Source organism: Alphaproteobacteria bacterium, assembly GCA_005883305.1.
Classification (GTDB): Bacteria; Pseudomonadota; Alphaproteobacteria; order Sphingomonadales; family Sphingomonadaceae; genus Allosphingosinicella.
The window spans coordinates 891,507-1,004,457 of record VBAC01000001.1 but is presented as its reverse complement, the minus strand read 5'-3'; the positions used below and the strand labels follow the sequence as shown (position 1 = coordinate 1,004,457).

105 protein-coding genes, 1 tRNA gene, 1 pseudogene and 1 riboswitch (2 of these 108 only partly in view) are annotated in these 112,951 nt (G+C 68.0%); of the genes and pseudogenes, 46 read left to right on the top strand and 61 right to left on the bottom strand.

Annotated features, from left to right (window positions below):
- A protein-coding gene (gene hflX, locus E6G92_04970; protein TMJ19162.1) for a GTPase HflX crosses the window boundary here: on the top strand, positions 1-775 show its 3' portion. 530 nt of this gene lie to the left of the window's left edge; only the last 775 of its 1,305 coding nucleotides appear in the window; the start codon falls outside the window, past its left edge; it ends in the stop codon at positions 773-775.
- On the opposite strand, the gene mazG is transcribed toward hflX, so the two are convergent.
- The 10 genes from mazG to E6G92_04920 all read right to left on the bottom strand — a co-directional run bounded on the left by mazG (position 772) and on the right by E6G92_04920 (position 9,552).
- Positions 772-1,542, bottom strand: a complete 771-nt coding sequence (gene mazG, locus E6G92_04965; protein ID TMJ19161.1) for a nucleoside triphosphate pyrophosphohydrolase — start codon at positions 1,540-1,542, stop codon at positions 772-774. The two genes, hflX and mazG, sit on opposite strands and share 4 nt — an antisense overlap.
- A gap of 97 nt (positions 1,543-1,639) precedes the next feature.
- Positions 1,640-2,191: a TIGR02281 family clan AA aspartic protease gene (locus E6G92_04960; protein ID TMJ19160.1), complete on the bottom strand. Its 552-nt coding sequence runs from the start codon at positions 2,189-2,191 to the stop codon at positions 1,640-1,642.
- Positions 2,192-2,238: 47 nt separating this feature from the next.
- Complete coding sequence (locus E6G92_04955; GenBank protein TMJ19159.1) at positions 2,239-3,003, bottom strand: MBL fold metallo-hydrolase; 765 nt, start codon at positions 3,001-3,003, stop codon at positions 2,239-2,241.
- Positions 3,000-3,776, bottom strand: coding sequence for a TatD family deoxyribonuclease (locus E6G92_04950; protein ID TMJ19158.1), 777 nt, complete (start codon positions 3,774-3,776; stop codon positions 3,000-3,002). The genes E6G92_04955 and E6G92_04950 overlap by 4 nt, the downstream gene beginning before the upstream one ends.
- Positions 3,777-3,808: 32 nt before the next feature.
- The gene (locus E6G92_04945) at positions 3,809-4,117 is read right to left on the bottom strand and encodes a hypothetical protein (protein ID TMJ19157.1); all 309 of its coding nucleotides are present in this window, start codon (positions 4,115-4,117) and stop codon (positions 3,809-3,811) included.
- The gene (locus tag E6G92_04940) at positions 4,114-5,652 is read right to left on the bottom strand and encodes a methionine--tRNA ligase (protein TMJ19156.1); all 1,539 of its coding nucleotides are present in this window, start codon (positions 5,650-5,652) and stop codon (positions 4,114-4,116) included. Before E6G92_04940 ends, E6G92_04945 begins: the two co-directional genes overlap by 4 nt.
- 40 nt (positions 5,653-5,692) lie before the next feature.
- Positions 5,693-6,682, bottom strand: coding sequence for an AAA family ATPase (locus E6G92_04935; GenBank protein ID TMJ19155.1), 990 nt, complete (start codon positions 6,680-6,682; stop codon positions 5,693-5,695).
- Entirely contained in the window at positions 6,679-7,329 is a 651-nt protein-coding gene (tmk, locus tag E6G92_04930) for a dTMP kinase (GenBank protein ID TMJ19154.1), read from the bottom strand. The genes E6G92_04935 and tmk overlap by 4 nt, the downstream gene beginning before the upstream one ends.
- Positions 7,293-8,468 (bottom strand): D-alanyl-D-alanine carboxypeptidase, encoded by a 1,176-nt coding sequence (locus E6G92_04925; GenBank protein ID TMJ19153.1) that lies wholly within the window; start codon positions 8,466-8,468, stop codon positions 7,293-7,295. The genes tmk and E6G92_04925 overlap by 37 nt, the downstream gene beginning before the upstream one ends.
- 16 nt (positions 8,469-8,484) lie before the next feature.
- Positions 8,485-9,552, bottom strand: coding sequence for a lytic murein transglycosylase (locus E6G92_04920; protein TMJ20713.1), 1,068 nt, complete (start codon positions 9,550-9,552; stop codon positions 8,485-8,487).
- Positions 9,553-9,698: 146 nt separating this feature from the next.
- On the opposite strand from E6G92_04920, the gene E6G92_04915 reads away from it, so the two are divergent.
- The 10 genes from E6G92_04915 (at position 9,699) to E6G92_04870 (ending at position 19,833) form a co-directional block, all read left to right on the top strand.
- Positions 9,699-10,520, top strand: coding sequence for a hypothetical protein (locus E6G92_04915; GenBank protein ID TMJ19152.1), 822 nt, complete (start codon positions 9,699-9,701; stop codon positions 10,518-10,520).
- A 33-nt stretch (positions 10,521-10,553) separates the two neighbouring features.
- Positions 10,554-10,643: transfer RNA gene (locus tag E6G92_04910), tRNA-Ser, on the top strand.
- Positions 10,644-11,838: 1,195 nt separating this feature from the next.
- Positions 11,839-12,567 carry a ferritin-like domain-containing protein gene (locus E6G92_04905; protein TMJ19151.1) on the top strand — a complete coding sequence of 243 codons (729 nt, stop codon included), beginning with the start codon at positions 11,839-11,841 and terminating at the stop codon, positions 12,565-12,567.
- The gene (locus tag E6G92_04900; protein ID TMJ19150.1) at positions 12,567-14,333 is read left to right on the top strand and encodes a carbamoyl transferase; all 1,767 of its coding nucleotides are present in this window, start codon (positions 12,567-12,569) and stop codon (positions 14,331-14,333) included. Before E6G92_04905 ends, E6G92_04900 begins: the two co-directional genes overlap by 1 nt.
- On the top strand, positions 14,330-14,542 hold the full coding sequence (locus E6G92_04895) for a hypothetical protein (protein TMJ19149.1): 213 nt from the start codon (positions 14,330-14,332) through the stop codon (positions 14,540-14,542). Before E6G92_04900 ends, E6G92_04895 begins: the two co-directional genes overlap by 4 nt.
- A 63-nt stretch (positions 14,543-14,605) precedes the next feature.
- The gene (locus E6G92_04890; GenBank protein ID TMJ19148.1) at positions 14,606-15,559 is read left to right on the top strand and encodes a methyltransferase domain-containing protein; all 954 of its coding nucleotides are present in this window, start codon (positions 14,606-14,608) and stop codon (positions 15,557-15,559) included.
- A 69-nt stretch (positions 15,560-15,628) separates the two neighbouring features.
- The gene (locus E6G92_04885) at positions 15,629-17,158 is read left to right on the top strand and encodes a tetratricopeptide repeat protein (GenBank protein ID TMJ19147.1); all 1,530 of its coding nucleotides are present in this window, start codon (positions 15,629-15,631) and stop codon (positions 17,156-17,158) included.
- A gap of 55 nt (positions 17,159-17,213) precedes the next feature.
- Positions 17,214-18,404: an acyl-CoA dehydrogenase gene (locus E6G92_04880; GenBank protein ID TMJ19146.1), complete on the top strand. Its 1,191-nt coding sequence runs from the start codon at positions 17,214-17,216 to the stop codon at positions 18,402-18,404.
- The gene (locus tag E6G92_04875) at positions 18,401-19,492 is read left to right on the top strand and encodes a CoA transferase (protein ID TMJ19145.1); all 1,092 of its coding nucleotides are present in this window, start codon (positions 18,401-18,403) and stop codon (positions 19,490-19,492) included. The genes E6G92_04880 and E6G92_04875 overlap by 4 nt, the downstream gene beginning before the upstream one ends.
- Positions 19,493-19,581: 89 nt before the next feature.
- Positions 19,582-19,833 carry a hypothetical protein gene (locus E6G92_04870; protein ID TMJ19144.1) on the top strand — a complete coding sequence of 84 codons (252 nt, stop codon included), beginning with the start codon at positions 19,582-19,584 and terminating at the stop codon, positions 19,831-19,833.
- Positions 19,834-19,999: 166 nt separating this feature from the next.
- On the opposite strand, the gene E6G92_04865 is transcribed toward E6G92_04870, so the two are convergent.
- Positions 20,000-20,524, bottom strand: coding sequence for a GNAT family N-acetyltransferase (locus E6G92_04865; GenBank protein ID TMJ19143.1), 525 nt, complete (start codon positions 20,522-20,524; stop codon positions 20,000-20,002).
- Between the two features lie 7 nt (positions 20,525-20,531).
- Positions 20,532-20,762: a 50S ribosomal protein L31 gene (locus tag E6G92_04860; GenBank protein ID TMJ19142.1), complete on the bottom strand. Its 231-nt coding sequence runs from the start codon at positions 20,760-20,762 to the stop codon at positions 20,532-20,534.
- A 148-nt stretch (positions 20,763-20,910) separates the two neighbouring features.
- Positions 20,911-21,073, top strand: a riboswitch (cobalamin riboswitch).
- 83 nt (positions 21,074-21,156) lie between these two features.
- Between E6G92_04860 and E6G92_04855 the strand changes: the two genes are divergently transcribed.
- The 4 genes from E6G92_04855 to E6G92_04840 are packed head-to-tail and all read left to right on the top strand — an operon-like array spanning position 21,157 to position 25,418.
- Positions 21,157-23,016 carry a TonB-dependent receptor gene (locus tag E6G92_04855; GenBank protein ID TMJ19141.1) on the top strand — a complete coding sequence of 620 codons (1,860 nt, stop codon included), beginning with the start codon at positions 21,157-21,159 and terminating at the stop codon, positions 23,014-23,016.
- A complete protein-coding gene (locus E6G92_04850; GenBank protein ID TMJ19140.1) occupies positions 22,910-23,776 on the top strand; it encodes an ABC transporter substrate-binding protein in 867 nt (288 codons plus the stop codon). The genes E6G92_04855 and E6G92_04850 overlap by 107 nt, the downstream gene beginning before the upstream one ends.
- Complete coding sequence (locus tag E6G92_04845) at positions 23,773-24,732, top strand: iron ABC transporter permease (protein TMJ19139.1); 960 nt, start codon at positions 23,773-23,775, stop codon at positions 24,730-24,732. The genes E6G92_04850 and E6G92_04845 overlap by 4 nt, the downstream gene beginning before the upstream one ends.
- Positions 24,729-25,418 (top strand): ABC transporter ATP-binding protein, encoded by a 690-nt coding sequence (locus tag E6G92_04840; protein ID TMJ19138.1) that lies wholly within the window; start codon positions 24,729-24,731, stop codon positions 25,416-25,418. The genes E6G92_04845 and E6G92_04840 overlap by 4 nt, the downstream gene beginning before the upstream one ends.
- Here the strand turns inward: E6G92_04840 and fabZ are convergent.
- The 14 genes from fabZ to E6G92_04770 all read right to left on the bottom strand — a co-directional run bounded on the left by fabZ (position 25,384) and on the right by E6G92_04770 (position 38,719).
- On the bottom strand, positions 25,384-25,869 hold the full coding sequence (fabZ, locus tag E6G92_04835; protein ID TMJ19137.1) for a 3-hydroxyacyl-ACP dehydratase FabZ: 486 nt from the start codon (positions 25,867-25,869) through the stop codon (positions 25,384-25,386). The genes E6G92_04840 and fabZ overlap by 35 nt on opposite strands.
- A complete protein-coding gene (locus E6G92_04830) occupies positions 25,869-26,498 on the bottom strand; it encodes an OmpH family outer membrane protein (GenBank protein ID TMJ19136.1) in 630 nt (209 codons plus the stop codon). The genes fabZ and E6G92_04830 overlap by 1 nt, the downstream gene beginning before the upstream one ends.
- Entirely contained in the window at positions 26,498-29,296 is a 2,799-nt protein-coding gene (gene bamA / locus E6G92_04825; protein ID TMJ19135.1) for an outer membrane protein assembly factor BamA, read from the bottom strand. Before bamA ends, E6G92_04830 begins: the two co-directional genes overlap by 1 nt.
- 2 nt (positions 29,297-29,298) lie before the next feature.
- Positions 29,299-30,432, bottom strand: coding sequence for an RIP metalloprotease RseP (gene rseP / locus E6G92_04820; GenBank protein TMJ19134.1), 1,134 nt, complete (start codon positions 30,430-30,432; stop codon positions 29,299-29,301).
- The gene (locus E6G92_04815) at positions 30,429-31,592 is read right to left on the bottom strand and encodes a 1-deoxy-D-xylulose-5-phosphate reductoisomerase (GenBank protein TMJ19133.1); all 1,164 of its coding nucleotides are present in this window, start codon (positions 31,590-31,592) and stop codon (positions 30,429-30,431) included. The genes rseP and E6G92_04815 overlap by 4 nt, the downstream gene beginning before the upstream one ends.
- Positions 31,589-32,407 (bottom strand): phosphatidate cytidylyltransferase, encoded by an 819-nt coding sequence (locus E6G92_04810; GenBank protein TMJ19132.1) that lies wholly within the window; start codon positions 32,405-32,407, stop codon positions 31,589-31,591. Before E6G92_04810 ends, E6G92_04815 begins: the two co-directional genes overlap by 4 nt.
- On the bottom strand, positions 32,404-33,048 hold the full coding sequence (uppS, locus tag E6G92_04805) for a di-trans,poly-cis-decaprenylcistransferase (protein ID TMJ20712.1): 645 nt from the start codon (positions 33,046-33,048) through the stop codon (positions 32,404-32,406). Before uppS ends, E6G92_04810 begins: the two co-directional genes overlap by 4 nt.
- A gap of 62 nt (positions 33,049-33,110) precedes the next feature.
- Complete coding sequence (locus tag E6G92_04800; protein ID TMJ19131.1) at positions 33,111-33,668, bottom strand: ribosome recycling factor; 558 nt, start codon at positions 33,666-33,668, stop codon at positions 33,111-33,113.
- Between the two features lie 10 nt (positions 33,669-33,678).
- Positions 33,679-34,395 (bottom strand): UMP kinase, encoded by a 717-nt coding sequence (locus E6G92_04795; protein ID TMJ19130.1) that lies wholly within the window; start codon positions 34,393-34,395, stop codon positions 33,679-33,681.
- A gap of 81 nt (positions 34,396-34,476) precedes the next feature.
- Positions 34,477-35,442 carry an elongation factor Ts gene (locus E6G92_04790; GenBank protein TMJ19129.1) on the bottom strand — a complete coding sequence of 322 codons (966 nt, stop codon included), beginning with the start codon at positions 35,440-35,442 and terminating at the stop codon, positions 34,477-34,479.
- Positions 35,443-35,669: 227 nt separating this feature from the next.
- Positions 35,670-36,428: a 30S ribosomal protein S2 gene (gene rpsB / locus E6G92_04785; GenBank protein ID TMJ19128.1), complete on the bottom strand. Its 759-nt coding sequence runs from the start codon at positions 36,426-36,428 to the stop codon at positions 35,670-35,672.
- A 149-nt stretch (positions 36,429-36,577) separates the two neighbouring features.
- Entirely contained in the window at positions 36,578-36,862 is a 285-nt protein-coding gene (locus tag E6G92_04780; protein TMJ19127.1) for a hypothetical protein, read from the bottom strand.
- A 239-nt stretch (positions 36,863-37,101) separates the two neighbouring features.
- A complete protein-coding gene (locus tag E6G92_04775; GenBank protein ID TMJ19126.1) occupies positions 37,102-37,971 on the bottom strand; it encodes a phosphatidylcholine/phosphatidylserine synthase in 870 nt (289 codons plus the stop codon).
- 10 nt (positions 37,972-37,981) lie between these two features.
- Complete coding sequence (locus E6G92_04770) at positions 37,982-38,719, bottom strand: phosphatidylserine decarboxylase (protein ID TMJ19125.1); 738 nt, start codon at positions 38,717-38,719, stop codon at positions 37,982-37,984.
- A 145-nt stretch (positions 38,720-38,864) separates the two neighbouring features.
- Between E6G92_04770 and E6G92_04765 the strand changes: the two genes are divergently transcribed.
- Positions 38,865-40,094, top strand: a complete 1,230-nt coding sequence (locus E6G92_04765) for an NADP-dependent isocitrate dehydrogenase (GenBank protein ID TMJ19124.1) — start codon at positions 38,865-38,867, stop codon at positions 40,092-40,094.
- Positions 40,095-40,197: 103 nt separating this feature from the next.
- Here the strand turns inward: E6G92_04765 and E6G92_04760 are convergent, their stop codons facing one another.
- Positions 40,198-41,406 carry an FAD-dependent oxidoreductase gene (locus E6G92_04760; protein ID TMJ19123.1) on the bottom strand — a complete coding sequence of 403 codons (1,209 nt, stop codon included), beginning with the start codon at positions 41,404-41,406 and terminating at the stop codon, positions 40,198-40,200.
- Positions 41,407-41,444: 38 nt separating this feature from the next.
- On the opposite strand from E6G92_04760, the gene E6G92_04755 reads away from it, so the two are divergent.
- Positions 41,445-43,226: a sodium:proton exchanger gene (locus E6G92_04755; GenBank protein ID TMJ19122.1), complete on the top strand. Its 1,782-nt coding sequence runs from the start codon at positions 41,445-41,447 to the stop codon at positions 43,224-43,226.
- A 132-nt stretch (positions 43,227-43,358) separates the two neighbouring features.
- Here E6G92_04755 and alaS read toward each other — a convergent pair whose 3' ends face one another.
- The gene (gene alaS / locus E6G92_04750) at positions 43,359-46,040 is read right to left on the bottom strand and encodes an alanine--tRNA ligase (protein TMJ19121.1); all 2,682 of its coding nucleotides are present in this window, start codon (positions 46,038-46,040) and stop codon (positions 43,359-43,361) included.
- A gap of 568 nt (positions 46,041-46,608) precedes the next feature.
- Here alaS and E6G92_04745 point away from each other — a divergent pair.
- Together E6G92_04745 and E6G92_04740 are read left to right on the top strand one after the other, a co-directional pair.
- Positions 46,609-48,633 (top strand): elongation factor G, encoded by a 2,025-nt coding sequence (locus tag E6G92_04745; GenBank protein TMJ19120.1) that lies wholly within the window; start codon positions 46,609-46,611, stop codon positions 48,631-48,633.
- A gap of 204 nt (positions 48,634-48,837) precedes the next feature.
- A complete protein-coding gene (locus E6G92_04740) occupies positions 48,838-50,148 on the top strand; it encodes a dicarboxylate/amino acid:cation symporter (GenBank protein TMJ19119.1) in 1,311 nt (436 codons plus the stop codon).
- Positions 50,149-50,308: 160 nt separating this feature from the next.
- Here E6G92_04740 and E6G92_04735 read toward each other — a convergent pair whose 3' ends face one another.
- The gene (locus tag E6G92_04735) at positions 50,309-50,932 is read right to left on the bottom strand and encodes a glutathione S-transferase (protein TMJ19118.1); all 624 of its coding nucleotides are present in this window, start codon (positions 50,930-50,932) and stop codon (positions 50,309-50,311) included.
- Positions 50,933-51,215: 283 nt separating this feature from the next.
- Here E6G92_04735 and E6G92_04730 point away from each other — a divergent pair, with 283 nt between their 5' ends.
- Positions 51,216-52,472 (top strand): multidrug effflux MFS transporter, encoded by a 1,257-nt coding sequence (locus tag E6G92_04730; GenBank protein ID TMJ19117.1) that lies wholly within the window; start codon positions 51,216-51,218, stop codon positions 52,470-52,472.
- A 65-nt stretch (positions 52,473-52,537) separates the two neighbouring features.
- Here the strand turns inward: E6G92_04730 and E6G92_04725 are convergent.
- Positions 52,538-52,883 (bottom strand): annotated as a pseudogene (locus E6G92_04725) (DUF559 domain-containing protein).
- Positions 52,884-52,950: 67 nt separating this feature from the next.
- Positions 52,951-54,021 carry a recombinase RecA gene (gene recA / locus E6G92_04720; GenBank protein TMJ19116.1) on the bottom strand — a complete coding sequence of 357 codons (1,071 nt, stop codon included), beginning with the start codon at positions 54,019-54,021 and terminating at the stop codon, positions 52,951-52,953.
- Between recA and E6G92_04715 the strand changes: the two genes are divergently transcribed.
- A complete protein-coding gene (locus tag E6G92_04715) occupies positions 54,012-55,232 on the top strand; it encodes an AIM24 family protein (protein TMJ19115.1) in 1,221 nt (406 codons plus the stop codon). The genes recA and E6G92_04715 overlap by 10 nt on opposite strands.
- A 178-nt stretch (positions 55,233-55,410) precedes the next feature.
- On the opposite strand, the gene E6G92_04710 is transcribed toward E6G92_04715, so the two are convergent.
- From E6G92_04710 to E6G92_04685, 6 genes are all read right to left on the bottom strand, one after another.
- Positions 55,411-55,770, bottom strand: coding sequence for a response regulator (locus E6G92_04710; protein ID TMJ19114.1), 360 nt, complete (start codon positions 55,768-55,770; stop codon positions 55,411-55,413).
- A 38-nt stretch (positions 55,771-55,808) separates the two neighbouring features.
- Positions 55,809-58,184 carry a response regulator gene (locus E6G92_04705; GenBank protein TMJ19113.1) on the bottom strand — a complete coding sequence of 792 codons (2,376 nt, stop codon included), beginning with the start codon at positions 58,182-58,184 and terminating at the stop codon, positions 55,809-55,811.
- Between the two features lie 2 nt (positions 58,185-58,186).
- Positions 58,187-60,238: a M13 family metallopeptidase gene (locus E6G92_04700; protein TMJ19112.1), complete on the bottom strand. Its 2,052-nt coding sequence runs from the start codon at positions 60,236-60,238 to the stop codon at positions 58,187-58,189.
- Positions 60,239-60,294: 56 nt separating this feature from the next.
- On the bottom strand, positions 60,295-60,867 hold the full coding sequence (locus E6G92_04695) for a DUF2062 domain-containing protein (GenBank protein TMJ19111.1): 573 nt from the start codon (positions 60,865-60,867) through the stop codon (positions 60,295-60,297).
- Positions 60,860-61,342 (bottom strand): SsrA-binding protein SmpB, encoded by a 483-nt coding sequence (gene smpB / locus E6G92_04690; GenBank protein ID TMJ19110.1) that lies wholly within the window; start codon positions 61,340-61,342, stop codon positions 60,860-60,862. Before smpB ends, E6G92_04695 begins: the two co-directional genes overlap by 8 nt.
- Positions 61,343-61,456: 114 nt before the next feature.
- Positions 61,457-62,332: a 4-hydroxy-tetrahydrodipicolinate synthase gene (locus E6G92_04685; protein TMJ19109.1), complete on the bottom strand. Its 876-nt coding sequence runs from the start codon at positions 62,330-62,332 to the stop codon at positions 61,457-61,459.
- 95 nt (positions 62,333-62,427) lie between these two features.
- Here E6G92_04685 and E6G92_04680 point away from each other — a divergent pair, with 95 nt between their 5' ends.
- Positions 62,428-64,431, top strand: coding sequence for a lytic transglycosylase domain-containing protein (locus E6G92_04680; protein TMJ19108.1), 2,004 nt, complete (start codon positions 62,428-62,430; stop codon positions 64,429-64,431).
- Complete coding sequence (gene greB / locus E6G92_04675) at positions 64,431-64,913, top strand: transcription elongation factor GreB (GenBank protein ID TMJ19107.1); 483 nt, start codon at positions 64,431-64,433, stop codon at positions 64,911-64,913. Before E6G92_04680 ends, greB begins: the two co-directional genes overlap by 1 nt.
- On the opposite strand, the gene E6G92_04670 is transcribed toward greB, so the two are convergent.
- From E6G92_04670 to aspS, 3 genes are read right to left on the bottom strand one after another with little or no spacing between them, the layout of a single operon-like run.
- Positions 64,897-65,403 carry a hypothetical protein gene (locus E6G92_04670; protein ID TMJ19106.1) on the bottom strand — a complete coding sequence of 169 codons (507 nt, stop codon included), beginning with the start codon at positions 65,401-65,403 and terminating at the stop codon, positions 64,897-64,899. The two genes, greB and E6G92_04670, sit on opposite strands and share 17 nt — an antisense overlap.
- A 58-nt stretch (positions 65,404-65,461) precedes the next feature.
- Positions 65,462-66,241: a polyphosphate kinase gene (locus E6G92_04665; protein TMJ19105.1), complete on the bottom strand. Its 780-nt coding sequence runs from the start codon at positions 66,239-66,241 to the stop codon at positions 65,462-65,464.
- A gap of 21 nt (positions 66,242-66,262) precedes the next feature.
- A complete protein-coding gene (gene aspS / locus E6G92_04660) occupies positions 66,263-68,083 on the bottom strand; it encodes an aspartate--tRNA ligase (GenBank protein TMJ19104.1) in 1,821 nt (606 codons plus the stop codon).
- A gap of 192 nt (positions 68,084-68,275) precedes the next feature.
- On the opposite strand from aspS, the gene rnd reads away from it, so the two are divergent.
- Entirely contained in the window at positions 68,276-69,457 is a 1,182-nt protein-coding gene (rnd, locus tag E6G92_04655; GenBank protein TMJ20711.1) for a ribonuclease D, read from the top strand.
- On the opposite strand, the gene eda is transcribed toward rnd, so the two are convergent.
- From eda to E6G92_04630, 5 genes are all read right to left on the bottom strand, one after another.
- The gene (gene eda / locus E6G92_04650) at positions 69,454-70,077 is read right to left on the bottom strand and encodes a bifunctional 4-hydroxy-2-oxoglutarate aldolase/2-dehydro-3-deoxy-phosphogluconate aldolase (protein TMJ19103.1); all 624 of its coding nucleotides are present in this window, start codon (positions 70,075-70,077) and stop codon (positions 69,454-69,456) included. The two genes, rnd and eda, sit on opposite strands and share 4 nt — an antisense overlap.
- A 163-nt stretch (positions 70,078-70,240) precedes the next feature.
- Complete coding sequence (locus tag E6G92_04645; GenBank protein TMJ19102.1) at positions 70,241-71,695, bottom strand: Ppx/GppA family phosphatase; 1,455 nt, start codon at positions 71,693-71,695, stop codon at positions 70,241-70,243.
- Positions 71,696-71,704: 9 nt separating this feature from the next.
- Positions 71,705-73,879: an RNA degradosome polyphosphate kinase gene (locus E6G92_04640; GenBank protein TMJ19101.1), complete on the bottom strand. Its 2,175-nt coding sequence runs from the start codon at positions 73,877-73,879 to the stop codon at positions 71,705-71,707.
- On the bottom strand, positions 73,879-74,499 hold the full coding sequence (locus E6G92_04635) for a chromosomal replication initiator DnaA (GenBank protein TMJ19100.1): 621 nt from the start codon (positions 74,497-74,499) through the stop codon (positions 73,879-73,881). Before E6G92_04635 ends, E6G92_04640 begins: the two co-directional genes overlap by 1 nt.
- Positions 74,500-74,516: 17 nt before the next feature.
- A complete protein-coding gene (locus E6G92_04630; GenBank protein TMJ19099.1) occupies positions 74,517-75,728 on the bottom strand; it encodes a heavy-metal-associated domain-containing protein in 1,212 nt (403 codons plus the stop codon).
- A 201-nt stretch (positions 75,729-75,929) separates the two neighbouring features.
- Here E6G92_04630 and E6G92_04625 point away from each other — a divergent pair, with 201 nt between their 5' ends.
- Genes E6G92_04625 through E6G92_04615 form a run of 3 tightly spaced genes read left to right on the top strand, consistent with a single transcriptional unit; the run spans position 75,930 to position 78,230 of the window.
- A complete protein-coding gene (locus E6G92_04625; GenBank protein ID TMJ19098.1) occupies positions 75,930-77,024 on the top strand; it encodes a phosphoribosylformylglycinamidine cyclo-ligase in 1,095 nt (364 codons plus the stop codon).
- Positions 77,017-77,619, top strand: a complete 603-nt coding sequence (locus tag E6G92_04620) for a phosphoribosylglycinamide formyltransferase (GenBank protein ID TMJ19097.1) — start codon at positions 77,017-77,019, stop codon at positions 77,617-77,619. Before E6G92_04625 ends, E6G92_04620 begins: the two co-directional genes overlap by 8 nt.
- A complete protein-coding gene (locus tag E6G92_04615) occupies positions 77,616-78,230 on the top strand; it encodes a hypothetical protein (protein TMJ19096.1) in 615 nt (204 codons plus the stop codon). The genes E6G92_04620 and E6G92_04615 overlap by 4 nt, the downstream gene beginning before the upstream one ends.
- Here E6G92_04615 and E6G92_04610 read toward each other — a convergent pair.
- Together E6G92_04610 and E6G92_04605 are read right to left on the bottom strand one after the other, a co-directional pair.
- Positions 78,227-78,649 (bottom strand): nucleoside-diphosphate kinase, encoded by a 423-nt coding sequence (locus tag E6G92_04610; protein ID TMJ19095.1) that lies wholly within the window; start codon positions 78,647-78,649, stop codon positions 78,227-78,229. The two genes, E6G92_04615 and E6G92_04610, sit on opposite strands and share 4 nt — an antisense overlap.
- 77 nt (positions 78,650-78,726) lie before the next feature.
- Positions 78,727-80,202: a leucyl aminopeptidase gene (locus tag E6G92_04605; protein ID TMJ20710.1), complete on the bottom strand. Its 1,476-nt coding sequence runs from the start codon at positions 80,200-80,202 to the stop codon at positions 78,727-78,729.
- A 328-nt stretch (positions 80,203-80,530) separates the two neighbouring features.
- Between E6G92_04605 and E6G92_04600 the strand changes: the two genes are divergently transcribed.
- From E6G92_04600 to rsmA, 4 genes are all read left to right on the top strand, one after another.
- The gene (locus E6G92_04600) at positions 80,531-82,564 is read left to right on the top strand and encodes an LPS-assembly protein LptD (GenBank protein TMJ20709.1); all 2,034 of its coding nucleotides are present in this window, start codon (positions 80,531-80,533) and stop codon (positions 82,562-82,564) included.
- 84 nt (positions 82,565-82,648) lie between these two features.
- Positions 82,649-83,977, top strand: coding sequence for a peptidylprolyl isomerase (locus tag E6G92_04595; GenBank protein ID TMJ19094.1), 1,329 nt, complete (start codon positions 82,649-82,651; stop codon positions 83,975-83,977).
- Entirely contained in the window at positions 83,874-84,971 is a 1,098-nt protein-coding gene (pdxA, locus tag E6G92_04590) for a 4-hydroxythreonine-4-phosphate dehydrogenase PdxA (GenBank protein TMJ19093.1), read from the top strand. Before E6G92_04595 ends, pdxA begins: the two co-directional genes overlap by 104 nt.
- Positions 84,944-85,771 (top strand): 16S rRNA (adenine(1518)-N(6)/adenine(1519)-N(6))-dimethyltransferase RsmA, encoded by an 828-nt coding sequence (rsmA, locus tag E6G92_04585; protein ID TMJ19092.1) that lies wholly within the window; start codon positions 84,944-84,946, stop codon positions 85,769-85,771. Before pdxA ends, rsmA begins: the two co-directional genes overlap by 28 nt.
- Here rsmA and E6G92_04580 read toward each other — a convergent pair.
- From E6G92_04580 to E6G92_04560, 5 genes are all read right to left on the bottom strand, one after another.
- Positions 85,764-86,291, bottom strand: coding sequence for a hypothetical protein (locus tag E6G92_04580; GenBank protein ID TMJ19091.1), 528 nt, complete (start codon positions 86,289-86,291; stop codon positions 85,764-85,766). The two genes, rsmA and E6G92_04580, sit on opposite strands and share 8 nt — an antisense overlap.
- 30 nt (positions 86,292-86,321) lie before the next feature.
- The gene (locus tag E6G92_04575; GenBank protein TMJ19090.1) at positions 86,322-87,503 is read right to left on the bottom strand and encodes an RsmB/NOP family class I SAM-dependent RNA methyltransferase; all 1,182 of its coding nucleotides are present in this window, start codon (positions 87,501-87,503) and stop codon (positions 86,322-86,324) included.
- Between the two features lie 95 nt (positions 87,504-87,598).
- Positions 87,599-89,056 carry an IMP dehydrogenase gene (gene guaB / locus E6G92_04570; GenBank protein ID TMJ20708.1) on the bottom strand — a complete coding sequence of 486 codons (1,458 nt, stop codon included), beginning with the start codon at positions 89,054-89,056 and terminating at the stop codon, positions 87,599-87,601.
- A gap of 2 nt (positions 89,057-89,058) precedes the next feature.
- Positions 89,059-90,570 carry a M28 family peptidase gene (locus tag E6G92_04565; protein TMJ19089.1) on the bottom strand — a complete coding sequence of 504 codons (1,512 nt, stop codon included), beginning with the start codon at positions 90,568-90,570 and terminating at the stop codon, positions 89,059-89,061.
- Entirely contained in the window at positions 90,518-91,336 is an 819-nt protein-coding gene (locus tag E6G92_04560) for a CoA ester lyase (GenBank protein TMJ19088.1), read from the bottom strand. Before E6G92_04560 ends, E6G92_04565 begins: the two co-directional genes overlap by 53 nt.
- 74 nt (positions 91,337-91,410) lie before the next feature.
- On the opposite strand from E6G92_04560, the gene E6G92_04555 reads away from it, so the two are divergent.
- From E6G92_04555 to E6G92_04545, 3 genes are read left to right on the top strand one after another with little or no spacing between them, the layout of a single operon-like run.
- On the top strand, positions 91,411-92,367 hold the full coding sequence (locus E6G92_04555) for an SPFH/Band 7/PHB domain protein (GenBank protein TMJ19087.1): 957 nt from the start codon (positions 91,411-91,413) through the stop codon (positions 92,365-92,367).
- Positions 92,364-92,864 carry an NfeD family protein gene (locus E6G92_04550; protein TMJ19086.1) on the top strand — a complete coding sequence of 167 codons (501 nt, stop codon included), beginning with the start codon at positions 92,364-92,366 and terminating at the stop codon, positions 92,862-92,864. Before E6G92_04555 ends, E6G92_04550 begins: the two co-directional genes overlap by 4 nt.
- A 7-nt stretch (positions 92,865-92,871) precedes the next feature.
- Positions 92,872-94,686: a DUF885 family protein gene (locus E6G92_04545; GenBank protein TMJ19085.1), complete on the top strand. Its 1,815-nt coding sequence runs from the start codon at positions 92,872-92,874 to the stop codon at positions 94,684-94,686.
- A gap of 98 nt (positions 94,687-94,784) precedes the next feature.
- Here E6G92_04545 and E6G92_04540 read toward each other — a convergent pair whose 3' ends face one another.
- Entirely contained in the window at positions 94,785-96,044 is a 1,260-nt protein-coding gene (locus tag E6G92_04540) for an MHS family MFS transporter (GenBank protein ID TMJ19084.1), read from the bottom strand.
- Positions 96,041-96,640, bottom strand: coding sequence for a helix-turn-helix transcriptional regulator (locus E6G92_04535; protein ID TMJ19083.1), 600 nt, complete (start codon positions 96,638-96,640; stop codon positions 96,041-96,043). Before E6G92_04535 ends, E6G92_04540 begins: the two co-directional genes overlap by 4 nt.
- A gap of 56 nt (positions 96,641-96,696) precedes the next feature.
- On the opposite strand from E6G92_04535, the gene E6G92_04530 reads away from it, so the two are divergent.
- On the top strand, positions 96,697-97,443 hold the full coding sequence (locus E6G92_04530) for an MBL fold metallo-hydrolase (protein TMJ19082.1): 747 nt from the start codon (positions 96,697-96,699) through the stop codon (positions 97,441-97,443).
- On the opposite strand, the gene E6G92_04525 is transcribed toward E6G92_04530, so the two are convergent.
- The gene (locus tag E6G92_04525; protein ID TMJ19081.1) at positions 97,440-98,498 is read right to left on the bottom strand and encodes a transcriptional regulator; all 1,059 of its coding nucleotides are present in this window, start codon (positions 98,496-98,498) and stop codon (positions 97,440-97,442) included. The genes E6G92_04530 and E6G92_04525 overlap by 4 nt on opposite strands.
- A 74-nt stretch (positions 98,499-98,572) precedes the next feature.
- Between E6G92_04525 and E6G92_04520 the strand changes: the two genes are divergently transcribed.
- Positions 98,573-99,133 (top strand): hypothetical protein, encoded by a 561-nt coding sequence (locus tag E6G92_04520; GenBank protein ID TMJ19080.1) that lies wholly within the window; start codon positions 98,573-98,575, stop codon positions 99,131-99,133.
- Between the two features lie 1,377 nt (positions 99,134-100,510).
- Here the strand turns inward: E6G92_04520 and E6G92_04515 are convergent.
- From E6G92_04515 to E6G92_04505, 3 genes are all read right to left on the bottom strand, one after another.
- Positions 100,511-101,332 carry a hypothetical protein gene (locus E6G92_04515; GenBank protein ID TMJ19079.1) on the bottom strand — a complete coding sequence of 274 codons (822 nt, stop codon included), beginning with the start codon at positions 101,330-101,332 and terminating at the stop codon, positions 100,511-100,513.
- A 78-nt stretch (positions 101,333-101,410) separates the two neighbouring features.
- Entirely contained in the window at positions 101,411-101,815 is a 405-nt protein-coding gene (locus E6G92_04510) for a hypothetical protein (protein ID TMJ20707.1), read from the bottom strand.
- A gap of 121 nt (positions 101,816-101,936) precedes the next feature.
- Positions 101,937-103,577 carry a phosphoenolpyruvate carboxykinase gene (locus E6G92_04505; protein TMJ19078.1) on the bottom strand — a complete coding sequence of 547 codons (1,641 nt, stop codon included), beginning with the start codon at positions 103,575-103,577 and terminating at the stop codon, positions 101,937-101,939.
- Positions 103,578-103,721: 144 nt separating this feature from the next.
- Between E6G92_04505 and E6G92_04500 the strand changes: the two genes are divergently transcribed.
- Genes E6G92_04500 through E6G92_04465 form a run of 8 tightly spaced genes read left to right on the top strand, consistent with a single transcriptional unit; the run spans position 103,722 to position 109,520 of the window.
- Positions 103,722-104,429, top strand: a complete 708-nt coding sequence (locus tag E6G92_04500) for a response regulator transcription factor (GenBank protein TMJ19077.1) — start codon at positions 103,722-103,724, stop codon at positions 104,427-104,429.
- A complete protein-coding gene (locus tag E6G92_04495) occupies positions 104,398-105,969 on the top strand; it encodes a HAMP domain-containing protein (GenBank protein TMJ19076.1) in 1,572 nt (523 codons plus the stop codon). The genes E6G92_04500 and E6G92_04495 overlap by 32 nt, the downstream gene beginning before the upstream one ends.
- A complete protein-coding gene (locus tag E6G92_04490) occupies positions 105,966-106,412 on the top strand; it encodes an aldolase (GenBank protein TMJ19075.1) in 447 nt (148 codons plus the stop codon). The genes E6G92_04495 and E6G92_04490 overlap by 4 nt, the downstream gene beginning before the upstream one ends.
- Positions 106,412-107,365, top strand: a complete 954-nt coding sequence (rapZ, locus tag E6G92_04485; GenBank protein TMJ19074.1) for an RNase adapter RapZ — start codon at positions 106,412-106,414, stop codon at positions 107,363-107,365. The genes E6G92_04490 and rapZ overlap by 1 nt, the downstream gene beginning before the upstream one ends.
- On the top strand, positions 107,366-107,773 hold the full coding sequence (locus E6G92_04480) for a PTS sugar transporter subunit IIA (protein TMJ19073.1): 408 nt from the start codon (positions 107,366-107,368) through the stop codon (positions 107,771-107,773).
- Complete coding sequence (locus E6G92_04475; protein ID TMJ19072.1) at positions 107,773-108,042, top strand: HPr family phosphocarrier protein; 270 nt, start codon at positions 107,773-107,775, stop codon at positions 108,040-108,042. The genes E6G92_04480 and E6G92_04475 overlap by 1 nt, the downstream gene beginning before the upstream one ends.
- Before the next feature lie 3 nt (positions 108,043-108,045).
- Positions 108,046-108,840: an RNA methyltransferase gene (locus tag E6G92_04470; protein ID TMJ19071.1), complete on the top strand. Its 795-nt coding sequence runs from the start codon at positions 108,046-108,048 to the stop codon at positions 108,838-108,840.
- Positions 108,828-109,520: an META domain-containing protein gene (locus E6G92_04465; GenBank protein ID TMJ19070.1), complete on the top strand. Its 693-nt coding sequence runs from the start codon at positions 108,828-108,830 to the stop codon at positions 109,518-109,520. The genes E6G92_04470 and E6G92_04465 overlap by 13 nt, the downstream gene beginning before the upstream one ends.
- A gap of 7 nt (positions 109,521-109,527) precedes the next feature.
- Here the strand turns inward: E6G92_04465 and rmuC are convergent, their stop codons facing one another.
- On the bottom strand, positions 109,528-110,853 hold the full coding sequence (gene rmuC / locus E6G92_04460; protein ID TMJ19069.1) for a DNA recombination protein RmuC: 1,326 nt from the start codon (positions 110,851-110,853) through the stop codon (positions 109,528-109,530).
- On the opposite strand from rmuC, the gene E6G92_04455 reads away from it, so the two are divergent.
- Positions 110,852-111,394, top strand: a complete 543-nt coding sequence (locus tag E6G92_04455) for a two pore domain potassium channel family protein (protein ID TMJ19068.1) — start codon at positions 110,852-110,854, stop codon at positions 111,392-111,394. The genes rmuC and E6G92_04455 overlap by 2 nt on opposite strands.
- Here the strand turns inward: E6G92_04455 and E6G92_04450 are convergent, their stop codons facing one another.
- Positions 111,395-111,922 (bottom strand): peptide deformylase, encoded by a 528-nt coding sequence (locus E6G92_04450; protein ID TMJ19067.1) that lies wholly within the window; start codon positions 111,920-111,922, stop codon positions 111,395-111,397. It lies immediately after the preceding gene.
- Between the two features lie 157 nt (positions 111,923-112,079).
- Positions 112,080-112,676: a recombination protein RecR gene (gene recR / locus E6G92_04445; GenBank protein TMJ19066.1), complete on the bottom strand. Its 597-nt coding sequence runs from the start codon at positions 112,674-112,676 to the stop codon at positions 112,080-112,082.
- 90 nt (positions 112,677-112,766) lie between these two features.
- Between recR and E6G92_04440 the strand changes: the two genes are divergently transcribed.
- A protein-coding gene (locus E6G92_04440) for a methionyl-tRNA formyltransferase (protein TMJ19065.1) crosses the window boundary here: on the top strand, positions 112,767-112,951 show its beginning. Its footprint extends 721 nt past the window's final position; 185 of the gene's 906 nt are visible here — the first part of the coding sequence; its start codon is at positions 112,767-112,769; the stop codon falls past the right edge of the window.

The following is a 112,951-nucleotide window of genomic DNA, read 5'->3' as shown; positions in this document are numbered from 1 at the left end:
GATCCGGGACCGAATGGCGAAGCTCAAGCGGGAGCTCGACCAGGTCGCGCGGACCCGCAGCTTGCACCGCGCCCGGCGCCAGCGCGCGCCCTGGCCGGTGATCGCTCTGGTCGGCTACACCAATGCCGGCAAATCGACCCTCTTCAACCGCCTGACCCGCGCCGACGTGCTGGCCGAAGACCTGCTGTTCGCGACTCTCGACCCGACGATGCGGGAAATCTCGCTGCCGGGCCTCGACAAGGCTATCCTCTCCGACACGGTCGGCTTCATCTCCGACCTTCCGACGCAACTCGTCGCCGCCTTCCGCGCCACATTGGAGGAAGTGCTTTCGGCCGACCTCATCGTCCACGTCCGCGACATCTCCCATCCGGACAGCGAGGCGCAGGCCGAGGATGTCGAGCAGGTGCTGAAGGAGATCGGAGTCGTCGGCGCCGCCGCGATCGAGGCGTGGAACAAGATCGATGCACTGGACGCCGACGCGGCGGCCCGCGTGTCGGCCGAGGCGGAGCGGCGCGACGACGTGGTCGTCCTGTCGGCGCTGAAGGGGGAGGGGGTGGACGACCTGCTTACCTGCATCTCGGCCAAGCTTCGCAAGGAAACGAAGGTCCGCACGGTCAGGCTCTCCGCCTCCGATGGCGAGCTGATCGCCTGGCTCCACGCCAATGGCGAGGTGCTCAGCCACGATTACGAAGGGCTGGAGACGAGCTATGCCGTGCGCCTGTCCGATGCCGATTGGGCGCGATTCCAGTCGTGGCGGCGGGAACGGGGCGGCTAAACCAGCTTCTTGGCCCGCTGCCAGAGCGCTTCGAGCTCGTCTATATTCATCTGATTCAAAGGCCTGGCGGCAATCTCTTCTACCTTGCGGAAGCGCGATTCGAAGCGCGCGGTGGCCTCGCGCAGCGCCGTTTCCGGATTGATATCGAGGTGGCGGGCATAGTTGACGACGGCGAACAGCAGGTCGCCGAGCTCGGCTGCGCGCTCTTCGTCATTTTCGGCGCGCTCGATCTCGCCCATCTCCTCGTCGATCTTCGCCTTCGGGCCTCCAATGTCCGGCCAGTCGAAGCCGATCCGGGCGGCGCGGCGCTGGATCTTTTCGGCCCGCTTGAGGGCCGGGAGGGCGAGGGCGACTCCGGCGAGGGCGCTCTCGTCCTGATCTCCCTCGCGCTCCGCGGCCTTCAAGGCCTCCCAGCCGGGGCTCTCCGGCGCATCGCCGAAGATATGCGGATGGCGGCGGATCATCTTGGCGCAGATCGACGCCATGACGTCATCGAGCGTGAAGGCGCCGATCTCCTCGGCCATGCGCGCATGATAGACGACCTGGAGCTGCAAATCGCCGAGCTCGTCCTTCAGCGACTCCATGTCGCCGCGGCGGATCGCGTCGGCGACCTCATAGGCTTCCTCGATCGTATAGGGCGCGATCGTCTCGAACGTCTGGGCGATGTCCCATTTGCAACCGGCGTGCCGGTCGCGCAGCCGCGCCATGATTTCCGCGAGCCGGGGGAGGCCGGAAGCGTGGCTGAGATCGGGTTCGGAAACGTCCATCGCTAAGTCCGATAATATACATTATGTAAAATATGAGTAAGGCGATCCGGGCTGAGCCGCGGCTTTATCGTCCCCCGCCAATGATTTGCCCGCCAGATCACGACCTCAGCATCAGCGTATTTCCCTCGACGCCCCAGGCGCTGAGGCTGGACAGGAAGTTCATCCCGATCACGTTCACGCTGTCGCCTCCGTCGCGTGAAATATGCACCGCCAGGTCGCGTCGCTCGATCGGCCCGACCTGGACCCGTTCCGCCTGGCCACGGTCCTGGACGGTCGAGCCGTTGGCAGTGTCGACCAGGACGCCGAAGCCGCCGTCGGCGTCGACTCCGACTGCCGCGGCAGTGGCCTGGTTCAACGTCGTTACCGTGGCGCCGCTATCGACCAGAAAAGTCACCGCATGCCCGTTGATTTCGCCGTTTAGCCAGAAATGGCCGTCCTCCGAACGCCGTATGCGGATCTCCTGGCCACGCGTCTCGACGACATTGTCGCCGCGCGCCTCGGCCATGGCCCGCGTTCCCAGGGCCATGAAATCGTCCTTGAGGACGAAGACCATGAAGACGGCACCGAAGATCAGCAGCCAGGCGAGTATTATCCTGGCCGCACGGCCGAGCGGCAGCCTTTGCGTCAGGAGAGCGCTGCCGACCAGCAAAAGGCAGCCGATAAAATAAACGAAACTAAGCGCTTGGTTGCCGTTATTCACAATTCGATCTCAAGCCCGTCATAACCCGGCTCGACCCCCTGTGGCACCTCGGCGCACAGCGTACGATAGTCCATGCTGTTGTCCATATGAGTCAGGACCGCTCGCTTCGGCGCCAGCCGGCGGATCCATTCGAGCGTGTAGGCAAGGTGCGGGTGGCTCTTATGCGGCCGGCGGCGCAGCGCGTCGACCACCCACAGATCGAGGCCCTCGAACAGCATCGCCATGTCGTCGCTCACGCTGTCGAAGTCGGTCGAATAGCCGATCGCCACCCCGCCGGCGTCGAAGCGCAGCCCGGCACTGGTGATCTCGCCGTGCGGCTGATCGACGGCGCGCACAGAAAGGCCGCCCAAGTTGATGTGGTTCGGCAGCAAATGGCCGGTGACCACGGCCGGATAGCCCCCCTTCCCCTCGAACGCATAGCCGAAGCGCCGCTTCAGCAGCGCCAGCGAGTCCTTGCGCGCATAGCCGGCCACCGGCCGCCTCCGGGAATGGTAGAGCTGCCTCAGGTCGTCGATGCCGTGGCAATGATCGGCATGGTCGTGGGTCCAGATCACCGCTTCGATGTCGCTGACCTCGGCGTCGAGCAATTGCTCGCGCAGATCGGGGCTGGTGTCGACGAGGACCCGGGATTCGCCATAGCTGACCAGGATCGAGGCGCGCCTGCGGCGATTGCGAGGCTCGTCGCGGTCGCACTCGCCCCAGTCGCCGCCGACCCGGGGCACGCCCGACGAGGTGCCGCTGCCTAGGATCCTGACCTTCACCCCGCTGCCTTGCTGAACAGGCGATAGAAATTGGTGCTGGTCCTGGCTGCGAGGTCCTCGACGGGTTCGCCGCGGAGCGCCGCGAGGAATCGCGCGGTGTCGGCGACGAAGGCCGGCTCGCACGGCCTTCCGCGGTGCGGCACCGGGGCCAGGAAAGGGGAATCGGTTTCGATCAGCAGCCGATCGGCGGGAATCGTGCGCGCCACGTCCTGAAGGGCATGGGCATTCTTGAATGTGACGATGCCCGAGATCGAAATGAAGAGGCCGAGCGCCAGAACCTTGTCGGCGAAATCCTGGCTGGCCGTGAAGCAATGGATCAGCGCCGGAAAGGCCCCCTTCTCCATTTCCTCGGCGATGATCGCGTAAGTGTCGTCCTCCGCGTCGCGCGTGTGGACGATGAGCGGCAGCCCAGTCTCGCGCGCCGCAGCGATATGGGCGCGGAAGCTGTCGCGCTGCCTCGCGCGGTCGCTATGGTCGTAATAATAATCGAGCCCGCTCTCGCCGATGCCGATCACGCTTGGGTGCCCGGCCCGTTCGACCAGCGTGGCGGTCTCGACATCGGGATGGACGTCGGCCTCGTGCGGATGGATGCCGACCGACGCCATGACGTCATCCTCACGCTCGGCGAGGCCGATCACCTCGTCCCATTCGGAGGCGCGGGTAGAGATGTTGAGCATGGCCGAGACACCGGCGGCGCGCGCGCGCTCGAGCACGGCCTGCTGCTCCTCCACCAGACCCTTATAGTTGAGGTGGCAGTGACTATCGACGAACATCGCGGCGCATGTAGTCGCTTGGGCCTCCGCCGTCACCCCGCATGGGCGTCATGCGCCGCGGCGCAGCCGATCCGGTAGGCCTCGGGCCAGCGATCCGGCTCGTAACGCCCCGTGCGGCAATCCTCGAAACCCTTTTCATAGGCGCGGCGCTGGAAGGGCGTCAGACCCTCGATCGCGCCAGGATCGGGCGCGGCGGGCACGGGCTCGACGGTCCGCCCGCCGGCTTTAGCCGGAGCCGGCTGCGGGACAACGATCGTGTTGACGGGCGCGGCTTCGTTCGGGGCGTCGGGCGGCTGGCAGGCCGCAAGCAGCAACGCCAGGACAAGGCTTCCGCGGCTCATCGCGGCGCAGAGCCCTCCAGCCGCGGGAAGACGCCCTGCGGGGCCGGAAGGGCGAGTCCCGGCTCAAGCCATGTTCCCAGGCTGGCGAAATTACGCGCGCCCTCGCCTTGCCCCAGCTGATCGAGCAAAGCGTCCGCCCCGGCGGGGATGATCCAGCGAACGAGGATGGCGAGGCGCCTCACCGCCTCCGCGGTGACGTAGAGCACGGAATTGGCACGTGCCGGATCGGTCTTGCGCAGGGCCCAGGGTGCCTGCCCGGCGAAATAGACGTTGGCCGCGCTCACGCCGCGCCAGATGCCTTCGATCGCCCGGTGAATGGCCAGGCCGGCCATCGCTTCGTCCATTGCGGCCCGTGCGGCATCCACCTCGGCCAGCACGGCCTCGTCCTCCGCGGTCGCGCTTCCCTTCCCCGGCACCCTGCCCTCGCACGCCTTGGCGACGATCGACAGGCAGCGCTGGGCGAGATTGCCGAGCCCGTTGGCGAGATCCGCGTTGCAGCGGTTGACGATCGCCTCCTCGTTGTAGCTTCCATCCTGCCCGAACGGCACCTCGCGCAGCAGGAAGTAGCGCAGCGGGTCGATTCCGAAGGCCTCGGCCAAAGCGAGCGGATCGACCACGTTGCCGAGCGATTTGGACATCTTCTCGCCGCGGTGGAGCAGGAAGCCGTGGCCGAACACCTGGCGTGGCAGGGGAAGGCCCGCGGACATCAGGAAAGCCGGCCAGTAGACGGCATGGAAGCGCACCACGTCCTTGCCGATGATGTGGATATTCGCTGGCCAGAACTTTGCATAATTCTCTGTATTATCAGGATAACCCACGCCGGTCAGGTAGTTGGTCAGAGCGTCCAGCCAAACGTACATGACGTGCGTGCCGCTGCCCGGGACCTTGACGCCCCAATCGAAGCTGGTGCGCGAGATGGAGAGGTCGGTGAGGCCGCCCTCGACGAAGCGCATGACCTCGTTGCGGCGGCCCTCGGGACGAATGAAGTCCGGCTCGGCCTCGTAATGGGCGAGCAATTTGTCCTGATAGGCGGAGAGGCGGAAGAACCAGCTCTCCTCGACGGTCCATTGAACCTCGGTGCCCTGCGGCGAGAGCTTCTCGCCGCTCTCGGCGACGACCAGTTCCTCCTCGCCATAATAGGCTTCGTCGCGGACCGAATACCAGCCTTCGTAGCGGCCGAGATAGATGTCGCCTTTGTCGGCCATCGCCTGCCAGATCGCCTGGCTGGCGCGGACATGGTCGGGCTCGGTGGTGCGGATGAAGCGATCGTAGGAGATGTTGAGGACGTCATCCATCGCCTTGAACGTGCTCGACATTCTCTCCGCAAATGCTGCCGGGGCAATGCCTTCCTCGCGCGCCGCCTGAGCCATTTTGAGGCCGTGCTCGTCGGTGCCGGTAAGGAAGAAGACCTCGCGCCCCTTAAGGCGCTGGAAGCGCGCGATCGCGTCGGTTGCGACCGCCTCGTAGGCGTGGCCGATATGCGGCCGGCCGTTGGGGTAGCTGATCGCGGTGGTGATATAGAAGGGCTCAGCCATCGAAGGTGCGACTAGCCGGGTTGAGCCGGGCGATAAAGGGCTAAGCCGCGGCCTGATCCCGGCATGGCGCCAGCTCGGCGAGCATTCCTGCCAGCTCGAACACCGTCGTCTGGGCATCGAGAGAGAGGCGCTGCGCGCTTCCCGCAAGCGCGTTCGCCCGCTCCCACAGCTTCAGCGCTTCGGCCAGCGCCGGCCCCTGCCGCGTCTTCGCCTCCCCGGCGATGCGCGAAGGGGCGCGGGCGAGGAACGCCTCGTAGCGCGGCTGGGCGGATTTGAGCGCGAGGCTCTGGGCGAGCGTCGAGCGGCGGGCGTTGAACGGATCCCCCTCGCGGACGAGCGCGTCCATCTCCCGGTCGAGTCCCTCGACGTCGAGCCCTCGCCAGGCGATTGCACGCCCCGGCGCCCCCTTCCCCACGGCGGTCAGCGCGGCGAGCTCTTCGGCATCGGCGTCGGGCAAAGCCGCCTCGAGCGCCGACGCCATGACGTCATCGCCCAGAGGCGCGAAGCGCAGGATTCGGCAGCGCGAGCGGATGGTCGGCAACAGGCGCTCGGGCGCGTGGCTGACGAGCAGGAAGACGGTGTCGGGAGGCGGCTCCTCCAGATTCTTGAGCAGCGCGTTGGCGCCGGCCGTCTCGAGATCGTCGATCGAGTCGATCACCACCGCGCGCCACGGCGACATCGAGGGCGTGGTGGCGAACAGGCGCTGGAGCGAGCGCACCTGGTCGACGGTGATCGACCGGGCAAGCTCGGTGCCGCTTTCCTTCACCAGACGCTCCAGCCGCATCAGATCCGGATGGCTGCCGGCGGCGACCAGCCTTGCCGCCGGATGATCTTCGGCCACGTCGAGTCCCGGAAGGTCCGCTCGAGGCTCAGCAGCATACGCCAGGACGCGAAGCGCCGCCTTGTCGGCGAACAGGGCCTTGCCCACGCCCCGCGGCCCGGCGAGCAGCCAGGCATGATGGAGCCGTCCGGATTCGAGCCCGGCACGGAAGGCGGCGACTGGTTCCTCGTGGCCGTGGAGCCGCGTCACAGCAAATCCTCGATCGCGGAAAGTATTCGTGCGGTTACTGTGTGGGGAGCGCCAGAGGCTTCGATAACCCGCCAGCGTTGCGGTTCATCCGCGGCGAGGCGGGCAAAAGCCTGAGCCACGCCGCGGTGATAGTCTGGGCCGCGCCCGCCGATCAGATCCGCCCCGCCCGTGTCGCGTCGCCCGGCTCGCTCGGCGGCCTCCTTATCGGGAAGCTGCAAAAGCAGGGTGCGGTCGGGCAGGAAACCGCGGCTTCCCGCCTCGTGAAGGCCGCGCACCCTCTCGAAGCCCAGTCCGCCCGCGCCGCCCTGATAGGCGATCGAGCTGTCGACGAAGCGGTCGCAGAGCACCCACGCGCCACGCGCCAAGGCGGGGCGAATGGTCTGCGCGACATGATCGGCGCGGGCGGCGGCGAACAGCAGGGCCTCCGCTTCGGCGCCCCAGTGATGGTCGTGGAGTAGCAGTGCGCGGATCGCCTCGGCCCCCGGGCTCCCGCCCGGCTCGCGGGTCTCGACCACTTCGAGGCCCCGCTCTCTGAGCGCGCTCGCCAGCGCCTTCAGCTGGGTGGATTTGCCGACGCCCTCGCCTCCCTCGAGCGAGATGAACCTGGCGGTCACGCCAGCCCTAGGATGCTCTTGAGGCCCGTCCATATGCGCCTGAAGAAGCCGGCCTCGCCGACATCGCTTTCGGCGACGAGCGGCATGGTCTGGGGGGGCATGTCGGCGGTGGTGACGACGAGGTCGGCGACGTGCTGGCCGCGCGCGATCGGCGCCTTGACCGGTCCGCGGTAGACGATGCGCGCCCGCAAGCCCTGTCCGAGCCCGGCGGGATAGGTGACGGCGATGTTCCGCGGCGCGACGAGGCCGACCGTGGAGGAATTGCCGAGCTGCACCTGCGCCTCGCCGATCCGCTGCCCCTGCTGAAGCAGCGGGCGCGACTGCCAGGCGTTGAAGCCCCATTGCATGAAGCGCACCGATTCCTCGATCCGCTGGTTGAAGCTGCCGAGGCCCGCGACGACCATCACGATCCGCCGTCCGCCCTGCTCCGCGGAGCCGGTGAAGCCGTAGCCGGCCTCGTCCGTATGGCCGGTCTTGAGCCCGTCGGCGCCGGGCACCCGGCCGAGCAGCGGGTTTCGGTTGCCCTGGGTGATCGCCTGGTTGGAGCCCATCGTCCGGCCCCACGTGAACTCGCGCGTGTTATAATATTCTCGGTAGAGCTGCGGATAGTCGCGGATCGTGCCGGCGGCGAGCGTCGCGAGGTCGCGCGCCGTGGTGTAGGTAACCCCCGCGTCCGGCCAGCCCACCGGGTTGCCCCAGTTGGAATTGGCGAGGCCCATCGCGCGCGACTGGCGGTTCATCAGCGCGACGAAGGCCGGCTCCGTCCCGGAAATGCACTCGGCAAGAACGACCGTGGCATCGTTGCCGGACAGAGTGACGATGCCGTGGAGCAGGTTGCGAACGCTGACCTGCTCGCCGGGCGAGAGGAACATGGTCGATCCGGCCTCGGGCCCGTGCCAGCGCTGCCACGTTTCAGGGCGAACGGTGCACATCTTGTCGGGACTGAGCTCGCCGCGCTTGATCAGGTCGAAGGCGACGTGGGTGGCCATCATCTTGGCCATCGAAGCCGGAGGGATGCGCCGGTCGGAATCCTTGGCGTAGAGCACCGCCCCGGACGAGAGATCGATCATGTAGGCGACGCTGGCGGGCGTCTCGAACGGCGGCGCGGCGGCCATTGCGGGCATGGCGATCGCTGCGACGGAGGCAAGAAGATACAACGGCTTGCGGATCATGATCTGAGACGGTTCCTCAATTGGTGCGGGCCACCGAATCGGCGAGCAACGCGACGGTCAGCGCGTAGAAGTTCGAGCAATTATAGTCGAGTATCACCCGGTAATTGTTGGTCGTGAGATAGGCGGTGGCGCCCGGACCGTCGGGCTCGATCAAGGAGGCGAGCGCGCCGTCCGGAAGGCTGTTGGCGATTCCCCGGCGGCGCCATTCGGCCCCGCTCAGCCAGCGGCTGTGGCGGGCGAAGACCGGGGCGCAGCGCGGCGCGCGCAGGCGATTGGCGACCGACGAGCGATCGAAACCCGCGGGCACGCTCACCGCGGTCCCCCAGGTGAGTCCCGGCCGCCAGCCGGCGCTGCGCAGATAATTGGCGATCGAGGCCAGCGCGTCGAGATGGCTGCGCCAGATGTCCGGCCGCCCGTCCCCGTCGCCATCGACCGCCAGGCGCAGGTAGACCGAAGGCAGGAATTGCGGGTGGCCGGCGGCGCCCGCCCAGCTCCCCTTGAGTTCCTCGCGCGGAAAGCCGCGTTCGACGAGGCGCAAGGTGGCGATGAACTCGTCGGTGAAGAGCTGCCGCCGCCTGCCTTCATAGGCGAGGCTCGCAAGGCTGTTGAGCAGATCGAAATTGCCCATGATCGTGCCGTAGCCGGTCTCCTTGCCCCAGATGGCGACCAGATATTGTGCGGGAACGCCGTAGCGGCGGCTGATCTCGCGCAGGCGCGGCAGGTTTTCGGCGTAGCGGGCGCGGCCGCGATCGATCAGGGCCTGGGTCAGCTGGCGGGCGCGATAGGGGGCGAAGGGCGGATTGGTCGGGGTTCCCGCGGTGCCGCCGGGCTGGGCGCGGTCGAGTTCGACGGTGCGGGCCGAGAATTCGAGCGTCGGGAAGATTCGCTCGATCGTCGCTTCGCGGATGCCGGCGCGGGCGGCCTCGGCGCGAAGCCGGGGCAGATAGTCGCGAAAGCCTTCCGCGGAGAGCGCCCGCTGGGCCAGCGCCGGGCTTTCGCCGAGCTCGACCGTGCCGTGGCCGAGCCGTGGCTCTGGCGCCCCTGCCAGAAGGACCGCCGCCGCCAAGCAGTGCACCAAACGCATCTTCACCCTCGCTTACGCCTTGCCGCCTCTATGACATGGCGGCGCGGTCCATGAAACGCCCGAATGCCGCTCCGGCCCCATTTTGTTGGCGGCTGACGGCGTTCGCGGGCATGCTCGGGAATACGATTCGGCATTCAGGAGCTCTCATGGCGTCCGTGGTCGATGTCTTTCCGCGCCGTCCGCTCAAGCTGGCGCGCGATCCGAAGCGGCGCAATTGGCGAATCGTCCTTCTCGCCGTCGCCCTGCTGAGCGCCCTTCCCGCTCTCTATTGGGGCTCGCAGGCCTGGACGAGCCAGCAGTTGCGTGCCGACCTGCGCGCGCGCGGCGTCCATGCGGCGGACACGATGGATGCGGACGGCGAATGCATGTCGCGCCGCAGCCGGATCACCAACAGCGCGCGGCCGATCGATTGCTGGTTCACCGTCTCCTACCGCCTGCGGCCCGAGGAAGGCGGCACCGAGCGCAAAACGCAGATGCACCTGGAGGGCGCCTCGCCGGTCTTCACGCCGCCGGTAATCTACGATCCGCAGGATCCCGACCGCGCCATGCTCCAGCCGGAGGCGGAGCGCGCGATGACCTGGTCCGAGCTGGCGGGACCTGTCGCGCTGTTGCTCATCCCCGCGGCGATCCTTGCCGCCTTCTTCTTCACTTCGCGCCGGGGCCTGGCCGCCGCTGCCGCGCGCCCGCAGCCGCTGCTCGTCCCGATCGAGAAGGCCATCCGCAGCCCCGGGCGCATCTACCTCCACACGCGGGCGGCGGGCGCCGAGAAGCCGACCGTCGATACCTTCCCGGCGCCGGCGATGCCCTTGCTGGTAGCGCCGCCGCCGGGCGCTTCAGGGGAACAGCAATGGACCCTGGCGCTGAGATCGCCCAGAGGCCGGCACCATGTCCTCGACAGCGCGCTCGCCTGGCTCGATCTTACCCCCGAGGAGCGCAGCCGCGTGCTGAGCGCGGCCCGCGGCACTTGAGGTGCGCGCCGCCGCCGCTTAAGCGCGGGGCAAGGATGGGTGGCCGAGTGGTTTAAGGCAGCGGTCTTGAAAACCGCCGTGGGTTCACGCCCACCGTGGGTTCGAATCCCACCCCATCCGCCAGCGCCCGGGCGATCGCCGCCGCGAGCGCCTGTGCCCCGCGCTTATTGGGGTGTCGGTCGGCCCGCAAGCGCCAGGCGGGATCGAGGCGGACCAGCAAATAGGGGATATGCGCGTCGTCGAGCACTCGGCGGCGGATTGCGCGCTCGGCGGACTCCTCGGGCGCATATTCGGGCACAAGGATGAGTGCGCGGGCGCCGCGCGCCTCGACGAGTCGGATCGACGTTTGAAGGACGGCCCGGGTCATCGCCACGCCCTCTTCGATGCCTTGCGCGCTTCGGTAGCGGAGCAGGCGCCGCGCCAGCTCGACGAGGCGAAGCGAGGGCGGCTCTGCGGGATGCCAGGCGAGGCGCGAGTCGAGATGCGGGCGATCCCGGTCCAAATTGCGGTCGAACAGCATCGGCACGAACGGGATGATCACGGCAACCGGCCGGCGGAAGCGCGGCAGCTCGGCGCGCAGCCTGAGGAACATCTGGTCCGAAGCGTAGGCGTTGACCGAGAGATTGGCGACCTGGAGCCCGGTGGCCGCTTCGAGCCGGGCATGGATCGTCTCGGGCCATTGGAGACCGTAGCCGAGCAGGAAGGATTCGCCGGCGAGCAGGATGGTCGGCCGAGCGGGATCCGGCGCAGCGGCGGGATCGCGCGCGCGGTAGCCGAAACGGTCGATCGCATAGTCGACAGGGCGGCCGTCGATCTCGGCCGGTCCGCGATGGTTCGGGACGAACGTCCAGCCGAGCCGCGAGTCCGGCCGGCGCAACGGCTCCTTCGTTCCCCAATGCTCCTGAGTCGAGCGCCACGTCCGCGTGTGCAGCACCGCCTCGGTGACCCCGAAGGCCGCAGCCACGGCCAGTGTCACCGAGAGGGCCGAGACGGCCATTTCCCTCCCCCGCCCTTCGGCGATCGGACGCAGGATTCGGGGCCTGACGAAAAGCAGGACGGCGAGTCCGATCAGCGCCACCAGCGCACGCAGCGCCTGGACGAGGCCGATCTGAAAGCCGCGCGACCAAGCGAAGGTGGGCATGAAGTGGCGCTCGGCCCAGGCAGGCCCCGCAGCGGCTGCGAGCGCGATCAGCAAGAGGCCGGCGAGCGCCAGGAACAGGTTCGCGGCGCGGGCGGCGGAGGCGCTTCGGCTCGTGACTCCGCCCGGCATTGGCAGGCTTCCCAACGCTATGATAAGCAATTCCAAGGAGTATCGTCGATGCGCGCGTTGCTCAAGCCGGTGCAGCGATGGGTCTGGGGGGATGAAGCGCGCCGCGGCCTGAGGCTGATGCGCTTCTCCGAGGTCGAGGCTGATGGCGGACGCGATCTCGTCCGCGCTGCCGAGCTGACCCCCGATCCGCGCCTCAGGAAGCTGTACCTGCGTCACGCGGGCGACGAGCGGCGCCATGCGGAGATGTTCTTCAACCGGGCGATCGAGCTGCTGCGCGTCCATCCGGGGACCGCCGGCGACACGATCCAGCGCGACTGGCTCGCGCCCGGCGAGCGGGGGCTCGACGACGTCGAGATCGGCCCCGGCGGCGACGCGCCGCTGCTGGCCTTCCTCCATCTGTCCGAAGCCAATGCGGCGCGCGATTTCGCCGTCTACCGAGACGCGGTCGGCGCCGACGAGGCGACCCGCGCCGTGTTCGACCGGATCCTGCGCGATGAGGTGTTCCACATGAACTACACGAAACGCGAGCTCGAGCGCGTCTCTCCCACCAAGGCGAAGGGCCTGATCTGGAAGGCGCGGCTCAAGCGGGTGTGGCAGGCCTATCTGCGCTTCGCCGTGGCGCTCGCCGGGCTGATCGGCGGAGTGATCCTGACGCTTCAATATTTCATCCTGCTGCCCCCCTTCGCCTGGATCTCCAAGCGCGCGGCCAGGCGCGAGCCGCAAGGCTGGGTCGAGCTTCCCGGCGATGCAGGCCACGATCTGCGCGGGCAGTTTTGATGAAGATCCTCGGTCTCTCCTGCCACTATCACGACGCGGCCGCCGCCTTGCTGGTCGACGGCTTGCCGGTCGCCGCGGTTCAGGAGGAGCGGCTGTCGCGGCGCAAGAACGACGCCGCCTTCCCGCTCGCGGCGATCGAATATTGCCTCGACGAGACGGGACTGGAGCCCGGCGATCTCGACGCGGTGGTCTTCTACGAGCGGCCGATGCTGAAGTTCGACCGCGTGCTCACCACTTTGCTGCGGGGCTTCCCCCGCTCCTACCGCGCCTTCCCCCATGCGATGAAGAACATGCTCGGCGAGAAAGCGTGGGTGCGCGGAATCATCTCCTCGAGGCTCGGCGTGCCCGGCTCGAAGATCCTGTTCACCGAGCACCACCAGGCGCACGCCGCGGCCGCCTTCCTCACCGCCCCGACCGGCGAGGCGGCGATCCTCACCGCCGACGGCGTCGGCGAATGGGCGACCCTGACGGCGGGGCGCGGATCGCGTGGGCCCGGGGGCACGGCGATCAGGCTCGAGAGGGAGATCCGCTTCCCCCACTCGCTCGGAATGCTCTACTCGACCTTCACGGCCTGGCTCGGCTTCGCGGTCAACGAGGGCGAGTATAAGGTGATGGGCCTCGCCGCCTACGGCCGCCCGAATATGGCCGACGAGGTCCGCAAGCTCGTGCCGCGCACCGCCGACGGCGCGTTCCGCCTCGACCTCGACTATTTCGATTTTCAGGGCAGCGTCGAAAGCTCCTTCTCCCGCCGCTTCGTCGAGATGTTCGGCCCCGCGCGGCGCGCCTGCGACCCGATCGATCTCTCCAGCGCGGCCGGGCGCCATTATGCGGACTGCGCGGCGAGCGTTCAGCTGGTGCTCGAGGATATCCTGGTGGACATCGCCCGCGATCTGCGCCGGCGGACCGGCCTCGCCGATCTCTGCTTCGGCGGCGGAGTGGCGCTGAACGGAGTCGCCAATGCCCGGATCCTGCGCGAATCGGGCTTCGAACGCCTGTTCGTGCCGACCTCCCCCGGCGACTCGGGCTGCGCGCTCGGTGCGGCGCTTTATGCCGACCGGATCCACTTCGGAAATCCCGACCGGACGCTGCCCGATCATGGCTTCCTGGGCCCTGCCGTCGATGGGGCGGCGCTGGCGCGGATCGCCGAGGAAGACGGGCTCGCGGTCGAGGCGCTGGACGACGACCAGTTGATCGCACGCTGCGCCGACGCGCTCGCGGCGGGCAGGATCGTCGGCTGGATGGACGGCCGCTGCGAGTTCGGGCCGCGAGCGCTCGGGCACCGAAGCCTGCTCGCCGCGCCGAACGACGCCGCGATGCGCGACCGGCTCAACCGCGACATCAAATATCGCGAGGAGTTCCGCCCCTTCGCCCCCGTCGTGCCGGAGGAGATCGCCGACCTTTACTTCGAGCTGCCGCCCGGTGGGGCGCGGCTGGCGCGCTTCATGTCCGGAGTCTTCCCCGTGCGCCCGGAATGGCGGGAGAGGCTCGCGGCCGTCACCCATGTCGACGGCACCGCGCGGGTGCAGACGTTGAGCCGCGACTTCGCGCCGCGGCTCTACACCTTGCTCGAGGCCTATGGCGAGCGGAGCGGCGTTCCGGTCCTGCTCAACACCTCGCTCAACATCGCCGGCGATCCGATCGCCTGTTCGGCGGCCGAGGGCTATTCGACCTTCCACCGAAGCGGAATGGACCTGCTCGTCGCCGGCCGGACTCTGATCAGGAAACGCGTGCGCGCCGAAGCGCGGCGCGAGGAGGAATTTGCATGATCCCCCAGCGCGGACGCTTCCGGCGCCAGCTTGCCGTTCTCGCCAGCGCCTTCGGCTCGACCGCCCACCTCGCGCGGGGCCTGTGGCGCGGCGGATCGGAGAAGAGGATGATCATGCCGCTGGCGATCTTCCTGTGCGTCACCGGCTTCCTCCTGATCCTCGCGGCGGGCATCGAGGCGTTGGCGCCGTTCATCTATTCGATCTTCTAGGAGCATCGTGCGGAAAAGTGGGAACCGGTTTTCCGCGCTGACGATGCGGCAACGGGGTCCAGCATCGTGACGCTTCTCGCCTGCCCGCTCTGCCAGGCCTCGCTCGACGCCGCGCTGTGCTGCGAAGGCTGCGGCAGGCAATGGCCGGCGCCGGACGGCATTTCCTGCCTTCGCCTCGACGCCGACGCCCGCACCGAGACGGTTCGCAATTTCTACAATGCGGCGCCCTTCCCCGGCTACCCGCCCGGCGACAGCCTCACCTGGCTGCGCGCCAGGGCGGGGCGCAGCGCCTTCGCGCAATTGCTCGACCGATCCCTCCCCGGCGATGCGCGGATCGCCGAGATCGGCTGCGGCACCGGTCAGACGAGCCTGTTTCTCGCCCGCGCCGACCGCGTGATCGTCGCCCTCGATCTGTCGCGCGAGGCGTTGAAGCTCGGCGCCGATGCGGCGCGACGCTACGGAATCGACCAGGTGACCTTCGTCGAGGCGAACCTCAACGCCCTGCCGCTCAAGGCTGGAGCGTTCGACCTCGTCTACTCCTCCGGAGTGCTCCATCACACGCCCGACCCCCGCGCGGCCTTCTCCCGCATCGTCCGCGCTGCGCGCCCCGGCGGAATGATCGTACTCGGCCTCTACAACCGCATTGCGCGGATTCCCCTCAGGCTGCGGCGCGGCGTCGCCCGCCTTACCGGCCTTCGCTGGATTCCCTTCGACCCCGTCCTGCGCGACCGCAAGGCCGAGCCGGCCCGCCGCGAGGCGTGGCTTCGCGACCAGTATCGCCATCCCGAGGAGCATCGCCACAGCGTCGGCGAGGTCCGCCGCTGGTTCGCCGAAGACGGGGTCGAGTGGCTGCGCACCTATCCCAGCACGATCGCCGGCGACGAGCCCGACAACCTGTTCGAGCCCTCCGCCGATTGCTGGCCGCTCGAGGCCTGGGCCGCGCAGGTGGGCTGGATGCGCAGCCTTGGCGGCGAAGGGGGCCTGTTCGTCACCGTCGGGCGCCGCCGATCCACGTAATCCTACGGGGTTGCCGCGGGGGGCCGAACGTCTAGGCTGGTCGCCGCCAGGACACGGGGGGGACAGTGGATGTGGCGGGGGATCGCGTTCGTAATCATAGGCTGGCTGCTCGCCCTGGCTCCCGCTCGGGCTGAATGGCGGCGCGCCGAGAGCCCGAGCTTCGTCCTCTACGGCAACATGTCCGAATCCCAGCTTCGCGAACGAAGCCTGCTGCTCGAGGATTTCGACCGGCTGCTTCGCAGGCTGGCTTCGAGCGACCGGCCGGCGCCCAAGCTCCACGTCTATTTCGTCGACGGGATCGCGGATCTGCGCATGGTGCGGGAAGTCCCCATGAGCACGGCCGGCTATTACATGGCTTCGGACGACGGCATCGCCGCGATCGTCGACGCCCGCGCGGAGAGCCGCGGGACGGAGATCCTGTTCCACGAATATACCCATCATTTCATGTGGCAGCACATGCCCAACACCTACCCGACGTGGTACGTGGAGGGCTTCGCCGAATATTTCTCGACGGTGCGCTTCAGCGGCGATCACATCGACATCGGCAATTATTCGCGCGGCCGGGCCTCGTCGATCCTCGACGGCGCCTGGCTGCCGATGGAGCGGGTGCTCAACGGCGGAACCGACGGCCTCAACGCCGAGGCCGGGGCGGCCTATTACGCGCAGAGCTGGCTGCTCGTTCACTATTTCTACAGCACGCCGGAGCGGCAGCGGGCGCTGTCCCAGTTCCTCCGGGCCTTCCGGAGGAGCCCCAGCGGCACGGACGCGCTGCTCGCCGCGACGGGCATGACTCCCGACGCTCTGACACGCGAACTCAGGCGCTACATCCAGGGCGGCCAGATCGCCTACCGCCAGGCGCAGCGGGCGAGCGCCGCCGCCCCCCCGCCGATCGTCGTGACGACAATGCCCACCTCGACCGGCGATATGATTCTCTACGAGGCTGCGCTGCGGGTGGGAATCGCCGAGGACAGACGCCAGCCCTATCTCCAGCGCATCCGCGCCGCCGCGAGGCGCTATCCCGAGGATCCGCTGGCGATGCGCGTGCTCGCCCATGCGGAATTGCTCTACGGCGACGGCGCGAGCGCGGACCGGCTGCTCGACCGGCTGCTGGCGAGCGCGCCGAACGATGCCGACCTCATGTATCTGAAGGGCATGCGCTATTTGGCCCTGGCCAAGGCGGACGGCGCGCCGGAAAGCGCCTCGGCTTCGGCGACCTTATGGTTCGGACGCGCCCGCGCGGCGGACCCGACCCACTTTCAGGCGCTGATTCGCTACGTCGAAAGCCTCCACGGAGATCTTGCCTCCGCTTCCGAGGAGACTCGCGACCTGCTGGTCAGGGCAGGCCAGTTGGCGCCCCAGGTCGCTTCCATATCCCTCAACGCGGCGCGGGTGCTGATCGAGAGGGGCGATTATGACGAAGCCCTGCGCCTGCTCGCGCCGCTCGTCGCCAATCCGCACGACCGAAGCCTTGCCGCGGCGGCGAACGAGCTGATGCAGCAGGCGGCCGGAGGACGGCCTCGCGGAATGATCGAGGGCAAGCCGGATGGGGAGGCGCCGCCCGGCCCCACGCCCGCCCCGGCGCCGCACGGCACGGAATAAGCTGTTTCCCGCCGCGGCGCGAACCGCTACCGGGCGGGCGCAAGCGAGGGAAAAGATGGCCGATCCGAGACCCCTGCCCTTCGACTGGGCGGACCCGTTCGCGCTCGACGCGCAGCTTTCCGACGAGGAGCGGATGGTCCGCGACACGGCCGAGGGCTATGCGCAGGAGAAGCTTCAGCCGCGGGTCACCAGCGCTTATCTGGAGGAGCGCTTCGACCGGGAGATCATGAACGAGCTCGGCGAGCTCGGAATGCTCGGCGCCACGATCGACCACGAATATGGCGGCGCCGGACTCAATTACGTCAGCTACGGCCTGATCGCCCGGGCGGTCGAGCGGGTCGACAGCGGGTTCCGCTCGGCCATGTCGGTCCAGTCGAGCCTCGTCATGCACCCGATCAATGCTTATGGGAGCGAAGAGCAACGGCGGAAATACCTGCCGAAGCTGGCGTCGGGCGAATGGATCGGCTGCTTCGGCCTGACCGAGCCCGATGCGGGCTCCGACCCCGGCAGCATGCGTACCCGGGCAAAGAAGGTGGACGGCGGCTACGTCCTCTCAGGGGCCAAGATGTGGATCACCAATTCCCCGATCGCCGACGTCTTCGTGGTCTGGGCCAAGTCGGACGAGCATGAGGGTCGGATCAAGGGCTTCGTGCTCGAGAAGGGCATGAAGGGCCTCTCAGCGCCCAAGATCAGGGAGAAGCTCTCGCTTCGCGCCTCGATCACCGGCGAAATCGTGATGGACGAGGTCGAGGTTCCGCAAGAGAATCTGCTGCCGAATGTCTCCGGCCTGGCCGGCCCGTTCGGCTGCCTCAATCGCGCCCGCTACGGCATCGCCTGGGGCTCGATGGGCGCCGCCGAGGCCTGCTTCCACGCCGCGCGCGGCTACACTCTGGAGCGCAAGCAGTTCGGCCGTCCGCTGGCCGCCACCCAGCTCGTCCAGCTGAAGCTCGCGAACATGGTCACCGAGATCGGCCTCGGCCTGCAAGCGGCGCTGCGCGTCGGCCGGCGGCTCGACGCGGGGGAGCTGATCCCCGAGACGATCAGCATGATCAAGCGCAACAATTGCGGCAAGGCGCTGGAGATCGCCCGAATCGCGCGTGACATGCACGGCGGCAACGGAATCAGCGCCGAATTCCAGGTCATGCGCCATGCGGCGAACCTCGAAACGGTCAATACCTATGAGGGCACGCACGACGTCCACGCGCTGATCCTGGGCCGCGCGATTACGGGAATCGCCGCCTTTTGACGGACCAGCCGCTTCAGGGCCTGAAGGTCTTAGAGCTGGCACGAATCCTCGCCGGGCCGTGGGCCGGGCAGCTGCTGGCCGATCTCGGCGCCGAGGTGGTCAAGGTCGAGCGGCCCGGCTGCGGCGACGATACCCGCCATTGGGGCCCGCCCTTCGCCGCCGACGGCAGCGCCGCCTATTTCCACGCCTGCAACCGCGGCAAATCGTCGGTCGCCGTGGATCTGGAGACGCAGGCGGGGCAAGAGCAGGTCCGCGCGCTGGCCCGCGAGGCGGACGTTTTGATCGAGAATTTCAAGGTCGGTGGGCTGGCGCGCTTCGGGCTCGATTTCGAGAGCCTGAAGGCGGTCAATCCGTGCCTCGTCTATTGCTCGATCACCGGCTTCGGCCAGGACGGGCCCTATGCCGCCCGTGCGGGATACGATTTCGTCGTCCAGGCGATGGGCGGGATCATGGATCTGACCGGCGAGCCGGACGGTAAGCCGCAGAAGACCGGGGTCGCCTATGCCGACCTCTTCGCCGGCATGTACGCGACGACCGCTATCCTGGCCGCGCTTCGCGGGCGCGATGCGACCGGCTCGGGCTGCCATATCGACATCGCGCTGCTGGACACGCAGGTGGCGGTGCTCGCCAATCAGGCGATGAACTATTTCGTCACCGGCGAGCCGCCGCGACGTCACGGCAACGCCCATCCCAATATCGCGCCCTACCAGACCTTCACGGCCGCGGATGGCGAGCTGGTCGTCGCGGTCGGCAATGACGGCCAGTTCCGGCGTCTCTGCGCCCTCCTCGGCGTCGCGGAAGATGCCCGCTTCGCCACCAATGCCGACCGCGTCCGGAACCGGGCGGCCCTCGACGCCGTGCTCACCAACGCCATCTCGTCTCGCCGGCGCGACGAATTGCTCACGGCCCTCGCCGCCGCCGGCATCCCGGCGGGGCCGATCAACGATCTCGCCCAGGTTTTTGCCGATCCGCAGGTCATCGCCCGAGGGATGCGGATCGGTGGCGACGGGCCTCCGGGGCTCGCCTCACCGATCGTCATCGACGGCAAAAGACAGGTTTCCTCCCGTCCGAGCCCGCCCCGCGCCTGATACAAAATTGTTTGCGATCAGCGCCTTGCAAGACAGACACGGTTCCTTTATGCGCGCCATTCGATCTGAATGCGGGCGGAGGATTTCTTATGAGCTTGGTGCTGGTCAGCGTTGCTTTTCTTTCTTTTTCTGCTTTCCAGGCCGACCAGGGGCAGGCCGGGAGCGGCGCGGGGCTTTCCTCCGAGAATCGCGAGGCGCCGCAGAATGCCGACACCGGCGAGGGCACCGATGCCAACGGCGAGCGCCGGATCTGCCGCCGGATCACCACCAGCAGCACGCACCAGTACCGGCGCGTCTGCCTGACCGCCCGCCAGTGGCGCGATTACGACAATGAAGGCTGAGCGCTGAGGCCGGATCGACATCTAGCCAGCCGCTTGTTTGGCTTAGGATGTTTCCATTGCCGTCACCCCCGCGAAAGCGGGGGTCCAGCTCGTTTCTCTTCGTAAGCGGTTGAAGAAGCTGGATTCCCGCTTTCGCGGGAATGACGATGAAAATTGAATGTCGACCCTAAGGCCGCCGCCGGAACAGGAGGATGGGCTCGTCGCGATAGGTGGCGGGGCCTCTTTCGTCGAAGCCGAGCTTCTCGGCGACCCGGATCGACGGCGCATTGCCCTCGTCGATGATCGCTACCACTTCGGGCCGGTCGTGCGCGGCCTCGATCCAGTCGAGCGCGGCCAGGCCCGCCTCGGTGGCATAGCCCCGTCCGCTGGCCTCGGCGGCGAACAGCCAACCCATTTCCGGCACGTTCTCGACATTGGGAGTGATGTCGCGCTTGAAGTCGGCGAAGCCGAGCTGGCCGATCATGACCCCGTCGCTGCGCCGCGCGATCGCCCAATAGCCCCAGCCGAAGACGCTCCAGCAACCGGCACCGCACAGCAATTTGCGCCACGCCTCCTCGCGCGACAGCCCCTTGCCGCCGATATGGCGCATGACGGCCGGATCGCTCATCATCGTCGCTTGCGCGTCGACGTCGCCCGCGCCGAACGGGCGCAGGACGAGGCGTTCGGTTTCGAGGACCGGCGCGGCCCCCATCAACTGGCTATTTCTTGCCGAGGGAGAGACCGCCGAAGCGCTTGTTGAAGCGCGCCACCTGACCGCCGGTGTCGAGCATCTTGCCGCTGCCGCCGGTCCAGGCCGGATGGACCGTCGGATCGATGTCGAGCTGCAGCGTGTCGCCTTCCTTGCCCCAGGTGGAGCGGGTTTCGTACACGGTGCCGTCGGTCATCTGCACCTTGATCATGTGGTAATCGGGGTGGGTGTCGGTCTTCATGTCTTTGATCTTCCGTGGGTTTTGGCTGGTTCCGACCAGCCTGGCGGAAATGCAGAGCGCGCTCTACAGGCTGAGGCCGCGATTGACAAGCCATGCTGCGGCGCAATAACCCGTTCCGAGCGAAGGTGCCGCCCGTCAAGATCCCCATGAAAGTCGTACTTTCATGGGCCCTGGCACGGCGGTGAAAATGGGAAGCCGGTGAAAATCCGGCGCTGTGCCCGCAACTGTAAGCGGCGAGCTTGCCATCCGCAAAGGATGCCGAAGCGATCGAGCCGTGAGCCAGGAGACCTGCCTCCGCCGTCGTCCGCATCCGGCCGGGATCAGCCAGGGATGCGTGGCGCCGCGCGAGCGGCTCCTCCGAGGCGACATAAACGTGTCGTTTCAGGAGGATAGAATGAATATCTTGTATTTCATCTCAACATTGGCGCTGCAGCCGGCCGAGGCGCCGATCGTCGTCACGGCTTCGCGCGAGCCGCTGGCGCAGGACCAGGCCGCCGCTTCGACGACCGTGCTCGACGAGGAGGCGCTGGACGATCTCTCGCTACCCGCCGTCCCCGACCTGCTGCGCCTTACGCCGGGCCTCGCGGTGGCCAGCACCGGCCCGCGCGGCACCCAGACCCAGGTCCGCATACGCGGCGCCGAGGCCAACCACACTTTGGTCTTCCTCGACGGCATCCGCTTCAACGATCCCGCCGCCGGCAACGAGGCGCGCTTCGAGCTGCTGACCTCGGACTCGCTGTCGCGGATCGAAATCGTGCGCGGGCCGCAATCGGCCCTGTGGGGCAGCGAGGCGCTCGGCGGCGTGGTCGCGGCGGAGAGTGTGGATGCCTTCGCTGCCGCGGGCTTCGAGGGCACGGCCGAATATGGCAGCCTCGACAGCAGCCGCCTCGCCGGCCGCTATGCGCTCACGGCGGGAGATATTGGCGTCATGGCGTCGGCGGGATGGCTTCGCAGCGACGGTATCGATTCGTTCGGCTCCGGGGGGGAGCGGGACGGGTTCGACAACCTGTCGGCCAGCCTCAAGGTCGAAGCGCGGCCCTCGAGCAGCATCCGCCTCGGCCTCGTCGGCCATTATATCGCCGGCGACAGCGAATATGACGGCTTCGATCCGCTCTTCTTCACCCGCGCCGACACGCTCGACGAGACGAAGAACCGGATCGCGGCGGTGCGCGGCTGGGCCTTGGGCGAATGGGGCGGCTGGAGCGCGGAAGGCCAGGCTTCCTATCTCGACAGCGCGAACCGCAACCTGCTCGCGGGCGCTGCGATCAACAGCACCTTCGGCGACCGGCTGACGCTGGGCGCCCAGCTGTCCCGCCGGATCGGCGGCCACCGCCTGACCGCCGCGATCGAGCATGAGGACGAGGGCTTCCGCGGGCGCGACACCGGCTATTTCGGCGGCACCGACCAAGCCCGCAGCCGCCGCCTGACCGCCTTCGCCGGCGAGTGGCGCGCGCAATGGGCCGATTGGATCGTCACCGACCTCGCCGCGCGCCATGACGCCTTCAGCGCCTTCGCCGACGCCACCACCTTCCGCGCCTCCGTTCTGGTGCGCCCGATGGAAGGCTTTGGATTCCACGCCGCTTATGGTGAAGGAATCGCCCAGCCGACCTTCTACGACCTCTACGGCTTCTTCCCCGGCTCCTTCGCCGGCAATCCCGGCCTCCAGCCCGAACGGTCGCGCGGCTGGGAGGCGGGCATGAGCTGGAGCGACGCGCATTTCTCACTCGGCGCGACCTATTTCTCCGCCCGGTTGCACGACGAGATCGTCGACGTGTTCGACCCGGCCACCTTCTCGTCGAGCACCGCGAATGCCGACGGTGTCAGCCGCCGCGAAGGCGTCGAGCTCTCGGCCGGCTACCGCCACGCCGGCTGGCTCAACCTCACGGCCAATTATGCCTGGCTGGACGCCGACGAGCAGCGGGTAGCGGGCACGATGCTGGTGCGCGAGGTGCGCCGGCCCCGAAGCAGCGCCAATTTGTCCGGCTACGGGACCGTCGGGCGATTCCGCTGGGGCGCGAGCCTCGCCTATGTCGGCGCACGCACGGATAGCGATTTCGACCTGTTTCCCGCCGCGACGGTCAGGCTGCATGATTATGCACTGGCCAGCATGAACATCGCCTATCGCCTGATGGGCGGCGTGGAAGCTTATGCACGGGCGGAAAACGCCTTCGACGCCGATTATCAGGACGTGGTCGGCTACAACACCGCGGGACGGACGGTGTATGCGGGTCTTCGCGTCGCTTTCGGCGATTAGCCTCGCCCTCGCGGCGCCGCAGGCCGAAGCGGCTCCGCGAAGGGTGGCGTCGCTCAACCTGTGCACGGACGAGTTGGTTATGCTGCTCGCGGCGCCGGAGCAAATCGTCTCGGTCACGCACCTCGCGCAGCAGGAGCGGGAGACGCCCTTGTGGCGCGTGGCGGGCCGCTATGCCCGCAACGACGGCAGCCTGCTCTCCGTCGTGCCGCTCCGGCCCGATCTGGTCGTGACGATGGGCGGCGGCGGGCGCGACCGGGTGCGGATCGCCGAGCGGCTCGGCATGCGCACGCTCGACCTCCCCTTCGCGCAAAGCCTCGGCGACGTGGCGGAGAGCGTGAGGCGGTTGGCCAGGGCGCTCGGGCGCGAGGAGCAGGGCGTCCGGCTGCTGCGCCGAATGGCCGCGCTGATCCGGAGCGCTCCGCCCGCCGCGCGCGACACGATCTGGCTCGGCGGCGGCGGCCGCACGGTTGCGGCGTCGGGCCTCGAGGCGCAATGGATGCGGCTCGCCGGGCTTAGGCAGCGGCCGATGCAGGGGGACCGGGTGTCGCTGGAGACTTTGATCGTCGCGCCGCCGACAGTCCTGCTTCGGAGCGACTATCGCGCAGGGCAATATTCGAACCAGCAGCGCTGGCTCTCGCACCCGGCCGCCCGGCTCTCGGGCCGGGCGCGCACGATCGCGACCGACGGGAGGCTCTGGACCTGCATGGGACCCTTGCTGATGGGCGAAATCGCGCGGCTGCGCGGCGAGGCGGCCCGGTGACCCGCCCCGTCGCCGCCCTCCTGCTCGTCGCGCTGGCCGCCGCGTTCGCCGCCTCGGTGTTGTGGCCGCTTGCGCCGCTGCTCGGCCTTGACCGAGCGCTCGGGACCGCGGTGCTTACGGAGCTGCGGCTGCCTCGCGCCTTGCTCGCGCTCGCTTACGGCGCGACCCTGGGGGCGTCGGGCGCGGCGATCCAGGCCCTGTTCGCCAACCCCCTCGCCTCCCCCGATCTCACCGGGACGACCAGCGGCGCGGCGCTCGGCGCGGTCGTCACCGCCTATCTGTTCGGCTTCGCGGCGCCGGTCGCGCTGTCGATCGGGTCGGTGGCTGGAGCGGCGGGCGCGCTCGCCTTGTTGCTCGCGCTGGCGGGGCCGCGGGCCGAGACCGCCACCCTGCTCCTCTCCGGGCTGGCGATCAGCGCTCTGGCCGGGGCGCTGACCACCCTGGCCCTGGCGCTGGCCCCTTCCCCCTTCGCCTTCTACGACGCCTATGACTGGCTGATGGGCTCGCTGATCGACCGAAGCCTCGACCAGGCCGCCTTCGCCGCCTTGCCCGCCTTGCTGACGATCGCCCTGCTGATTCGGCTCGGCCCGGCGCTCGACCGGCTCGCGCTGGGCGAGGAGGTGGCGCAGTCGCTGGGCCATGACGTCGCCCGCCTGCGGCTCCAAATCGTGTGCCTCACCGCCCTCGGCGTCGGCGCCTGCGTCGCGATTTGCGGGGCGATCGGCTTCGTCGGCCTGGTCGCGCCGATCTTCGCCCGCCGCCTCACTCGCGGCCATCCCGGCAGTGCGATCCTGCCGGCGGCGCTGATCGGCGCCCTGCTGCTCACCGCCGCGGACCTCGCCGTGCGCATGGCGCCGCTCGGCCGAACGCTTCCGATCGGAGTCGTGACGGCGCTGATCGGCGCGCCCTTCTTCCTCTGGCTGGTCGCGCGCATGCGCTGGAGGCTGAGGGCATGATCCTTGAAGCTTCGGGCCTTTCGCTTCCGGGACGTCTCGAGGACGCCTCCGTCCAAATCCGCGCGGGCGAGCTCGTCTGCCTGATCGGCCCCAACGGCAGCGGCAAGACCAGCCTGCTCCATGCGCTGGCCGGGATCGGCGCCGCGGCGGGCGAGGTCGACATGGAGGGGATCGATCCGCGCACCCTCCCCCCTTCGCTGAGGCCGGCGCACCTCACCTATCTGCCGGCGTCGCGGGACGTCCCCTGGCCTTTACCGGCGCGCGATCTGATCGCGCTCGGCGGCGGCCAGGCGGCGTTTCCGGCGCTCGAGCTCGATCCGCTGCTCGACCGGCGAATCGACACGCTCTCGACCGGCGAGCGCAGCCGCGTGCTGATCGCCCGGGCGCTCGCGCCCCGGCCGAAGCTGCTGCTGCTCGACGAGCCGACCGCCAATCTCGATCCGCTGTGGCAGATCCGGCTGATGGAGCTGGTGCGCGCGGAAGTGGCGCAGGGTGGACGTGCGGCGCTGATCGCGGTCCACGATCTCGACGCGGCCGAACATTATGCCGACCGGGTGGTGGTGATGAATAAGGGGCGGATCGCGGCCGAGGGGATGGAGAAGGTGCCGGAGATTTTCGGCATCGAGCGGCGCGGCGGCCGCTGGAGCGAGGTCAGGAAGCTGGCGGATCCGCGATCATCGCCGTGAAATCCGCCTGGGCGGCGAGCTTGTCGCCGACATAGGCCTTGCCCGCGAACTTGCAGACCGTGGCGCGCTTCTGAACGAACTCGACCTCGAGACGAAGCAGAACGCCGGGCTCGACGGGTGCACGGAACTTCGCGCCGTCGATGGCCATGAAATAGACCAGCTTGCCGGAGCCCGACAGGCCGAGCGATTCGACCGCGAGCACGCCGGCGGCCTGAGCCAAAGCCTCGACGATCAGAACGCCGGGCATGATCGGCCGGTCCGGAAAATGGCCGGCGAAGAAATGCTCGTTGATCGTCACCGCCTTAACGGCGACGATTCGCCGGTCCGGGACGAGCTCTTCGACCCGGTCGACCAGAAGCATCGGGAAGCGATGCGGCAGCGCCGCCATCACCTGCCTGACGTCGAGCGGGCCGACGGAGGCAGGGACAGCGGCGCTGGACTCTTTCGCCATTAGCGGCCCGGCGGGCGCGGGCGCTGCTGGGCCGGCGCGGGCGTCGCGGCGGCGGGCGCCGCGGCCGGGGCCGGCGCGGTGACGTTGAACGGCGTGGCGTTGGCGTTCATCAGCGCCAGCACGGCCGGGGTCAGATCGACCTGCGGCGACGAGGTGAGCACGTCGGTCGTGTCGAGCACGACGGTCGCGCCGCGCTGCTGCGCGACCTGCTGGATCATCGGCTGCATCCGCTGCAGGATCTGCTGAACGACGTAATTCTCGTTGCGCTGCAGCGTCTGCTGCGTGCGGCCGAGCTCGGCGGAAGCCGCGTCGCGGTTGGTTTCGAAGGCGCGGATGCGGGCGGTCAGCGCGGCGTCGGGCTGGCCGTTCGCGGGCAGCGCGTTGATCGCCGTCTGGATCGCCTGCTGCTCGGCCTGGAGGGGCCCCGCGAGCTGCGCCTGGCGCGACTGGAACGCCTGGCCCTGGGCCTGAAGCTGGCCGGTCGCGGCCGCGCAGGGCGTGCAGGTCTGGGCGACCTGGTTGCGGTTGACCACCGCGACCACGGCCGCGGGAAGCTGCTGCGCCTGGGCGGCGACCGCAGCGGTCAAGGCTAGGCCGGCAACGACCGGCGCGAGGAGGAGTTTGTTCATTAGAATGCAGTCCCTACGTTGAAGGTGAAGAGCTTGGTGTCGTCGCCGGGCTCGTGAAGCAGAGCATGGGCGATATCGATCCGGAACGGGCCGAAGGGCGAGTTCCAGTTTGCGCCGAAGCCGACCGAGAGGCGCGGGCTCGGCGAATCTCCCAGGAAGACCTCGCGGAACGGCTGAGTGGCGGAGCGGGTCAGCGATTCGCCGCTCGCGGTGTCGCACGCGCCCCGCCGAAGCGTGATCGCGCCGCCGGTGCCGGTGCAGGCGTTGAAGGCGAGCGGGTTGTTCGGATCGATGTTGATCAGATCCGGCTGGCGAACGCCCCACACCGCGCCGATATCGACGAACACCGACGGGCGAAGGCCGAGCTCGCGCATGCTCGCGCCCAGCGGAATCTCGAGCTCCGCGCGGGCGAGATAATAAGCGCGCCCGCCGAGCGCGTCGTCGACGATCGAATTGGGATCCTCGCTGAGCCTGACGTTGGTCGCCACGCCCGATGCGTCGAGATCGTAGAGATAGGGCGTGCGCTGGATTCGCGGGCCGACGCCGCGAATGTCGAAGCCGCGGATCTGCGGGCTGCCGAGGAAGAAGCGGTCGGTCAGCCGGACCGGATCGTCGGTCGGCGTGCCCTCGTCGAAGCTGTGGATGTAGCCCGCCTCGCCGGACAGCGAGAAGATGAAGTTGCCGAAGACGTTCCAATATTTCGCGGCGAGCAGGCGGGTGCGCAGATAGTGGACGTCGCCGCCGATGCCGGCGAAATCCTGGTTGAACACGATGCGCGTGCCGTGATTGGGATGGAGCCGGTTGTTGAGCGTGTCCCAGACCACCGAATAGCCGGCCGAGGAGGTCAGCCGGTCGCCGATCGTGTCGCAAAGATAGCGGCCGGCGACCAGCGGGTTGCAGACCGCGGGAAGCGGGCCGGCGCCGTCGGGATCGGTGAAATAGATGTCCTGGTTGAGGCTGATCTCGTCGTAATTGAGGCTGTAGCGCAAGGCGAGCTGCAGAGTCTCGGTCAGCGCCAGGCCGGAGCGGACCTGGCCGCCGGTGGTGATCTGCTGGTAGGTGGTGGTGCGGTCGTTGCCGAGGAAGTTGAAGCTGTTGAGGTCGCGCCGGTAGACGTCGAACCCGATCGCGATGTTGCGGTCGAACAGATAGGGCTCGGTGAAGCCGAGCTCGATCGACTTGGAGTAGCTCGAATAATTGACCGCCGCGCGCAGCTCCTGGCCGTGGCCGCGGAAGTTGCGCTGCTGGATCGACATGTTGACGAGGAATCGCTCGATGCTCGAAAAGCCCGCCGAAAGCTGGAGCTGGCCCGTCGCACGCTCCTCCACCGCCACGCCGAGCACCACGCGGTCGGGCGCCGAGCCCTGCTCCTGGGTGATCTCGAGATTGTCCTGGAAATAGCCGAGCGACTGGATCCGGTCGCGCGAGCGGCGGACGCGGACGTTGTTGAAGGGATCGCCCTCCGCGAGGCGGAACTCGCGCCGGATCACCTTGTCCTGGGTGGTCGAATTGCCGCTGATGTCGACCCGCTCGACGTAGACGCGGGGAGTTTCGGCGACGTGGAAGGCGATCCCCATGGTGAGGTTTTCGCGGCTTCGGGTGTATTGCGGGCGCACGTCCGAAAAGGCGTAGCCGAACACGCCGGCCAGCTCGTTGAGCTGGGTGAGGGTGTCCTCGACCAGCTGGGCGTTGTACCAGTCGCCGGTGTGCATCGGCAGCCGCGCGCGGAGCCGGTCGGCGCTGAAATCGCGGATGTCGCTCTCGACGGAGAGGTCGCCGAACTTGTAGCGGTCCCCCTCCTCGACCACGTAGGTGATGATGAAGTCGCGGCGGTCCGGAGTCAGCTCGGCGACCGCGGAGACGACGCGGAAATCGGCATAGCCCTGAGTCAGGTAGAATTGCCGAAGCTTCTGCTGGTCGTAGGCGAGCCGATCGGGATCGTAGGTGTCGCGCGAGCTGAAGATGTTGTACCAGACATGCTCGCGCGTCGCCATTTCCTGGATCAGGCGGTGGTCGCCGAACTCCTCGTTGCCGATGATGTTGATCCGGCGGACTCGCGAGCGCGGCCCTTCGTTGATCTCGAACACCACGTCGACGCGGTTCTGGTCGAGCTGGACGATCTGCGGCTCGACGCTGGCGGCGTAGCGGCCCTGGCGGCGGTAGAGCTCGATGATCCGCGCGACGTCGGCGCGGGCACGGCTGCGGGTGAAGATCTGGCGCGGAGCCAACCGGATTTCCGGCGTGATCTTGTCGTCCTTGATGCGGTGGTTGCCCTCGAGGACGATCCGGTTGATGACCGGGTTCTCACGCACCTGGATGATGAGGTTGCCGGTGTCGGCGCCGGCGATGACGACGTCGGCGAACAATTCCGTCGCGTAGAGATCGCGAAGCGCCTGATCGAGACGCTCCTGATCGTAAGGCTGGCCGATCCGCAGCGAGGTGTAGGAAAGAACGGTTTCGGCCTCGAGCCGCTGATTGCCCTGCACGGTGACCGAGGCGACGTTGCGCGTCGGCTCGGGCGCCACCGTCGTCCCGGGCAGAGCCGGAGGAGCTTCGGGAGCGGCTTGCCCCGCGGGGGCCTGAGCCGGGGCATTCTGCGCCGGGGCTCCGGCAGGGATGGACTGAGCCATGGCCGGTGCGCCAAACCCGCCGACGACCGTTCCGATCATCAGCGCGGTGCACAGTCTACGGCCTTTCGGAAAAACTTCTTTCGCCCTCACGCGTCCCCGCCTTTTGATTGAACGGCCGGATGCAGCGTCCGGCCTCACTCCCTGTAATCGCTCGCCCTGCCCGAACATGCTTAGCCGATCAAGCGGCCAAGCCCACTAAAAAGGCCGAAAGAGGCCAAGTCGTTGAAGGTGACGAAGGCCATCAGCGCCAGCAGCACTGCGAGCCCCGTCCTGAACGCCCATTCCTGGGCTTCCGGCCTGAGCGGTTTGCGCCTCACTCCCTCGATCGCGTAGAACAACAGGTGCCCCCCGTCGAGCAGCGGGATTGGCAAGAGGTTGATGAATCCCAGATTAATTGAGACGACGCTCATCAGCCAGAAGAAGGGCAGCCAGCCGAGACTCGCCTGCTGGCCAGACACTTCCGCGATCTTGAGCGGCCCGCCGAGCTCCTGGAGCGAGCGCCGTCCGGACGCGACCTGGCCCAGCGCGACCATCATCGATTCGACGATTCCGGCGGTCGTTTTGATCGCCGTGCCCGGCAGCTGGCTGAGGGGCAGCGGAGCGAATTCGAGAGCGCCATTGGGGCTGACGCCGAGCAGGCCGGCACGGGCGCGATTGTGGAACTCGTCCTCGCGCATCTCTGCCCGCGTCGTCGCGTGAAGGACGATGGTGCGGCCCTCGCGCCGGACGTCGAAGGCCATCTCCTCCTCAGGACGGAGCATGACATAGGACTGAAGGTCGGCGAAGGTTTCGATGCGGTTGCCGTCGACGCCGACGATCTGGTCCCCCGGCCTGAAGCCCGCGGCCTCCGCCGCGCTTCCAGGCGAGACCGCGCCGACGCCGGCAGGGGTCGTCGGATAGCCGACCGCCGCGAAGATGATCATGAAGGCGACGATCGCGAACAGGAAATTGGTCACCGGGCCGGCGGCGACGATCAGGAAGCGCCGCCACAGCTTCTGGGCCTGGAACGTCTCGGCCCTCTCCGCCGCCGGCATGGAAAGCCATTCGTCGCTTGGCGTAGAGGCCGGGTTCATGTCGCCCTTGAACTTGACGTAGCCGCCGAGCGGGAGCCAGCCGACCTTCCAGCGCGTGCCCCGCTTGTCGGTCCACCCCGCGACCTCGCGGCCGAAGCCGATCGAGAAGGTGTCGGCCTTCACCCCGAACAGCCGCCCGGTCAGATAATGGCCGAGCTCGTGGACGATGATGAGTGGGCCGATGGCAAGCAGGAACGCCAGGATGGTGAAGGCGAGGCCGGGACTGTTCAAATGCGGGTCTTTCCTGTCGCCTCGGCGGCCACGCGCCGGGCTTCGCGGTCGATCTCCAGCACCTCGTCGATCGACCTGGGGGCGGGAGGGTCAAAGCAGGCCAGCACGTCGCCGACCAGAGCGGCGATATCGAGGAAACCGATCCGCCTTTCAAGGAAAGAAGCGACCGCCACCTCGTTGGCGGCGTTGAGAATCGCCGGCTTGGGGCCACCGTGCGACAAAGCACTGCGCGCGAGAGCCAGAGCGGGGAAGCGCTCGAGGTCGGGCGCCTCGAAATCGAGCCTGCCGACGGCGACGAGATCGAGCCGCTCGCAGGGCGTCTCCATCCGTTCCGGCCAGGCGAGCGTGTGGGCGATCGGCACGCGCATGTCGGGCGCGCCAAGCTGCGCGAGGACCGAGCCGTCGACATATTCGACGAGGCTGTGGATCACCGACTGGGGGTGGACGACGACGTCGAGCGCGTCGGCGCCGACGGGGAACATGTGAAAGGCCTCGATCAGCTCGAGCCCCTTGTTCATCAAGGTCGCGCAATCGACCGAGATCTTGGCGCCCATCGACCAGTTCGGATGGGCCACCGCTTCCGTCGGGGTCGCGGCGCGCATGCGCTCGATCGGCCAGGTGCGGAACGGTCCGCCGCTCGCGGTGAGGATGATCCGCCGAACGGATTGCGGATGGGCGCGGTCGAAGCATTGGAACACCGCATTATGCTCGGAATCGACAGGCAACAGGGTCGCGCCGCTCGCCCGCGCGGCCTCGGTCATCAGCGCGCCGGCGGTGACCAGCGCCTCCTTGTTGGCGAGGGCGACCGTTCCGCCGCCTTCGAGGGCGCGCATCACCGGCGTCAGGCCTGCGGTGCCGACGATCGCGGCCATCGTCCATTCGGCGCCGGAGGCCGCGGCGTCGGCGATTGCCCCCTCGCCTGCCGCCGCCTCGACGTCCGATCCGGCAAGTGCGTCCCTCAGCGCCCCCAGCAGCCTTTCGTCGCCGATCACGGCCTGTCGGGCGCCGAAATCGCGTGCCAGCTGGGCAAGGCCGGAAACGTCGGTGTGGGCGGTGAGGGCGCGCACCTCGTAGCGCTCGCGGTTGCGGGCGACGAGATCGAGCGTCGAGCGGCCGACCGACCCGGTCGCTCCCAAGATGGTGATGGTGCGCGCGCTCACCCGGTCCAGAACCCCGCCATCAGCATGACGGTTGTGAGGAGAGCCACGGCGAGCAGCCCATCGAGCCGGTCGAGCACCCCGCCATGTCCGGGGAGCAGGCCGCCCGAATCCTTGATCCCGGCGCGGCGCTTCTCCCAGCTTTCGTAGAGGTCCCCGATCTGGGCGGCGAGGCCCATCGGCGCGCCGGCCCAGCGGAAAAAGGGCTCCAGCTCGAACCAATAAGCGATCAGCCAGCCGGCCAAAGCGGCGCCCGCCATGCCTCCGATCAGCCCTGCCCAGGTCTTGTTCGGGCTGATCCGCGGCGCGAGCTTCGGGCCGCCGATGCCGCGGCCCGCGAAATAGGCGAAGATGTCGACCGCCCAGGTGACTGCGAAAACCCACAGGACGAGCACCTCCCAGATCCATGAGAGGCAAAGCAGGCCGAAGCTCGGGATCGTGACATAGGCGAAGCCCCAGCCCATCTTCGCTCGCCGGCTCGCAGCGGCGATCAGCACGCCGAGACCGGCCAATGCGCCGAACGCCAGCCAGTTGGGCGCCAGATCGGGAGTCTCGACCTCGACCAGGGCTTCGGCCGCGGGATAGAGATATTCGCTCAAGGCGAGCAGGGCTACGGCCGCCAGCGCGGCCGAAACATAGGCCCACCTGCGCGCCACGCGCTGCATGTCGGCCCACTCGACCAGCATGACGGCCGCCGCCGCGGCCACCAGCGCGCGCAGCCACCAGCCGCCGAGCGTCGCCGCCCCCAGGGCGACCGCGATCATCACCACGCCGGCGGCGAAGCGCGTCGGCAGATCCGATTGACCAGCTTCGCTCATAAACCTCCGTAGCGCCGCTCGCGCCGCGCGTAATCGGCAATGGCCGCCCGAAGCGCCTTGCCGTCGAAATCGGGCCACAGCGTGTCCACGAACAGCAGCTCGGCGTAGGCGGCTTGCCACAAGAGAAAGTTGGACAGGCGGTGTTCGCCCGAAGTGCGGATGACGAGATCGAGGGGCGGCAGGCCCGCCGTGTCGAGCCCGGCCTCGATCGCCGCCTCGTCGATCTCGCCTTTCTCCGCCGCCAGCCTGGCCGCCCGGACCAGCTCCGCGCGGGCGCCGTAGTTGAGCGCGATGGCGAGGGTCATGCGGCTGTTGCCGGCCGTCTTGGCCACCGCTTTGTCGACCATCTTCGCGACATCGCTCTCGAACGCGGTGTGATCGCCGAGGATCACGAGCCGGATGCCCTCGCGATGCAGGCTGTCCAGCTCGCGCTGGATGTAGAAGCGAAGCAGGCCGGTGAGATCGCTGATCTCCTGCGCCGGCCGCCGCCAGTTCTCGGAGGAGAAAGCGTAGAGCGTGAGGCATTCCACGCCTGCCTCGCCCGCGGCGCGGAGAACGGTACGGGCCGCCTCGGCGCCGGCGCGATGCCCGGCGGCGCGGGGCAGGCCGCGCGCCTTGGCCCAGCGGCCATTGCCGTCCATGATGATGGCGACGTGCCGGGGAACGGAGCCGCCTTCCGGCCCGGCCCTGGCCGGCTCGGCGGTCACTTCTGGAGGATCTCCCGGTCCTTGGCGCCGAGCACGTCGTCGATCTCCTTGATCGTATCGTCGGTCAGCTTCTGCACCTCGGTGTCGAGGCGCTTATGCTCGTCCTCGCTGATTTCCTTCTTCTTCTCGTCGGTCTTGAGCGCGTCCATGCCGTCGCGGCGGACGTTGCGGACCGCGACCCTGGCCTTCTCCGCATATTGATGGGCGAGCTTGGCGAGCTCCTTGCGCCGCTCTTCGGTCAGATCGGGGATCGGCAGGCGGATGTGGGTGCCGTCGGTGATCGGATTGATTCCGAGCCCCGCATTGCGGATCGCCTTTTCGACCGGCCCGACGTTCGATTTGTCCCACACCTGCACCGACAGCAGCCGCGGCTCCGGTGCTGAGACGGTGGCCACCTGGTTTAGCGGCATGTTGGCGCCGTAGACCTCGACCGTGACCGGATCGAGCAGGGCGGTGGAGGCGCGGCCCGTGCGCAGGCCGCTGAGATCGTGCCTCAGCGCCTCGACCGCGCCGTGCATGCGGCGCTGGATATCGGCCTTGTCATAGGCGGGCATGTTTCTCTCCTCAGTTCTGGACGGTCGTCGCCGTGCCGTCGCCGCCGAGCACGCGGGCAAGATTGCCCCGCTCGCGGACGTTGAAGACGACGATGGGAATGTTGTTGTCGCGGCAAAGCGCGACGGCGGTGGCGTCCATCACCTTCAGATTGTCCGAAAGGACCCGATCGAAAGTGACTGTTTCGTAACGTTTTGCATCGGTCTTCTGCTTCGGGTCGGCATCGTAGACGCCGTCGACGCTGGTGCCCTTGAACAAAGCGTCGCAGCCCATCTCGGCGGCGCGCAGCGCCGCTGCAGTGTCGGTGGTGAAGAACGGGTTACCGGTGCCGGCGGCGAAGATCACCACCCGGCCCTTCTCCATGTGCCGGACCGCCCGGCGGCGGATATAGGGCTCGGAGACCGTGGCCATCGGAATGGCGGACTGGACCCGCGTGTCGACGCCGATCTTCTCGAGCGCGTTCTGCATGGCGAGCGCGTTCATCACCGTCGCCAGCATGCCCATATAGTCGGCGCTCGCCCGGTCGAAGCCGGCGGCCGCGCCCGCGAGGCCGCGGAAGATGTTGCCGCCGCCGACGACCAGGCAAAGCGCGTGGCCGTCGTCGACCGCGGCCTTGATCTCACCTGCGAGCCGGGCGACCGTGTCGGGATCGATGCCGAACTGCCCCTCCCCCATCAGCACTTCGCCGGAAAGCTTCAGGAGGATGCGGTTGAAGCGTGGGCGCGGCATAAGGCTCCCTTGGGTCGTTTGAACAAGCGGACAGGCAGGCGGCGCGCACCTTAATCGGCGCGCGCCACCCTGCCAAGGCGTTCAGGCGACGGGCTCAACCTTGTCCGTCGTCTCTACGTTTTTTTTTACGCCCGAGGCCGCTGCGACTTCGGCCGCGAAGTCGTCGACCTTCTTCTCGATGCCCTCGCCGAGCTGGAAGCGGACATAGGCCTTGAGCGCGACCGGAGCGCCGGCTTCCTTGGCCGAAGCGGCGATCACGTCCTCGACCTTCGTCTTGTTGTCCATGACGAAGAGCTGCGAGAGCAAAGCGTTCTCCTTGCGGAACTTGGCCATCGCGCCTTCGACCATCTTCTCGACGATCTCGGCCGGCTTGCCGCTCTCGGCCGCCTTTTCACGGGCGATGCCGCGCTCGCGCTCGACCATAGCGGGATCGAGCGCGTCGCCGGTCATCGCCAACGGGCTGGCCGCGGCGATGTGCATGGCGAGATGCTTGCCGAGCGCCTCCAGCGCGCCCTTGTCGGCGCCGCTCTCGAGCGCGACCAGCACGCCGATCTTGCCGAGGCCCGGAGCGACCGCGTTGTGCACGTAGGAGACGATCACGCCCTGCTCTACCTCGAGCAAAGCCGCGCGGCGGATCGACTGGTTCTCGCCGATCGTCGCGATGTTGTTGGTCAGCTTCTCCTCGACGGTGCCGCCGCCCGGCCAGCAGGAGTCCTTCAGCCCCTCGATGTCGCTGCCCGTGCCGAGCGTGATCGCGGCGACGGTGCGCACGAAATCCTGGAACTGCTCGTTCTTGGCGACGAAGTCGGTCTCGCTGTTGACCTCGATGATCGCGCCCTTGCTGCCGTCGACGGTGACTCCGACGAGGCCTTCGGCGGCCTGGCGGCCGGCCTTCTTGGCGGCGGCGGCGAGGCCCTTGGTGCGCAGCCAGTCGATGGCGGCTTCCATGTCGCCGTTCGTCTCGCCGAGCGCCTTCTTGCAATCCATCATGCCGGCGCCGGTGCGCTCACGCAGTTCCTTAACAGTCGCGGCCGTGATCTCAGCCATGTCTCGTATCCTTTTGGTGGTTATCCAAAACGCCGTTCGCCCTGAGCCTGTCCTTCGATACGCGGCTTCGACAAGCTCAGCCGCTACTCAGGATGAGCGGTTCGCTATTCAATCCAAACCGCTCATGCTGAGTAGGCATTGAGCGAAGTCGAAATGCCGTATCGAAGCACAGGCTCAGCCCGAACGGGAATGGGTCGCATCCGATATGGGATGCCGGCCCGGACTTATTAAGCCTCGGCTAGCGCGGCCTCGGCCGGGGGCTCGTCCTGCGCGCCGATGTCGACTCCGCGGGCCTGGGCGCCGCCCTGCTTGCCGGCGAGCACCGCATCGGCGATCGCATCGGTGTAGAGGCGGATGGCGCGGCTGGCGTCGTCATTGCCCGGAACCGGGAAGGCGATGCCCTGCGGGCTGACGTTCGAATCGAGGATCGCGACGACCGGGATTCCGAGCACGTTCGCTTCCTTGATCGCCAGCTCTTCCTTGTTGGCGTCGATCACGAACATCACGTCCGGGATTCCGCCCATGTCGCGGATGCCGCCGAGCGAAAGCTCGAGCTTGTCGCGCTCGCGGGTCAGCTGGAGGACCTCCTTCTTGGTCAGGCCCGCGGTGTCGCCGGCGAGCTGCTCCTCGAGGCTCTTGAAGCGCCTGATCGAGTTGGAGATGGTCTTCCAGTTGGTGAGCATTCCGCCCAGCCAGCGGTGGTTGACGAAATGCTGGCCCGAGCGGCGCGCAGCCTCGGCGATCGGATCCTGCGCCTGGCGCTTGGTGCCGACGAACAGCACCTTGCCGCCGGCCGCCGCGGTCTGGCGGACGAAGTCGAGCGCGCGCGCGAAGAGCGGCACGGTCTGCGACAGGTCGATGATGTGCACCCCGTTGCGCTCGCCGAAGATGTACGGCTTCATCTTGGGGTTCCAGCGGTGGGTCTGGTGGCCGAAATGCGCTCCGGCCTCGAGCAATTGCTGCATGGTGACGTCGGTGGACGCCATGTCGTTTCTCCTTCCGGTTATACCTCTGCGCGACCGAGAAACTGGAGCAAGCCCCAGCACCGGTATGATGGCCACGCATGTGGAATGGGCGCGCAACTAGCGTTGCCGGCGTCACAAATCAAGCCGCAGCGGCCATGCCGGCGGACGAGCTATCCCGGCCAGATCCTGTTGGTCTGCGCGCGCTCGACATTCTGCCGCTCGGTCCGGCGCTGCTCGTCCCACTCGGCCTGCGTGGTGCAAACTCGCTGGCGGCGGAGCCTGGACGACGAATCGCCCTGGCTTCTGCACACCATCTTGTTGCGGCGGTCCGGCCCGGTGCCATTGTTGCTCGGTGAAATCCCGGACGGGCTGGCCGCGGTTTCCGACTGGGCTTTGGCCGCGATACCGCTGGCAAAGGCGGTCAGGGCAAAGGCGTATACGGCGGTCCTGCGCATGGTGACCTCCTCGCCCCAGATCCTATCACGAACCGGCCCGCCGAAGAAGCCACGGCGGCGCCTCTCGCGTTTGCATTCGCACGTTGACAATAGAACAAATAGAGAACAATACGACTGCGCGGGGAACAAACACCGTCCTCGTCCGTTATGTGGATAAGTAAGGGGATAAGCTGTGGCTCAAATGCTCTCCATCACCTTTTTCATCGGCCTGCTCATCGCGCTGGGCCTTGTTCTCGAAATCACTGTGAAGGCGCATTGGGACGCGATCGTCGCCGCGTTGCGGGGCGCTCCCCCGCCAAGGGCAAGGGCGGCTGGATCGGCTCGGCCTCGCGCGCCGCGAGCGCGCGCTGCCGTTTGACTCGCGCATACCGCGCCATGCTGACCGGAATCAGCAGCAAATAGATCAACACCAGCACGGCCAGCGTCTGCCAAGGCACGGTGAACAGTGCCGCGCCGATCAGAGCGATGAGGCCGATCGCCTCTAGCCGCACGTTGCGGCGCAGCCTGAACGAGCCGAGCGAGAAGGTCGCAACGCTGGAGATGACCATGAAGGCCGCGAACGCGGTCCACGGCGCGACGAGCCGATAGTCCTTGAGCCAGGCCCATTCGCCGTCGCTCGCCAGCCAGAGCAGGATCGGCAGCAAAATGACGGCGGCGCCCGCCGGGGCGGGAACGCCCGTGAGGAAGCCGGCGGACTTGTGCGGCTGGTCCTCGGAGTCGATCCGCGCATTGAAGCGGGCGAGGCGCAGCGCCATGCACACGGCATAGGCCAGGGCAAACAGCCAGCCTGGCCGCGGCCAAGGCCAGTTCTGCAGCGCCCAAAGATAGACGGTGATCGCCGGGGCGGCTCCGAAGGCGACCACGTCCGACAGCGAATCGAGCTCGGCGCCGAACTTGGTTTGCGCGCGAAGCGAGCGGGCGATGCGCCCGTCCATTCCGTCGAGCACCGCGGCGACTCCGATGAAGGAGACTGCCTGCCACCAGCTGCCTTCGATGGCGAACCGAATCGCGGAGAGGCCCGAGCAAAGGGCGAGCGCGGTGACGGCGTTGGGGACGACGGCCCGCAGCGGAATGCCCCGCCGGGGCTCGGCTCGTCGATCGTCCTTCACTTTCGCGCGCTCATTGGGCCACGCCCTCGATCAGCTCGGAGACCCCGACCCGTCCGACGATCGTCTCCCCGGCGATGGTCCGCTGGCCGAGCAGGACCTGCGAGGAGGTGCCGGCGGGCAGATAGACGTCGACCCGGCTGCCGAAGCGGATCAGGCCGACGCGCTGGCCGGTGGCGACGCGGTCGCCGACCTTGATCCAGGGCACGATGCGCCGAGCGACCAGGCCGGCGATCTGGGTGAAGGCGACCCTGGTCCCGTCCGGCCCCTCGACCAGGATGTGCTGACGCTCATTGTCCTCGCTCGCTTTGTCGAGATCGGCGTTTAGGAACTTGCCGGCGATGTAGACCACCTTGAGGATCGTGCCGGCGATGGGCGTGCGATTGATGTGGACGTCGAACACGCTCATGAAAATGGAGACGCGCACCACCGGATCGTCGGCGAGCCCCTCCTCGCCGATCAGCTCCCTGGGCGGCGGCACGTTGGTGATCATCGTCACCAGCCCGTCGGCGGGCGCGATGATCAGCCCCTCCCCCGACGGCGTCGTCCGCACCGGATCGCGGAAGAAGGCGGCGGTCCAGACCGTCAGGCCGAGGGCGAGCCAGCCGACGACGTCCCAGCCCAGCACGAGCCAGAAGACGAGCGTGATGGCTCCGGCGATGACCGTGAACTTGCGCCCTTCCGGATGGACCGAGGGCCAGCGCCATTTGACGGTGGTCGTGCCGATTTCCGGCTTCTCAAGCGAACTCATGGCCCGCCTTTACGGGCTGCGGCGAGGCGAGACAATGGCAAGCCCGGGCGCCGGGGAGCGCCCGGCCTAGACGGTCGGTTGACACCGTCCCCCCACCGCTTACAGGCCCCAGCCAAATCCAATCCAAAGGAAAGCGCTCAGCCTCATGGCGAAAATCAAGGTGAAGAACCCCGTCGTCGAGCTCGACGGCGACGAGATGACCCGGATCATCTGGCAATGGATCCGCGAGCGGCTGATCCTGCCCTATCTCGACGTCGACCTGCTCTATTACGACCTCGGCATCGAGAAGCGCGACGAGACCGAGGACCGGATCACCGTCGATGCGGCCAACGCGATCAAGCAGCACGGCGTCGGGGTCAAATGCGCGACCATCACCCCGGACGAGGCCCGCGTCGAGGAGTTCGGCCTCAAGAAGATGTGGAAGTCGCCCAACGGCACGATCCGCAACATCCTGGGCGGAGTCGTCTTCCGCGAGCCGATCGTGATCGAGAATGTGCCGCGGCTGATCCCCGGCTGGACCGATCCGATCGTCGTCGGCCGCCACGCCTTCGGCGACCAGTATAAGGCGACCGACTTCGTCGTCCCCGGCGCCGGCAAGCTGACGATCAAGTGGCAGGGCGAGAATGGCGAGACGATCGAGCATGAAGTGTTCGATTTTCCCGGCGGCGGCGTGGCCATGGGGATGTACAATCTCGACGAATCGATCCGCGATTTCGCCCATGCCTGCTTCAACTACGGCCTCAACCGCGGCTGGCCCGTCTATCTCTCCACCAAGAACACGATCCTCAAGGCCTATGACGGCCGCTTCAAGGATCTGTTCCAGGAGATTTACGACAGCGAATTCAAGGGGAAGTTCGCCGATGCTGGAATCACCTACGAGCATCGCCTGATCGACGACATGGTCGCCAGCGCGCTCAAGTGGAGCGGCAAGTTCGTCTGGGCCTGCAAGAATTACGACGGCGACGTCCAGTCGGACCAGGTCGCCCAGGGCTTCGGCTCGCTCGGCCTGATGACCTCGATCCTGATGACTCCCGACGGCAAGACGGTCGAGGCCGAGGCGGCGCACGGCACCGTCACCCGGCACTACCGGATGCACCAGCAGGGCAAGGCCACCTCGACCAACCCGATCGCCTCGATCTTCGCCTGGACGGGCGGCCTCAAATATCGCGGCAAGTTCGACGATACGCCCGAGGTGACCCGCTTCGCCGAGACGCTCGAGCGGGTCTGCGTCGAGACGGTCGAGAGCGGCAAGATGACCAAGGACTTGGCCATCCTGATCGGCCCCGACCAGGCCTGGATGACCACCGAACAGTTCTTCGAGGCGATCCGGGTCAATCTGGAGGCGGCGATGGCGAAGGAAGCCGAGCCGGCCTGACCTTGCTACCCCCTCCCTCGATGGGGAGCGGCTTGGGGTGGGGGTGGACTTCATCATAGGCCACGCGCTTCCGGAGACGCCACCCCACCCCAACCCCTCCCCATCAAGGGGAGCGGCTTTTAAGAGGGGACCTTACCCGCTCGCGCCTTATGCCCAAGCCGATCAGTCGCCCCGGGATGCGCCTGAGCAACGGGAAGCGGTCGAGCAGGCGCACGAGCAAGGGCGCCCTGGCGATCGGGGCGCCTGGCTGAAGCAATCGGCCGATGATCCGGTCCTGTGCGATCTTCTGCGCGGCCTGGACCATTCGGGTCGGGAACAGCCGCCGCGCCTCGACCCGGCCGAGCAGCGGATCGACGTCGTCGCCCCGGGCGAGCGGCCACGCCAGCGCGTTGGCGGCCGCCACCGCGTCCTGAATGGCGAGGTTGATGCCGATTCCGCCGATCGGCGACATGGCGTGGGCCGCGTCGCCGATCGCCAGGAGCCCGGCCCTGTGCCAGCAGGTGAGCCGATCGAGCTTCACCGTCAGCAAATGGAGGTCGCTCATCTCGTCGAGCTCGCCCAGGTCGAGGCCCGGCGGCGCGACCGCCGCGACCTCCTCGCGCACGGCGCCGATGCCGCGCGCTTTGTAGGCCTCGGCCGCGCCCTTGGGGATCAGGAAGGCGCATTGCCAATAGTCGCCGCGGTCGATCATCACCAGCAGCCGCCCGCGCTGGACATTGCCGCGCAGCGCACCCTCCTCGCTCCGCGTCTTGGGGATACGGAACCAGAAGACGTCCATCGGCGCGCCGAGGTCCTCGAGCGGGAGCATATTGCGGGCGATCGAGGCGCGGCCGTCGGCGGCGATGGTTAGTCGCCCGCGCAGCTCGCGGCCGTCCTCGAGACGGACTCCCGCCACCCTCCCCTCCTCTTCGACGAAGCCGCTCACCGGCGCGGTCATTTCCAGCGCGAATTCCGGAAAGGTCTTGGCTTCCTCGCGCAGGAAATCGAGGAACTCCCACTGCGGCATCATGGCGATGAACGGGGCCGGGGTGTCGAGATGGCTGAGGTCGCCGATTGTCCACTCCTGCCCGGCGATGGCGAGCTGGGCGGTCGCCACCCGGTTGTGAGGCCGCTTCAGGAACCGCTGGAGCATCCCGAGCTGGTCGAGGATCTCCATCGTCGAAGGGTGGACGGTGTCGCCGCGGAAATCGCGGAAGAAGTCGGCGTGCTTCTCAAGCACGCGGACCCGGCAGCCCGCGCGGGCGAAGAGCAAGCCGGCCATCATGCCCGCGGGTCCGCCGCCGACGATCAACAGGTCCGTTTCGTGGTCCATGAGGCTGACAATCGCGCCCGTTCCTGCATAAAGGCAAGATGGCTTCCGAATTCAGCACTTCCGGACTTTCCGACGCGCTCGTCATCCTCGGCGCAGCGGGGATCGTTATCCCCGCCTTCGCTCGGGTGCGGATCAGCCCGGTCATCGGCTTCATCCTGATCGGCATTCTGGTCGGCCCGTTCGGCCTGGGCGCGATGACCGGCTTCTATCCATGGCTGAATTACGTGACGATCACCGACGCGCACGCGATCGAGCCGTTCGCCGAGCTCGGCATCACCCTCCTCCTCTTCTCGATCGGTCTCGAACTGTCGTTCCGGCGCCTGTGGGGCATGCGGCGACTGGTCTTCGGGGTCGGCGGGCTGGAGCTGACGGTCTCCGCTCTGTTCATCGGCGCGGCGATTTACTTCGCCGCCGGCAGCGGCTGGGCGGCCGCCGTGGCGCTCGGCCTCGCACTGGCCCTTTCATCGACCGCGGTCGTGCTTCCGCTGGTCGGAACCGCGAGCCCGGTCGGCCGCGCAGCCTTCGCCATGCTTCTGTTCGAGGACCTGGCGCTGGTTCCGATCGTCTTCGCGCTCGGAGCGCTCGCGCCCCATGCAGGCGCCGAGGGCTTTTCGGGGCTGCTCAACACCTTGCTGGTCGGCGGCGCGGTGGTCGCGGTGATGCTGGTGCTCGGGCGCTTCGTCCTCCCGAGCCTGTTCGCCCAGGCGGCGCGCACCAAGAGTCCGGAGCTGTTCCTCTCGGTCAGCCTGCTGGTGGTGATCGTCGCCAGCCTCGCCACCGCCGCCGCCGGCCTCTCGCCGATCGTCGGCGCGCTCGTCGCCGGCGTTCTGATCGCCGAGACCGAATATCATGGCGAGGTCGAGGTGATGATGGCCCCGTTCCGCGGCCTCGGCCTTGGCGTGTTCCTGATCACCGTCGGGATGAGCGTCGATCTCGCCTTCATCGCCGGCAACTGGCAGGCCTTGCTGTTCGCGCTGGTCGGCGTGATGCTGCTCAAGACTTTGGTAACGGCGACGTTCCTTCGGCTCGACGGCGCGCGCAGGGCGGTGGCGGCGGAGACAGGCCTCTTGATGGCCTCGCCGTCCGAGACGACCTTGATCGTGCTGGCCGCCGCCGCGGCCGCCGGGGTGATCGCCCGCGACACCGCCTCCTTCTGGCAGGTGGTGACCGCGATGGGCCTGACGCTGACGCCGCTGCTGGCGCGCGTCGGGCGCGACGCGGCCCAGCGGATCGAGCGCGGCACCGCCGAGGATCCCGTGACGGTGCCGACGCGGGAGGATCCGCGGGCGGTGATCGTCGGCTTCGGTCGGGTCGGGAGGCTGGTGGCAGAGATGCTCGCCGCCCACGGCAAGCCCTATGTCGCGGTTGATTCGAACATCGACGCGATCAAGGCCGGCCGGGCCGAGGGCTTCAGGCTGATCTTCGGCGACGCCGCGCGGCCCGAGCTGCTCGACAAGCTCAACCTCGGGCACGCCAGCGCGCTCATCCTGACGATGGACGATCCGGTGCAGGCGGTCCGGATGGTGAAGCGGGTGCGGGCGTGGTGCCCAGACCTCACCATCGTCGCCCGCGCCCGGGACGCAAGCCACGCCGCCGAGCTCTATCGCGCCGGAGCCACCGACGCGGTTCCCGAGACGCTCGAATCCTCGCTCCAGCTGTCCGAGGCGGCTTTGGTCGATCTGGGCCTGGCGATGGGCCCGGTGATCGCCTCGATCCACGAGAAGCGCGCTGAGCTCAGGCAGCAGATCATGCAGATGGGCGAGATGGAGCAGGAGCCGGTCCAGCGGGGGAAGCGACTCAGGGACGCGTTGATGCGCTAGGGAAGGCTGTTCCCCGGCGAAGGCCGGGGTCCAGGCCCGGCACCCGCCGGGTTTCGGGCGCGACAGGTCTGGGGAAGCCTTCGGCTCCTGGGCCCCGGCCTTCGCCGGGGAACGATTTGGGCGGGCTCGAGCCTAGGCTTCGGCCGGCTGGTCCGCCAACGCTGCCTTGACCGCCTCCAATGCCTCCGCCGCCTTGCCGCCGTCCGGCCCGCCGCCCTGGGCCATGTCCGGACGCCCGCCGCCGCCCTGGCCGCCGACCGCTTCCACCGCCCTGCGGACGAGATCGACCGCATTGAAGCGGTCAGTAAGGTCGTCGGTAACCCCAACCGCTACGGTTGCACGTCCGCCGAGCACGGAAATGATCGCGGCCACCCCAGTACCCATCGAGCGTTTTTTTTCATCGACAAGGCTGCGCAGCTCCTTGGGATCAAAGTCATTGAGCAGCAGCGGCGTGAAGAAGACATCACCGACCTTTTCGGGTCCCGTAGCAAGCTTGGCTGTGCCGATTTCGGGCGAGCCCGTGGTGAGATCTTGCGCAGAGAGGGCGATCGTTTTTTTCGCCTCCGCCAGCTCGCGCTCGAGCCGGCGGCGCTCCTCGACCAGTGCGGCCACTCGCGCGGGAACCTCCTCGGGCGAGGCCTTGAGCGAGGCGGCGGCCTCCTTGAGCTTGTCCTCGCGCGCGGTGAGCCAGGCCCGCGCCGCCTCGCCGGTCAGCGCCTCGATCCGGCGCACCCCCGAGGCGACCGCGCTTTCTGAGGTGATCTTGAGCAGCTGGATGTCGCCGAGCGCATTGACGTGGGTGCCGCCGCAAAGCTCGACGGAATATGCGCGCTCCTCCTCGTCCCCCATCGAGAGGACGCGGACCTCGTCGCCATATTTCTCCCCGAACAGGGCCATTGCGCCGGACGAGATCGCGTCATCCATGCTCATCAGGCGCGTGCCGACCGGCCGGTTCTCGCGAATGTGGCGATTGACGTCGGCCTCGACGGTTTCGATCTCCTCGCGGGTCATCGGCTTGTTGTGCGAGAAGTCGAAGCGGAAATAGTCGGGGGCGACGAGGCTGCCCTTCTGGGTCACGTGATCGCCCAGGCGGCGGCGAAGCGCGGCGTGGAGCAAATGGGTGGCGCTGTGATTGGCGCGGATCTTCGAGCGCCGCTCGGCATCGACGTGGAGCTGGACCGCGTCGCCGACCGAAACCTCGCCCGCCTTGACCGCCGCTTGATGTGCGTGGAGCTTGCCCAGCGGCTTGGACGTTTCCTCAACATCGGCGTCCAGGCCCTTATCGGATATGATCTTTCCCGTGTCGCCGATCTGCCCGCCGCTCTCGCCGTAGAAGGGCGTCTGGTTGGTCAGGATCGTCACCCTGTCGCCGGCGCCGGCGCGCTCGACGCGAGCGCCGTCCTTGACGATCGCCACGACCTCGCCCTCGCCGTCATGGCCGAGATAGCCGGTGAACTCGGTCGCGCCCTTCTCCTCGGCGATGTCGAACCAGATGTCCTCGCTCGCCTTCGCCCCCGAGCCCTTCCAGGCCGCGCGGGCGGCGGCCTTCTGCTCGGCCATCGCGCTGTCGAAGCCCGCGCGGTCGACTCCGAAGCCCTGCGCGCGGAGCGCGTCCTCGGTAAGGTCGTAGGGGAAGCCGTACGTGTCGTAGAGCTTGAACGCGGTCGCGCCCGGCAGGGTCTCGCCCGGCTTCATCGCCGCGGTCGCCTCGTCGAGCAGTCTCAGGCCGTTGGCGAGGGTCTGGCGGAAGCGCGTTTCCTCGAGCTTCAGGGTCTCCTCGATCAGCGGCTGGGCGCGCACCAGATCGGGATATGCGGCGCCCATCTCCGCGACGAGGCTCGGCACGAGCCGGTGCATCAGGGGCTCGGCGGCGCCGAGCAAATGGGCGTGGCGCATCGCCCGGCGCATGATTCGCCGAAGCACATAGCCCCGCCCCTCGTTCGCCGGAAGGACGCCGTCGCCGACCAGGAAGCAGGACGAGCGCAGGTGATCGGCGATCACCTTGTGGCTGGCTTGCCCCGCGTCCGTCTTCGTCAACTCGGCTGAGGCGCCGATCAGCTCGCGAAACGTATTGGTTTCGAACACGCTGTGAACGCCCTGGAGCACGGTCGAGATTCGCTCCAGGCCCATGCCGGTGTCGATCGAGGGCCTCGGCAGGTCGCGGACGATCTCGTTCGCTTCCTGCTCGTACTGCATGAAGACGAGGTTCCAGACCTCGACGAAGCGGTCGCCACCCTCGTTCGGGCTGCCGGGCGGACCGCCGGGGATCGCGGGGCCGTGATCGAAGAAGATCTCCGAGCAGGGCCCGCACGGGCCATTGTCGCCCATCGCCCAGAAATTGTCCTTGGTCGGGATCCGGATGATCCGCTCGTCGGGCAGGCCGGCGATCTTCTTCCACAGGTCCCAGGCCTCGTCGTCGGTGTGATAGACGGTCGCCGTCAGCCGGTCGGGCGACAGGCCGAACTCTTTGGTGAGAAGGGTCCAGGCGAGGTCGATCGCCCGCTCCTTGAAATAATCGCCGAACGAGAAATTGCCGAGCATCTCGAAGAAGGTCAGGTGCCGCGCGGTGTAGCCGACATTGTCGAGATCGTTGTGCTTGCCGCCGGCGCGTACGCACTTTTGGCTGGAAGCGGCGGTCGAATATGGCCGGGTCTCGAGCCCGGTGAACACGTTCTTGAACGGCACCATGCCGGCGTTGACGAACATCAACGTCGGATCGTTCTGCGGGACGAGCGGCGCCGAGGGCACGACCTGGTGCCCCTCGCGGCCGAAATAATCGAGGAAGGCGCGCCGGATGTCGTTGGTCGAGGTCATGAGCGCGATCTAGGCGACATGCTGCGCTGCGGCAAGCAAGGGCTGGGAGGTGAGCACGTCCCACAGAAGTGACGATGTTGACCCGCTCGCTCGGCGAATCTCGTCACTTCTGTAACTTCTCGAGCCAGCCGGCGCATCGATCCAGTGAGCCGATCGTGCGCGGACGGAGACATTCCATGAAGGGAACATAGAACGAACGCTGTGGGCTCGCAACCCCGGTCCAGACGAACATTCCTCCGTTCGTGTCGAGCCCTTCGACTGCCTGCAAGGAAGGCGCTCAGGGTAAACTTCGGCTGGAGGCCGAAGTCGAGACACCCATTCGAGGGCAGCCGAGAAACAGAGCCTGGGCTTCGCTCGGCAGGGTCCCTCGGCTTCGCTCGGGACGAACGGTTTTGGATGTGGAGGCTTGTGCTTGTCCTCGCCGGGCCCAGCCCGTTTTTCCGTCTGGCCAGGCCAAACCCCCCTTGCGCTCGGGCACAAACGGGTGAAGGCTGGCGGCTTCCCCCATAAGGCGCGTCGCCCGCGTCTTTTCCGCGGACGGACGTCGCCTCGACGCAAGGAGACGCTCATGCCCGGAAGAGCTGCAGGCACCAGAACCATCGCGCTCGTCGGGCCTGGCGGCGCTGGGAAAACCAGCCTCGCCGAGGCCCTTCTTTTTGCCTCCGGAGCGGCCGCCCGGCAGGGATCGGTCGCCGACAAATCGAGCGTCGGCGACGCCAGTCCCGAGGCGCGCGCGCGCGGCGGATCGACCGAGCTCAATTTGATGAACTTCGACTATATGGGCGACCGCTACGCTTTGATCGATGCGCCGGGGTCGGTCGGCTTCGCCGCCGACGGCGCGCTCGGCATGGCGGCCGCCGACCTCGCTCTGGTCGTGGTCGATCCCGATCCCGACCGCGCCCTGCTCGCCGAGCCGACGCTGCGCCGGCTGGAGGAGCTCGGAATCCCGCACATGATCTTCGTCAACAAGATCGACCAGGCGCGCGGATCGATCCAGGCGCTGCTGGAATCGCTCCAGCCGATGTCGAAATCGCCCTTGGTGGCGCGCTGGATCCCCATACGCGAGGGCGAGGCGGTGACCGGCTTCGTCGATATCGCGCTCGAGCGGGCCTATTATTACCGCAAGGGCCAGGAATCGGAGCAGCGCGAAATCCCCGCCGACCTCGCCGACCGCGAGGCGATCGAGCGCAACCAGATGCTCGAGAAGCTGGCCGACCATGACGATGCCCTGCTCGAGCAATTGCTGATGGACGAGGTGCCGGACCGCGAAACGGTGTTCACCGATCTCGCCAAGGAGACCGGCGCGGGGCAGATCGTCCCCGTCCTGTTCGGTTCGGCCACCGGCACTCAGGGCATTCGCCGGCTGATGAAGGCGCTCCGCCACGAGGCCCCCGCCCCCGACGTGGCGGCGGCAAGGCTCGGCGCGAGCGGGGCCTGCGCCTTCGTGTTCAAGGTCAGCCATGGCGGCGCGATGGGCCGGGTCTCCTTCGCCCGGATCTTCGGCGGCAGCCTGAAGGAAGGCCAGGAGCTGAAGTCGAGCGCGGGCGAAGCGGTGCGCATCGGCACCTTGTTCGGAGTCCAGGGCGAGAAGACGGCCAAGCTCGCCGAGGCCAGTGCCGGCGACGTGGTCGCGATCGCCAAGCTCGAGGGCGTCGGCGCCGGCGAATGGCTGGCCTCGGGCAAGGCGCCGCCGACGCCCGAGATCGCCCAGCCGGTGCGCAACTACGCGCTGGCCATCGCCACCCGCGACCGCAAGGACGACGTGCGCCTGTCGACCGCGCTGCACAAGCTGACCGAGGAGGACCGGGCGCTGATCTGGGAGCAGGACGAGACGATGCACGAGACCCGGCTTCGGGGAGTCAACGACGAGCATCTGAAGGTGACCCTGGAGCGGCTCAAGCGGCGCTACGGCGTTCCGGTCGATTCGCGCCAGCCTTCGGTCGGCTACAAGGAATCGATCCGCAAGACCGTCACCCAGCGCGGCCGGCACAAGAAGCAATCGGGCGGCCACGGGCAGTTCGGCGACTGCGTGATCGAGGTCAAGCCGCTGGCACGCGGCGGAGGCTTCAAGTTCGAGGACAAGATCACCGGCGGGGTCATCCCCAAGCAGTGGATCCCGGCGGTCGAGGCCGGCGTCAGGGACGCGATGGTCAAGGGGCCATTGGGCTTCCCGGTGGTCGACGTCGCCGTGCTGCTGATCGACGGATCCTACCATACGGTCGACAGCTCCGAGATCGCGTTCCGGACCGCGGGGCGGATCGGCATGGCCGAAGCGCTCGCCGCCGCCGCGCCGCATCTGCTCGAGCCGGTGCAGAAGGTGACGATCACCGTGCCGAGCAACGCCGCCTCCAAGGCGACCTCGGCGGTGGCCAGCCGGCGCGGCCAGATGCTCGGCATGGCGCCGCGCGAGGGCTGGTCGCGCTGGGACCGGATCGAGGCGTTGGTCCCGGAGGCCGAGATGCAGGGCTTCGACGCCGAATTGCGCTCGCTGAGCCAGGGCCTCGCCACCTACGAGGCGGAGTTCGACCATCTCGCGGAGCTCAACGGAACGCTCGCCGACAAGGTCGTTCAGAAGGAGCTGGAACCGGCCTAGCTACTGCTGCCTCTCCCATAGGGAGAGGGTTGGGGTGAGGGGTTGCAGCGTAAGCGGTTAACCACCGACTCCGTAAACCCCCACCCTACCCTCCCCCTTCAGGGGGAGGGGAAAGGCAAGCAACGTGCGTCCGGATATCCCCGCCGCTTGACCGGCGCGCGACAATCGGCTTCCTCGTCGAGGCCGTCACAGGGGAGCGAGCGAATGGCCAAGAAGCTGACCTACTGGATCCTGGGCGGGCTTCTGCTCGGAATCGTCGTCGGCTGGGCGCTCAACGCGGCGATCGGCGACTCGACGCCCGAAGGTCAGGCCAAGCTCGCCGCTTACGCCCATTACGTCTCGATCCTGACGACGATCTTCCTCCACTTGATCAAGATGATCATCGCCCCGCTGGTGCTTTCGACGCTGATCGTCGGCATCGCCCATATGGGCGACACGGCGGCGCTCGGCAGAGTCGGCGCCAAGGCGATCGGCTGGTTCCTCTGCGCGAGCCTGGTCTCGCTCACGCTCGGCCTGATCCTCGTCAACCTGCTTCAGCCTGGCGCGGCCCTCGGCCTGCCGCTGCCGCCGGAGACCGCGTCGAGCGGGGTCGACCGCTCGGCGTTCGATTTCGCCCAGTTCATCGCCCACATCTTCCCCGAATCGATGATCGACGCGCTGGCCGAGAACAGCATCCTGCAGATCGTCGTCTTCTCGATCTTCCTCGGAGTCGCGATCACCGCGGTCGGCGAGCCGGCGCGGCCGCTGGTCCGGGCGATGGAAGGCCTGGTCAAGGTGATGCTCCAGGTCACCGATTATGTGATGCGCTTCGCCCCGGTCGCGGTGTTCGCCGCGGTCTCCGCGACGATCGCCGAGCGGGGGCCGGCGATCCTCGGCACCTACGGCTATTTCATGGGCAGCTTCTATTTCGGCCTGCTGATCCTGTGGATCCTGCTGATCGGCATCTGCTTCGTCATCGTCGGTGCGCGAACGCGGCTGCTCGTTCGCTACATCCGCGATCCGATCGTGCTCGCTTTCTCGACCGCCTCCTCGGAGGCCGCATTTCCGCGCACGCTTGAGGCGCTCGACCGGTTCGGCGTGCCGCCGCGGATCGCCAGCTTCGTCCTTCCGCTGGGCTATTCGTTCAATCTCGACGGCTCGATGATGTACATGACCTTCGCGTCGATCTTCATCGCGCAGGCCTATGGCATCGACCTGACCTGGGGTCAGGAGATCGCCATGCTGCTGACCTTGATGGTTACCTCGAAGGGCATTGCCGGAGTGCCGCGCGCCAGCCTGGTGGTGATCACCGCCACGCTCTCGCAGTTCAACATCCCCGAGGCCGGGATCCTGCTGATCCTCGCCATCGACCATTTCCTCGACATGGGCCGATCGGCGACCAACGTCGTCGGCAATGCGGTGGCGAGCGCGGTGGTCGCGCGCTGGGAGGGCGGCCTCGACCCGCCCGAGCCCGCCGACATCGAGCCCCCGCACGCGCCGTCGCACAGGGCGACGCCGCCGGCGGCGGAGAGCTAGAGGGGATTCTCACCGGGTCACCTGCTGCTCCCCGGCGAAGGCCGGGGTCCAGGCCCGGCGCTCGCCGGGTTTCGGACGCGAAAGCCTTGCGAAGCCTTCGGCTCCTGGGCCCCGGCCTTCGCCGGGGAACGAGCAGGCTGACCGGCTTCGAGTCTAATCCTCACGCATAAGCGTAAGGCCCGCCCGCCTTCAGCGCCGCGGCATAGGCCGGGCGTGCGTGGATTCGCTCGAGCCAGTCGGCCAGGTTGGGGTGCTCCGCGCCGAGGCCGGCGCGGGTGCGGGCGACCTCCAGCGGGAAGCTCATCATCACGTCGGCCGCGGTGAATTCGTCGCCGGCGAACCAGTCGCGGCTTTCGAGCTCGCTTTCGAGCCAGTCGAAATGGCGCCCAAGCATCTTCTGGATCGGCTCGCGGGCCGGGCGGCCGAGAAGGCCGAGCCGGCCGACGATGAGCAGCCCGAACAGAGGCGGCATCATCGAGCCTTCGGCATAATGGACGAACTGGCGATAGCGAAGCACCGAATCGCGATTGGCCGGCGGGCCGAGCCGCCCTTCCGCCTTCTCCACCAGATAGTCGACGATCGCCCCGCTCTCGGCGATCGCCCGCCCCTCATCCTCGATCACCGGCGCCTTGCCGAGCGGGTGCGCTCGGGCGAGCTCGGGCGGAGCGAGCATGGTCTTTGGATCGCGCTCGTAGCGCTTGACCTCGTAGGGAAGCCCAAGCTCCTCGAGCAGCCACAGGATGCGCTGCGAGCGCGAATTTTCGAGATGGTGGACGACGATCATCTGCCGTTCCTAGACCAAGGGTTTAGGAAGAAAAATCGGTTTCACGCGAAGACGCAAAGACGCAAAGAAGGCAAAAAGGGGCCGAAGGCCCAATTTGGGTGCACGCCGAAGCCGAAGCAATTGCTGGCAGCGGCGACCCGCTCAGCCTCTTCGCGCCTTCGTGTCTTCGCGTGAAATAATTGCGACGACGCCGCCGAACCGAGGCTCGCGCCAAAGCGAATATCGAGCTTGCACGCACGGCGGCGGGCGTTACAGGCCGCCTTCCCTGAACAGGACCCTCGCCATGGCTGGCGCTGAGGCCCGGATGCCGGGCCGCAAGGAATTCGTGCTGCTGATGGCGGCCCTGATGGCGTCGAACGCGATGGCGATCGACGCCATGCTGCCCGCGCTTCCGGCGATCGGCGAGGCGCTCGGCGTGGCGCGCGACAACGACCGGCAGCTGGTCATCACCTTCTTCCTGCTCGGCTACGGCCTCAGCCAGGTCGCCTTCGGGCCGCTCGCAGACCGCTTCGGGCGCAAGCGGCTGCTGGTCGGGTGCCTGTTCGCTTATGCCGGCTTCGGCGCGCTTTCGGGGCTTGCCGGGAGCATGGAGCTGCTGCTCGCCGCCCGATTCACCCAGGGGATCGCCTCGGGCGGGCTTCGCGTGCTCGTCGTCGCGGTGATCCGCGACCGCTATCACGGCGCGGCGATGGCGCGGATCATGTCGACCGCGATGATCATCTTCATGATCGTTCCGGTGCTCGCGCCGAGCCTCGGCCAGGCGGTGATCGCGGTGGCGAGCTGGCGCTACATCTTCGCCCTGCTCGCGGCCTACGGCCTGTGGCTGGCGCTGTGGAGCGCCTTGCGCCTGCCCGAGACCCTGGCGGTGGAGGACCGCCGCCGGCTATCCTTTCGCAACATCGCCCAAGGCATGGGCGAGACCCTCCGGCGGCGCGAATCGATCGGCAACACGATCGCCGCCACCTTGGCCTTCGGCGGCCTTTTCGCCTTCATCGGCTCGGTCCAGCAGATCGTGTTCGACGTCTTTCGCCGGCCCGAGCTGATGGGCCTCGTCTTCGCAGCCATCGCCGGGCCGATGGCCATCAGCTCCTACACCAACATGCGCCTGGTGATGCGCGTGGGGCCGAGGAAATTGCTGCTCCGCGCGCTGACGGCGCTGACGGCGATCTCCGCCTTTCATCTGGCCGTCGCCTTGCTCTGGGGCGAGACCCTGTGGAGCTTCATCGCGCTCCAGGCGCTGACTATGGCCTGCTTCGGCCTGGTCGGCGCCAATGCCAGCGCGATGGCGATGAGCCCGCTCGGCCATATCGCGGGCACCGCCTCAGCGCTGCAGGGGCTGATCACCACGATCGGCGGCGCTTTGATCGGCTTGGTCATCGGCCAGATGTTCGACGGCACCACCATTCCGCTGGTCACCGGCTTCGTCCTCGGCGGAGCGCTCGCCTTGCCGGTCGCGATCTGGGCCAATCCGAAAGAGCGCCCAGCGCCGGACGAAGCGGAAGCCGCCCTGATCGCCACCAGCGTCGCGGGCGAAGCCTAAGCGGCTTTTTTCCTCCCTGTCCGCGAAGCGGATGGGGAGAGGGACCAGGCGCAGCATTGGAGGGGCTACTCGGCGCAGGCGCGGAGAATGTGCCGGAGAACGCCTTTCGGGTTCGCCTTGAGTTCTGTCGCGGGAATTCTGAGGACGCGATAGCCCTTGCTCCGCAACCACCGGTCCCGCCTGCCGTCTCGGGCGGGATTGTCGCTCGTGCGCGATACCGTCAATCTCGATGCCGAGTTTGGCGGAGGCACAATAGAAATCGAAAACGTACCGGCCCACCGGATGCTGGTGGCGGAACTTGAGGTCGTCAGGGCGGGTGCGAAGCAACGTCCAGAGCTTCGCCTCCGGCGGCGTCATCGCCCGCCGAAGCGCTCGCGCTTTCCGGACCCTCGCTTTGCTCGTCTGCCGCATTGGCCCCTCCACCACTGCGGGTGGTCCCCTCCCCATCGCCTTCGGCGACAGGGAGGAAAGAACCGTTTTAGACGTCGTCCTCCGCCTCGGGGCCGACCATCAGCGCCTCGGCGACCTGATCGGTGTGGCCGCGGATAGCGCGCTCGATTCGCGCCGCCACGTCCGGATTGTCACGCAGGTAGGATTTGGCGTTCTCGCGGCCCTGGCCGATGCGGATCGAATCGTAGCTGAACCACGAGCCCGACTTCTCGACGATCCCCGCCTTGGCGCCGAGATCGAGGATCTCGCCCAATTTGGAAACGCCCTCGCCATACATGATGTCGAACTCGACCTGCTTGAACGGCGGCGCGAGCTTGTTCTTGACGACCTTCACACGGGTCGTGTTGCCGATGATCTCGTCGCGGTCCTTGATCTGGCCGGTCCGGCGGATGTCGAGCCGGACGCTGGCGTAGAATTTGAGCGCATTGCCGCCGGTCGTCGTCTCCGGATTGCCGTACATCACGCCGATCTTCATGCGCAACTGGTTGATGAAGATGACCAGGCATTTGGACTTGGAGATCGAGCCGGTGAGCTTGCGCAAGCTCTGGCTCATCAGCCGCGCCTGGAGGCCGACATGGCTGTCGCCCATCTCGCCCTCGATCTCGGCCCGCGGCACCAAAGCGGCGACCGAATCGACGACGAGGATGTCGACCGCGTTCGAGCGTACCAGAGTGTCGGTGATCTCCAGCGCCTGCTCGCCCGTGTCGGGCTGCGAGACGATCAGATCGTCGATATTGACCCCGAGCTTCTTGGCATAGGACGGATCGAGCGCGTGCTCGGCGTCGACGAAGGCGGCGACTCCGCCATTCTTCTGCGCCTCGGCGATCGCGTGCAGCGCGAGCGTGGTCTTGCCCGAGCTTTCCGGCCCGTAGACCTCGACCACCCGGCCGCGCGGAAGGCCGCCGATGCCGAGCGCGATGTCGAGCCCCAGCGAGCCGGTGGAAATGGTCTCGATCTCGATCGCCTCGCGCGAGCCGAGCCGCATCGCCGATCCCTTGCCGAACGCGCGGTCGATCTGCGCCAGAGCGGCGTCGAGGGCTTTCTGCTTGTCGCTGTCCATCGGACTCCTGTCGGAAACGATCTGAAGTGATGCCGTCATGGCTGGCTCTCCCGTATTGCCTCGATGGGCGTCGATCAATGCAGGAGTATGTATCCTCTTTGTTCCCACAGAACAAGAGGGAAACTTTTACGGGCAAACCCGCTCGCCGGGCGGGCGAAATTCAGGCTTTACCTGTCCTTAGGCATGATCCGGCACAATGCCGGCTTCGGCGGGAGGGCCTGCGAGTGGACTCGAATTGGGGATCGAATAGCGGCGGCTATGGCGCGGCGCCGCAATCGGGCTTCGGCCGCAAGCGCTCGCCGCTCCCGGACACCCGCCCGGACGATTACACGCTGAGCGCGGTCAGCGCCCAATATTATGCCGCCCACCAGGCGCAGCCCGAGATCGTCAACGACATCGACTTCGCGATCAGCGAAGGCGACATGCAATATGCCGAGATCGCGCTCGACCCGGGCGAATCGGTGGTCGCAGAGCCGGGTGCGCTGATCTGGAAGGACAGCGCGATCGTCTTCGACATGATCCTCGGCGACGGCAGCAGGCCCGACGCCGGGCTTGGAGCCAAGCTGGCCAGCGCCGCGAAGAACGCCATGGCGGGCGAAAATATGTTCCTCGCCGAGTTCAAGCACGCCGGCTCGCAGGGCAAGGCGAGGCTTGCGGTCGGCGGCCGCACGCCGGGCCAGATCATTCCGGTGAAGCTCGAGGCGATGGGCGGAAGCCTGATCTGCCAGCGCCACGCCTTTCTCGCCGCCGCCCGCGGAGTCGGCATCTCGATCGCCATGCAGCGCCGCCTTCGCTCGGCCGTCTTCGGCGACGAAGGCTTCGTCATGCAGAAGCTGACCGGCACGGGCTGGGCCTTCCTCCACGTCGGCGGCTCGATCATCGAGCGCGAGCTCAAGGCCGGCGAGGTCATTCATGTCGACGGCGGCTGCGTCGCGGCGCACGAGCCTCAGGTCGAGATGGACATCATGCAGGACAGCATGTGGCGCTCGATCAAGACTGGCCTGCTCGGCGACGAAGGCGGCTTCCTCACCGCCTTGCGCGGCCCGGGCAGGGTCTGGATCCAGACCCTCCCCTTCAGCCGGGTCGCGGCCGAGACGGCCTCGGCGGTCGGGGGCGCGAGCCTGGTCAGCGGCGTCAGCCTCGGCGACGCCGTGGGCATCGCGGCCGGGGTGGGCAGGCTCGTCGGCGGCGGCGAAGGCGCCGGATCGATCATCGCCGACGGCATCAGCGGCATCCGCGAAATGTTCTGAACCGCGGCGGGCGAATGGCCCTTTGGCTGCATTGAAATTCGGCGGGGTACTAGAAACTTCCTCTCCCATGGGGAGAGGGTTGGGGTGAGGGGTTCGGGCGTCGGCGACGGGCCGCGAGCTCCGTAAACGCCCACCCCGCCCTCCCCCTCAGGGGGAGGGTTAGGCCCACCGAAACAGCCTAATCGCCGCAGGCCTGGTCCAGCGCCGGCTCGATCGCGTCGATCGTATAGGGCTTGGCGAGCACCGGAGCGCCGGCATGTTCGGGCGGCGGCGGATCGACGTGGCCGCCGGTGGCGAAAATGAAGGGCGTGCCCGCGGCGGCGAGGCGGTCGGCGACCGGCCACACCTTGCCGTCGGCGAGGCTGACATCGAGGATCGCGACCTCGAAGCCGCCGCTCTCGACATGGCCCATAGCCGCCGCGACCGTCTCGCAGCAGGCCACCACAGTGTGGCCGAGCTCGGCAAGGAAATCCTCGAGCATCATCGCGATCAGCGGCTCGTCCTCGACGATCAGGATGGATCTCATGGTCCCCGGCATCGCGACTGCCTTAGCGTCTGTTACGCAAAGGAAAAGACTTATTGAGGCGCGAGGACGTCGCGCACCGTCTCGGCGAGTTGCTGGACGGAAAAGGGCTTGGCGAGGAAGGAGACGTTGGGGATGTCGATGGACTTGCGCAGCTGCTCCTCGGCATAGCCGGAGATGAACAGGATCGGCAGGTTGGGATGGGTGGCGCGTGCCGCCCGAACTGTGGTCGGCCCGTCCATCGTCGGCATGACGACGTCCGAGATCATCAGGTCGATCTTGCCCTCGCGGCCGAGGATTTCGAGCGCCTCCTCGCCATTCTCGGCGACGAGCACGGTGTAGCCCTGGCGGGTCAGCGCACGCTCGGCGACGGTTCGGACCATCGCCTCGTCCTCGACGAGCAGGACGGTCCCCGTCCCCCATAGCTCGCTTGCCTTCTCCTTGACCTTGCGGGTCGCCCTGGCCGGCGCCTCGCTCGGCCGGGTGCGATGGACCGGAAGGTAGATGGTGAAGCTGGTTCCCTTGCGCATCTGCGATTCGGCGAAGATGAAGCCGCCGGACTGCTTGACGATGCCGTAGACGGTGGAGAGGCCGAGCCCGGTCCCCTTCCCCACCTCCTTGGTGGTGAAGAAGGGCTCGAACACCTTGCTCAGCAGATGCTGCGGAATGCCGGTGCCGGTGTCGGTGACCTTCATCGCCGTATAGTCGCCGATCGGAAGCACGTCGCTGCCCATCCGCCGAACGTCGTCGGCGGAGACGGCGAAGGTCTGAAGGGTCAGCCTGCCCCCGCCCGCCGGGTCCTTGGCGAGCATCGCGTCGCGGGCGTTGACCGCGAGGTTGACGATCACCTGCTCCATCTGCCCGGGATCGGCCCGAACCGCGCCGAGCCCGCGGCCGTGGGTCACTTCGAGCTTCACCTGCTCGCCGAGCAGCCGGTCGAGCAGGTGCGAGACCTCGGCGACCACGTCGGGGAGCTGGAGAACCTGGGGCCTCAGCGTCTGCTGGCGCGAGAAGGCAAGCAACTGACGGGTCAGGTTTGCGGCGCGGTTCGAATTGGAGCGGATCTGCTGGATGTCGTCATAATCCGAATCGCCCGGCGTGTGGCGCATCATCATCAGGTCGCAGGTGCCGAGGATCGCCGTCAGGATGTTGTTGAAATCGTGAGCGACTCCGCCGGCGAGCTGGCCGACCGCCTGCATCTTGGTCGCCTGGGCGATCTCGCGCTTGAGCCGCGCCTCCTCGCTATTGTCCTTGAGGCTGAGCAGCACCGCGGCGTTGCCGAGCCCGCGCGCCCCGGCGACGGTCAGCGCCACCGGCTCCTCCGGATTGCTCTTGAGCCGCACGGCGAGGTCGCCCGACATCGCCCGGCCGCGGCCGAAGCGGTGGACCGCGTCCGAAACCGCCGCCTTGTCGTCCTCGACGACGAGGTCGCCGGGCCAGGACGGCCGCTCGCTCGCGCCGAGGCCGACCGACTTTCGGAACACCTTGTTGAGGAACAGAAAGCGGCCGTCCGTGTCGGCCAAAGCGAGGCCGAGCGGCAGACTGTCAAGCAAGGCGTGAACGTGCGCGTTCTCGTCGTCGCCGCGAGGGCCCGGAATGTCGTCGAGCAGCAGGAAGAAGGACAACGACGCCTCCTCCTCCCCGCCCGGCACCTGGACGATCCGTAGCGGAGTCGCCGCCTGGCCTTCCGCGGCGAAGTGGAACTGGCCGCCGGCGGACGCCGCCAGATGGTCGACGAACGCCGAGCCGGCGATCTCGCCGTCCTCTCCCGGACGCGCGGCGCGGACGGCAAAGGCGCCGTTGGCGGCGCGGATCGTTCCCGCCGAGTCGACCACCGCGACCATGAGGCCGGCCTCGCCCATCCGCCGGCCGACCTCGCCGCCGATCATCCGCCCCGCGATCTGCGCCAGATCGTCCTGCTCGGCGCGCCCGAGGCGCCAGAGCAGCCGGTCCTCGCCCGAGCCGGCGAGCCTGACCTCGCCTTCATAAGCGCGGCCGTCGATGGCGATCGGGGTGATCGCCGCAGCGCCGTCCCGCCGCGCCGTCGGAGCGGCTCGGGCGAGCGCCTTGGGCAGGCTCGCCGAGCCGAACCACTCGCTCCAGACTTGGTTGGCGCAGACCAGATTGCCCTCGGGATCTGTCAGGGCGGCGGCGCCTCCCGCGCCGTCGAGCGCGTCGCGCAGCAGCCCGATGTCCGGCGCCGAATCGCGCTCCGTATCGGCCGCCGCCGCTGCCTGCGGACGAAGCAGCAGCAACAGGCCGCCCGCCCCGATCAGACCGGCGAGGAAGGCGCCGGCGAAAACCGGGCTCCTGACCGCCCACAGCAGCAAGGCCGCCGAGCCGAGCGCGGCCAGAGCGAACAGGATCGCAGCGCCATCGATCCGGCGTGCCGCGCGGCCGCCTTCGGGGAAAGAGGCCGCGCTCGCCATCCCTACCAGATGCGGATGCGCTGCTCGGGCGCGAGGTAGAGCGGGCTTCCCGGCGCCGGGTTGAACGCTCCGTACCAGGGATCGAGGTTGCGGACGACCGCAACGCGTTGCTCGGAGGGCGAATGCGGATCGGTCAGGAGGCGCTGGAGCAGGTTCGCCTCGCGATATTTGCGCCTCCAGACCTGCGCCCAGCCGAGGTAGAAGCGCTGGTCGCCGGTCATCCCGTCGATCACCGGCGCGGGCCGGCCGCCGAGGGAATGGTGATAGGCGTCGTAGGCGACGGTGAGGCCGGCAAGATCGGCGATATTCTCGCCGAGCGTGAGCGCGCCCTGGACATGGTGGCCCGGCAGCGGCTCATAGGCGTCATACTGGGCCGTGAGCCGCGCGGTCAGCGCGTTGAACCGCTCGCGGTCCTGCGGGGTCCACCATTCGGTGAGCGCGCCATGCTCGTCATACTGGCTGCCCTGGTCGTCGAAATGGTGGCTGAGCTCGTGGCCGATCACCGCTCCGATGCCGCCGTAATTGACCGCCGGATCGGCGTGCGGATCGAAGAAGGGCGGCTGGAGGATCGCGGCGGGAAAGACGATCTCGTTCCACACCGGGTTGGCATAGGCGTTGACCGTCATCGGGGTCATTCCCCACTCGCGCCGGTCGACCGGGCGGCCGAGGCGGGAGAGCTCGAACGCATAATCCCATTCGGACGCGTTCATCAGGCTCTGGACCAGGTTGGTGCGGCTGACCCGGATGCTCGAATAATCGTGCCAGAAATCGGGATAGCCGATCTTCGGCGTGAAGGCCCTGAGCTTGGCCCTGGCGCGCTCGCGCGTGGCCGGCGCCATCCAGGCCAAAGTCTGGAGCCGCCGGTCCATCGCCTCGATGATGTTGTGGACCAGCGCGTCCGCGGCGCGCTTCGCCTCGGGCGGGAAGTAGCGCTGGACGTAGACCTGGCTGACGTCGTCCGGAAGCGCTCCGGTGACCAGGGCCACGCCGCGTTTCCAGCGGTCCTGGATCTGCGGCGTGCCGTTCAAAGTGGTTCCGCGGAAGGCGAAATTGGCGTCGACGAAATTGCTCGAAAGATAGGGCGACATCCGGTCGAGCACGCGCAGCAGCAGATAGTCGTTGAGCACCGCCTGCGGCGCCTCGCCGACGATCCGCGCCGAAGCGGTGAAGGTGTTCGGCTGGGCGACGAGCAACGTCTCCTGCCCGGCGAAACCCGCCTCTCGGAAATAGGCGCCCCAATCGAGGCCCGGCGCGTTGCGGGCGAAATCGGCCGTCGCCCAGCGATTGTAGGTGGCGTTCTCGTCGCGATTCTGGATGCGGGTCCACTGGACCTCGGCGAGGCTGCGCTCGAAGCCGACGACCGCCGCGGCGCGCGCCTCGGCATTGGGCTCGCCGGCGAGCGTGAGGAGTTGCGTGAGATAAGCCTGGTAGGCGGCGCGCTTGGCGGCGAGGCCCGCGTCCTGACTCAGATAATAATCGCGGTCGGGAAGGCCGAGGCCGCCTTGCCCCAGATGGACGATCATCACGTCCGGGTGGCGCTCATCGCTGCGGATGAATCCGCCGATCGGCCCGCGAATGCCGTAATGGGCGATCCGGCCGAGCTCGGCCGCCCACTGGCCGCGGTCGGAAATGCCCTTGATCCGGGCCAGCACCGGCTGGATCGGGGCGATCCCCGCGCGCTCGATCGCCGCCTCGTCCATGAACGCCGCGTAGAGATCGCCCATCCGGCTGCCGGGCGTTTGCGCGGCTTCCTCAAGGATCGTGCGGGTGCGGGCCTCGGAAAGGTCGGCGAGCCGCGTGAACATGCCGTAATTGGCCTGGTCGGCGGGGATTTCCGTGGTCCTGTCCCAGGTGCCGTTGGCGTAATTGTAGAAGCTCTGCCCGGGCGCGACGTTGCGGTCCATGCCGGTGGCGTCGAACCCGAACGTGCCGAGCTCCGGCCGGGCGGCGGGCGCGGCGGCATGGCCCGCGTGCGGCTGGGCGGCGCCATAAGCCGCGACGGCGGCGGTTGCGATTGCGGTGGTGGCGGCGAGGGCGATGATGAGCTTGCGCATGGTTTTCCCGACAGCTTGAGGTGTGTGGCCGCGGTATAGCAGCGTCGAAGGAGCGATCAATCGGCGCGGGCGAGCCGGGCGGCGCGGCGGCGCCATTTGCGCGCCGTCCACCAGCGCCAGAACAGGATCGCGACGATATAACCTGCCGCGGCGCTCGCCACGGCGATGATGAACAGGCCGCTGACCAAAGCCGGGGCCGCGTCCGACGCCAGCCAGGCGAGCCACTCGCCGATCGGCGCCGAGCGGTCGTACATACCACTGACCGCCGCCGCGTCGGCGTGGAAGCCGAACAGATTGCCGACCGGGATCGAGGCGATGATCAGGAACGGCGTGGTCAGCGGGTTGGTGAGGAAGGTCATGCCCGCGGCGATCGGGATGTTTCCACGCACGGGTAGACAGAACAGGATCGCGCCGACGATCTGCACCCCCGGGATCAGGAAGAAGATTCCGACGAACAGCCCCATCGCCACCCCGCGCGGCACCGAGCGGCGGGTGAAGCGCCAATATTCGCTGTTGAGCATGCGCAGGCCGAACAGCCTGATCCAGCGGCTCTCGGCCATCTGCTCGCGGCTCGGCATGTTGTTTGCGACCCAGCGGTCGAGCCAGGACTTGCCCGGGGAATCAGCCATGCTGCCTCATCAGCCGGCCCTGCTCCCGCTTCCAGTCCTTTTCCTTCTCATATTCCCGCTTATCGTGGCTCTTGCGGCCCTTGGCCAGCGCCAGCTCGACCTTCGCCCTGCCGCGGCTGTTGAAGTAGATGGAAAGCGGGACGAGCGTCATCCCCTGCCGGGCCACCGCGCCGTGGAGCTTGGCGATCTGACGGTGGTTGAGCAGCAGCTTGCGCGGACGCTTCGGCTCGTGATTGTGGCGGTTGCCGTGGCTGAACTCGGGGATGTTGGCGTTGACCAGCCAGACCTCCTCCTCCTTCACCTCGGCGTAGCTCTCGGCGATCGATCCCTCGCCGAAGCGAAGCGACTTCACCTCGGTCCCGGTCAGCGCGATCCCCGCCTCATATTTGTCCTCGATCGCATAATCGAACCGCGCCCGCCGGTTCTCGGCGACCACTTTCTTCTTGTCGAATTCCTCGGGCTTGGGGCGGGGCATGGTGCGAGCGCTCTATCCGTTCGGGCTGAGCTTGTCGAAGCCCCTCTCTTTCTTTTTGAACGATGCAGAAGAAGGAACGTCCTTCGACAGGCTCAGGACGAGCGGGTTGAGGAATCAGATCAAACCCGCATGATCGAGCGCCGCGTCCACTGCGCGCTTGCTGGCGTCGCTCGGCGGGGTCATCGGCAGGCGAAGCGGTGAGGCGAATTCGGGCCGCACCCGGCCCAGCGCATATTTGGCAGGGCCGGGCGAGGCGTCGGTGAAGAGGGCGGCGTGGAGGGGGTAGAGCTTGTCCTGAAGTGTGAGGGCCGCCCCCCAATCGCCTGAAAGCATGGCATTCTGGAAGTCGGCGCACAGACGCGGCGCGACGTTGGCGGTGACCGAGATGCAGCCGACGCCGCCCATCGCGTTGAAGCCGAGCGCCATGTCGTCATTGCCGGAGATCTGGACGAAGTCCGCGCCGCAGGCGGCACGCTGGGCGGAGACCCGGGCGAGGTTTCCGGTCGCGTCCTTGACGCCGATCACGTTCGGGATCTGCGCGAGGCGCCCCATCGTCTCGACGGCGATGTCGGTGACCGTGCGCGCCGGCACGTTGTAGAGCATGATGGGCAAGTCGACCGCCTCGGCGATCGCCGCGAAATGGGCGTAAATGCCGTCCTGGTTGGGTCGGTTGTAATAGGGTGGCACGTGGAGGACGGCGTCGGCCCCCGCGTCCTTTGCCGCGCGGCTCAGGGCGATGGCGTGGGCGGTGTCGTTGGAGCCGCAGCCGGCGAGGATCTTCACCCTGCCCGCGCCCGCCTCGACGGCGATCTCGATCGCCCGGCGATGCTCGGCCGGGCTTAGGGTCGCCGATTCGCCGGTCGTGCCGCAGGGCACAAGCGCATGACTTCCTTCGGCGATTTGCCACTCGCAGAAGCCGCGATAGGCCGCCTCGTCCAACGCTTCGTCGCGAAAGAGAGTCACTAGAGCCGGAATCGAGCCCCTGAACATGCTTAGCTCCTTCTCCCCGGCGCGGGCGCTGCCTTAGATAAGGCGGGCGGACGTCGCGGGGACGTTCAGGTGCTGATAAGGAGGGGGGGCTTATTCTGTCCAGCGTGCAAAAGAGAGCGGGCCTGTTGCTCCTTCTGGGGGTGTCCGCGGCGGCGGTGATGGCGCAGACGGTGGAGACCGGCGCCAGGCAGTCCAGCACGACCCAGGCCTATCAGGCCTACCAGTCCGCCACGCCGAGCTATTCGAGCGGGATTGCGGCCGACATCGAGCGCTGGAGCGCGCTCCGGCAGACGGACAGCCTGCCCTTCTCATCCTATTCCAGCTTCCTGCTCTCGCACCGCGGCTGGCCGGGCGAGGCCGCGATGCGCCGCGCCGCCGAGCAGCGCTCCGCGACCGAAGCGGTGTCGCCGAGCGAGGCGCTTCGCTTCTTCACCGTCTTTCCGCCTCTGACCGCGGCCGGCCACGCCCAGATGGCCTTCGCGCTGCAGGCCGGCGGCCGGGCCGACGAGGCGCGGGCCGCGGCGCGCCGCGCCTGGACCTCCGGCGTCATGCCGGTCGAGCTCGAGCAGCGCCTGCTCGGCGCCTTCGGCAGCAGCTTCACCGCGAGCGACCACGATCAGCGGATGGACGTCCTGCTCGGCAATGGCGACAGCCAGAGCGCGGCGAGGGCCTTGGCCTGGGCTTCCCCCGTCAGGCGGCCGCTCTTTCAGGCGCGCCTCGCCCTGCAGACCCGAGCGCCCGATGCCGCCTCCCAGGCCGCGGCGCTCGACTCGGCCTCGCGCCGCGACGGCGGGCTGCTGCTCGATCAGGCGGTCTGGCTGCGCGCGACCAACCAGCCGGCGGCGGCGCGAAGCCTGCTCGCCTCGCGCGCGCGGCTCGATCGGCCGCTCGCAAGCCCGGCGCGCTATCTCGATACGGCGCTGACCCTGGCCCGCGGCGCGGCCAACGACAACCAGTGGACGCAGGTCTACGGCATCGCTTCCAAGGTCGACGACATCTACCCGGCGGGAACGGACGTCAGCGATCAGCCCTACGGCGAGCGCGACGATTATACGAGCCTGACCTGGCTCGGCGGCATGGCGGCCATGTTCCACCTCGGCCGGCCCGCCGACGCGGCGCGCCTGTTCGAGCTCTACGCCCGGGCTGCGCGCTCGCCGCAGACCCGGGCCAAGGGCTTTTACTGGGCCGCGCGCGCGGCCAACGCCGCCGGCAACCCGACCCAGGCGAGCGCTTGGCTCGAGCAGGCGGCGGCCAGCCCGGACCAGTTCTACGGCCAGCTCGCGCTGGAGCGGCTCGGCCGGCAGGTGACTCCGCCGCCGGTGCCCCTCCCCGTGGACCCCGCCGACCGCGCGGCCTTCGCCGCCCGCCCGCTAGCCCAGGCGGTCCGCTATCTCGGCTCGGTCGGCCGGCGCAGCGACCAGACTTTGTTCGTCCGCGCCCTCGCCGAGCAATTGCAGGACGACCGCGAGCGCGCGCTCGCCGGCGAGTTCGGCCGCTCGATCGGCCGGCTCGACGTCGGCGTCTGGGCGGCGCGAGAGGCGCGCACCGGCGGCGAGACCTTCTACGCCCGCTCCGCCTTTCCCGAAGTGACGATCCCGCCCGCTTACGCCCGCCACTGGGCGCTCGCCCACGGAATCATTCGCCAGGAAAGCTCGTTCGAGCGCACCGCCGTCTCAAACGCCGGCGCCCGCGGGCTGATGCAGCTGATGCCCGGGACGGCGCGGCAGACGGCAGGCCGGGTCGGCGTCCCCTACGAGCTCGGGCGGCTGACCGAGGATCCCGGCTACAACGTCCTGCTCGGCAGCCATTACGTTTCGCAGCTGATGGACGAATGGGGCGGCAACGCGGTGCTCGTCGCGGCGGCCTACAATGCCGGCAGCGGCAATGTGCGGCGCTGGCTGGCGGCGAACGGCGATCCGCGCTCGCCGGGTGCGGACGTGGTCCGCTGGATCGAGGAGATCCCCTTCTCGGAGACTCGCAACTACGTCCAGCGCGTGCTCGAGAACACGGTCGTCTACGATGTCATGAACCCCAATCGCGGAAGCGCGCCCGTCCGCAACCGGCTGACCTATTATCTTGGACAAAGCCCCCGCGGCTGATGGCGGAACGGCCGAACTACATCACTCCGGACGGCTATCGCCGGCTGCGCGAGGAATATGATTCGCTCTACGGCGTGGAGCGGCCGAAGCTGCTGGAGACGATCTCCTGGGCGGCGGCGAACGGCGACCGATCCGAGAATGCCGACTATCAATATGGCCGCAAGCGCCTTCGCGAGGTCGACCGGAGGATCAACTTCCTCGCCCGCCGGATGAAGGACGCCAAGGTCACCGATCCCGCGCGCCAGCCCGACAAGAGCCGGGCCTGGTTCGGCGCCACCGTTACGCTGGCCGACGAGGATGACAACGAGCGGATCGTGACTCTGGTGGGGGAGGACGAGGCCGACGCTTCGGCCGGACGAATCAGCTTCCATTCGCCGCTCGCCCGGGCGGTGCGCGGAGCGGCGGTCGGCGAGATCCGCCGGGCCGTCCTTCCCGGCGGTCCGCACGACTATGAGGTGCTGACGATCACCTACCCGTCGTGACCGGAGGCGGAGCCGGGGCGGGAACGGGCTCGCCGGTCGGCGCCGGAAGGTAGCGCCCGGCGCCCGAGACCAGGGCCGCCCTTATCTCCTCGTCGGTGATCGTCATGTCGCGATTCTGGTCGGCATAATGGCGGAACCAGATGTTGGCCCGCTGCGCGACATTCTCGCTGATCACTCCGTTGAAGGCGTCGTGGAAGCCCAGGGTCACGATCGCCCGGCCCTCGGTCGTCTCCCTCAGCCAGTCGTCGAGCACCGGCACTCCGGGGCCGCTCAGCTCGCCCGTATAGGGCTGGCGCGGCGCCTGCGGCGCCGGCGGGTGGTTCCACTGCGTGCCCTGATAGTAAATCGGGCCAGAGCCGTAATTGTAGCCGTTCGGGTAAACGTAGCCGTTGGGATAGGAATAGCCTGGCTCGTAATAGCCGTCATAGCCCCAGGCGCAGGCGGAAAGTCCGCATGCCGCCAGTCCGATCGAGAGCGCCTGCCGAAGCATCTCGTGCCTCCTTGTTCAGTGACGCCTCTTACCCCAATCCGGCGCTCAAGATGAGCCTTCAGCCCTTCGCCTTGCCGAGCATTTGTCTCATCTGTTCCATTTCGGGACTGGAGCGAGGGGGATCGGCGGGCAGAGCGGCCGCCAAAGTGTCCGCGACATGGGCCAGAGCGGCGATCCTGGCCGATTTCTTGCCGTTACCGTCGATCGCCTTCCACGGCGCCCAGCGGGTGTCGGTCTGGGCGAACATGTCGCCCAAAGCGGCGAGATAGTCGGCCCGCTTCTCGCGGTTGCGCAAATCCTCGGCGGTGACCTTCCACCTCTTCCACGGGTGATCGAGCCGCTTGCGGAAGCGCTCGTCCTGCTCCTCTTGCGTCACGTGGAAGAACAGCTTGACGACGGTCGTGCCGTCGTCGGTCAACTGGTGCTCGAGCTCGTTGATCTCGTCATAGGCGCGCCGCCATTCCCCGTCGCTGGCGAAGCCCTCGACCCGCTCGACCAGCACGCGCCCGTACCAAGAGCGGTCGAAGATCGCCATCTCCCCCGCTCTCGGCATGCGCCGCCAGAAGCGCCATAGGTAATGGTGGCATCGCTCCTCGTCGTTGGGCGCGGAGATGGGCCAGACCTTGTAGGTGCGCGGATCGCACGCCGCCGTCAGCCGCTGGATCGCCCCGCCCTTCCCGGCCGCGTCCCAGCCCTCGCAGACCAGCACCGCCTTTCGGCCGTGCACGTGGAGAGACACGAGCAGGCGCGAGATCCGCTCCTGCAGGTCTTCGAGCGCCTCTTCGTAATCGCCCTCGAACGGGGCGCCCTTCTCATAGTCCGACAGGTCGATCGCCATCGGACGAGAGTAGCAGCGCGCTTATTCGGGCGCCACGACCTTGGCCGGATCCTTCGCGGCTGTCCCGGAAGGGGGCACAAGGCGGATGTGGAGCTCGCGCAGCTGCTTGGGAGTCACCTCGCCCGGCGCGTTCATCATCAGGTCCTCGGCCTTCTGGTTCATGGGGAACAGCACGACCTCGCGGATGTTGGGCTCGCCCGCGATCAGCATTACGATCCGGTCGATTCCCGGCGCCGAGCCTCCGTGCGGCGGAGCGCCGAACTTGAAGGCGTTGATCATGCCCGAGAAATTGGTGTCGACGTCTTCCTGCGAATAGCCGGCCAGTCCGAATGCCTTGTACATGATGTCCGGCCGGTGGTTGCGGATCGCCCCCGAGGAGAGCTCCACGCCATTGCAGACGATGTCGTACTGGAAGGCGAGGATTTCCAAGGGATCCTTGCTCTCCAGCGCCTCCAGCCCGCCCTGCGGCATCGAGAAGGGATTGTGGCTGAAGTCGATCTTCTTCGCCTCCTCGTCATATTCGTACATCGGGAAATCGACGATCCAGCAGAATTTGAACGCATTCTCCTCGATCAGCCCAAGCTCCTCACCGACCCGGGTGCGCGCCGCGCCGGCGAGCTTCGCCGCCTGGTCGGCCTTGCCCGCCGCGAAGAAAATGCCGTCGTCGGGTCCGAGGCCGAGCTCGGCGATCAGCTTGCGGGTCGCTTCCTCGCCATGGTTCTTGGCGATCGGGCCGCCAGGCTCCCCGCCCTTCTGGGTGATGTAGCCTAGGCCCGCATGGCCTTCGCTTCGCGCCCAGTCGTTCATGTCGTCGAAGAACTTGCGACTCTTTTCCGCCGTGCCCGGCGCCGGAATGGCCCGAACGACTCCGCCGCCTTCCACGATGCGGGCGAACAGGCCGAAGCCCGAGCCCGCGAAATGCGTCGAGACGTCGGAGATAAGGATCGGGTTGCGCAGGTCCGGCTTGTCCGAGCCGTATTTGAGCATCGCCTCGCGATAGGGAATGCGCGGGAACTCGCCGGCGGGGGTCACGCTCTTGCCGTCCGCGAACTCCTCGAACACCCCGGCGAGCACCGGCTCGATCGCCTCGAACACATCGTCTTGCGTCACGTAGCTCATCTCGAAATCGAGCTGGTAGAATTCGCCCGGGCTGCGGTCGGCGCGGGCGTCCTCGTCGCGGAAGCAGGGGGCGATCTGGAAATAGCGGTCGAAGCCGGCGACCATGATCAGCTGCTTGAACATCTGCGGCGCCTGGGGGAGCGCGTAGAACTTTCCCGGATGGACCCGGCTCGGAACGAGATAGTCGCGAGCGCCCTCGGGGCTGGAGGCGGTGAGGATCGGCGTCTGGAACTCGGTGAAGCCCTGCTCGATCATCCGCCGGCGGATCGAGGCGATCACCTGGCTGCGCAGAACGATATTGGCGTGCAGCCGCTCCCGGCGAAGGTCGAGATAGCGGTAACGGAGGCGAATCTCCTCCGGATATTCCTGATCGCCGAACACGGGCAGCGGCAGCTCCTGCGCGGCGGACTGAACCGCGACCTCGTCCGCGTGGATCTCGATCTGCCCGGTTGGGAGGTTCGGGTTCACCGCCTCGGCCGCGCGGCGGACGACTTTGCCGGTGACGGTCACCACCGATTCGATGCGTAGGCCCTCGAGCGTCTTGAACGCGGCGTCCTCGACGTCGGTGACGATTTGCGTGATCCCATAATGGTCGCGCAGGTCGACGAAGAGGAGATTTCCGTGGTCGCGCTTGCGATGCACCCAGCCCGACAGCCTGACCGTCTCGCCCACCTCGGTTTCGCGGAGCTGGCCGCAAGTGTGTGTCCGGTAGGCGTGCATGATGGATCGCTTTCTTGGGGCATTAAGTGGGGAAAAGGATGTGGTGCGCGCTTCGCGTCACCGAAGGCGCTTTGTCAAGCGCGGAGCCGCCCGCAAGGCAACGCCAAGCGTTGCCCTTGCGAATCCCTGGTGACGCGATTTCCGAGCCGCCGGGTGTTTCCACCCGGCTCGAAATCGCTCTATGAGGGCCGCCACATGCACATCCACCCGCTCATCACCGAGTCCGAGTCCCTCGAAAAACTGTGCGAACGGCTCGCCCGCTCCGAATTCGTCGCGGTCGACACCGAGTTCATGCGCGAGAACACCTATTGGCCGGAGCTTTGCCTGATCCAGGTCGCCAATAGCGAGGAAGCGGCGGCGATCGATCCGATGGCCGACGGCATCGATCTCACCCCGCTGCTCAACCTGATGGTCAACAACGAGCATGTGCTCAAGATCTTCCACGCCGGCGGGCAGGATATCGAGATCATCTTCAACCTCACCGGCGGCACGCCCCATCCCTTGTTCGACACGCAGGTCGCGGCGATGGCGCTCGGCCTCGGCGAACAGGTCGGCTATTCGAACCTCGTCGAGAGCCTGCTCGGCCACGGCATCGACAAGGGCGCGCGCTTCACCGATTGGGCCCGCCGCCCGCTCGACAAGCGCCAGATCGACTATGCGATCGGCGACGTCACCCATCTCGCCGATCTCTTCCCCAGGATGCTCGAGCGGCTGCGGAAGACCGGGCGCGGCGCCTGGCTCGACCAGGAGATGGAGCGGATTGCCGATCCCGCCAATTACATCAACGATCCCGCTCTCGCCTGGAAAAGGGTGAAGATCCAGACCCGCCGGGCCGATGCGCTCGGCCGACTGAAGGCGCTCGCCGCCTGGCGCGAGATCGAGGCGCGGGGCAAGAATTTGCCGCGTGGGCGGATCATGAAGGACGAGACTCTCGCCGACATCGCCATGCACCCGCCCGCGAGCCAGGAGGCGCTGGGCAACGTGCGCGGCCTTTCGGCGGCGTGGCGGGCGAACGACATAGGCGCCCGGATGATGGAAGCGCTGGCCAATGCCGACGCGCTTCCCGCGTCGGAGCTTCCGCCGCGCGAGGAGCGCGGGCCGGGCCTCGGCCGCGAGGGCGCTCTGGTCGCCGACCTGCTCAAGCTGCTGCTCAAGATCCGCGCGCGGGAAAGCAATGTCGCCCCGCGACTCGTCTGCCGCTCTGAGGAGTTGGAGATGCTCGCCGCGGGCCGCCGCGAGGGGCTGCAGATACTCGAAGGCTGGCGCTTCGAGGAATTCGGCCGAGACGCTCTCGACCTGGTCGAGGGCCGGCTCGCCTTCGCCATCCGGGGCGGCAAGCTGGTGATGACCCGGACCGAGCAGGAACTCGAAGCCTAGCGGCCGAGCCCCGCCGCGACGCGGGCATTGGCCTCGATCCCGGACCAATCCTTGGCTTCCAGCAGCGCGTCGGTGACGATCCAGCTCGCCCCGACGCTCAGCACGTTCGGCAAGGCCAGGAAGTCGGACGCGTTGTCGGGCGTGATCCCGCCCGTGACGCAGAGGGAAACCTGCGGGAACGGCCCGGCGAGGGCCTTGATCGTCGCCGTCCCCAGCGGCGCCCCGGGGAAGAATTTAAGGCAGTCGAAGCCCCGTTCCAGGCTCTGCATGATCTCCCCGGAAGTGGCTACGCCGGGGAGATAGGCGATGCCGCGCTCCGCCGCCGCGTCGAGCAGCGCCGGGGAAAATCCCGGAGAGATGAAGAAGCTCGCGCCGGCGTCGGCCGCGGCGTCGAGATCGCTCGGATTGAGGATCGTGCCCGCGCCGGTGGCGATCTCTGGCACCTCCGCCGCCATGTGCCGGATCGCGTCGAGCGCGGGGGGCGTGCGCAGCGTGATCTCGGCAATGTGGATGCCTCCGGCGAACAATGCCCGGGCCATCGGCACCGCGTCGTCTGCATCGGCGATGCGGATCACGGGAATGACGGGCGCGGCGGCGAGCAGGGAGCGGATGGCGGTCATTGCTCAGCTGCGTAGCATCTTGGACCGGTGAATCCACTTCCGTTCGTCCCGAGCGAAGTCGAGGGACCCAGCCGAGCGAAGCCGAGGCTCTTCATCTCGCTTCGCTCGATAGGGTGTCTCGACTTCGCTCGACACGAACGGGTGGAGGACTCCCTCTCAAACCCTACCCCACCGCCATCTCAGCGCGGAGCTCCATTTCCGCGGCGAGGACTTTGAAGCGACGCTCGACCGCTTCCCCGAGCAGGGCCGAGTCGCGCTTCTTCACGGACAGGCGCAGCACATCGCCCTCGCGCGACAGCCGGCTTCGCTCGAGGCAGGCCGCGACGCCGCCGCTGAGCCTTTGCGCGAGCCGCATCGCCAGCCCCCAATGGGCCGCGCGGCGAAGCTTCTCCGGGCTGCACAGCGCGGCGATCGCCGGATAGGGCAAATCGCGCGCGCCGCCGAAGTTGCAGAACAGGGCCTGGGCGAGCATCACCCGCCCCGGCGCGTCGATCGCCACCCAATTGCCGTGCAGCGCCATGTCGACGCCGCGTTCGGCGCGGAAATCCGGGTGGGCGGCCCAGCCGATGTCGGCGAGCAGGCAGGCGGCGAGCCTCAGGCGCGCCATCTTCGGCTTGTCGTCGAACACCGGCGCGATCCACGAGTCGAGCAGCTCGCCATGCTGCTCGAAACGCCCCAGGCCGACCCCGGCCTCCCGCGCCGCCTCGATCAGCGGGTCGAGCCTGCGCTGCTTCGGATCGAGCGCGTCGTAGAGGAGTCCCTCGCGAATGCCGAAGCTGGAGACGATCAGGGTGCCCGGAGCGAGCGCGCCCACGAGCGCCTGAAGCAGCCGGGCCGCGTTGGGCAGAGTCGGGAAACGGGACAGCGAGATCGACGGGATGTCGCGAACGCTCGCTTTGTCGATCCGCGCCAGAGCGGAGAGGAGGTCGGCCGGCCGGTCGATCGGTATTTGGTGCTCATGCGTGATCGGCAGCGGATGGCGGGTCAGCGCCATCTCCAGCCGGGCGAGCGTTCGCCAGCTCCCGCCGACCAGATAGAAGGGGCGCCCGGCCGCCGCACCGGCGAAGCCCGCGCCCGCAACCGCCTTGGCGATTTTTTTGGCAAAGCTCGCTTCGCCCTTGGCTGCGAAAGCGTCGAGCCGAAGCACGCCGAGCGGGAGCGAGGCGCTTCGCCCGACCTTGCCGTCCGCGACCTCGGCCAGCTCGAGGCTGCCGCCGCCGAGATCGCCGACGATCCCGTCGGCGTCGGGGATTCCCGAGAGCACCCCCTGCCCGGCCTGCCGCCCTTCCTCTTCACCCGACAGGATGATCGGATCGAAGCCGAGCGCGCGCACCCGGCCGAGAAATTCGTCACCGTTCGAGGCCTCGCGCACGGCCGCGGTCGCGACGGTGCGGGTGCGCACGACCCCCATTCGCCCGACCAGCGACTGGAACCGATCGAGCGCCGCGAGCGCGCGCTCAGCGGCGGGCGCGGCGATTTCCCCGACGTCGCGGCCGAGGCCGGCCAAGACCTTCTCGTTGAAGATGATCGAAGGAATGCGCTTGGCCCCCGAATAGACGACCAGGCGCACCGAGTTCGATCCGATGTCGACGATCGCGACCGGTTGCTCCGCGAACATGCGCGCTGCCTAAGGCTGCTCGCGGGGGATGGTCAGCTTGCGCGGCCTCGCCTCGCCCGACTGAAGCGCCGCGCCGCGACCGGAGAGCGAGGGGTTGGTCATGAAATAATGGTGGAGGTTGAACGGTTTCTCGCCGGGCGCCGGAGCGATCCGGGTCGAGCTTCCGTCGGGGTTGAGCCGCCAGCTCTGCTCGGTGTCGATGATGTTGGCGACCATCACCTGGTCGACGATCTGGGCGTGGACCGTGTCGTTGAGGATCGGCAGCGCATATTCGACCCGACGGTCGAAGTTGCGCGGCATCCAGTCGGCCGAGCTGATGTAGACCTTCGCGCCGTCATTGGGCAGCGCGTCGCCATTGCCGAAGCACCAGATTCGGCTGTGTTCGAGGAAGCGGCCGACGATCGATTTGACGCTGATATTCTCGCTTAGCCCCGGAACGCCTGGGCGGAGGCAGCAAATGCCGCGGATGACGAGATCGACATCAACCCCGGCGGCGCTCGCCTCGTAGAGTTTGTCGATGATCGCGGGATCGACCAGCGAGTTGAGCTTGGCCCAGATACCCGCCTCGCGCCCGGCCCGGGCATTGGCGATCTCGCGGTCGATATGGTCGCACAGATCGTCGCGCATGTTGTGCGGCGACATGGCGATCAGCTTCAGGTCGCGGGGCTCGATATAGCCGGTGATGTAGTTGAAGATGTGGCTGACGTCGTGGCCGACTCGCGGATCGGCGGTGAAGAAGCTCAAGTCGGTGTAAACCCGCGCGGTCACCGGATGATAATTGCCGGTGCCGAGGTGGATATAGGTGCGGTAGCTCCCCTCCTCGCGCCGAACGACCATCGACATCTTGGCGTGAGTCTTCCACTCGATGAAGCCGTAGACGACCTGGACTCCGGCGCGCTCCAGAGCGCTCGCCCACATCAGGTTCTGCTCCTCGTCGAACCGGGCCTTGAGCTCGACCACCGCCGTGACCGACTTTCCGGCTTCGGCGGCGGCGATCAGCGCGTTGATCACCGCGCTCTGCTTGCCCGCCCGGTAGAGCGTCTGCTTGATCGCCACGACATCGGGATCAGCCGCCGCCTGGCGCAGGAAGGCGAGGACGACGTCGAAGCTCTCGTAGGGGTGGTGGACGACGATGTCCTTGGCCCGGATCGCGGCGAAGCAATCCCCGCCATATTCGCGGATCCGCTCGGGAAAGCGCGGCGTGAAGGGCGGGAACTTGAGGTCGGGCCGGTCCTCCTCGACCAAAGCCGCGAGGTCGGCGATGCCGAGGAAGCCGGTCGATTCGTAGACCAGGGCCTCGCTCGCATCGAGGCCCTCGCGGACCAAAGCTTCCAGCGTGTCGGAAATCTCTTCCTCGAGCTTGAGGCGGATCACCCGGCCGCGGCGGCGCCGCTTCAAGGCGGTGCGGTAGAAGCGCACCAGATCCTCGGCCTCCTCCTCGATCTCGATATCGCTGTCGCGGATGATCCGGAAGGCGCCGCCGCCGAGCAGGACGTAGCCGGGGAAGATGACGTCGATCTGGCGCCGGATCACGGTCTCGATCGTCACGTAGCGGGCCTGCTCGCCCGGCAGGCGGATGAAGCGGGGCAGCGTCTGCGGCACCATCAAGAGCTCGCGGATCGGCTCGCCGTCGGAGATTCGCTTGAGGTCGAAGATCAGCGAGAAGCCGCGATTGGGGATGAACGGGAAGGGATGCGCCGGATCGATCGCCTGCGGAGTCAGGACCGGGAAGATATGGTCCTCGAAATGGCGGTCGAGCCATTGGTCCTCGTCCGGGCTGATCTCCTCGGACCCGATCACCGCGAGGCCGGCTGCGCGCAGAGCGGCCCGCAACTGGGTCCAGACCTCCTGCTGCGCCGCCGTCAGCGCGTTCGCTTCCTCGGCGATCGCAGCGAGCTGCTGCGACGGAGTCAGCCCGTCGTCCGACAATTCCTCGACACCGGCGAGCTGCTGGCCCTTGAGCCCCGCCACTCGGACCATGAAGAACTCGTCGATATTGCTTCCGGAGATGGACAGGAACCGCAGCCGCTCGAGCAGCGGATGGGCTTCGTTGCACGCCTCCTCGAGAACGCGCCGGTTGAACGCCAGCCAGGAAAGCTCGCGGTTGAAATAGGGCGATGCCCCCGAATCTCCCTGCGTCGGAAGCTCGGCGTCGTTGGCGGCAACGGCGGCAATCGCATTCATCAACCGGTCCTTCGTGCGCGTCCGATCACCCCCGCCTCGTCGAGCGCGCGCTTGGCGAGCGGGACGGTCATCCTACGATGGTGCGAGAGCATGACGCGATCGAGAATATCCACGACCCTCATAACAGAAATGTAGGAACGTTCGATCCTGGGCACGAGAAAGTCCGCAACCTCCTGCGGCGCGGCGATTCCGCGATCGCCCAGAAGCTTGACGATCAGCTGCCCGATCAGAGCGTCGTCCGGCGGCGCGATCTCGACCTGCGGAGTCGCCGCGAGGCGCGATCGAAGGTCCGGGAGCTGGATCTTCCATTGCGGCGGAGGGCAGTCGGCGAGGATCAGCAGCGGCCTGCGCAGCTCCTGGGCCTCATTCCAGGCGTGGAAGAGCGCTTCCTCCTCATGATCCTCGGCATCGTCGAACAGGCGCCCTCCGGTCTTGCGGACAAAGATCCGGCCAAGCAGGCTTCGGCCGGACTTTCGCGGGCCCGTCACCAGGGTGGCCATGACCGGCCACAGCGACCAGCGGGTCAGGTGCTCGAAGACGGTGCGGTTGGCGTCGGAAAGGAGGAAATCCTCCTCCTTGTCGGCCACCGGCCAGGCGAACGGAAGCGCGATCTGGTTCACCCGGGACGCCTCCCCGCTCAGCGCGAGATCCTCAAGCTGTTGCCGCTCGCCTGGACCTGCCAGCCCTGCGCCTGGAGCGCGGCCTGGAGCGCGGCGGAGTCGCCGACGAACGTCACCCGCATCGTCGAGCTTCCGCCGAGCGCGAGGCTGGTGGTGATCGCCGAAGTGACTCCGTTGACCCGGCTGACCGATATCTCGGCCTGCTGCACCGCCGCCGCATCGGGCGTCGGCACCTGGATGTTGAAGGTCGTCGTCTGTCCCGCCGGGACCTGCTGGCCCATGTCTTCGGCGACCTGCTCCGTCTCCTCCACCGGCAAGGGCGGAAGCGGCGGCTGGAGGATGACCAGGCTCGGATCGGGCCGCAGAAGGCCGCTGTCCAGGGCCTGGGTATAGAGGATGTCGAGCCGCCTCACCCCTTCGGCGAGCATCTGCGGAATCTCGGCGCTGTTTCGCGCGGTCAGCGTGAACCGGCCGATCAGCACATTGTCCGGCCCGTAGCGGGCGCTGAACACGCCCATAGCCGGCCCGCCCGGATAGGCGCGGCGCAGGTCGACTTCGGGAACGACGATGTCCGCCGCGCCATATTGGTCGAGCAGCATCCGCCACCAGCCGCGGCCGCGGCGCTTCGTCTGCCCCATGTTGAGCACCAGCGGATCGACCCCGGCGCCCGAGGGCCGGACATAGTCGATCGCGCTGCCCGCGGTGCGGAACTGCGCCCAGGCGCGCTGCCATTCGTTGCGGAACTCGAAGCTGTAGGCCGACGAGCCGGTGACCATTACCGGGATCACCAGCATCGGCGCCGATCGGCGCGCAAGCCCCTGGACGCCGAGCATCTGCCCGGTGCGGGCGCGATCGAACTGGACTCCCAGGCGGGCGATGTAGCGGTTCGGCCCGATCTGCTCCTGCTCGATGATGATTCCGGAGACGATGTTGTTCAGCACGCTGTCGGTCAGCACCGGCGCTTCGGACAGCGGGCGGCGGTGCGTGCGCGCCCAGAGCATCCGCCAGCCGAGCGACTGCGCCCGCCGCCACCCCTCGATCCGGGCCTTTTCGGCATTCTCGGCGCTGACGTCGACGTCGACGCCCATGATCTCGAAATTGCTCGTGCTGTCGACCGGCGGAATGCCCCGCTCCGAGCCCTCGAGCTGGGCGTAGAGCATCCCGGCCCCCACCAGGAGAGCGGCGACAGCGGGAATCACGAAGGCGAGCGGGCGGCGAGCGAACGTCACGCGCGTCTTTTGGCGAGTTGGCCGTGGAAATCCAAGCGGCTTGTGGCTAGCGGTGCCTCATGACATCCCCTCCCCGCTCATCCTGAGGAGGACTGAGCCCGGCGAAGGCCCGTCTCGAAGGATCCTTCGAGACGCCGTTTCGACAGGCTCAACGGCTCCTCAGGATGAGCGATTGGGGGATGGAACGCGAAGGGCGAGAATTTGAGCGAAGAGGAATCCTACACCTACGCCAAGGCCGGCGTCGACATCGCCGCCGGCAATGCGCTGGTGAAGGCGATCGGGCCGCTCGCGAAGTCCACCGCGCGCGCAGGCGCCGACGCTTCCCTCGGCGGCTTCGGCGGCTTCTTCGATCTCAAGGCCGCGGGCTACGAGGACCCGCTGCTGGTCGCCGCCAATGACGGAGTCGGCACCAAGCTCAAGCTCGCGATCGACAGCGATCGCCACGAAGGCGTCGGCATCGACCTGGTCGCCATGTGCGCCAACGATCTGATCGTCCAAGGCGCCGAGCCGCTTTTCTTCCTCGATTACTTCGCCACCGGGAAGCTCGACCCGGCAGTCGCCGAGGCGGTGATCGCTTCGATCGCCGACGGCTGCCGCCAGGCCGGCTGCGCCCTGATCGGCGGCGAGACGGCGGAGATGCCGGGCATGTACGCGCCCGGCGACTATGACCTCGCCGGCTTTTGCGTCGGCGCGGTCGAGCGCGGCGAGGCGCTGACCGGGGACAAGGTGAAGGCCGGTGACGTCATTCTCGGCCTGGCGTCGTCGGGCATTCACTCCAACGGCTTCAGCCTGGTCCGCCGTCTCGCCGCCGACAAGGGATGGAAGCTCGACCGCCCGGCCTTGTTCGATCAGGAGACGCTGCTGATCGACGCCCTGCTCGCCCCGACACGAATCTACGTGCGCTCGCTGCTGCCGGTGATCCGCGAGGGGAAGATCGCCGCGCTCGCCCACATCACCGGCGGCGGCCTGCTCGAGAACATCCCGCGCATCCTGCCCGATGGCCTCCATGCCGTCGTCGACGCCGATGCCTGGCCCCAGCCGCGGCTGATGGCCTTCCTCCAGGCGCAGGGCAATATCGAGCCGGGCGAATTCGCGCGCACCTTCAATTGCGGGATCGGCATGGCTCTGATCGTCTGCGACGAAAATATGAAGACCGTCTCGCAATCGCTTGAGGAAGCTGGAGAGACCGTGTTCGGAATCGGCCGCGTGGAGGCCGGCCCGAAGGGCTGCACGGTGACCGGCTCCGCAGAGACCTGGAGCGCCTGCAAGAACTGGACCGCGACTCACAATGGCTGACCGCGTTCGCGTTGCCGTCCTGCTCTCTGGGCGCGGCACGAACATGCTCGCATTGGCGGAATACAGGCGTCGCGATCCCGAGCGGAATTATGAGATCGCTCTTGTCCTCTCCAATGTGCCCGCCGCGCGCGGGCTGGTGCTGGCCAAGCGTCTGGGGATCAAAACCTGGTCGAAGAGCCATCAGGGCCTGACCCGGGAGGCGTTCGACGCCGAAATCGACTCGGCGCTGATCGAGCATGGCATCGAGCTGGTCGCGCTTGCCGGCTATATGCGACTTCTTTCCCGCGAGTTCGTCGAGAAATGGGACGGGCGGATCCTCAACGTCCACCCCTCGCTCCTCCCGCTTCACAAGGGTCTCGACACCCATCGCCGGGCGATCCTGGCCGGCGACGAATATGCGGGCTGCTCGGTCCACCTGGTCACCGCCGACCTCGACTCCGGCCCGGTCCTCGCCCAGGCCAGGGTCAAGATCCTCCCGCGCGACGACCCCGACAGCCTCGCCGCGCGCGTACTTGAGGCCGAGCACGCGCTCTACCCGCTCGCGCTCGACGAATATTGCCGGGCGCTGCGCGATGGTGAAGAAGACGGCGAATGACGATTGAAGAGACCAGGGCCGAGGCCGAGAAGGCCGCGACTCGCCGCCGGTGGATCAACCTCGCCGAGATCGTCGCCGTCGCCGGCCTGCTGATCTCCGGCCTGGCGCTGTGGAACAGCTATCGGGACCGCACGGTCGACGAGAGCGAGAAGGCCTCGGAGCGAACGCAGGCTGAGGCCGAGGCCCGAACCATGGTCCTTCGCGGAACGGCGGACGGCGAGGGCGAGCGTCTGAGCCTGGCCCCGGCCGATTCCGAGCAGACCATCCAGGGCCAGCGGATCGTCTTTCCGACGGCCTTGGCGGTGGCGCCGATGGAGACGCTGGCCGATCCCCGCATCGAGGCCGCCTGGTTCCGGCGGCAAATTCTGCAGGCCGTCGAGGGCGACGGCCGCGAGGACCGCCGGTTGCCGGTGGCGATCACCACCCGCTTCTACCGCGACGGCGCCTTGCTCAGCGATACCGCGGTCTATTATCTCGTCTACCGGATCAAGGGCGGCGGCCTGCTCGAAGGCCGCAAGCTTCGCCTGCGCGGCCTCTCCCGCGCCCAGACGGCCGACCCGGCCGCGGCGCGACGACGGATCGACGCGCTCTGGCCGGGCTCAGGGCGTTAGCCGACGATCTCTTCAGGCTTGAAGAAGAAGGCGATCTCGATCTCGGCATTTTCCGGGCTGTCCGAGCCGTGGACGCTGTTCGCCTCGATCGATTCGGCGTGGACCTTGCGGATCGTGCCCTCGTCGGCATTCTCCGGGTTGGTCGCGCCCATGATCTCGCGGTTGCGGGCAACCGCGTCCTCGCCCTCGAGCACCTGGACGACGACCGGGCCCGAGGTCATGAACGCGACGAGGTCGTTGAAGAACGGCCGCTCGCGGTGGACTCCGTAGAAGCCCTCGGCCTGCTCCCTGGTCATCCGGATACGCTTCGAGGCGACGACCCGAAGCCCGCCATCCTCCAGCATCTTTGTGACCGCGCCGGTCAGGTTGCGCCGGGTGGCGTCGGGCTTGATGATCGAAAAGGTGCGTGTCGTGGCCATGGCCCGCTGAAGCTCCGTTTAATGAGGGTGGGATTTGGCGCGCTCTCTAGGGAGCGCGCGCCATCAGGGCAAGCGCCCTACCCTTCGTGATTGTCCGCCACGTAGCGGTCGAGCAGCGCCACGCCGTAGCCGGTCGCGCCCTTGTCGTAGAGATGGCTCGCCTTCTCCGACCAGACCATTCCGGCGATGTCGAGATGGGCCCATTTGACGCCCTCCTCGACGAACCGGCCGAGGAAGCAGGCGGCGGTGATCGATCCGCCCTCTCGGCTAGCGCTGTTGCGCATGTCCGCGATCTGGCTGTCCATGATCTTGTTGTAGTCGTCGTTCATCGGCATCCGCCACAGCTTGTCGCCGGTCGCAGCTCCCGCGGCGTCGAGGCCGGCAGCGAGGCCGTCGTCATTGGCGAACATGCCGCCATATTCGTGGCCGAGGCTGATGATCATCGCGCCCGTGAGCGTGGCGAGATCGACCATCACCTCGGGCTTGTAGGCGCCCTGCGCCCAGGTCATGGCGTCGGCGAGAACCAGGCGGCCTTCGGCGTCGGTGTTGATCACCTCGATCGTCTGGCCGGACATCGACGTCACGACGTCCCCGGGGCGCTGGGCGTTGCCGTCCGGCATGTTCTCGGCCAGCGCGCAGACGCACACGACATTGGCCTTGGCCTTACGCGTGGCGAGCGCCTTCATCAGGCCGGTGACCGCGCCGGCGCCGCCCATGTCCCACTTCATCGCTTCCATGCCGAGCGCGGGCTTGATGGAGATGCCGCCGGTGTCGAAGGTGATGCCCTTGCCGATGAACACGACCGGCGCCTTGCCCGCCGGGCCGCCGTTCCAGCGCATCGCGAGCAGCCGCGGCGGCCTGACCGAGCCCTGGCCGACGCCGAGCAGCGCGCCCATGCCGAGCTTGGCCATCGCCTTTTCGTCGAGCACCTCGAATTCCACGCCGAGGCCTTCGAGCGCCTCGCGGGCGCGGGCGATGAAGCTTTCGGGGTAGATCACGTTGGCCGGTTCGGTGACCAGGGTCCGGGTGAGATCGAGGCCGTCGAGCAAGGCGGCGAAACGAGTCCAGCCCGCCTCGGCCCCGTCGGCGCCGACCAGGACGAGCTCCTCGAGCGTGGGCTTCTGCTTTCGGCCGAGCTTGGTGCGGTAGATGTCGTAGCGCCAGCTGCGCGCGGCGGCGCCATGAGCGAGTCGGGCCGCTTCCTCGGCGGTCAGGCCGCTCCCTGTGACGTCGACGACGAGCTTCGTCTCGCCCGAGGTCAGCAACCGCGCGGTCAGCGCTCCCCCGGCCTTCTCGTAGAGGCCCGGCGCGGCGGGATCGCTGCCCAGGCCGACCGCGAGCAGCCGGCGGACGCTTTCGCCCTCGCTGGCGAAGGCTTCGGCGATCGCCCCGGCCTCGCGCTCGAAGCGTTGGGCGTCGGCCGCCCGAGCGAGCAGCGCCCGCGCCGCCTCGTCGAGCCCGCCGAGCCGGTCCGCCACATTCTCCTCGCCCCGCACGGGCACGGCCAGCGCATAGGCGCCCGACGGGCGCGACGCGGCGAAACTGACTTTGATCACTGACGATCTCCTGAGAGGATCACGTGCCATTGCAGGGAGCGGCGTCCGGTGCAATAGGCTGGGCCGTCGCCCGGGGCAGAGCTGCATTTTTGTGAAGAGATTTCAATCGATCTGCTGGACCGCGCTGCCGCTGCTGCTGGCCTGCGCGCCCTGCCAGGCGCTGGGGCAGACTCTCGACGCGCAGGACGAGGCGCCGCCATCGCCGGCCCCAACGCTCGACCTGACCCCACCGACTATCGAGGAGCCGGCCGAGGTCGCCTTCAGCGCCGACCAGCTCGTCTATGAAGAGACGAGCGACACGGTCACCGCGTCGGGCGAGGTGCGGATGACCCGCGAGGGCTACCGCCTGCGCGCGGACAGCGTCAGCTGGGACCGCCGAAGCGGCGAGGTGCGCGCCAATGGCGACGTTCGCATCGTCAGCCCCGAAGGCGACACCGCTTATGCCGACAGCGTCCAGCTCGAGGACACGCTGAAGGACGGCGTCGTGCAGAACATGTTGCTGGTGCTCGCCGACGGCGGGCGGCTCGCGGCGACAGAGGCGCGGCGGGTCAACGGCTACACGACGCTCTACCGCGCGGCCTACACGCCCTGCGCAGTGGTCTCGCCGGACGGCTGTCCGAAGAACCCGACCTGGCAGATCAACGCCGTCCGGGTGACCCACGATCCGGTGCGCCACAGAATCTCCTACCAGGGCGCGACTCTCAACCTTCTCGGCGTTCCGATCATCGGCCTGCCCGGCCTGTCGCACCCCGACGGCAGCGAGGGGGCGGGAGGGAGCGGATTCCTCGTCCCCGAGATTCGCTACGGCCGCCGCAACGGGCTCGAGCTCAGCGTCCCCTATTACATCCGCTTCGCGCCCAACCGCGACCTCACGGTGACCCCGCACGTCTTCACCGGCGTCCTGCCGATGCTCGAGGCGCAATATCGCCAGCTCCTCCCGATCGGCGCGTTCCAGATCCACGGCTATCTTACCTATGGCTCGCGCCTCCAGCTCGATCCCCTCGCCTCCCCGGCCTTGAGCGAGGACAAGGGAATCCGCGGCTATATCGAGGGCAGCGGCCGGTTCATCCTCAGCCCCGATTGGAGCGTGACCTTCTCGGGCCGCTACGCGACCGACCGGACGTTCATGCGCCGCTACGACATCTCGCGCGACGATCGTCTGCGCTCGGTCGCCGATTTCGAGCGGATCACCGTCGACAGCTACGTCTCGATCGCCGGCTGGGCGTTCGAGGGGCTGAGGCTCACCGACGTCGCCGGAACCCAGCCGATCGCCCTGCCCGCCATCGACGCGCGCTGGCGGATCGCAGACCCCGTTCTCGGCGGACGGATCGAGCTCCAGGTCAACAGCCTGGCGATCATGCGGCCCGAGGGGCAGGACAGCCAGCGCGCCTTCGCCGCGGCGCACTGGGAGCGGCGGATGATCGCTCCTCTCGGGCTCGAGCTGGTCACCACGGCTTATGCCCGCGGCGACGTCTATCATGCCAGCGACACGGCGCTGACCCAAACCCTCATCTATCGCGGCCGCGAAGGATGGAGCGGCCGCTTCATCGGCGCGGCCGCCGCCGATCTGCGCTGGCCGCTGATCGGCACCTTTATCGGCGGCATCCAGCGGCTCACGCCGCGCCTCCAGTTCGTCGCCTCGCCGCCGACCGAAAATCTCGACATTCCGAACGAGGACGCGCGCTCGGTCGATCTCGAGGATTCCAACCTGTTCGCGCTCAACCGCTTCCCGGGCTACGACCGCTGGGAGGACGGCGTTCGCCTGACCTACGGCGCGGATTGGGATTTCGAGCTGCCCGGGATCCAGGTCAGCACCACCATCGGCCAAAGCTATCGCCTCAACAACCGGGCGACGATCCTTCCCCCCGGCACCGGCCTGTCCGACCGCTTCTCGGATTTCGTCGGCCGCACCACCGTCCAGGTCGGGCGCATGGTCAATTTCGTTCACCGCTTCCGAATCGACAAGGACACGTTCGCGCTGCGCCGCAACGAGATCGACGCCACCGTCGGCGGCCGGCGCACTTATGCGACGATCGGCTATCTCCGGCTCGACCGGGACATCGATCCGGCGATCGAGGATCTGCGCGACCGCGAGGAGATCCGCTTCGGCGGCCGGGTCAGCTTCGCCCGCTACTGGTCGATCTTCGGCTCGACCGTGATCGACCTCACCAGCCGGCGCGAGGATCCGCTTTCGATCGCCGATGGCTTCGATCCGATCCGCCACCGGCTCGGCATTTCCTACGACGACGATTGCATCGAGCTCGGCTTCACCTGGCGGCGCGACTATGAGACCAGCGGCGACGCGCGCCGGGGCGACACCTTCCTCATCCGGGTGGCGCTTCGCAATTTGGGGCGCTAGAGGGCGCTGGAGAGCGCCGCAAATCCGCTAAGCTGCGGTTCACATAAATTTGGGCAGGGCGTGGGGCCTGCATTCATTGGAGGAATGATGAAGCTCGGTTGGTTTCCAAGGGCAGCGATCGTGCTGATCGCGCCGCTGCTGTCGATAGTCGCGGCGGCGCAGAGCGGAGCGCCTCAGGGCCAGCTCGACATTCCCGGCAACATCCAGTTCGTCGGCAAGCAGGAGCCCGGCGTCCGCAAGGCGACCGCGGTGGTCAATGGCGAGGTCATCACCGGAAGCGACATCGATCATCGCCTCGCGCTGGTCGTCGCTTCCAGCCAGGCCCGAATCCCGCCCGAGGAGCTCGAGCGGGTCCGCGCCCAGATCCTTCGCAACCTGATCGACGAAACGCTGCAGATCCAGGCCGCGACGCAGCAGGAGATCACGATCGCGCAGCACGACATCGATGAATATTACGCCCGCTTCGCGCAGAGCTTCCGCCGCACGCCGGAGCAGTTCAGCGCCTATCTGCGCTCGATCGGATCGTCCGAAAGTTCGCTCAAGCGCCAGATCCACGGCGAGCTCGCCTGGCAGCGACTCCAGCGCCGCCAGATCGAGCCGTTCGTGACCGTGGGCGAAGACGAGGTGCGCGCGGTGATCGAGCGTTTGAATGCCGAGCGCGGCACCGCCGAATATCGAGTCGCCGAAATCTTCATGTCGTCGACGCCGGAAACCGCCGCCCAGGTCCAGCAGAATGCCGCGCGGATCCTCCAGCAGCTTCGCGGCGGGGCCTCGTTCGCTGCCTACGCCCGCCAATATTCCGAGGCCTCGACCGCGGCGGTCGGCGGCGACCTCGGCTGGGTCCGTGCGGGACAGCTTCCCGACGAACTCGCGGCGGTCGTGCGCCAGATGCCGGTCGGCGCGTTCAGCGATCCGATCCCGGTGCCCGGTGGCATCTCGATCGTAGCCCTGGTCGACACGCGCCAGATCCTCGTCGCGGATCCCCGCGATGCGGTTCTCAGCCTCACCCAGATTTCGCTCGACCTTCCCGCCGGCGCGACCGACGCTCAGATCCAGGCCAAGGTCCAGCAGCTCGGCGCGGCCGTTCAGGCCATGCACGGCTGCGGCGGCGCGGCAGCGACCGCCCGGACGCTCGGCGGCGAAGTCCTCGTCAACGATTCGGTTCGGGTCCGCGAGCTCCCCGCGGCGCTTCAGCCCATGCTGCTCGGCCTCAGCGTCGGCCAGGCGACGACGGTCTTCGGCTCGCGCGAGCGGATCAGCAGCCTCGTCCTGTGCGGCCGCGACGATCCGGCGCCGGTCGCCGGCCCCAATGCCGCCGATATTCAGCGCCAGATCGAAGAGGAGCGCGTCAACCGGCGCGCCCAGCGCTACCTGCGCGATCTTCGCCGCGACGCGGTCATCGATTATCGCTGAGGAGGCCGATATGCCTCTTGCCGTCGCGCTGGGCGATCCGGCGGGGATCGGACCCGAGGTCATCGCCAAAAGCTGGGAGTCGCGCCGCAGCCGCGCCGTGCCGCCCTTCTTTGCGGTCGGCAGCGTCTCGGCGGTGAGGGCGGTGTGGAACGGCCCGATCGCGGTGATCGACGATCCGGGCGAAGCGATCGCGGCCTTTGAGACGGCGCTTCCGATCCTGCGCGTCAAATCGGACACCGAGGTGGTCCCGGGCCGTCCCGACCTCGAGGGCGCGCGCAATTCGCTCGACGCGCTCGAGTTCGCGGTGGGGCTGACCCGCGCCGGCTCCGCCTCGGGGCTCGTCACGGGCCCCGTCTCCAAGGCCCAGCTTTACGCGATCGGCTTCGTCCATCCGGGCCAGACCGAGTTCGTCGCCGAGCGCTGCGGCGTTGCGAGCGAGCTGGTGGCGATGATGCTGATGGGCCCCAGCCTCAAGGTCATCCCGGTTACCACCCACATCCCCTTGCGCGAGGTCACCGAGCTGCTGAGCGTCGAGCGGATCGTAGCCAAGGGGCGCGCCGCGATCCGCGGCCTCCAGCGCCAGTTCGGAATCGCATCCCCTCGCCTCGCCGTCGCCGGCCTCAACCCCCATGCGGGCGAGGACGGGACTCTGGGGCGCGAGGAGATCGAGATCGTCGCTCCGGCGGTCGAGCGGCTTCGCGAGGAGGGTTATGACGCAACCGGCCCGCATGCTCCCGACATCATGTTCAGCGCCCAGCGGCGCCCCACCTACGATGCGGCGCTGTGCATGTATCACGATCAGGGGCTGATCCCCCTGAAGACCCTCCATTTCGACGAAGGCGTCAACGTCACCCTCGGCCTTCCGATCGTCCGAACGTCGCCCGATCACGGCACGGCCTTCGATATCGCGGGCAGCGACTCGGCGGACCCGGGCGCAATGATCGCCGCGATCCGCACCGCGGGCGAATGCGCGCGCCGGCTCGCCGAGGCGTGACCCTGCCGCCGCTGCGCGAGGTCATAGCGCGCCACGGTCTCAGCGCGTCGAAAGCGCTCGGCCAGAATTTCCTTCTCGACGAGCAGCTTCTCGACCGGATCGCGAGGGTTCCCGGCCCGCTGGAAGGCGAGACGGTCTACGAAGTGGGACCGGGGCCTGGCGGACTTACGCGGGCGCTGTTGCGCGCCGGAGCCAGGGTGATCGCCGTCGAGCGCGACCGGCGCTGCCTGCCCGCCTTGGCCGAGCTCGGCGAAGCTTTCGAAGGGCGGCTGGAGGCGATCGAGGGCGACGCGCTCGAGGTCGAGGCCCCCGCCGGAGCGCACATCGTCGCCAACCTTCCCTACAATGTCGGCACCGCCTTGCTGGTGCGCTGGCTCGGCGGGGAAGCCTGGCCGCCGCGCTGGAAATCGCTCACCTTGATGTTCCAGCAGGAGGTGGCGGAGCGGATCGTCGCCAGGCCGGACACCTCCGCCTACGGCCGGCTCGCCGTCCTCGCCCAATGGCGGAGCCATGCGAAGCTGGCGCTGAAGGTCCACCGCTCGGCCTTCGTGCCCCCGCCCAAGGTGATGTCGGCCGTGGTGCACATCGTGCCGGCAGAGCATCCGAAGGGCGTGAAGCCGGGCACGCTCGAGGCCATCACGGGCGCGGCCTTCGGCCAGCGGCGCAAGATGCTTCGCCGCTCGCTGGCGGGCCTGCCCGGCGCGGTGGAGGCGCTCGAAACCCTCGGGATCAACTCCGAGCGGCGAGCGGAGACACTCACCGTCGCCGATTTCGTCAGCCTGGCGCGGCTGCTCAGTTAGGCCGCGGGGTCGGCGTCGCGGGCGGGGCGCCCTGCTCGGGGCGCTGGGCGGCCAGCACGTCCGCCGGCGGGCCGCGCTGGATCACCGCCGCCAGCTGCTGCGCCTGCGGGCAGGCATTGCGACCGCACAGCGTCTGCACCCGCTGGAGATTGCGCCGCGCGCGCTCCACCGCGCCGCGCTGCACATAGGCCTCGCCCTGTCCCGCCAGCGCGTTGACGTCGTTGGGCTCCATCCGCAGCGCATCCGCGTAGTAGCGCACCGCCTTGCCGGGGAGCCGCTGCGCCTGCGCGACGCGGCCGAGGGCGACATAGGCGCCTCGGTTGCGCGGATCGACGGCCAGCGCGGTCTCCAGCAAATCGTTGGCGACGTCGAGATGGCCGGCGCTGGTCTGCGCCTGCGCCTGCTCGACCAGCGCGGAGGAGCGGGGATCGATCTGGTCGTCGGGGCGCTGGCCCTGGCCGGCGCTGGCCATGGTCGCCGCCGCGATCGCGGCCGAAAGGACAATCGGCGTAAGGCGCATCACAAACTCCATCTTACTCGCGCGGGTCATCTAACACGGCCGCCGCCAGCGCGCGACGAAAAAGCCGTCGGTCCGGTCCCGCGCCGGGCTGAGCAGCAGGCCCGTGCCCGAGGGCGTGCCGGCCTTTATCGGCATCCGCTCCGGAACCAGCGATGAACGGGCGGTCAGCGCCGCGGCCTGGTCGCGGCCCTCGCTCGCCAGCAGCGAGCAGACCGCATAGACCAGCCGCCCGCCGGGTTTGAGCAACGTTGCCCCGAGATCGAGCAGCCGCGACTGAAGAGCGACGACTCGCTCCAGCCGCTGCGGAGTCAGCCGCCAGCGAGTCTCGGGATTGCGGCGCCATGTGCCGGTGCCGGAGCAAGGCGCGTCGACCAGCACGAGGTCCGCCTGGCCGGCCAGATCGGCGAGCATCGCTTCCTCCCGGTTCGGATCGAGCAGCAGCGGCTCGACGATCGTCACCCCCGCCCGCTCGATTCTCGGCCCCATCCGCGCGAGCCGGCCGCGGTCCGCGTCGCTCGCGACGATCCTTCCGGCATTGCCCATTTCCGCGGCGATCGCGAGCGTCTTGCCGCCCGCCCCGGCGCACAGGTCCACCGCAAGCATGCCGGGCCCGGCCTCGCAGCCAAGACAGATCAGCTGACTGCCCTCGTCCTGGACCTCGATCAGGCCGCCGCGCCACGCCTCGCTGTCCTCGATTCGAAGGCCTTCGGGAAGGCGAATGCCGATCGGCGAGAGCGGGCTCGGCTCACCCTCGGCGATTTGCGCCAGCGCATCCTCGCGCGAGCCCTTGAGCCGGTTGACCCTAAGATCGAGCGGCGCCCGGGCGAGCAGCGCAGCGAGCTCTCCGGGCGCGATCGCGGGGTCGAATTGGGGCACGATCCACGCCGGGGCGACGCCCGCCGGCGCCGCGGCCTCGTCCGGGGCTGGGCTGGCCGGACCGTGCGCGGATCCGTCGAACGCGTCGAGCAGCCAGGGAAGGTCTTGCGCGAGGCCGAGCATCGCCGCGCGTCCCGAGGCCGGTCTCTCCCCCGCCCTTCGGATCGCCCCGAAAACGAGGTCGCGGACCTCGCGCCGGTCCTTCGAGCCGGCGTAGCGACGAGTCTTGAAATAGCGCGCGATCAACGTGTCCGCCGCCGCCCCGCCCTCGCGCGCGGCCGTGATCACCTCATCGAGCAACTCGATCGCCGCCTGGGCTCTGGCCGAAGGGGTCATCGATCCATTCCGTCATTCCCGCGACAGCGGGAATCCGGCCATCCTTGATCCCCGCTGGCGCGGAAATGACGGGACAGGAACACCATCCTCAGGCCCTAACGCTGCGGATAATTGGGCGCCTCGCGGGTGATCGTGACGTCGTGGACATGGCTTTCGCGAAGGCCCGCATTGGTGATCCGGACGAAGCGCGCCTTCTTCTGCAGCTCCTCGATCGTCGCCGCGCCGGTATAGCCCATCGCCGCCTTCACCCCTCCGACGAGCTGGTGGATCACGTCCGAGGCATGGCCCTTATAGGCGACCTGCCCTTCGATGCCTTCGGGCACGAGCTTGAGCTGGTCCTTGATGTCCTGCTGGAAATAGCGGTCGGCCGAGCCGCGCGCCATCGCCCCGACCGAGCCCATCCCGCGATAGGATTTGTAGGCGCGGCCCTGGTAGAGGAAGGTCTCGCCGGGAGCCTCCTCGGTGCCCGCGAGCAGCGATCCGATCATCACCGCCGCCGCGCCTCCGGCAAGCGCCTTGGCGACGTCGCCGCTGCTCCTGAGGCCGCCGTCGGCGATCACCGGCGTGCCGCTCTTGGCGGCCTCCTCGGCCGATTCCATCACCGCGGTCAGCTGCGGCACCCCGACCCCGGCGACGATCCGCGTGGTGCAGATCGATCCCGGCCCGATCCCCACCTTCACCGCGTCGGCGCCCGCGCCGATCAGCGCCTTGGTTGCCTCTGCGGTGGCGACGTTCCCGGCGACGACCTGCACGGCGTTCGAATGCTTGCGGATCCGCTCGACCGCGGCGGCGACGTCGACATTGTGGCCGTGCGCGGTGTCGATGACGATCAGGTCGCACTCCGCGTCGATCAGCGCCTGGCTTCGCTCGAAGCCCTTGTCGCCGACGGTCGTCGCAGCCGCCACGCGCAGCCGCCCCGCGGCGTCCTTGGTGGCGTCGGGATAGGCGACCGCCTTCTCGATATCCTTGACCGTGATCAGGCCCAAGCAGCGGCCCTCCTCGTCGACCACCAGCAGTTTCTCGATCCTGCGCTGGTGGAGAAGCCGCCGCGCCTCCTCCTGGCCGACGCCGGGGCGCACGGTCGCGAGATTCTCGCTGGTCATCAGCTCGGAAACCGGCTGACGCGGATTGCCGGCGAAGCGCACGTCGCGGTTGGTCAGGATGCCGACCAGCCGGCCGCCCTTCTCGGTCACCGGAATTCCGGAAATCTTGTGGCGCTTCATCAGCTCGAGCGCCTTGGCCAGCGTCTGATCAGGAGTCATGGTGATCGGGTTGACGATCATCCCACTCTCGAAGCGCTTGACCGCGCGCACCGCGGCCGCCTGCTCGTCGACTTCCATGTTGCGGTGGAGCACGCCGAGGCCGCCGAGCTGGGCCATGACGATCGCCATGTCGGCGCCGGTGACGGTGTCCATGGCCGAGGAGACGACCGGGATGTTGAGCGCGATCTCCCTGGTCAGCCGCGTTCGCGTGTCGGCCTGGCTCGGAAGCACGCGCGATTCAGCGGGACGCAGGAGGACGTCGTCGAAGGTCAGGCCGAGCGGGATCTCGATGGTCATGGGGTCGCTCTTGCAGGCCTCTGGTAGGTCGCCGGATCGGCCAGCCGCCGGGCGAGCGCGACGGTCAGGTTCGCATCCTCGGCGGCGCCGTCGAGGACGATCTCGCCGTCGGCCTGGTCGTCGGGCTTGTGGTAGCGTCCCTCGAGGAAGCGATTGAGCAGCGTCATGTCGGAGAAGGAGCCGCCGACCATGATCGCCGGCACGCCCGCCCGGTTGAAGGCCCAGCCGTCCTGCCGCTGGACCAGCTCCGCCGCCTCGTCGTCGGTGTCGAGCCGCCGGCCCATCGCCGCCACCGTCGAGTCGATCGCCGAGTCGAGCGGGGCGAGGCCGCGGCCCATCACCGCGACCGGGCTTCCGGCATGCTGGATCGCCACCGTGTCCATATTGATCGCCGCGAGGATCGAGCCCAGCGGCACGGTCGGGTGCGCCGCATAGTAAGTCGCGCCGAGCAGCCCCTCTTCCTCCGCGGTGGTCGCGAGAACGAGGACGTCGCGAACCGGCCGCGGCTGCTGGGCGAGGCGTCCGGCGACCTCGATCATCATCGCGATTCCGCTCGCATTGTCGACCGCGCCGTTGCAGATCCGGTCCGGCGCCCCCTCGGGCCGGCAGAAGCCGAGATGGTCCCAATGGGCCATCAGAATCACATTCTCCGCCGTCGACCCGCTGCCGCGCACCCGCCCCAGGACGTTGTTGGTGGCGAAGCGGTTGACGACGGTGTTCACGGTCATCGAAACGCGAAGGGGCAGCGTCGCGACGCCCGAAGGGGGCTGGTCGAGCGCCGCGCCGACGAGCCGGCGCGCAGCGCTTTGCGGCATGATCCCGGTCACGATGGCCGGGGCCTCGGCCTCGATCCGCGTGCTTCCCCGGGCGAAGCTGCGCGTGACCATCTCCCAGGGAACCTGAGCCCCGGCGACGACGATCACCGCCGCGGCGCCGGCGTCGGCCAGCGCCTTGACCCGCGTTCTGATCGAAGCGCGGCCCTCGCCCATCGGCCCCTGGACGATCAGGACGACGGCACCGCGCAGCTCGGGGCCTTGCGCCCCTTCTCCCGCGAAGACCACCGGCGCGTCGGCGATGGTGACCGCCGGCTGCGGCCCGATCAGCGCCATCTCCCCGGCGTCGATCGCCACCGGCGCGCCGGAGACGGTCCAGCGCACGTCGCTTCGGCCGGGCAGCGTCTCGATCAGCCGCACCGGCTGGAACCAGGTCCCGTTCTCGCCGGCGGGCTCGAGGCCGCGCTGCTGGAGCTGGCGAACGATATAATCGGTGGTCAGCCGCTCGCCCGCCGAGCCGGGCGCCCTGCCCTGAAATTCGTCGCTCGCCAGCGCCTGGATATGGCGCAGCATGTCGCCCGGAGCGATCGGCTGCGCGGCGAGCGGCGTGGCGATGAGAAAGGTGAAAGGCGCGGCGGCGCGGAACAAGGCCTTGAACATGGCGCTGCTTAAGGAGCGGGGCTCAGGCTGGCAAGCGATTCGCCTTGGCGATGATCGCCCGCGCCTGGTCGACATGGAGTTGCTCGATCATCCGTCCCTCGTGCCGCTGGGCGCCGCCCGACGAGGCCTCGACGAGCCTGCGCGCGGCCTCGATCTCCGCTTCGCTCGGGGTGAAGGCGCGGTTCGCGGTCTCGATCTGGCTCGGGTGGATCAGCGACTTGCCGTCGAAGCCCCAGGCCCGCCCCTCGGCGCACTCGGCGGCGAGGCCCGCTGTGTCGTCGAGCCCGTTATAGACGCCGTCGAACGCCGGCGTGCCGGCCGCGCGCGCCGAAAGCAGGATGCGCTGGAGCGCGAAGACGAGCCCGCCCCGGCCCGATCCCGGCGGCAGCCCCAGGCTCGCGGAAAGATCGTTGGTTCCGGCGATCAGCCCGCGGGCGGCCGAGGCGATCGCGGCCGCGTCGATCACTGCGCGTGGGGTCTCGATCATCGCCAGCACGGGCTTTTGCACCAGCCAGCCGGCGTCGGCCACCATCTTGGCCGATTCGGCCTTAGCGAGGATCACGAAATCGGCGGTCGAGCGGCGAACCGCGACGACGTCCTCGCCATAATGAGCGGAGCCCGTCGGGTTCATCCTGATCGCGACGGGCCGCCCTCCGAAGCCTTCATGAGTCGCCATCGAAGCGGCCTCGCGCGCCGCCGCCTTGTCCTCCTCGGCGACGGCGTCCTCGAGGTCGAGCACGACCATGTCCGCATCCAGCGTGCGCGCCTTCTCGATCGCGCGGGGATTGGAGGCCGGGAGAAAGAGCAACGAGCGGCAGCGGCGGAGGTCGGCCTGGTCCATGGCGTTCCGATTCCTCTTGGAAGAGAGCCCGTTTGTCTACATGATATCTCCCTCAGCGGGGAGGGAGAGCCGTCATGGGCCTGTTTTTTACGATTTTGATCGTCCTGGTCATCCTTTACCTGTTTTCGGGTATCAAGGTCGTCCGCCAAGGCTATCAATATACGATAGAATATTTCGGCCGCTTCACCACCGTCGCGCGCCCCGGCCTGAATTATTACCCGCCCTTCTTCTATCGCGTCGGCCGCAAGGTGAACATGATGGAGCAGGTCCTCGACATTCCGGGCCAGGAGATCATCACCAAGGACAATGCGATGGTCGGAGTCGACGGCATCGTCTTCTTCCAGGTGCTCGACGCGGCCAAGGCGGCCTATGAGGTGTCGGACCTCTATCTCGCCATCATGCAGCTCACGACGACCAACCTTCGCACGGTGATGGGCTCGATGGACCTCGACGAGACCCTCTCCAAGCGCGACGAGATCAACGCAAGGCTGCTGACCGTGGTCGATCTCGCCACCGAGGCCTGGGGCGTCAAGATCACCCGGGTCGAGGTCAAGGACATCCGCCCGCCCGCAGACATCGTCAACGCGATGGGCCGGCAGATGAAGGCGGAGCGCGAGAAGCGCGCCCTGATCCTCGAATCCGAGGGCCTTCGCGCCTCCGAGATCCTCAAGGCCGAGGGCCAGAAGCAGGGCCAGATCCTTCAGGCCGAGGGTCGCCGCGAGGCCGCCTTCCGCGACGCCGAGGCGCGCGAACGCTCAGCCGAAGCCGAGGCCAAGGCGACCGAGATGGTCTCCGAGGCGATCGAGAAGGGCTCGAGCCAGGCGATCAACTATTTCGTCGCGCTCAAATATGTCGAGGCGGTCAGCCGCTTCGCCACCTCGCCCAACGCCAAGACGATTCTCTTCCCGGTCGAGGCGACCCAGCTGATCGGAACGCTCGGCGGAATCGGCGAGCTTGCGCGCGACGCGCTGGGCGCCAACGCCGCCGGCGGGAACAATCGCCGCGGCCCGTTCGAGGGAGGCCAGCAATGAACTCGTTCGACTCGCTGGCGAGCTTCTCCGGCACGCTCGCGCCGCACTGGTGGTGGCTGATCGCCGCAGGACTGCTCGCCATCCTCGAAATCTTCGCGCCCGGCATCTTCCTGATCTGGATCGCGATCGCCGCGGCGGTCACCGGCGTGATCCTCTCGATGGTCGATCTCAGCTTCCCCGTCCAGGCGGTGATCTTCGCGGTGCTCGCCTTCGCTTCCGTTTTCGCCGGCCGGCTCTACTACGCCCGCAATCCGGTCCCCAACGAGGATCCGAACCTCAACGCGCGCGCCGCGCGGCTGATCGGCAAGACGGTGACGGTCGAGCAGGCGATCGAGAACGGCGCCGGACGGGTCCGCGTCGGCGACGGCGTGTGGAACGCGCGCGGGCCGGACCTGCCCGCGGGAAGCCACGCGCAGATCGTCGCCGCCGACGGCACCTGCCTGCACATCCTTCCGATCGATCAGGCGCCCGCCGGCACCTTCATCCCGCCAGCCTGAGGCCGCGATGATCCTGGACCGCCGCCAGCTCCTGCTGGGCGCAAGTGCGCTCGCCTTCGCGCCCGCCTTCCCCGCCCTGGCCTCGCAGGGCGGCGCCAATGAGGAGTTCGCCGGCGTCGCCGAGGCCCTGCTCGCCGATTATCCGGAAAACGCCTCGGCGCTCGGGCTCGACGCCGGCGCGCGCGCAGCGTTCAAGTCCCGACTCACCGACCGTTCGCCCGAAGGCCAGCGCGCCATTGCCGCCCGCGCCGCGGAGCGCCTCGCCCGCTTGCGCGCGGTCGATCCCGCCACGCTCTCCCCCTCGGCGCGGGTCACCCTCGACGTGGTCGGGACCGCCCACGAAACCGCGCTCGAAGGCTTCGCCTTCCCGTTCGGCGACGTCGCCACGCTCAACCAGAACTGGTCCTACCGCAACGCGCCTTACGTGGTCGCCCAGAATACCGGCGCCTTCGTCGAGATCCCGGACACGCTGGACAGCAACCACAAGGTCGAGAACGCCGCCGACGCGGAGGCCTATCTCGCCCGCATGGAAGGGTATGCCGCCGCGCTCGATGGCGAGACCGAACGGCTGCACCACGATTCCGGCATCGGCGTCGTCGCGCCCGATTTCCTGCTCGACAAGAGCCTTCGCCAGCAGCGCGCCGTCCGCGGCCAGCCGGTCGACGAATGGGGCCTGGTTACCTCGCTCGCCCGGCGCACGGCCTCCCTCCCCGGCGATTTCGCCGGCCGCGCCGAGCGCTTGGCGGCCGAGAAGGTGGCGCCCGCGCTCGACCGCCAGATCGCCGAGCTTGCCCGCCAGCGCTCGGCCGCCACCGCCGACGCCGGCGTCTGGAAGCTGCCGGACGGCGACGCCTATTACGCCTGGGCGCTCAAGGCCGGGACGACCACCACGCGCACGCCCGAAGAGGTCCACGCCCAGGGCCTCGATGAGCTTCGCGCGCTCCAGTCGCAAATGGACACGATCCTCCGCGCCCGAGGCCTCACCCGGGGCAGCGTCGGCGAGCGGATGACTGCGCTCGGCCGCGATCCGGCCAACCTCTTCCCCAATACCGACGCGGGCCGCCGGCAGGTCCTCGATTTCATGAACGCGGCGATCGCCGACATCCGCACGCGCCTGCCTAGGGCCTTCGGCACTCTGGTGCGCGGCAATCTGATCGTGAAGCGGGTGCCGCCCGAGATCGAGATCGGAGCACCCGGCGCCTATGCCGGGGCCGGCTCGATCGACGGAAGCGTGCCGGGCAACCTCTACGTCAACCTGCACGATACGTCGCGAACGCCGCGCTTCGGCCTCACCACCCTCGCATTCCACGAAGGCATTCCGGGCCACGTCTGGCAGGGCGAATATAGCTACCGCCTGCCGCTGGTCCGCACCCTGCTCGCCTTCAACGCTTATTCGGAAGGCTGGGCGCTCTACGCCGAGCAGCTGGGCGACGAGCTCGGAGTCTATGAGGGCGATCCGCTCGGCCGCCTCGGCTACCTCCAGTCGATCGCCTTCCGCGCCTGCCGCCTCGTCGTCGACACCGGCCTCCACGCCAAGCGCTGGACCCGCGACCATGCGATCCGATGGTTCGCCGAAACCAACGGCTCCTCGGCCGAGGAGGTGACCAGCGAGGTCGACCGCTATTGCGCCTGGCCCGGTCAGGCCTGCGGCTACAAGGTCGGCCACAGCGAGATCAACCGCTTGCGCGAGCATGCGCGCTCAGCTCTCGGCCCCCGCTTCGATCTGCGCGCCTTCGACGACGCGGTGGTGACGGGCGGCAACGTCCCGCTGGTCGTGCTCGGCCGGATCATCGACGCCCACATCGCGGCGCGGCGGGGCTAAGAAGAAAGCCCTCTACAGCTAACCGTTCCCCGGCGAAGGCCGGGGTCCAGGCCGAAGGCTTTCGCAAGGCTTTCGTACCGACCCGGCGGATGGCCGGATCACTTGCCCGGCGCCGTCTCCCGCATTTTCAGGAACACCGGCAACACGCACAAAGCCACGGCCGCGATCATCAGGCCGGGCATTTCCGGGCACCCGGTTCGCTCTATCAGCAGCTGCGCCAGCCAGGGCGTCAGCCCGCCGAAGATCGCGGTCGCGCCGGTCGCGCCGAAAGCGAGGCCACTGACCCTGCCCTCGCCGGTGAACTGCTCGGCGGTGGCGACCGCGCCGACCGCGCTCACCCCGCCCGCGACGCCGGCCAGGATCACCGCGCCCAGCAGCGCCCGCCCCCAGTCGCCGCCGGCCATCAGCGAGAACATCGTGATCGGCAGCAGCGCGCTCAGGGCGGCAAGGGCGAGAAGCACCGGCCTTCGCCCGATCCGGTCCGAGAGCAGGCCGACGAACGGAGTCACCAGGATCACGGCCATTGCGGCGATGGTCGAAAGCCAGAGCGAATCCCCCTCCGCCATCGCCCCCGCCGAAGCGAGGAAGGCGGGCACGTAGGTGATTCCGACATAATAAGTGATCGAGCCCAGAGCGGAGATGGCGAAGGCGCGAACGACCCCGCGCCGCTGCCCGACCAGCGCGTGGCGAAGCGGGTTCGCCGGCACGGTTCCTTCGCTCACCTGGCGCTCGAACTCCGGCGATTCCTCCATCGTGGAGCGCGCGACCCACACCGATCCGGCGAGCGCGGCGCCGACCAGGAAGGGAATGCGCCAGCCCCAGGATTCGAGGTCGGCATTGCTCATCGCAATGACGGTGACTGCCGAGACCCCCACCGCGAGCAATGCGCCGATCTCGCTCGCCGCTGCCGCGGAGGAGGCGATCAGGCCACGCCGTTCGGGCCGCGCCCCTTCGAGCAGATAGGCGACCACCCCGGTATATTCCCCGCCGACGGAGAAGCCCATCACGCAGCGCAGCAGGATCAGCAACCAGGCCGCCGCCGGGCCGATCTGTCCGGCGGTCGGCAGCAGGCCGGTCAGCAGCATGGCCAGCGACATGATCGCCATCGACAGCAGAAGCATCGGCCGCCGCCCGCGCCGGTCGCCGAGATGGCCGAAGAAGACGGCGCCGATCGGGCGCATAAGATAAGCGACCGCGAACCCGCCGAGAGTCATTGCCAGCGAGGCCGCGCCGCCGCCGAAGAAGACCCGCGAAAGCACCGTCGCGAAATAGAGGTAGAGCGTGAAATCGTACCATTCGACCACCGTCGACAAAGCGGCGATGGCGAGCGAGCGGCGCGAGAGGCGGGGCGCCGTCACTCCAGCGCGCAGACCGCGTCGCTCATCAGGAGCGCCGCGTTCCCGGCGTCCTGCGTGGCGTGAAGGGACCGCCAGCAGGCGAAATCGAGAGCGACGCCGAGCAAAACCTGTGCGCGCGGGTTCATCCCTTCGCCAAGCGTCTGGTGGGCCGCGGCGAAGGTCGGCAGCATCCTCAGCTCGGTCATCTCCCGGGTCAGCGCATGATGCTCGGCGTCGCGGATCACGCAGGCGGCCATTTCCGCGTTGCGCTCGTACCAGCGGTAGAGCTCCTCGAGGCCGTGCCGAATGCGCTCCCAGCCCGGCGGCAGAGCGCGCCACCGGGCGACGTCGGGCAGCGGATCGTGCGCCAGGGCATGGCCCGAGCAGGCGAGGAACAGGTCCCGCTCCTCGGGGAAGTGGGCGTAATAGGTGTGCCGCTGCACCCCTGCCCGCTCGGCGATCTGCGCCACGGTCGTTCGCGCCGGCCCTAGCGTCGAATGAAGTGCCACCGCGGCCTCGATGATTCGCCGGCGAGTCTCCTCGCGTCTGTCCGCGCGCCGGCCCATGCGATAGGGCCGCTTATTCGCTGCACGCGGTTGTGCATCGGAAGTTGACATGCCTGCACATTAGCTGCACACTTATGTGCAGTCAACGAGTCGCCAGGAGCATGAAGATGACCACCGCCCTCGATGAAGTCGCCGACGGCATCTACCGAATCTCGACCTTCGTCCGGGAGGTCGCGCCGCCGGCGGGCTTCGCCTTCAACCAATATCTCGTTCTCGGCGGCGAGCCGCTGCTGTTCCACACCGGCCAGCGCACGCTCTTTCCCGCAGTGAGCGAAGCCGTCGCGCGCCTGATCCCGCTCGATGGGCTGCGCTGGATCGGCTTCGGCCATGTCGAGGCCGACGAATGCGGCGCGATGAACCTGTGGCTCGCGGCCAGCCCGAACGCCGAGATCGTCCACGGCGAGACCGGCTGCGACGTCAGCCTGAACGACCTCGCCGACCGCGCGCCGCGCAAGCTCGCCGATGGCGAGACGATCGACCTCGGCGGCAAGAGCGTCCGCTACATCGATACGCCGCACACGCCCCACGGCTGGGAAGCTGGTCTGGTCTACGAGGAGACGACCGGCACTCTTCTCTGCGGCGATCTCTTCACCCAGACCGGGCGGACCGCCGCGCTGACGACCGGCGACATCGTCGGCCCGGCGGCGGCGGCCGAGGATTTGTTCCGCTTTTCGAGCCTCCATCCGGAGATGGGCGCGACCATCCGCCGCCTTGCCGGACTTGCCCCGCGGACGCTCGCGCTGATGCACGGCCCCGCTTATTCGGGAGACGGCGCCGCTGCCCTGCTCGCGCTGGCCGAGGATTACGACCGCCGTACCGAATCCTGGCGGTCGCGGCAGGCCGAGGCCGCCTAGCCCTCTCCCATGCTCCGCCGGGCGAGGCGCATCGCGCCGACGATGCACCCGGCGAACAGGGCGCCCTCGATCATTCCGGTCGCCGCCTGGCTGACCGGCCCGAAGCCGCTCTCGCCGAACAGGGCGCCGATCGCGTCCAGCCTCAGCCGCGAGCCGGGAAAGCCGCGCACCAGAAGATCGAGGCTTCCGCCCATCAGCCGCCCGCCGAGAAGCGGAATGGCGGCGCCCGCCGCTCCCCCCGAAAGCGCGGCCATCGCAACTCCGCGCCGGAGTGACGAGCGCCGCGCGAGCAAGGCGCCTAGCCCGACCGAGGCGCCGAGCATCAGCCCCTCGGCGCCGCCGGTAATGTCTCCCGGCGAGCGGCCGAGCAGCAGGTTGAACGCGTCGAGCCCGAGCAGCTTGGCCACCGCCCCGACGGCCATTCCGCCCAACGCCCCGCCGGCGATCGTCCATCGCGGCGCTCCGGCGGCGATTCCGAAGCTCACCCCCGCGCCGCCGATCAGCGCCGCCGCGACCGTCAGCCACAGCAGCACCAGCAGAACCGACGCGGCCCCCGGCCCGCCGCCGAGCGCGAAGCCGTAGAACAGCCCGCCGAGCACCCCGGCGCCCGCGGCCCCAAGCGTCCCGGCGCCGCCCAGCAGCATGGCCCGCCGCCACGGAGACTCCCCTCCCCTTGATGGGGAGGGGCCGGGGGCGGGGTGGCTTTCGAGACCCGCACGGCGTTCGCGAGCGCCGGTCTCGCGCTCGATGCGCTCCACCGGCGCGACGAAGCGATAGCCATGCTTCGGCACCGTCTCGATGAAGCGCGGCCGCGCCGCATCGTCGCCGAGCAGCCGACGGAGCGTTCTGATGCACTGGGTCAGCGCCTCGTCGGTCACCGGAACGCCGCGCCACACCTCGGCCATGAAGCGCTCCTTGGACACCAGCCTGCCGTCCTCGCCGACCAGCAGGGCGAGGGCGTCGAGATAGCGCGCGTTGAGCTCCACCGGCGCGCCCTCCCGGCAGAGCCTGCGGTCGTGGGGATCGAGCGTGAAGCCTCCGAACGCGAACTTCATGATTTCAGCAAAACCTCATCACCTGCTCATGACCTTCATCCGCCGATGGCCGATAGCCCAAGCCTCATTCATCGATGAAAGGCAAGGCAATGGCAAATGGCGGGGAAACGGTTGGACGGCGCGCCAATCCGTGGCGGATCGGGGCGTGGAGCATCGCGGGCCTGCTGCTGTTGATCCCGGCGGTGGCGATGCAGTTCGACAGCGGCGTGAACTGGACGGCGTTCGATTTCCTCTTCGCCGCCGGAATGATCGCCATCGTCGGCGGAGCTTTCGAACTGGCCGTCAGGGCAACCCGCAACAGCGCCTATCGCGGCGGAGTCGGGGCGGCGCTGGCGGCGGGCTTCATGATCGTCTGGGCGACCGGCGCGGTCGGGATGATCGGCGACGAGGGCGACGCCTACAATCTGCTCTTCTTCGCAGTCATCCTCGTCGCGCTGGGCGGCGCGGCGCTCGCCCGCTTCCGGGCACCGGGAATGGCCTGGGCGATGGCCGTGGCCGCGGCGGCGCACGTCGCGGTCGCCCTCGCCGGCATGACCATGGACCCGCGCGGCGGCCTGGTCAGCGCGGCGTTCGGCGCCCTCTGGCTGCTCTCCGCCGCCCTGTTCCGCAAGGCGGCGCGCGCGGCGGGCGGCTAGGCCGCCGCCGAGTCGTTGGGGCCGCCGCTCGATATGGCGCGAGCCGGATCGTCGCCGGAGGAACGAGGGCAGCGACGAGCGCCACCGTGCTCCGCGCCGTTGACGCCGACCTCCCCGTCCGCCTCGTCCCCGCCACCCCCAGCAAGGCCGCCCGCGCCGAGCCGATCGCGCTCAGGTCGAGACCCGGCGGGCGAAGCTTGCGGGGAATTGGAAGGACCAAATGTGCGCGCTGAGTCGGGCGGGGTATCAGGGAGCGGGGAGCCCGGACCGGCTTGACGCCATGGTTTGGGCAATGACCGAATTGTTCGAGAGGGAAAGGGAGCCTCGGGTTAGGGTTCCATAGACGAGTCCCGCTTCATTTTCCCGAAGATTTGGCAGGTTAACGGTTCGCGAATGCCACGATCTCCCGAGCTAGAAGCTTTGCTTCACCGAGGAAACGGTTAGGAGTAAGCACCTAAGGCAACGAAACCTAGTCTGGACGCTATCGGAATTCGAGACTTCGTGGGGGGTGCAATGGGAGACTTGGTCGACTGGCTTTCGCGGCATGGAGTTGCAGTTGGCGTTTTCGTCGTATCAATGCTGATATTGCTTTGGCTAGGCTACTACGTTCTCCGGCGGATCGACGATTCCAAACCGATACGATCTCCAACCAAAATGGCTATCGTACTGCATGCGGCTGCCGCGTTGGTGTCAGGATATGTTGCGTTTTTTCTGCCTGCATCCCCCGCATTGATCACAGCACAACCAACTGCCTCACCAACGCCGCCGCCAGTAACCAAAGTCAATTCGAATGCAGACGCCTCTCACGCGCCCGAGTTAGAAAGAAGTCGCCGACCTCAGGCCGTAGCAATCCGTTCCCCCGCGGAAGATGCCCCCGCCCAGACGAATTCTACCAACGAAGAGTACACCTGCGGCCCGCCTTTTTATCTCGCTTGGTGGAATTTGAATGCGCCGGCCCCGTCAGGCCGAGAAGCTGACGAAGCGATAAATAGATGTTCAGGTCCTATGACGGAAAATGGGTATGGGAGGCCGTTCAATAGCATGGCTGAAGCGCTGGCGGCCGCCCAACAGGCAAACGCCTGCGCTGGGCCGAGCGTCCGAGTCCGTGCTGATCTGGACAAATGCTAATATGGTACCCCGTCACTGCCCACCCTGCCCCGAATTAAGGCATACGCGATGCCGGGGTCACCATTCCGTGCTTCGCCAATCCGACTCCACACCCAGCCGCGCTGCCCTCACCGCCCCTTCGCCGTGAAAAGCCCATAAGCGCCGCCGGCCAGCGCGCCGAAGATCGGCCCGACGAACGGCGCCGGGATGGCGATCGGCGCCCCGATCCCCGCTGCGATCGCCGTCCCCTCCGGCCAGTCGGCCGCGCCCTCAAAGCCCCATCAGCCGCGGCGCCATCGTCTGCCACCACGGCGTTCCCCACAAGGCGTAGACCAGCGCCGTGAACGGCAGGCTCAACCCGATCCATATCAGCCAGGCCCGGTGCAAGCCCCGGTTGCGGACGACGTCCCAGATCAGCATCGGCGACACCGCGAGCAGCACGTAGAGATCGCTCGCGACCGGGCTGGCCGGAAGCGTGGTCGGAAGCCATTCGATGCGGTTGATCGCCGCCGGCAGGGCCATCGCGGTGGCGAGGATCATCATCCTCTTGTGCAGGCCCGGATCGCCCCGGCGCGCGCGAAGGCCGATCCACAGGAACAGCGGAAACAGAATCCCGACCCTGAACTGCAGCAGCATGATGTCGTCGGCGATCGGGATTCGCTGCCGCGCAATCTCCCCCGCCGCGCCGGCCACCTGAGCCGCGTTCCAGGTCACATGATAGATGGTCGGCACGAGCACGAGCCCGACGATGACGAGCGCGGGAGCCACCACCATCGCGGCGAGGCCGAGCCGGCGGTGGAGATCGCACCGCCCGCTCGCCACCAGCACCGTCTGGGCCAGCAGCAGCACGAGGAATGTGCCCATCAGCACAGCGTGGAGATGCAGGACCAATGGGAAAGACGGTCTCAGCCCGGCCTGGACCGCCGCCACCTTCGCCAGTGAATCCGGGATGAAGCCGGTGAAGGTGATGACGATGAAGCTCGCTGCGGTGAACACGTAGATCCACCGGTCGACGAAGCCCGCGCGCGGCGTCCCCGACAGCACGTCCGGCCGCCCCGCCGGTCCTGCAAATGCTTCCGCGACGCTGGCCATGGCTTCTCCCCCTCTTTGTATCGGCTCCGAAACGTAACATGTGCCGGTGCGATGGGGAATGGGCGGGACTCGACCGGGTTAGACCGTCAGCATCTGGAGGTCCGGTTCCACCCATCCCAGCCGCGCTTCTTTGGAAAACAGCAGCTCCGGCGAATAAAAGCGCAAAGGCCAGTCGCGCCGGCCCTCGGGCGCAGGCAGCAGGGCGTTTATTCGCTCCGCCAGCCCCTGCCCTTCGCTGCCCGCCAGCCCGCCGCGCAGGGTGCGGATGAAGACCTGCGTGATCGTCTCGTGATAGCCTTCGGTGTCGCTGTTCACCCCGCCGACGCTCTCGTTGTAGCGGCGGATCAGGTCCGGCAGGTCGCGCTCGGGCGCGATGTCCGGGCGCTCGATCAGAATCCACGCGGTGGTCGCGATATGCGCCTCGTGGGTCCATTCCGCTTTGGGCAGGGTGCGGTCGAGGAAGCGCGTGCCCACGCTTCTTATCGCTTCGTCGTGCGGCCAGAGCCGCGGTTCGTGATCGCTCATGTCTCGGTCCCCATAAAAGAAAAGGAGCGCGCCGGCTGCCGCCGGCACGCTCCCTTGAAAAGGTCGGTCGTGTAAGGCGTCAGGCCGCGCTGGTGACGGTCTCCCGGACTTGCTCCGCTTGTTGGCCTCTCGCGCCCGGCGCCGAGGCGAGCACGGCCGGATCGACATGCGCCTCGAACTTGGCGAAATTGTCGGTGAAGAGCTTGACCAGCTTCGCCGCGGTCGAATCGTAATCCTCCTTGTCGGCCCAGGTGCCGCGCGGATCGAGGATCCTCGAATCGACCCCGGGCACGCTGACCGGCACTTCGAAGCCGAAATTCGGGTCGGTGCGGAATTCGACGTTCTTCAGGGATCCGTCGAGCGCTGCGTTGAGCAGCGCGCGGGTGGCCTTGATCGGCATGCGGCTGCCGACGCCGTATTTGCCGCCGGTCCAGCCGGTGTTGACCAGCCAGCAGGTGACCCCGCCCCGCGCGATCCGCTCCTTGAGCAGGTTGCCGTAGACGCTCGGGTGGCGCGGCATGAAGGGGGCGCCGAAGCAGGTCGAGAAGGTCGCTTCCGGCTCGGTCACGCCGATCTCGGTGCCGGCGACCTTGGCGGTGTAGCCGGAGAGGAAGTGGTACATCGCCTGCTCGGGCGTCAGGCGGGCGATCGGCGGGAGCACGCCGAACGCATCGGCGGCGAGGAAGATCACCGTCTTCGGCACCGGGCCCATATTCTCGGCCGAGGCATTGGGGATGAACTCGATCGGATAGGCGCCGCGGGTATTCTCGGCGAGGCTGTTGTCGTCGAGGTCGAGCGCGCGCGTGACGGGATCGACCACGACGTTCTCGAGCACCGTTCCGAACCTCTTGGTGGTCGCGAAAATCTCCGGCTCGGCTTCGGGCGAAAGCCGGATCATCTTGGCGTAGCAGCCGCCCTCGAAGTTGAACACGGCGGTGTCCGACCAGCCATGCTCGTCGTCGCCGATCAGCGTGCGGCTGGCGTCGGCGCTGAGAGTCGTCTTGCCGGTGCCGGAAAGGCCGAAGAAGACCGCGGTGTCGCCGTCGGCACCGATATTCGCCGAGCAGTGCATCGGCATCACGCCGGCCGGCGGAAGCAGGTAGTTGAGGATTCCGAACACCGACTTCTTCATCTCGCCGGCATAAGCGGTGCCGCCGATCAGGATCAGCTTCTCTCTCAGGTTGACGGCGATCACGGTCTCGGAACGCGTGCCGTGGCGCGCCGGATCGGCGCGGAAGCTCGGCAGGTCGACGATCGTGAATTCGGGCTCGAAGCCGGCAAGCGCGGCTGCTTCCGGGCGGACCAGAAGCGTGCGGATGAACTGGCTGTGCCAGGCGAGCTCGTTGATTACCCGGACGTTGACCCGGTGCTCCGCCTGCGAGCCGCCGTAGAGATCCTGGACGTAGAGCGTGTCCTTCTCCGCCAGCGCGGCCATGAAGTCCGCCTTCAGCGCGGCGAAATGCGCCGGGTCCATCGACTTGTTGTTGTCCCACCAGATCGTCGTCTCGGTCTCGCTATCGCGGACGATGAACTTGTCGTTGGCGCTTCGGCCGGTGTGCTTGCCGGTCTTCACGACCAGCGGCCCGTCCTTGGCGAGCACCCCCTCGCCCTTGCATAGGGCATGCTCGGTCAGCTCGGCCGGGCCGAGGTTCCAGTGAAGCTTCGCGGCCGTATCGATACCCTGATGGTGCAAGTCGAACGACGGGACCCGGTTGGTCACGCTCTTTCCCCTGAAATGAAGCGGTTAGGCCCTCTGCGGGCACGATCATGCCGCGCCCATATCGGAGCGGGGCCGTTACGTCAAAGGCTGGCGCGGCGGGGCGGCCTTGGCTAGGGTCCGCCGGTTGGGGAAGGACTGCCAAGAATGTCGGTAACCATCGCGCTTGTCGACGACGACCGCAACATCCTCACCTCCCTCTCGGTCACGCTCCAGTCGGAGGGCTTCATCACCCGGCTCTATTCGGACGGCGAGGCGGCGCTGAAGGCGCTGCTCGAGAACCCGCCCGACCTCGCCGTGCTCGACATCAAGATGCCGCGGATGGACGGGATGGAGCTGCTCCGCCGCCTTCGGGAAAAAAGCGACTTTCCGGTCATCTTCCTGACCTCGAAGGACGAGGAGCTCGACGAGGCGCTCGGGCTCGCCATGGGCGCCGACGATTATATCGCCAAGCCCTTCTCCCAGCGCCTGCTGCTCGCTCGAATCCGGGCCGTGCTGCGGCGGACGGAGATGCGCGCGCGGCCGGCCGAATCCCAGCGGGAGGACGATCCGGCGGAGATCGTCCGCGGCCGACTGGTCATGGATCCGGCGCGTCACCGGGTGAGCTGGGACGGCAAGGACGTGACCCTCACCGTCACCGAATTCCTGATCCTCGAGGCGCTCGCCCAGCGCCCCGGCGTGGTCAAATCGCGCAACCAGCTGATGGACGTCGCCTATCAGGACGACATCTATGTCGACGACCGGACCATCGACAGCCACATCAAGCGCATGCGCCGCAAGTTCCGCTCCGTCGACGGCGAGTTCGACGCGATCGAGACCCTCTATGGCGTCGGATACCGCTTTGGCGAGGAATGAGCAGCGCGACCTGGCGCTCGGCTGGTCGCGGCGGCTCTCGCTCCGCCACCGGATCCTCGCGGTCAACATCTTCGCCGTGGCGATCCTCGCCGGCAGCATCTTCTACCTCGACAGCTTCCGAAGCCGGCTGACCCAGGCGCGGGTCGATCAGGCGCAGTCGGAGACCGTGATGATCGCCCACATGCTCGCCGCGATCCCGCCCGGCCAGCGCCAGCCGATCCTCGTCCGCCTCGGTCAGGATTCCGGCGTGAGGCTCAGGATCTACGCGCCGACGGGCGAGCGCACGTCCGACAGCTGGACCGGAGTCGCGCCGACCTATCAGTTGCGCGATCCCACGAACGAAGCCTGGTACCGGCGCGCGGCCACCTGGCTGGACAACGGCTTCGACGCCATCGTCCGGGCCAGCCGGCCGCCGCTCTTCGTTCCTCCGGCCGTCGACCGCCTCGAGGCCTGGCCGGAGGCGGTGCGGGCGACGCGCCGCGGCGGCACAGCGACGACGCTCCGCCGCGCCGCCGACGGCACGCCCTATATTTCGGCCGCGCGCGCGATCACCGGAGGCGAAACCGGTGTGCTCCTGCTCACGATCAACGCCCGCGACGTTCGCCACGTCGTTCGCGCCGAGCGCGCCTCGCTGCTGATGATCCTGGCGGCGACCCTGCTCGTCTCGATCCTGCTCTCGCGCTTTCTCGCCCGGACCATCGCCGCCCCGCTGCGCCGGCTGGCCCATGCCGCGCACCGGGTAAGGCTGGGGCGGGATCGGGAAGTGGACGTGCCGGTGCTTCCGCACAGGCGCGACGAGATCGGGTTGCTCGCCCGGGCGCTCGGCGACATGACCCAGAGCCTTCGCCAGCGGATCGACGCCACCGACGCCTTCGCCGCGGACGTCACCCACGAGCTCAAGAACCCGCTGGCCTCGCTGCGCTCCGCGGTCGATACGCTGGAGCGGGTCGACGATCCCGCCGTCCGGCGCGAATTGCTCGATGTGGTGCGCCAGGACGTCCGGCGGCTCGACCGACTGGTGGTCGACATCGCCGAGGCCTCGCGGCTCGACGCGGAGCTCTCGCGCGCGCGGTTCGAGCCCGTCGATCTCGGCCGCATGATCCAGAACATGCTGCCGCTCTGGGAAGGCCGCGGCGGCAAGGGCGTCGAGGTCGCCTTCGCGCGCCCGCGAGTCGCCACCGCGACCGTGATGGGCGACGAATCGCGCCTCGCCCGGCTGGTCGACAATCTGGTCGACAACGCCATCTCCTTCTCGCCGCCGGATGGGGTCGTCGAGGTCAGAGCGGCGCGAGTCGGCGAGGACGTGCTGGTCAGCGTCGAGGACGAAGGCCCCGGCGTGCCCGGGGACGCCCGGGAGGCAATCTTTAACCGCTTCCATTCCATCAGGCCGGAGGAAGATTTCGGCCGCCATTCGGGCCTGGGTCTCGCCATCGCCCGGGCGATCGTCGAAGGCCATGGCGGATCGATCGGCATCGAGGATCGGCCGGACGGGCAACGCGGCGCCCGCTTCGTGGTCCGCTTTCCGGGAGTATCGCAATGACCGTCCGTCCGGTTTCGCTGTCGTCCGAAACGGTTCACGCCACCGCGGTGGCGATCAACGGCCGCGCCGTTTTGCTTGGAGGTCGGCCGGGGAAGGGCAAATCGGATCTCGCTCTTCGCCTGGTCGATCGCGGCGCGACCCTGATCAGCGACGATTACACCCACGTCCGCCGGGTCGACGGGCGGGCGATCGCTTCCGCGCCCCCCAACATCCTCGGCAAGATCGAGGTTCGGGGAGTCGGCATCGTCGAGATGAAAACCGCGCAGGACGTGCCGGTCGCCCTGTTCGTCGACCTCGAGGCCGAGCCCGCGCGGCTGCCGGAGCCCGGAGAGGAGCGGATGGTGGCCGGGGTCTCGATTCCCGTCGCCCATCTCGCCGGCCTCGAATCCTCGGCCCCGCTGAAGGTCGAGGCGGCGCTGAAGCTGTTCGGATTGACCGGCTAATGGCCCAGCCTCGCCGGCCCCAGCGGATCCTGCTCGTCACCGGGCTGTCGGGGGCGGGCAAATCGACCGTGCTTCGAACGCTCGAAGACCTGGACTGGGAGACGGTCGACAATTTGCCCCTTTCCCTGCTCGATCCGCTGCTCGCCACCCGCCCGCGTCCGGGCGCCGAGCGCGGCCGCCCGCTCGCCGTGGGACTCGACAGCCGGACCCGCGGCTTCAATGCGGAGCGGATCGTCGGCCAGATCAAGAAAGTCGCCCGGCGCACGGACCGGGAGGTCGAGACGCTCTACCTGGACTGCGCGGGCCCCGAGCTCCTGCGCCGCTATTCGGAGACCCGCCGCCGGCACCCGCTGGCGCCCGACCGCCCGGCGACCGACGGAATCGCCGAAGAGCGCGAAATGACCGCCCCGCTCAAGCGCTGGGCCGATCATATCATAGACACGACCGACAGCGACGTTCCGGCGCTCCAGCAGCAGATCCGCAACCGCTTCGCCGCCGGCGGCGGCGGGCCGACCCTCAGCGTCATCTCGTTCGGCTTCGCCCGCGGCATCCCGCGCAATGCCGACATCGTCCTCGACATGCGCTTCCTCAGGAATCCGCATTGGGAGGAGGATCTGCGCGCGCTGACCGGGCTCGACGAGGCGGTCGGCGCGCATATCGCCGAAGACGAGGGCTACGAGGAGGCGCTGGGGCGGATCGAGGAGCTCCTGCTCACCCTCCTGCCCCGCTACCGGGCCGAAGGAAAATCCTATGTCTCGATCGCGTTCGGTTGTACGGGCGGCCGCCATCGCTCGGTTCACGTGGCGGAGCGAGTCGCGGCACGGTTGCGCGCGGCGGGTTTTTCGCCCACTCTGGACCATCGCGACCTCGCCACGCCGCCACGTGACGGTATCGAGCGGTCCGCAGGGGCAAACACATCGGACATTGAGGCGGAACGCGCTCAGGGTGAATGAATGATCGGACTGGTTTTGGTTACCCATGGCCGACTCGCGTCGGAATTCGTCGTCGCCATGGAGCATGTGGTGGGGCCGCAGGAGAAGATCGCCGCGATCTGCATCGGCCCCGACGACGATATGGAGGCGCGCCGCAAGGACATCGCCACGGCGATCGCCGCGGTCGATGACGGCACCGGCGTGATCATCCTCACCGACCTGTTCGGCGGCACCCCGTCCAACCTCGCCATCAGCCTGATGAAGTCCGACAAGATCGAGGTCATCGCCGGCGTCAACCTGCCGATGCTCATCCGGCTCGAGGGCGCGCGCAAGACGATGGACGTCCGCTCCGCGGTCGCCGCCGCGCGCGAGGCCGGACGCAAATACATCTCCGTCGCTTCGGAGATACTGGGCGAAGCCGCTGCCTGATGGTCAGTCGTGTCGTGGAGGTCCGGAACAAGCGCGGCCTCCATGCCCGCGCCAGCGCCAAGTTCGTCACTTTAGCTTCCGAGATCGACGCCGACATCGAGGTCGAAAAGGACGGATCGAAGGTCTGCGGCACATCGATCATGGGCCTGATGATGCTCGGCGCGGCGAAGGGCGACACGATCACCATCAGCGCGACCGGCCTCGGCGCCGAGCAGGCGGTCGAGCGGCTCGCGGCTTTGGTCGAGGCGCTGTTCGACGAGCCGGAATAGGCCGTGCCGCGCGAGATCACCGCTTATTCCAACCCGCTCGTCAAGCAGGCGCGCGGCCTTCGCGACAAGAAGAACCGCCGCGCCGAAGGTCTGTTTCTCGCGGAGGGGCTGCGGATCCTTACCGAGGCGCGCGAGGCGGGCGTTCTGCCCGAGCGCCTGTTCTTCAGCGATTCCTCGCATCCGCTTCTTCAAGAGATGATCGCTGCCACCGAGGCAGCGGGCGGCGAGGCGATTCTGACCACGGCCGACATCCTCCACAAGATCAGCGGCAAGGAAAATCCGCAGGCCGTGCTCGGAGTCTATCGCCAGATCGACACCAGCCTCGCCGCGATCGACCGCGCCGCGGCGCCCTTGTGGATCGTCGCCCAGGCGCTGCGCGATCCCGGCAACCTCGGCACCATCCTGCGCACCGGCGACGCGGTCGGCGCGGGCGGGCTGATCCTCGTCGACGATTGCGTCGATCCCTTCTCGGTCGAGGCCGTCCGCGCCTCGATGGGCGCGCTGTTCACGCAGAAGATCGCAAGCGCCCGCTGGGACGAGTTTGTGCCCTGGCTCCGTTCAGGCCCCGCTCAACTGATCGGGACCAGCCTCAACGCGATGCAGGACTATCAGCAGCCCTCCTACAGAAAGCCCGCCTTCATTCTCGTCGGCAACGAGCAGGCGGGCCTGCCCGAGGCCTATGAGAAGGAATGCGACCTGCTGGTGAAGATGCCCATGCTCGGCAAGGCCGACAGCCTCAACGCCGCCGTCGCCACCGCCGTGATGGCCTATGAGGTGATCAACCAATGGCGAAGATGAGAGCGCTTGTCATCGGCGCCGCCGCTTTGGCCGGCTCCGCCTCGGCCTTTCCGACTCCGGGGACGACCTATGGCGCGGCCGGCACCGAGCCCTTCTGGGGCCTCACCTTTCGGAACGGCCGGATGATCTACGAAGTGGTCGACCGCCCCAGCATCAGCGTGCCGCAGCCGCGGCCAACCGCCATCCGCTCGGGCCGCCGCTATTCGACCGCACGAATGACGGTCGAGATCACCCGCGAAGGCCGCTGCAACGACGGCATGAGCGATCATTATTACCAGGAGACGGTCAAGGTCTGGCTCGGCCGCCGCGCCGGTCGCCCGCTCTACGGCTGCGGCGGCCCGCGCGTTCCGCCGCCGGAGCTGACCGGCAGCCGTTGGCACATCGTCGCGATCGGCGGCCAAGCGGTCTCCGGCGACGATTATTTCATCGAGTTCGACCAGGACAGGCTGACCGGCCAGGCCGGCTGCAACCGCTTCTCCGGCCCCTATGGCGAGACCCGCCCGACGCTTCGTCCCGGCGCGATCGCGGCCACCCGCATGGTCTGCCCGGGTGCGCGCATGGAGCACGAGCGGCGCGCGCTGGAAATCCTCTCCGCCCCGCTGTCGATGAACTTCCTGGACGGCCGCACTTTGGTCCTCGGCAACCGCGCCGGGCAGATCAGGTTGCGCTCGGTGGATTAGCCGCCACTCAGTTCGGCTTCCCGTCGCCTTCCGTCGGCAGCAACTTGGTCAGCGGCCGCGGCGCGGATTCGACCACCGGCATCGCCTCGATCTCCCTGGCGCCGCTCGACACCTCCAGCGCCTCGAACCTCTTGGCCTGGGTCATCACCTGGGTCTCCAGGCTGCCGACGAAGGCGTTGTAGGCGCCGGTGGCGAGCTCGAGGTTGCGGCCGAGCTTGGCGACGTGGCCGCCCATCGTCGCCAGGCGCGAATGAAGCTCCTTGCCGAGCCGGGCGATCTCCGCCGCTTCCTCGGCGAGCCGCTCCTGCCGCCAGACGCTGGCGACGGTTCGGGCGATGGCCACGAGGTTGGTCGGCGTGGCCAGCAGCACACGCCGCTCGAACGACCAATCCCAGAGGCGATCGTCCTGCTCCAGCGCCGCGGTCAGGAAATGCTCGCCGGGAATGTAGAGGATCACGTAGTCGGCCGAGTCGCCGAACTGCTCCCAGTAATTCTTCGAGCCGAGCTGCTGGGCATGGGTGCGGATCGCCGCCGCATGCCGCTGCAGATGGGCGAGCCGCGCGGCGTCGTCCACCTCCTCGCTCGCGTCGAGAAAAGCGTTGAGCGAGCATTTGGCGTCGATGATCAGCTTGCGCCCGCCCGGCAGCCGAACGACCACGTCCGGGCGCAGCCGCCCGTCGTCGGTGTTCACCGAGACCTCGGTCTGGAAATCGGCATAGGGAGAAAGGCCGGCCTGCTCGAGCACGTTCTTCAGGCTCTGCTCGCCCCAGCGCCCGCGCGCCTTCGGGCTCGATCGCAGCGCGTTGACCAGATTCCTGGTCTCGTCGCGGACCTGCGCGTGGCCCGCGTGAAGCAGCTGCACCGCCTCGCGCAGCGCCTCGTAACTTCCCACCCGCTCCTTCTCGACCTTCGTCAGCCCGTCCTCGTAGCGCTTCAGGGTCGCCTCGACCGGCTGGAGCAAGGCCTTGAGCTGCGCCTCGCTCTTCTCGCTCGCCTGGTTGAAGCGCGAATCGGCGCGCTCGAGGAACTGCTTCTGAGCGTCGCTCAGCAATTTGGCGCCGACCTCGTGGAACTGCGCGGTCAGCGCCTCCTTGGCCTCGAGCAGCTCCTTCATCCGCGCTTCGAAATTGCGCGCGTCCGCCTTGAGGCCGGCCAGGTCGCGCATTGCCTCGTCGCGCTCCTTGGTGACCTCGGACAGGGTCATCCGCAGCAATTCGGCGGCCTTTCCGCGCTCCTCGGCAACCGCGCCGGCGCGCCCGCGCCCGACGAACCAGCCGAGCGCGACCCCGGCGGCGACGAGGACGGCGACGAGAAGCAGCAAGAGCGGGTCCATGGCGCCTTTCCGGATGGAACGAAGCGCGAACCTAGAGCAGAAACGATTTGCGCTCAAGCGCCATAAAGGGGAAGCAGCAGCCATTGCACGCGCGCGCCGCGCGGCGAGGGAGACGCCCTTGAACATCATCCTTATCCAGCTCGGCGCCGCCCTCGTCACGGTCGCATTGTGCGCGCTGCTCCACGCCGCGGGGCTTCAAGGCATTTCCAAGCTGTTCCATATCGAGGACGAGGAGCTGGAGAAGAAGTCGCTTGGGCTCGAGACGGCGTGGCTGATCGTCGTCATCGCTTTATCGCTGTTCGTCCTGCATCTGGCGGAGATCGGCCTGTTCGGCGCGCTCTATCTGGCGCTTGGCGCGGCCTCGTCGCTCGAAGAGGCTTTGTTCTTCTCGCTCGCCTCCTACACCACCGCGGGCACCGCCGCGGTCCACCTGATCGATCCGTGGCGCCTTCTCGGCGCGGCCGAGGCGCTTGCCGGATTCCTGCTGATCGGCTGGTCGACCGCCTATCTCGTGGCCAAGCTGCGCAAGCTCGGCGAGTAATTAGGCGGCCTGCTTGCGGGCCTTGGCGATCTTGCGGAGGATCATCTCGCGCTTGAGGCGGGAGAGGTGGTCGATGAACAATATGCCGTTCAAATGGTCCATCTCGTGCTGGAGACAGACCGCAAGCATGCCGGTGATCTCCTCCTCGTGGGCCGCGCCATTCTCGTCGATCCAGCGCGCGCGGATTCGCTCGGGCCGCTCGACGTCGGCATATTGGTCGGGAACCGACAGGCAGCCCTCGGTATAGGGGACTTCGGCTTGCGAGTGTTCGACGATCTCCGGATTGATGAAGACTCGCGGATCCTTGACCGGCTCGCCGTCCTCCTCCTCGGGCTCCTGAAGGTCGATCACCAGCACGCGCTTGGGAACGCCTACCTGGATCGCGGCGAGGCCGATGCCCGGGGCCGCGTACATCGTCTCGAACATGTCGGCGATCAGCCTGCGCGTCTCGTCGGTCACCGCCTCGACGGGCGTGGAGATTTGCTTCAGCCGCGGGTCCGGGACCTCGATGATGGGAAGGAGTGCCATGGCGCGAAAATAGGGGGAAAGGCCCTATTCTTCAACCTCAACTCCTCCCCGGAACGGGGAGGGGGACCATGCGAAGCATGGTGGTGGGGTCGATGGCGTCCGTGCCCGACCCCTCCGTCAGCGCTGCGCGCTGCCACCTCCCCGTTTCGGGGAGGAATTAGGAGACCGGCCTCCTCGCCCTCAGCGCCTGGGCCAGAGTCCCCTCGTCGAGATAGTCGAGCTCGCCGCCGACCGGCAGACCATGGGCGAGCTGGGTGAGCCGTATGGGGAAGCGCTCGAGCCGCTCGGCGAGATAATGGGCCGTGGTCTGGCCCTCCAGAGTGGCGTTCATCGCCAGCACGACCTCATCGATCCCGCCGGCCGCGACCCGGCTGACGAGGCGATCGATTCCGAGATCCTCGGGCCTCACCCCCTCGAGCGCGGAAAGACGCCCGCCGAGCACGTGAAAGCGGCCCGGAAAGAGGCGCGAGCGATCGAGCGCCCACAGATCGGACACCTCCTCCACCACGCACAGCAGCCGGGCGTCGCGCCGGGGATCGGCGCAGATTCCGCAGGGGTCGGTGGTGTCGACATTGCCGCAGGTGGCGCAGACCGAGAGATTGTCGCTGACCGCGCTGAGCGCCCGAAGCAGCGGCTGAAGGGCCGTCTCGCGCTTCTTCATCAGGTGCAAGACCGCGCGCCGCGCCGAGCGCGGCCCGAGCCCGGGAAGCCGCGCCAGCGCCTGGGCGAGCGCCTCGATCTCCTGCGATGCCATGCCTCCCCTCTGTCATTGCGAGCGCAGCGAAGCAATCCAGCGCACAATCTGGATTGCTTCGTCGCGTCGCTCCTCGCAATGACGTTGCTTATGCGCATCGCCTTCATGGGAACCCCCGATTTCGCCGTGCCGACGCTCGATCTTCTGATCGAGGCGGGGCACGACATCGCCGCCGTCTACACCCAGCCGCCGCGCCCCGCGGGGCGCGGCAAGGCGCTTTCGCCTTCGCCCGTCCAGAAACGGGCGGAGGAAGCGGGGCTCGACGTCCGCACGCC

Excerpts from the sequence above, each read along its gene's own strand:
- E6G92_04950 (TMJ19158.1), bottom strand. The coding sequence starts at position 3,776 with ATGTTCGTCGATAGTCACTGCCACCTCAACTATAAGGGTCTGGTGGAG.
- E6G92_04765 (TMJ19124.1), top strand. The coding sequence starts at position 38,865 with ATGGCGAAAATCAAGGTGAAGAACCCCGTCGTCGAGCTCGACGGCGAC.
- E6G92_04515 (TMJ19079.1), bottom strand. The coding sequence starts at position 101,332 with ATGGCCAGCGTCGCGGAAGCATTTGCAGGACCGGCGGGGCGGCCGGAC.
- E6G92_04615 (TMJ19096.1), top strand. The coding sequence starts at position 77,616 with ATGACGATTGAAGAGACCAGGGCCGAGGCCGAGAAGGCCGCGACTCGC.
- E6G92_04705 (TMJ19113.1), bottom strand. The coding sequence starts at position 58,184 with ATGGCGAGCGCGGCCTCTTTCCCCGAAGGCGGCCGCGCGGCACGCCGG.
- E6G92_04740 (TMJ19119.1), top strand. The coding sequence starts at position 48,838 with ATGGCCAAGAAGCTGACCTACTGGATCCTGGGCGGGCTTCTGCTCGGA.
- E6G92_04915 (TMJ19152.1), top strand. The coding sequence starts at position 9,699 with ATGGCGTCCGTGGTCGATGTCTTTCCGCGCCGTCCGCTCAAGCTGGCG.
- E6G92_04670 (TMJ19106.1), bottom strand. The coding sequence starts at position 65,403 with ATGCTTCGGCAGGCGCTCTCGATCGGACTGGCGGCATGCGGACTTTCC.
- E6G92_04575 (TMJ19090.1), bottom strand. The coding sequence starts at position 87,503 with ATGACCCCTTCGGCCAGAGCCCAGGCGGCGATCGAGTTGCTCGATGAG.
- E6G92_04640 (TMJ19101.1), bottom strand. The coding sequence starts at position 73,879 with ATGAATGCGATTGCCGCCGTTGCCGCCAACGACGCCGAGCTTCCGACG.
- E6G92_04475 (TMJ19072.1), top strand. The coding sequence starts at position 107,773 with ATGGTCAGTCGTGTCGTGGAGGTCCGGAACAAGCGCGGCCTCCATGCC.
- eda (TMJ19103.1), bottom strand. The coding sequence starts at position 70,077 with ATGACCGCCATCCGCTCCCTGCTCGCCGCCGCGCCCGTCATTCCCGTG.
- E6G92_04610 (TMJ19095.1), bottom strand. The coding sequence starts at position 78,649 with ATGGCCACGACACGCACCTTTTCGATCATCAAGCCCGACGCCACCCGG.
- E6G92_04770 (TMJ19125.1), bottom strand. The coding sequence starts at position 38,719 with ATGAGTTCGCTTGAGAAGCCGGAAATCGGCACGACCACCGTCAAATGG.
- E6G92_04580 (TMJ19091.1), bottom strand. The coding sequence starts at position 86,291 with ATGCGCCTTACGCCGATTGTCCTTTCGGCCGCGATCGCGGCGGCGACC.
- E6G92_04790 (TMJ19129.1), bottom strand. The coding sequence starts at position 35,442 with ATGGCTGAGATCACGGCCGCGACTGTTAAGGAACTGCGTGAGCGCACC.
- E6G92_04565 (TMJ19089.1), bottom strand. The coding sequence starts at position 90,570 with ATGTCGACCAGGCGCGGGCGATCATCGCCAAGGCGAATCGCTTGCCAG.
- uppS (TMJ20712.1), bottom strand. The coding sequence starts at position 33,048 with ATGGACGGCAATGGCCGCTGGGCCAAGGCGCGCGGCCTGCCCCGCGCC.
- E6G92_04900 (TMJ19150.1), top strand. The coding sequence starts at position 12,567 with ATGAAGATCCTCGGTCTCTCCTGCCACTATCACGACGCGGCCGCCGCC.
- pdxA (TMJ19093.1), top strand. The coding sequence starts at position 83,874 with ATGCCGCCGATATTCAGCGCCAGATCGAAGAGGAGCGCGTCAACCGGC.
- E6G92_04715 (TMJ19115.1), top strand. The coding sequence starts at position 54,012 with ATGCCGTCATGGCTGGCTCTCCCGTATTGCCTCGATGGGCGTCGATCA.
- E6G92_04735 (TMJ19118.1), bottom strand. The coding sequence starts at position 50,932 with ATGATCGTCGTCCACCATCTCGAAAATTCGCGCTCGCAGCGCATCCTG.
- E6G92_04925 (TMJ19153.1), bottom strand. The coding sequence starts at position 8,468 with ATGATCCGCAAGCCGTTGTATCTTCTTGCCTCCGTCGCAGCGATCGCC.
- E6G92_04700 (TMJ19112.1), bottom strand. The coding sequence starts at position 60,238 with ATGCGCAAGCTCATCATCGCCCTCGCCGCCACCACCGCAATCGCAACC.
- E6G92_04495 (TMJ19076.1), top strand. The coding sequence starts at position 104,398 with ATGGCGTCGGATACCGCTTTGGCGAGGAATGAGCAGCGCGACCTGGCG.
- E6G92_04490 (TMJ19075.1), top strand. The coding sequence starts at position 105,966 with ATGACCGTCCGTCCGGTTTCGCTGTCGTCCGAAACGGTTCACGCCACC.
- E6G92_04600 (TMJ20709.1), top strand. The coding sequence starts at position 80,531 with ATGACCCGCGAGGGCTACCGCCTGCGCGCGGACAGCGTCAGCTGGGAC.
- rapZ (TMJ19074.1), top strand. The coding sequence starts at position 106,412 with ATGGCCCAGCCTCGCCGGCCCCAGCGGATCCTGCTCGTCACCGGGCTG.
- bamA (TMJ19135.1), bottom strand. The coding sequence starts at position 29,296 with ATGTTCGGGCAGGGCGAGCGATTACAGGGAGTGAGGCCGGACGCTGCA.
- E6G92_04885 (TMJ19147.1), top strand. The coding sequence starts at position 15,629 with ATGTGGCGGGGGATCGCGTTCGTAATCATAGGCTGGCTGCTCGCCCTG.
- smpB (TMJ19110.1), bottom strand. The coding sequence starts at position 61,342 with ATGCCCCGCCCCAAGCCCGAGGAATTCGACAAGAAGAAAGTGGTCGCC.
- E6G92_04760 (TMJ19123.1), bottom strand. The coding sequence starts at position 41,406 with ATGGACCACGAAACGGACCTGTTGATCGTCGGCGGCGGACCCGCGGGC.
- E6G92_04550 (TMJ19086.1), top strand. The coding sequence starts at position 92,364 with ATGAACTCGTTCGACTCGCTGGCGAGCTTCTCCGGCACGCTCGCGCCG.
- recA (TMJ19116.1), bottom strand. The coding sequence starts at position 54,021 with ATGACGGCATCACTTCAGATCGTTTCCGACAGGAGTCCGATGGACAGC.
- E6G92_04595 (TMJ19094.1), top strand. The coding sequence starts at position 82,649 with ATGATGAAGCTCGGTTGGTTTCCAAGGGCAGCGATCGTGCTGATCGCG.
- rpsB (TMJ19128.1), bottom strand. The coding sequence starts at position 36,428 with ATGGCGTCCACCGACGTCACCATGCAGCAATTGCTCGAGGCCGGAGCG.
- E6G92_04645 (TMJ19102.1), bottom strand. The coding sequence starts at position 71,695 with ATGTTCGCGGAGCAACCGGTCGCGATCGTCGACATCGGATCGAACTCG.
- E6G92_04745 (TMJ19120.1), top strand. The coding sequence starts at position 46,609 with ATGCCCGGAAGAGCTGCAGGCACCAGAACCATCGCGCTCGTCGGGCCT.
- E6G92_04545 (TMJ19085.1), top strand. The coding sequence starts at position 92,872 with ATGATCCTGGACCGCCGCCAGCTCCTGCTGGGCGCAAGTGCGCTCGCC.
- E6G92_04525 (TMJ19081.1), bottom strand. The coding sequence starts at position 98,498 with ATGAAGTTCGCGTTCGGAGGCTTCACGCTCGATCCCCACGACCGCAGG.
- E6G92_04945 (TMJ19157.1), bottom strand. The coding sequence starts at position 4,117 with ATGAGCCGCGGAAGCCTTGTCCTGGCGTTGCTGCTTGCGGCCTGCCAG.
- E6G92_04665 (TMJ19105.1), bottom strand. The coding sequence starts at position 66,241 with ATGGCGATCGACCTGTCGGACTATGAGAAGGGCGCCCCGTTCGAGGGC.
- E6G92_04860 (TMJ19142.1), bottom strand. The coding sequence starts at position 20,762 with ATGAAGACCGACACCCACCCCGATTACCACATGATCAAGGTGCAGATG.
- E6G92_04830 (TMJ19136.1), bottom strand. The coding sequence starts at position 26,498 with ATGAACAAACTCCTCCTCGCGCCGGTCGTTGCCGGCCTAGCCTTGACC.
- E6G92_04940 (TMJ19156.1), bottom strand. The coding sequence starts at position 5,652 with ATGGCTGAGCCCTTCTATATCACCACCGCGATCAGCTACCCCAACGGC.
- recR (TMJ19066.1), bottom strand. The coding sequence starts at position 112,676 with ATGGCATCGCAGGAGATCGAGGCGCTCGCCCAGGCGCTGGCGCGGCTT.
- E6G92_04685 (TMJ19109.1), bottom strand. The coding sequence starts at position 62,332 with ATGTTCAGGGGCTCGATTCCGGCTCTAGTGACTCTCTTTCGCGACGAA.
- rnd (TMJ20711.1), top strand. The coding sequence starts at position 68,276 with ATGCACATCCACCCGCTCATCACCGAGTCCGAGTCCCTCGAAAAACTG.
- E6G92_04695 (TMJ19111.1), bottom strand. The coding sequence starts at position 60,867 with ATGGCTGATTCCCCGGGCAAGTCCTGGCTCGACCGCTGGGTCGCAAAC.
- E6G92_04850 (TMJ19140.1), top strand. The coding sequence starts at position 22,910 with ATGCACGGGCGGAAAACGCCTTCGACGCCGATTATCAGGACGTGGTCG.
- E6G92_04465 (TMJ19070.1), top strand. The coding sequence starts at position 108,828 with ATGGCGAAGATGAGAGCGCTTGTCATCGGCGCCGCCGCTTTGGCCGGC.
- E6G92_04840 (TMJ19138.1), top strand. The coding sequence starts at position 24,729 with ATGATCCTTGAAGCTTCGGGCCTTTCGCTTCCGGGACGTCTCGAGGAC.
- fabZ (TMJ19137.1), bottom strand. The coding sequence starts at position 25,869 with ATGGCGAAAGAGTCCAGCGCCGCTGTCCCTGCCTCCGTCGGCCCGCTC.
- E6G92_04920 (TMJ20713.1), bottom strand. The coding sequence starts at position 9,552 with ATGCGTTTGGTGCACTGCTTGGCGGCGGCGGTCCTTCTGGCAGGGGCG.
- E6G92_04810 (TMJ19132.1), bottom strand. The coding sequence starts at position 32,407 with ATGAGCGAAGCTGGTCAATCGGATCTGCCGACGCGCTTCGCCGCCGGC.
- E6G92_04555 (TMJ19087.1), top strand. The coding sequence starts at position 91,411 with ATGGGCCTGTTTTTTACGATTTTGATCGTCCTGGTCATCCTTTACCTG.
- E6G92_04620 (TMJ19097.1), top strand. The coding sequence starts at position 77,017 with ATGGCTGACCGCGTTCGCGTTGCCGTCCTGCTCTCTGGGCGCGGCACG.
- E6G92_04520 (TMJ19080.1), top strand. The coding sequence starts at position 98,573 with ATGAAAGGCAAGGCAATGGCAAATGGCGGGGAAACGGTTGGACGGCGC.
- E6G92_04500 (TMJ19077.1), top strand. The coding sequence starts at position 103,722 with ATGTCGGTAACCATCGCGCTTGTCGACGACGACCGCAACATCCTCACC.
- mazG (TMJ19161.1), bottom strand. The coding sequence starts at position 1,542 with ATGGACGTTTCCGAACCCGATCTCAGCCACGCTTCCGGCCTCCCCCGG.
- E6G92_04880 (TMJ19146.1), top strand. The coding sequence starts at position 17,214 with ATGGCCGATCCGAGACCCCTGCCCTTCGACTGGGCGGACCCGTTCGCG.
- E6G92_04855 (TMJ19141.1), top strand. The coding sequence starts at position 21,157 with ATGAATATCTTGTATTTCATCTCAACATTGGCGCTGCAGCCGGCCGAG.
- E6G92_04730 (TMJ19117.1), top strand. The coding sequence starts at position 51,216 with ATGGCTGGCGCTGAGGCCCGGATGCCGGGCCGCAAGGAATTCGTGCTG.
- E6G92_04755 (TMJ19122.1), top strand. The coding sequence starts at position 41,445 with ATGGCTTCCGAATTCAGCACTTCCGGACTTTCCGACGCGCTCGTCATC.
- E6G92_04865 (TMJ19143.1), bottom strand. The coding sequence starts at position 20,524 with ATGGGGGCCGCGCCGGTCCTCGAAACCGAACGCCTCGTCCTGCGCCCG.
- rsmA (TMJ19092.1), top strand. The coding sequence starts at position 84,944 with ATGCGCGCGCCGGCTCGCCGAGGCGTGACCCTGCCGCCGCTGCGCGAG.
- E6G92_04480 (TMJ19073.1), top strand. The coding sequence starts at position 107,366 with ATGATCGGACTGGTTTTGGTTACCCATGGCCGACTCGCGTCGGAATTC.
- E6G92_04455 (TMJ19068.1), top strand. The coding sequence starts at position 110,852 with ATGGCGCCTTTCCGGATGGAACGAAGCGCGAACCTAGAGCAGAAACGA.
- E6G92_04795 (TMJ19130.1), bottom strand. The coding sequence starts at position 34,395 with ATGCCGCGCCCACGCTTCAACCGCATCCTCCTGAAGCTTTCCGGCGAA.
- E6G92_04535 (TMJ19083.1), bottom strand. The coding sequence starts at position 96,640 with ATGTCAACTTCCGATGCACAACCGCGTGCAGCGAATAAGCGGCCCTAT.
- tmk (TMJ19154.1), bottom strand. The coding sequence starts at position 7,329 with ATGGACGGGCCTCAAGAGCATCCTAGGGCTGGCGTGACCGCCAGGTTC.
- rmuC (TMJ19069.1), bottom strand. The coding sequence starts at position 110,853 with ATGGACCCGCTCTTGCTGCTTCTCGTCGCCGTCCTCGTCGCCGCCGGG.
- greB (TMJ19107.1), top strand. The coding sequence starts at position 64,431 with ATGGCGGAACGGCCGAACTACATCACTCCGGACGGCTATCGCCGGCTG.
- E6G92_04560 (TMJ19088.1), bottom strand. The coding sequence starts at position 91,336 with ATGGACCAGGCCGACCTCCGCCGCTGCCGCTCGTTGCTCTTTCTCCCG.
- E6G92_04870 (TMJ19144.1), top strand. The coding sequence starts at position 19,582 with ATGAGCTTGGTGCTGGTCAGCGTTGCTTTTCTTTCTTTTTCTGCTTTC.
- E6G92_04710 (TMJ19114.1), bottom strand. The coding sequence starts at position 55,770 with ATGCCGGGGACCATGAGATCCATCCTGATCGTCGAGGACGAGCCGCTG.
- E6G92_04895 (TMJ19149.1), top strand. The coding sequence starts at position 14,330 with ATGATCCCCCAGCGCGGACGCTTCCGGCGCCAGCTTGCCGTTCTCGCC.
- E6G92_04530 (TMJ19082.1), top strand. The coding sequence starts at position 96,697 with ATGACCACCGCCCTCGATGAAGTCGCCGACGGCATCTACCGAATCTCG.
- E6G92_04800 (TMJ19131.1), bottom strand. The coding sequence starts at position 33,668 with ATGCCCGCCTATGACAAGGCCGATATCCAGCGCCGCATGCACGGCGCG.
- E6G92_04780 (TMJ19127.1), bottom strand. The coding sequence starts at position 36,862 with ATGCGCAGGACCGCCGTATACGCCTTTGCCCTGACCGCCTTTGCCAGC.
- alaS (TMJ19121.1), bottom strand. The coding sequence starts at position 46,040 with ATGACCTCGACCAACGACATCCGGCGCGCCTTCCTCGATTATTTCGGC.
- E6G92_04905 (TMJ19151.1), top strand. The coding sequence starts at position 11,839 with ATGCGCGCGTTGCTCAAGCCGGTGCAGCGATGGGTCTGGGGGGATGAA.
- E6G92_04450 (TMJ19067.1), bottom strand. The coding sequence starts at position 111,922 with ATGGCACTCCTTCCCATCATCGAGGTCCCGGACCCGCGGCTGAAGCAA.